This window comes from Halomonas maura (genome assembly GCF_030409305.1).
Taxonomy (GTDB): domain Bacteria; phylum Pseudomonadota; class Gammaproteobacteria; order Pseudomonadales; family Halomonadaceae; genus Halomonas; species Halomonas maura.
The window spans coordinates 1-112417 of record NZ_JAUFPQ010000002.1 but is presented as its reverse complement, the minus strand read 5'-3'; the positions used below and the strand labels follow the sequence as shown (position 1 = coordinate 112417).

Sequence of the window (112417 nt, the reverse complement as noted above, 5' to 3'; positions counted from 1 at the left end):
CGATGGCGTTGAGTCGGTCGATCAGTGCCGGTAGCTCTACCCTGAGCATGGTCTCTCCCTCGGTGTTGCCGTCGATGGCTAGTTGATGATCCGTTCCAGCAGCCGGCCGACCTGGTCGGCCTGGGTATCCAGCGACCACGCCAGGCCGGCGTAGACCGTCGCCAGCGCCAGGGCGAAGAGCGCGACGATGCCCCACAGCGGCAGGCCGTCGCCCTGGCGGCGCGGGGCGGTGACCACGTTGTCCAGCGGGCGGGTCAGGCCCTCCTCGCCGGGCTCGTCGAGGGCCGCCAGCTGGTCGCCGAGCTCGCGCAGGATCTGCTCGTACTCCTCGCGGCCGTGCGGCATGACCCGGTAGCGGCCCTCGAAGCCCAGGCACAGGCACAGGTAGATGAAGGCCAGCATGTCGCGATAGCGGCGGGGCTCCTGGCGCAGCCGGGAGAGGATCGAGAAGACCTTCTCGCCGCCCCAGGTCTCGTTGTGGAAGCGCGTCAGCAGGGAGTGGCCCGCCCACTCGCTCTGCTGCCCCCAGTCGGTGCTCATCACCGCCTCGTCGATGAAGGAGCACAGCACGTAGCGGTAGGCCAGCAGGGTCGGCCGGTCGTAGCCCTGCTCGGTCAGCTCGACCTCGATGGCGGCGATCTCGTCGACCACCTGGCGGTAGAGGCGCTCGATGTCGTCGAGCTGGTCGAGCTGGCGGACCCGGACCACCATGCCCAGCAGCGAGCTGGCGGCATCCACCAGCGGATTGAGGCTGTGGCCGCGCAGCCGGAACCAGTAGTCCTCGTCGGCATCCAGGTGGCCGGCATGGCTGTGGATCAGTCGCTCCAGGCCCTGGACATCGATGCTGTCCTCGTGGCGCCGGGCGTCGTCGCGGGTGGCGAGTTCGTTCATGGCTTAGCTCCTGATCGCCCAGAACTGCATTTCCAGCCCCGGGAAGTCGCCGGCGACATGGAAGGCGAAGCCGCTGGCCCCGCGCAGCATGCTCCAGGCCTCGCTGTGCCGGTCGAGGCGGAAGTAGGTGTAGCCGGCATGGTAGGGCAGCTGGCGCGGCGCCACCGGCAGCGGCTCGAGGGGGATGCCCGGCAGCTGCAGGCTGATGAGGTCGCGGATGCGCTCGACGCTGGCCACCTTGGTCTGCTGCACGAACAGCTTGCGCAGCCGCTCCGGCGGCAGGTCGGCGCGCACCGCGAGGATGAAGTCGGCGTCGTCGAGCAGGCTGAGGTCGGCCAGCGTCGCCACCTTGAGGCCGAAGCGCCGGGACTGCAGCTGGATGGCCAGCGCCCGGGGCTCGAGCACCGTGGACAGCGACTGGCGCAGGCTCTGCATCAGCGGCCGGAAGGCGGCCTCGGGATGGTCGTGGTCATAGGCCGGGTACTCCGGCGGCAGCCGCGATTCCCCGGTGAAGGTGGTCAGCTCGCTGCAGGTCTCGAGCATGCTGGCGTAGAGCCGCTCGGGGTGCAGGTGGCCGAGCCGGGCCAGGTGCTGGAAGCGCGGCTGGGCGCGGTTGAGCGACTCCAGCAGCATGAAGTCGGCGACATCGGCCACCCCGGTCTGGCTGGGCGTGGCCAGGCGCTGGGCCAGGTTGCGGGCCCGCTCGCGCATCAGCCCGGCCATCTCGCCGACGAAGCGCTGCAGCACCGGCGCGGCCTGGACGTTGAGCAGGGTCGGCAGGAAGCCCTCGTCGAGCACCAGGCTGCCGTCCGGGCGCCGCTCGAGGATGCGCGCCACGGCCAGACAGGCATAGGCGCTGCGGTCCTCGTTCTCGAGCAGCAGCCGCGGGGCGACCCGCGCCAGCTCGAGGTCGGCCAGGTCGCCGTCCGGGGAGTGCAGGTCGCGTACCCCGCGGGACGCGGCCCGGTAGCGCGAGGGCAGCCCCGCGGCCTCCCGGCTGACCTCGGCGACCCCGTCGGTGGCCAGCGGCACGCCCAGGTAGACCACTTGGTTGGTGATCGAGGCATCGCTGATCTCCAGCGGCTGGGGCTCGAGGTCGTCGTCGGGCAGCTGGAAGGCGGTGCCGTCGGGCATCACGCCGCTGGCGCGGCTCAGGGCGATGCGCCCGAAGCTCAGGTACTCGGCGTTGAGCTCCAGCGACAGGAAGCCGTGCAGATGGCCGCCGACGCCGCGCAGGCGGCTGTCGATCAGGCCTTCCAGGCTGCGCTGCTGCTGCTGGAAGTGCTGAGGCTTGATGAACAGCCCCTCGCTCCATACCACTCGGTTGCGACTGGCCATCAGGTCTCCTTCCGCAGCGCGGCCTCGTGCTCGTGCAGGTGCACCAGCAGGTGATAGTCCCGGCCCCGGTCGTCGATGCGCACGACCTTCTTCCACTGCGCCTGATCCGGCTCGGCATAGAAGGCGATGATGCCGATGTAGCGGGTGTCCTCCTCGACCTCGAAGGGCTCGTAGAACTTGAACTGGCCGGGCAGTAGGGTGAAGTCGTCATGGGCCAGGTAGTTGGTGCCGAGCGCCTCCTCCAGGTCGTCGCGCAGCTGGCGATGGTCGGCCGCCATCAGCATGGAGTCGTCCTTGAGCTGCAGGATCTGGAAGCGCAGCGGCGCGCCCTCCCCCTCGCCGTTGGGATTGACGTCGCCGGCGGCGAGCATGCTCAGGTCGACCCGCGACGGCCGGTCCTCCGGGTAGCCCACCGGAATGGAGGGATCGCGCACCACCTGGTAGGTCTTGCCGGCGGCCTCGAAGGTCGAGGCGCAGCCGCCCAGCGCCAGCAGCAGCGACAGCCCGACGACCAGGCGACGGCTCAGGGTCACGGCCCGGGCGGCACGGGGCGTCATGCGCCCTCCCGCTGCTGGCGGCGCAGCGACTGGTCGTAGCCCTGCTCGAAGACCTCCCAGAACAGCTTCTCGAAGCCCTGCTGGCGGCCGGAATTGAGCTCCTGGTAGTAGTGCCGGTACATCTCCCAGGCCCAGCCGCCCTCGTCCTCGCCCTGCCGGCCGGCGCCGCGGTAGGCATGGAAGCGCTTGAGCAGCGCGTCCGGCGAGAAGGCCTCGAGGATCGCGGACAGGGCGTCGCCGATGGCCTCCTCGACGGCGGCCTGGTGCTGCTGCTGGTGCTCCAGGCACTCCGCCACCGCCGCCGGGGCGGAGAGGTGCACCGGGCTGCGCTGGGCCGAGAACAGCGTGGTCAGGGTCTGGGCGTAGGGCTGGCCGAGGCGCAGCGGGTTGTCCTCGATGGGTTGCAGGCGGCGGTCGCGCAGCGGATAGCGGCTGCCGTCATGGGCCTGGTGCAGCGCCAGCAGCCCTTCCATGGTGGCCCGCAGGGTCCGCCCGGCCTCCTCGAGGAAGGCGTGCTGCTCGGCGCTGTCGCGAAAGCGCAGTTCGCCGCCCAGGGTGGTGAGCAGCGGCGAGGCGCCGATATGGCCGACCTCCCCGCCCGCGGCCGGCTCCTGCCAGCGTTCCTCGAGCTGCTCGCCGACCGAGCGTTCCAGATCGTTCAACAACCGTTCGTCCATGTGCGGGTCCTCGTATCGTCGGTTCAGCGGTGCCGCCGGGGCGGGCAATGGCTCGCCCCGGCCGTCCAGGGCTTCGAGCAGGCCGTGGGGGTCGTCCTCGCCGGCGACCTCGTCGTCGGCCAGGGCGGCCAGGGGGTCCTGATGGCGGTGGGCCGGCGAGGCGTCGCCCAGCGCCGCCAGCGGGTCATGCTGGGGCGTCGGGGCGAGCGCCGTGGCCGGCGGCGCCTCGGCGGCGTCGAGTCGCTCGTGCTCCTCGTCCACCAGGGTCGCCAGGGGCTGCACGCCGGCGCTGTCGGCCTGGCGGTCGCCCAGGTGCACGCGCAGCCGGTATTCCCCGACCTGCAGCTCGTCGCCGTCGCGCAGCGCCACCCGGCGCTCCCGGCCGATCGGCAGGGTCGCGCGGTTGACGAAGGTCTGGCCGCAACGGTCGACCAGGCAGAAGCGCCCGTCGAGGCGCTGGATCTCGGCATGCCCCGGCCGCACCCGGCCGGCGTGGTCCTGCAGCAGCCAGTCGTCGGCCGTGGCGCTGCCCAGGCTGCCGCCGGGCGAGCGGAAGACGTGACTGCTGGTGGAGCGGCCCTCGAGCCGTTCGCTGTTGATGACCACCAGGGTGATGGCCTGCTGCGTGGGCGTCGTGTTCATGGGAGGTTCACCGTGTCATCTGTATGCGGACGCGGCGCCGCCGGGGCGCCGCGTCGGCCTCGGGCTGGACGAAGGTCGTCCAGCCCAGCTGGCAGCTGCCGCCCTCGCCCAGCCGCATGGGGCGGACCTCGCTCTCCAGCAGCTCGAGTTCCAGGTCGTAGGCCAGGGGTTCGCGCAGCACGAAGTCGACCAGGGTGCGCAGCGCCTGGTGGTCGCGCCCGTCGGGCAGGAAGTCGCGGAAGCGCGCCAGGTCCAGGCCGCGCAGGCACAGCGCGAACTTGCCGCTGATGTCGGCGACCCGGCCGCCGGCGACCATGTCCTGGCCCAGGGTGGCGCAGGCCAGGCCCGTGCGGCTGCGCTGGTCCGCCGGGATCTCGACCCGGCGCAGCACCCAGGGCTCGACCTCGACCCCGTCGAGGTCGAAGCAGTGGCCGACGATGCCCGCCACCACGTCCGGCGAGCGCGAGCGACCGGCCAGCAGGCCGGCATAGGCCAGCATCTTGCTCCAGTTGATCGACGTCTCGCCGCGCAGCCGCTCGTCGGCCAGCCCGACCAGGGCGAAGACCGCCGCCGAGAAGCCGTCCTCGGCGCCGTCCTGGTAGCGCACGTGGTGGCGGTACTTGCGCCAGCCGCGGTGCAGCAGCGACAGCAGCCGATGGTTGAACAGGTCGAGGAAGTCGCCGGCCGCGCCCTCGCGATGGACCTCGGCATGGGCCATCGCCTCCAGGTAGTAGCCCGGCAGCGGCGACTGGGCGCCCTGCAGCCCCAGGAAGCTGACGCGCAGGGCGTAGCGCCCGGTCTCGCGGGGGGCGAGGTCGACCACGTCGCTGCCCGGGAAGCCCAGCGAGGCGGAGGCCTGGAAACGCACGCGCTCGGCGCTCGGGTCGGCCTCGCGGTCGCCCTCGAGGTCGTCGCCGTGGTGCCGGTGGAGCAGCTCGACCAGCTGGTAGAAATCGTAGCGTCGGGCCCCGTCGACCAGGGGTGCCAGCGCTACATCAGGGGCTGCTGGCCCGACTGCAAGGTCCATGCGTAGCGCTCGCGGTTGTGGAGGTTGGTGACATGCAACTCGTGGAAGGAGTTGATGCTGGCGTACAGCGAGAAGAACCGGGACAGCACGCTGGCGAACAGGAAGAGGCTGCCCTCGTCGCCGAAGGCCTCCTGGTCCAGGGTCATCTCGGAGCGCAGGCCGCGCACCGGCAGGCCCCGATACAGCCGGTCCACCGGCTGGGTCTGGATGTCGACGATGCCCGCCAGGCGCTGCTGGGCGATGCGCTCGGCCTGGCGGTCGACCAGCGCGCGGAAGTCGTAGACGCGCAGCACCGAGCGCAGCGCATCGCGGTCGAGCAGCGACAGGTAGTTGAGCGACAGGTTGGAGATCAGCGTCCACAGCAGGCTGCCGTCGAGGGTCGGGCGCATCGCCGGGGTCGGCCGGGTGATGTTGCGAAAGCCGGCGAAGGCCGGGCTGTCCTCGGTGGGCCGGCAGACGTCGCCGATGGTCAGCCGTTCCGGCAGCTCGCGGTTGGAGCAGGTCAGGCGCAGCGAGATGGTCTCGCGCAGGCCCAGGCAGGCCTGCTCGTCGCCGCGCACGAAGGCGATATCGTGGTCGAAGCCGTCGCCGCGCAGGCTGTCGCGGACCCGCACCCGGTAGTAGAGCGCCTGGCGCCCCCGGTCGCGCTCGACCTGGTGCTCGAAGCTCTCGAAGGGCACGTAGCGGCGCGGCTCGCCGCGGATGCGCCCGGCCTCGCTCTCCAGCCAGCCCGCGACCTCGTCGACGCTGAACACCTCGTAGTGGGCGGGGAAGCGGCTGCTGGGGCGAATGCGGTACTCGCTGCGCTCGCCGCTCAAGTCCACCGGGTCGGCGTCATGGGCGAAGAGGTTGATCGCCGGGGTGCAGTACAGCGCCAGGCTCTCGTCCCCCACCCGGGCATCCGCCGGCAGGGTGCGGGTAAAGGTGAAGCGCAGGGTCAGCCGCTCGGCCGGGCGCGACGGCAGGTAGTCGCCCAGGCCCTCGAGGTCGAAGAACTGGAAGGCCTCGGGGAAGCACAGGTACTCCTGCAGGATGCGATAGCCCTGGTAGACGTTGCGCGGGTACGGCAGCAGGGCGTCCTCGGCGGCGAAGCCCACCGGCGCCAGCAGGCGGGTGGGCAGCGGCAGCCGCTGGCCGTCGACCTCGAGCTCGAGGCCGGCCAGGTAGTGGTTGAGCCACAGGTAGAGGGTGCGGGCCGTGTAGCCGCTGCCGCCCAGGTGCAGGCGCAGGTCGGTGACCCCCAGGGCATCCAGGGGCTGGTCGCTGTGCACCGCCAGGTCGAGCTCGACCACCGAGGCCTCCCGGGAGTGGCGGGCGGTGACCCCGTCGTGGGCCAGGGGGTAGAGCGTCAGCTCGTGGCAGGTGCGAAAGGTGCAGGCCGTGCCCTCGACCTCGCGGCTGGCCAGGGAGGTGCCGCGGGGCACCGCCTGGGCGCCGCTCAGGCCGTGCCAGTGGGGGGCGAACTGCACCACCGTCATGCTCGGCACCGGGCGCAGGTAGTTGGGCCACAGCATGCCGATCAGCGCGTGGGTGAGCTCGGGGAACTCGTCATCGACCTTCTCGCGCAGCCGCCCGGACAGGAAGGCGAACCCCTCGAGCAGGCGCTCGACGTCGGGGTCGGTGCTCTGCTCGGCGAGGAAGCGGCTGAGGCCGGGATTGCCCTCGGCAAACTCGCGGCCCTGGCGCTTCAGGAAGTCGAGCTCGTCCCGGTAGTAGCGGTTCAGCATGATGGCCTCAGTTCACGCACTGGTAGCGCTTGTCGTTGAGCAACAGGTCGATGGTGGTCTCGGTGGCCTCGCGCCCCAGCTCCAGGGTGGCCTGGACCTGGAAGCGCAACTGCAGCGGGTCACCGTCGTTGGGCTGGGTCTCGACCCGCACGCGCCGGACCCGCGGCTCGTAGCGCTCGATGCACTCGCGGATCGCGCGCTCGACCTTGAGCTCGAGGTCGAGCACGCCCAGCGTGGCGTCGTTGAAGTCCAGCAGGCCCAGCGCCGGGGCACACTCGCTGTGCCCCGGGTGGCTGTTGAGCAGGTCGACCAGGTGGCGCTTGATGGAGACCAGGGTGGCCTCCAGCGCCCGCTCGCCCTCCGGCACCGGGCGCTCCGGTGCCGACAGGCGCTCGAAGAGCCGTGCGCCGGGCCGCCCGCCGCGATCCCTGAAGGCGGTCATGGCGTCAGTCCTTGTCGAGGCGTCCCACCAGCGACAGCTCGAAGTTGGCGCCCATGTACTTGAAGTGCGGGCGGACCGCCAGCGAGACGCGATACCAGCCCGGGTCGCCCTCGACGTCCGAGACCTGCACCGAGGCGGCGCGCAGCGGACGGCGACTGCGCACGTCGGCCGGGGGGTTCTCCTGGTCGGCGACGTACTGGCGGATCCAGGTGTTGAGCTCGCGCTCCAGGTCCTGGCGCTCCTTCCAGGAGCCGATCTGCTCGCGCTGCAGCACCTTGATGTAGTGGGCCAGGCGATTGACGATGAACACGTAGGGCAGCTGGGTGCCGAGCTTGAAGTTGGTCTCGGCCTCGCGTCCCTCGGGGGTGTTGGGGAAGCTCCTGGGCTTCTGCACCGAGTTGGCGGAGAAGAAGGCGGCGTTGTCGCTGCCCTTGCGCATGGTCAGCGAGATGAAGCCCTCCTCGGCCATCTCGAATTCCCGCCGGTCGGTGACCAGCACCTCGGTGGGAATCTTGCTCTGCAGCTGCCCCAGCGCCTCGTAGGTGTGCACCGGCAGGTTCTCGACCGCCCCGCCGCTCTGCGGCCCGATGATGTTCGGGCACCAGCGGTACCTGGCGAAGCTGTCGTTGAGGCGCTCGGCGAGCAGGTAGGCGGTGTTGCCCCACAGGTAGTGGTCGTGGCTCTCGCTGACCGACTCCTCGTAGTGGAAGGACTTGACCGGGTTCTCGACCGGGTCGTAGGGCATGCGCAGCAGGAAGCGCGGCGCGGTGAGGCCCAGGTAGCGGGAATCCTCGGACTCGCGCAGGCTGCGCCAGCGGGCGTACTTGGGGCCCTCGAAGATCGCCTTGAAGTCCTTGATGTTGGGCAGCTCCTCGAAGCTGTCGATGCCGAAGAAGCTCGGCGCCACCGAGGACAGGAAGGGCGCGTGGGACATGGCCCCCACCGAGGCGGTGTACTGCAGCAGCTTGATGTCGGGGGTCGAGGGCGTGAAATCGTAATGGCCGATCATCGCCGCCACCGGCTCGCCGCCGAACTGGCCGTACTCGGCCGCATAGACGTGCTGGTAGAGGCCGCTCTGGCTGATCTCCGGGGCGAACTCGAAGTCCTCGAGCAACTCCTCCTTGGTGGCGTGGAGGACGTTGAGCTTGATGTTCTCGCGAAAGTCGGTGCGATCGACCAGCAGCTTCAGGCCCCGCCAGGCCGACTCGAGATGCTGGAAGCCCGGGTCGTGGAGGATCTCGTCGACCTGGTGGCCGATCTTGCGATCCAGCTCGACGATCATCCGGTCGACGACCGACTTGTTGACCTGCGCCTGGCCATCGTCGCTCTTCAGCAGCTCGCTGATGAAGGCGGCGACGCCCTGCTTGGCCACGTCGTAGCCTTCGTCGGCGGGGGCCATGCGCGTCTGGGCCATCACCTGGTCGAGCAGGGATTCCTCGGCGCGGGCCTCGGCGGCGGGCGCCTGGGACTGGGTGGATTCGCTCATGAGGGGTGCCTCGCTTCCATGCGTGAAGGGATCAGGTATCGCCCGCGGACCGGGCGTCGTCGAGCAGTTCGAGCTCGCTCAGCAACTGGTCCCGAGCCTCGGGGTTCTCGATCAGCGCCTGCAGGCGCTCGCGAAAGGCCGGCACATTGCCCAGCGGTCCCTTGAGGGCCACCAGCGCCTCGCGCAGCTCGACCAGCTTGCGCAGCTCGGGCACCTGGCGCGCCACGCTGTCGGGGGCGAAATCCGCCAGCGACTGGAAGCTCAGGTCCACGGCCAGTTGCTTGTCCTGTTCTGCCTCCAGGCGATTGGGCACGCTGGCCTGCAGCCCCAGGCCGGCCTCGCGCATCACCGACTGGAAGTTGTTCTTGTCCACCGAGACGGCGTCGCGCTCCTCGATCGGCGTCTCCTCGGCGCCGCCCTTGAAGTCGCCGACCACCAGCAGCTTCTGCGGCAGTTCGGTCTCGGCTTGCTGGTCCCCGGTGGCGGGCACGTACTTGATGTTGATGCGCTCCTTCGGCGCAACGGACCCTTCTTTGGCCATCTTCGAGCTTCCTCCCTGCGGATAACGGCGCCACGCCCCGGCCGGCCCCTTCCCCGGAGCCGTGCCCAGCCAGGCGCAGACGATGCGACATCCAGCCGACCGGCATGGGCGGCCGACGCTGGCATTGTCGAATGTGGGCGCGAGGGTACCAACTCGAATGAGGCGCGTGGGGGAGCCCCGACGGAGGCCGGGCGCGTCGGGCCGGGGCGTCCGGCGAGGAGGGAATGAAGAAAATGCACCAAAAAGGCGCCATCAGCGGCAAACGTCAGGAAAAGCACTCGCGCCGACGCCATCAAACATCGGTAATGTAGGATATTTCCTACAAAAGAAAACTGCTTTCACTTACATGCGCTATCGGTGGAACTACGCCCCTCAGGCCCGCTCCAGGGGCGATGCCCCCCGGGCCAGGGCCATGATCTCGGCGCTCGGCATCGGCCGGGCCAGGCCGAACCCCTGAACGTGGGTGCAGCCGTAACGCTCCAGGGCCGCCAGGCAGGCGAGGTCCTCGACGCCCTCGGCGACCACCCGGATGCCCAGCCGCCGCCCGAGCAGCGCCACGGCCTCGACGATGGCGGCATCCTGCAGGTCCTCATGCAGGCGACTGACGAAGCTGCGGTCGACCTTGAGCTCGCTGATCGGCAGCAGCTGCAGGCGCGCCAGGGACGAGAACCCCACGCCGAAGTCGTCCACCGAGACCTCCAGCCCGGTGAGGTGCAGGCGGGCCGCCACCTCGCTGCTGAGCAGCTCGTCCTCCATGGAGGCGGTCTCGGTGATCTCCAGCACCAGCGGTGCCCCACCGGCCGAGTGCCAGCCCTCGCGGACCAGGGCGATCAGTTCCTGGCACATCAGGTCATCGGGGGTGACGTTCATCGACAGCGACAGGTTGAGACCGGCCCGGCGCCAGTGGGCGGCATCGGCCATGGCCAGCTGCAGCACGCGACGGGTCAGCAAGCGGCCCTGGGCCGCGGTCAGCAGCGGCAGGAAGTCGCCGGGCACCAGCAGGCCCGCCTCGGGATGGTTCCAGCGCACCAGGGCCTCGACGCCGGACAGCCGCCGGCTCGCCAGGTCGAACTGGGGCTGGTAGTGGAGGATCAGCTCCTGGCGCTCGAAGGCCCGTTCCAGCTCCTGCTGGTGGAAGAACGGCGGACGAATCTCGGGCGGCCCGGCGGTCGCCTCCCCCTCCAGGCCCTCGAGGCGGTCGCGCAGCTCGCCGAGCCGCATGGGCTTGTCCAGGGAGGGCAGCATGTTGAGCCCCAGGGCCTCGCCCAGCCGCTCGGCGATGCGCGCCACCTTGCGCTCGACGCCGCTGAGCAGCAGGACCCGCCCCCCATAGCGGCACTCGGCGAGCCGACGCAGCATCGCGATGCCGTCCTGCTCGCCGAACGCCAGCCCCATGACGACGAGTTGCGGCGCCTTGGCCAGCACCTCGCCGACCAGCTGGTGGGCATGCCGGCAATAGCGCGTTTCCACCCCCAGCACCCGCAACTGGACCGCCAGGGCGGCGGCGGCATCCGGGTCGTCCTCGAGCAGTACCGCCAGGGCATGAGTGGAGGCCTCATTCATCAGTACGGCTTCCGATAGATGAAAAACCTAGCGTATCAGTCTCGCCGCCTCCCGACCCGGGGGCCCACGTGATCGACGTCAACGCAACCTCAGCCGATCGGGCCGGCAACCACCCTCAGCGCCAGCGCCAGCAGCAGCACCCCGGTGGCCCGGTTGATCCAGTGGGCGCGCGCCTGCAGCCAGGGCAGGACCCGGGAGTGGGAGAGGCTGACCGCCACCAGCACGTACCAGCCGCCATCGATGATCATCGCCGTGAGCACGATGATCGCCCGGGCCGCCAGGCTCATGTCCGGGGTCACGAACTGGCTGAGCAGGGCGACGAAGAACAGGATCAGCTTGGGATTGCCCAGCGCCACCAGCATGCCCTCCCGGGCGGCCTGGCTCCCGGAGGTGGCCAGGGCCTCGGCACTGAGCGCCCCGGCGCGACCGGCACGCAGCGCCTTGACGCCCAGCCAGGCCAGGTAGGCCGCCCCGCCCCAGGTGATCGCCTGGAACAGCAGCGGAAAGCGCACGATCAGCGCCCCCAGCCCCCAGACGGTCAGCAAGGCATAGAGACCGACGCCCAGGGCATGGGACAGCGCCGCCGCCACCCCGGGCAGGCGCCCGCCGCCCAGGGTGTGGCGCAGCACCAGGGCCAGGCTCGGCCCCGGCGACATGGCGCCCATGGCACAGATCGCGGCCAGTGACATCCACAGCGACAACGGCATGATCAATCTCCTCGGGTCATGTGCGACATGGTCTCAGCGATGAAACTGCCCGGCCCGCTCGGGCTGCCAGAGCACCGCCTCGATGCGCAGGCGGGCCGACCCGCCGCCGGGCAGCGGCCAGTCGATGACATCCCCGACCCGCAGGCCGAGCAGGGCCGCCCCCACCGGGGCCATCACCGAGAGGCCATCCTCGATCTCGGGCAGCGAATACGGGTAGACCAGGGTGCGAATGATGCGGCCTTGCCGGGCCAGGTCCGTGAACAGCACCTGGCTGTTCATGCTCACCACGTCCTCGGGCATCTCCTGCGGATCATACACCTCGCCGCGCAGCAATTCGGCTTCCAGGGCCTCCGCCACCTCTCGATCACCGGCGGCCTCGTCGATCAGACGCTGCAAGCGCTCGGCGTCCAGGCGATTGATGATCAAGGGGGGACGCTGTGTCATCGCTGACCTCCATGTGTCGTCCGGGCCGGCCCCGTTCCGGGAGCCAACGACAACAGCCCTCCCCCCGCCGACGGGAGCAGGACTGCCACGCTTCTCACCAGAGGATATCCCTGCTGCGACCACAGACAGCGCCTCGGCGAGCTGGTTCAGCCCCGGACAGCCACCACGGGCAATGCCGCCAGGACGCGGGCCACCTGCTGCATGTCGAGATCGCCGAGGTGGCCGCCGGTCTCGATCATCGCGCTGTGCTCGGCCAGCGGGCGCCAGCGCCGCTGGGGACGCGCGTAGAGCCCGAGGGTCGGCCGATTCCAGGCGCTCGCCATGTGCAGCACCGCCGTATCGGGGGTCACCACCAGGGCGGCATGCTTCACGATGGCCACGCTGTGCGGCAGGCTCACCGCCAGTGGCAGCCGGTGCACATCGGGCATGTCGGCCGCCAGCCGGCGCGCCTTGTCCTCGCCGCCGGGGCCGAAGACCATCACCACGGGCCGGCCCAGGATGTCCCGCAGCAGCTCACAGAGTCGCCGCCCCTGCGCGAGGGACAACTGGCGCGCCGGATGACTGCCATCCAGGTTGAGGGCAACATAGGCGCCCAGCGGTTCCACGCAACGCCTGACCCGCGCCTCGTCGTCGGCGGCGATCGGAAACTCATAGGTGCCCGGCACCTCGGCGATGCCGGCCTCCCGCATCAGGGCGGCCCAGCAGTGCGGACGGGCCTCGCCGCGATCCTGCATCGCCTGGGCTTCACCGAACAGCGACGCGTAGCAGCGCATCGGCGAGGCCCCCAGCTTCAGGTTGCAGCGCGCCCGCAGGGTGCCGACGAAGCAGCGCGTGGGCACATCGTCGCGGATGGTGCCTTCCACGCAGAGATCGACGCGGCCATGTCGGGCGCGAAGGTCGCGGGCCACGCCACGCATCGCCCTGAGATCCTTGTCGTCGGCGAGCGTGACCACCTCGACGCGCTCGTCGGCGAGTTCCTGGAAGACGATCTCGTTGTAGGTCGAGGCAACGATGACCAGACGGGACACCCGGCGGGCCTGCAGGGCACGGATGACCGGGAAGACGGCCATGCCGTCCCCGATGCGCTTGGGCACGAACAGCACTACCGTATGCAGGGTATCGGGCAACCGCGGCTCCGGTGTGTAGTCGTGGCGCCACTGGCTGTAGCAGAGGCGAAGCGTCCGACGGGGATGGCGCAGAAGCTGCTGGAAGAATTTGGCGGAAGCGGCCATAGATGAAGTCGACAACCAGACACGGAAAAGGGGAGAGCAGCGCGTCCTTGTCCCTCGTCGCGTGGCCACAGGCTTCGCCCCGGCTGACGGGTGGAGCGCCGGCATCCGGGCGGCCTGGCCAGACGGACGCCCGCCCGGGGAACCAATGAAAACAGCCCTCCCCTCGCCATCGCGAGAGAAGGACCGGTCGCCTAGCATACGATATCGTGATGCCGTGCGACAGGGCGGGGACCCGCGCAGGCGGCAAGGGTACACTGCCGTGACGCCGCCCGGGCGATCCTGGCCGCCAGCGCCAATCCCGGCGCCGGGCCCATGGCCCTCCACCCCCGGACAGCAGGGACCGCATGACCGACGACACCCAGCAAGCACCGCCCCAGGCCGACCCACGCACCCTGACGACGCTGATCGCCCGGGTGCAGCAGGCGGGGCGACGACGGGAGGACGTGAGCCTGGAAGCGATCCTCGATACGGTGGGGCGGCGCAGCTTCGCGCCCTTCCTGCTGATCGCCGGGCTGGTCACCCTGGCACCTCTGCTCGGCGACATCCCCGGGGTGCCGACCCTGATGGGCAGCCTGGTGGTGCTGGTGGCCGCCCAAATGCTGCTCGGCCGGAAGCATATCTGGCTACCGCGCGGCCTGTTGCGGCGACGGGTGTCCCGCGAGCGTTTCGTGCGGGTCACCAACTGGATGGTGCGCCCCGCGCACTGGATCGACCGTCTGCTGCGGGCGCGCCTGGTGTGGCTCGCCCGTCGCCCGGCCCACCTCCCGGTGGCCCTGACCTGCCTGCTGATCGGCCTGGCGATGCCGCCGATGGAGCTGGTGCCCTTTACTGCCAACGGGGCCGGCCTGGCGCTGACGCTCTTCGGCCTGGCCCTGCTCGCCGAGGACGGCCTGATGGCGCTGCTGGGCTACCTGCTGACCGGCGGCACCCTGCTCATGGTGATCATCGGCCTCGCCTGACGCAGCGACTGTGGAGCACTCGATGCCAAGAGCCAATCCTCGACTGAGACGCGCCGTGATCCTCGCGGCCGGGACGGGCTACGCCGCCAAGGGCATCGTCTATCTGCTGGTGGGCGGCCTGGCCTTCCTGGCGGCGACCGGCCTGGGGGGCGACAACGTCGGCACCAAGGAAGCCCTCTACGGCCTGGCCAGCGAGCCCTTCGGCGACCTGATGCTCGGCGGGCTGGCGGCCGGGCTCGCCGCCTATGCCGCCTGGCGCCTCCTCCAGGCCCTGCTGGATGCCGAGAACGTCGGTCGAGGGCCCAAGGGCCTCGTCACGCGCCTGGGCTTCCTGATCAGCAGCCTCATCCATGGCAGCCTCGGGATCTACTGCGTCGACCTGTTGCGCGACGCCGCCAGCGCGTCGGGACAGGACACGGCCAGCGATCGCACCGCCCTGGTGATGAGCCACCAGGGCGGGCTCTACGTGATCTTCGCCATCGGCCTGGTGTTCATCGCCATCGGCCTGCGGCAGCTATGGCGGGCCATCCGGCGCAGCTATATCAGCAACTGGAACCGCCAGGACATGGGGCCGCTGCAACGCCGGCTGGCGGACATCATCACCCGCTGGGGACTCTCGGCCCGCGGCCTGGTCTTCCAGGTGATCGGCCTGTTCCTGTGCATCTCGGCCTGGCAGGCCGACCCCAGCGAGGCCCAGGGCCTCGGCGGCGCGCTGAACGTGCTGGCCGAGCAGCCCTTCGGCCCCTGGCTGCTCGGCGCGGTGGCCCTCGGCCTGGCGAGCTACGGCCTCTACTGCCTGATCAATGCGTTCTTTCGGGACACCAGCATCGACTGATCGAACGACGCCTCATGGCGCTCCCCGGCAGGCCTCGTGCTCCATCTCCAGGTAGGCGGTGAACGCCTCGAGGGACATCGGCTTGGCAAACCAGTGGCCCTGAAACGCCTCACAGCCTAGCGAGAGAAGATACTCGTACTGTGCCTCGGTCTCGATGCCCTCCGCCAGGACGCGGAGCTCCAGCTCCTTGGCCAGGGTGATCACCCCCTTGCAGATCGCGGCATCCTTGTCGTTCTCCGTGACCTCCTGAACGAAGGAACGGTCGATCTTGATCGTGTCGATCGGCAGGGAACGGATATAGCTCAGGCTGGAATAGCCGGTGCCGAAGTCATCGATGGCCGTGCTGAATCCCATCTCCGCCAGGACCTCGAGGATCTCGATGGCCCCCTGGGTATCATGCATGAGGATGCTTTCGGTCAGCTCCAGTTCGACGTACTCGGCCGACAGGCCCGACTCATCCAGTAGCTGTCGCAGGGTGGTCAGGAAGTTGGGACGATGGAACTGCATGGGGGACAGGTTGATCGCCACCCGGCCGGGCATCAGCCCGCGCTCGACGAGCCGGCGCGTATCCCCGCAGGCACGCCGCATTACCCAGCGGCTCAGCTCCATGATCTGGCCGGTCTCCTCGGCCAGGGGGATGAACTCCGCCGGCGAGACCCAGCCCCGAGTCGGGTGCGGCCAGCGCAGCAGCGCCTCGGCGCCGCAGACGCGGCCCCGCTGATCGATCAGCGGCTGGTAGTACATCTGCAGCAGATCGCGATCCAGGGCCTCCTGGAGCTCGTTACGCAGGCTCACCCGCTGCGACAGCTTCCAATCCAGGTCACTGGTGAAGCGCTGCCAGGTGTTGCGCCCCTGCTGCTTGGCCTTGTACATCGCCATGTCCGCCTGCTGCACTAGCTTCTCCGCCTCCTGCAGGCGATCATCCTCCAGCAGGGCGAGACCGATGCTGGCCGAGACATGCAACTCGTGGGTATGGATGGTATGTGGCCGGGCCAGGTCCTCGAGGAGCCGCTCCGCGACGTGCTCGGCCTCCAGATCGTGCTCGACATCGGGCAGCAGCAGCAGAAACTCGTCGCCGCCGACCCGCGCCAGGGTATCGCCGGTTCGCAGATGCTGCGAGAGACGCTCGGCGACGCTGACCAGCAGCCGGTCGCCCACCTCATGACCCAGGGCGTCGTTGATGGGCTTGAACTCGTCCAGGTCGATGAACAGCACGGCCAGCACGGTGCGATGGCGGCGCGCCAAGGCGAAGTCATGGGCGAGATGGTCATGGAACAGCGAGCGGTTGGGCAGCCCCGTCAACACGTCGTGGGTCGCCTGAAACGCCAGCTGATCCTCCTGGGCCTTCCTCCCCGAGATGTCGTTCATGACGGCGATGCAGTGCGTCATCTCGCCCTGCCGATTTCGCACCGGCGACAGGAACACCTGGTTCCAGAAGGGCGTGCCGTCACGCTTGCACGTCCTCAGGGTCAGGGAAAGCTCCTCGCCCTCGCTCAAGGCAGTGCGAATGGCAGCAACGTCTTCAGGGTCCGTGCCGGGCCCGGCAAGAAATCCCGGCGTCTGATCGAGGATCTGCTCCGGCGCATAACCCGTGATGCGGCAGACGGCCGGATTGACATAGACCACCGAGCCGCCCTCTCGCCGCTTGTCCAGGATAAGCACGCCGTTGCTGCTGGCCTCGAGACTGCGCTCCATGAGCGCCAAGTGCTCCTGGGCGGCCATCCGTTCGGTGATGTCGTTGAAGATTCCGAACACGCCCTCGACACGGCCCTGCACCATGATCGGCAGGAACTCCACCTCGAAATCCCGCAACTCACCGCCGAGGCGACAGCGCATCTCGAACTCACGTGGGTTGCCTGCCGCGGCGCTCTCGAACGCCTCCTCGATGTCCGGCCCGGTATCGCTCCCCAGGGACTGGATCACCTCGCGGAAATGGCGCCCCGCGGCCCGGTGGCCCATGGTGGCCAGGGCCGCCGGGTTGGCTTCTCGCACGCCTCCCCTGACATCCATCGACAGTGCCGCATTCGGCGTCTGCGAGAAGAGCGAGCGAAAGTGTTCCTCGCTGACCTCCAGTGCATGGGCCTGCTGGCGGCGGATGCTGGCCAGGGCCCGACTCACCATGACCTGATAGGTGAAGAACAGCCCCATCACACCCAGCGCTGGTGGCAAGGCGCCGGCCAGCGTCGCGATCGAGGCCGGGCCATCATGGGCCGACAGGGTCAGGGATGGGCCATTGGGCAAGGCTGCCACGGCGCGCCCCAGGACCTCCTCAGTGTCATGATGGGGACCGTCGTGCGTCATGATGGTGATGGCATCCCACTCGGGCAACGAGATAGCGACTCGGAAATCATGGAATCCCGTGGGGACATAGCCTTCGATCAACCGCGAGAAATCGATGACGCCGATGACCCCTTGATCGAGACCGCTACTGATCCTGGTCGCCAACAGGGCAAGGTCCGGACGGCCGGGGTCCGGGAACCACCATGCCATACGCCAGCTTGACTCGCTGAAGGCACGACGCCACGCCAGGCCCTCTACACTCTGCAGATTCACCGCCATCCAGTGCAGGGTGGCGGGCGCTTGGGCCTTCTGCCACTGCACCTCCCCGAGGTTATCCACCACCATCAAGGCCCGCAGACTGACGTTATCCCGCAAGACACTCTGCGTATCCACCTCGCCCATGAGCTCTCCGGGCACCCCGCCGCTGAGCTGCCAGCGCTCGGTCATTCGCATCAGCAGGTCGACCTTCTCCTGCTGCACGCGCTCGACCATGGACGCCAGATTCTCGACCAGATGCGTCGCCTCGTCGCGACGCTCGAGATGATACGTCCAGCTTCCGAGCAACCAGATGAGCAGGCTCGCCACGACCCCCACGCCTCCCGAGCCCAGCACGGATGCTGGCAGCACGATGCCGCCGGAAGCATGATCCCGTGCGGCGATCAGCATGATCATGCCGAGGGCCATCGACAGCAGGCCGCCCAACGGGCTGAGGCCGCTCAGCAGGTCGCCGCTCGCCTCCGGCACCGGCACCGGCCAGACACGAACCACCAGGATCGTCAGGCCCAGCAGAAGACTCAGACCGGCGACCCAGCGCCAGGCGCGGCGATACACCGGTCGCCCGAGGCCCAGCAGGCAGCAGCCGGAGAACAGCATCAACAGAAGGGAGGGCAAGAGCGGCAGGGGCTGGTAGCCGGACAGGAAGGCGCTGGACGGCATGTCGGCGACGTGATGCACCACCCCATGACCGCCGAGGAGCATCAATAGCGGCGCCACCGCCAGCCGGATCCAATGCCCCCCCAGGATCACCGCCGTGTACCCGACTCCGGTGAGCAACACCGCCACATCCGCCCCGAGGCTGAGATCCAGTTGCGAGGGAAGCAGCACCCGCGGAAAGGCTTCGAGCAGCAGTCCCCCCAGGCCAACCAGCATGCCGGCGACGAGCAGGATGAACCTCAGTACCTGAAACGTAAGCTCCTGGTTCTGCTTCACAACGCCACCCTGGTGTGGGGCCGTCGAACTGCTCGACCGGCCGCGTCGCCGGATGTGTCATCACAACAGGCGCCTTTAGTTGCTCGGGGCAACATGGCCAATATCAACATTAGCTAATAACGGTACTGAATGACAGCGCCCCGGCCATGCTGAACGGCCTCCGAGAGGTTCTCTGAAGCTCCCGCCCATACCTTGCCGGAACCCTACACCCAGCGCAGGGTGGACCACTCCGACCGCATCGATCAGGGAAACCTCGACCTCGGACAAGCGATGAGCCGCCCGAACCAGAAAGGGGCGACGACAGTCTCGATACCAGGCATCACAGCGCGTTGGCCGACCACGGCGAGCGATGCCCCCATCCGGGCCATCTTGCGGATCTCGCGAGCCCTCACCGATCTGGCTACCTTGGCCAGGCTGCGCCATGCCCGGTGCAGCGCAAAAAGACGCGGCCCGTAGGAGGGCCACGATCCACATGCTGGTGGGCGGCCTGGCCTTCTTGGCGGCGACCGGCCCTGGGGGGCGACAACGTCGGCACCAGGGAAGCCCTCTACGGCCTGGCCAGCGAGCCCTTCGGCCCCTGGCTGCTCGGCGGGCTGGCCCTCGGCCTGGCGAGCCACGGCCTCTACTGGCTGATCAATGCCTTCTTTGGGGACACCAGCATCGACTGAGGCGAGCGACGTGCCGTTGACGCAGCCAAGGGGGCGATGGCCATCGAGGGCAGGGAGAAAGGGATGGGGATGGGGATGGGGAGCGTCCCGGCACCATGGATCGCAGGGCATCTAACCCCGCCGCCGTCACGCCGTGCAGGGCAACGAGCCCAGGAGCAACGTCAAGCCCGCACAGCGTGCGGGCTTGTGTCTTCACCGTCTCAGAGCTGGCCCAGCATCCGCATATCGGGGCGCAGTTCGTCGGGGACATCCTGGAGCAGCACCAGGTTCAGTTCCTGTGCGCCATCCTCCGTGGTCGCCACGCTCTCGCCCAGGCTGGTGCTGATGCTGTCCGGGCTCAGGGAATACATGGCCCCGGTCAGCGGATCGACGATCAGCCAGCCGATGAGGCCACCGAAGACCAGGTTGCCCGCCACATACCAGCCGTTCGGCGAGCTGGAGATCGCCACGGTGCGACTCTCGAACCCTTCCTTGCTGATGGTGACGCTGTAGCTCTTGCCGCCGAAGTAGGAACCGTCGGCCTTGCGCAGCGTAACCGTGGTCGGGGTTTCCCCGTGGAACACCTCCTGGCTGCGTTCATCGGTGACCACCACATCCGCACGAGACGGCGTGCTGTTGATGATGATCGCCTGCTCCTTGTCGCCCACAATGCTGGCACAGCCGGTCAGTGTCATGACCCCGGCCGCACCGATTGCGGCCACCATGGCTTTGAATTTCATAGGATCCCTTGCGTATCAGTCGATTTTTTTAGTCGTTTGCCCGGAAGCGGGCAGAGAAAGCTTACGCAGCCCTACGCGGCACCTCAATCCCCTTAGGCTTTGACAGACCGCAAAGAGTGATCCCCCTTGACCTCGGACAAGTGGTTACCCTCTCAAACGAGGCAGGAAGGCCGCAGCAACGACCACGACGAGCGAATTCACCGAGCGGGCCACCATGTTGCCCCCGTGACCACCCGCCGCCCCCCGCCGCCCGGCGATCGCCGCGACCGGTGCGCCCTGCTCAATGCACCGCAACAAAAAAAAAGCGGCCCAAGAAGGGCCGCGATCCACAACATGACTAGTCAGAAGGCATCCTGCGCTGACATTAGAAATGTAGTCATCACGCAGGCGACAGAACCAAGAATCTTTTGGGGCCCACCCAGAGCATTTCGGTCTAAGCGATGGGCAGCCCCTGACCGGCAAGGCATGTCGAAGCACCGTCAGCGCAGTCGACGCCCGGGGAACGGTGCATTGGGCCTTGAGGGGAGTCTCATTCAGATCAGGCACCTGGAAGGAAAAAGTAAGTGACTGATTTTATGCGACCGGCGATAGGGCTCGAACCGACAAGGGCGTGCGCCCGGCGGATTTTGAAGACGAAGCAAGGCATGCCAACGTCTGCCTTTGCTACGCAAAACAGCAGCTTGAGAGCGCCAAACCTGCCAATGTCGGCCTGCCTTGATCGCTTCTGTTGACGCTTTGTTGACGCGCTCACCTACTAAAAACACTCATTCACCAAGCATATCCATAAAATAAGCAACGTTGCTATCATCCAAAAAAGTTCTAAACTTCCTCATCTCGTCCTTCACTTGACTTATTCTAATACTCAACCCTTCTGATTTTACTTTGTCGTGAGTAACCGTATGATCGACTTGTGAATTCCTTGCCACATAAAAATTAACATTAGGGCCATGTGCCGCCTTAACTATATCACACAAGAACCTTGCTTTACCCGGATCGCATTTATACCCAAAAAAAACCGCCTTCACTGCACCTTTCTTTAATTTATAAAACGACTCTCTTTTTATTATCCTAAACTCACTCTCATAAGACCAATCTTGGTTCTTTTTCAGAAAAGTTCTCTCTACCTCCTGTTCAACCTTTCCATTTAGCATATTGTATGTACTAACTTCGTAAGGCTTCCCATAGTCAACCTCATGAATGTCACGGTCATCTATCTCATATTTCACACAGACTCCCCTCATGCCATCAGCATAATGGCCCCACATAAGAGAGTTGTGCCAGTTGTCCGTAAAAGACGCTATCCTGTAGCTTTCTTGGGCCTTTTTGATTGCTTTGTAAATAAATTCATCTTCCCACCCTTCCAACTCATCTAAATTTTCGACTTTTAGATCAGTCGGCGCCTTGAGTACTGCCTTTTTATTTTCTGAAAATTTCTTCGCCGCCTCTTTCTTTTCTAGCAAATCATTTACAAACATGTTCTTAATGAAATCTTTGGAAAGCTTGTTTTCTATATTCTTCCTCAAAATCTCATTTTCATTACCAGCCCAATTGGAAAAAAACTTTTTATCATACAGCGATTCAAAAATACTATTCAGAAACTTATCACTGCTCACTTTCTTTGAATAACCCCTAATTGAGAAATTGTTCTCTGTAGGGTCATTAAAGTTAAAAGGATGGTTCAGAACTATTATTCTTTCATGCAAATTCCTAGGCAGCCACTCATTCATCCTGCAAAATTGATAAACAATCATAAAAAGCTTACCTTAGCGTTATCTTCACCTAAACGTCCCTACATCCCGTAATTTTCTCTTCAACGCTATACTACCGTCGTCTTTTGAGAAACGGCATGCCCACCTCGCTTTTTCAAAGCCTTCTAAACAAATTCTTCTTTAGTATCTATACCACTTTTCTCAAGCCTATCTTTTAAAGCCAAAGACTCCAGCCTTATCTGCTCAGCCCTTGCTAAGTTATTGCTTTTTTCAGCATTCCTAATTCTAATATCTTGCTCAAACCAATCCCGCCGTGATGTCACATACACATAGAAACACCACATAAAAAAATGACGATAGCCGTACCGACTATCGTCCCTACTGTTCGCATAACAACCCAGTAGTTCATCCATTGGTTCATGGAGTATGCAAAGTCTTCCATCCTTCAGCTCCCTGTGCCTGCGTTTTGTCCCCTGCTCAAGGCCGACCTCCTATCCCTGGAGCCTGCCGCCCTGGTACCACCTTGCCGCTGCCTTTCCGGCTAGTCGGTATCCGTCCCTGTCTGCTTGAGCGTCTTCCGCGCCTGCTCGATCTCTGGGCTGATCTGCCCTGCTTCCTCGATGACCTGATCGTTCATGAGCCACATCGTGTACTGAGGGAAGGCCTGCGTGACCTTCCGCATCACCTTGAATGACGGTTCGTTCCTGCCATTCTCCACGTTGATCAACGTCTGCTTCGGCACTCCTGTGGCATCGCAGAACGCCTGCCGCCCCATCTCTTGGACGTCCCGTATGGCACGAATCTTTTCCGCTATTGGGGCTGAAGTATATTCCATATGGACTATATTCCATTTGCGGTACGGTCACCCATATAGGTCACACCGAGTCATGCTTCAAGAACAATGTAACTGAGCTTAACACAGGCAACAAAAGGCAGGTAACGACGATGGAAGAACCTCAAGCGCCCAAGGTTCTGGCCCATGTGCCCCTGATAACCATCGAGCGGTTTGCCGAGCTTTCCGGCCTCGAACAAGGGGTCGTCTACGGCCAGATTCGCAACGCTCACTTGCCCGCCGTGAGGGTCGGCAAATCCCGCAGGGTCAACATCGCCTTGCTCCGGGCGTAGTGCCTGACCCAAGAGGACGGGGCATGAGCTTCGATAGCCGCTTCGACCGTGAACGCTCCACCGACGGCTACATCATTATCGACTTCCACTTCGATGCGCCCAGCTAGCAGGACCCCGTCGACCTCCAGGGCGAGGTTGGCCAGATGCCCATGCCAGGCCGCGACACCGGCTTTATCTACGGTCCGACCTGCTGGGCCGGGAGGTGGTGCTGGGCAAGCGCATCACTGCTGACCAGTTGGAGGGCGTCGCGCTCCCCGGCGTGACACTCCGCCTGCCCTGCCCCGATCTACCGGCATGGCCCCAGGAGCGGCCACCTGCGCCCCTCGCACGTCGATAAGCCGTTCTCTGCGGCAGGGATTCGGCGGCCCTGAGGCCAGCGCCCCCACGTGCGTCGCCACGCCTTCGCCAGTCCCTTGATGGTGAACGGCGGGGACGTGCTGACCATCCAGCAGATCCTGGGCCATCAGGCCATCAGGCCATCACCATGACGATGCGCTATGCCCGCCTCTCCCCGGACACCCGGGCCGACGCGATCAGGTTCGCGCCACGCATCATCCAGCCAAGAAAAAAGCGACCCCCTGAGAAGGGGGCCGCTTGTCCACACCACGAGCATGATCGAGTCTGATGGCTTCCTGCCTGACATTAGAAATGTAGTCTTCACTCACATAAAACGCCAAGGATAATGTCGTACGGATATCATGATTTGGTACTAAGCGAGGCAGGTCGCCCGGCTACGGGGATGGGGAGTAGCGCGGAACAGGGTCGAAGCGCCGCTGACGCATTGATGACACTTGGAGGGAATCTAATACAGATCAGGCACATGGAGGGAGGTAAGTGCTTGATTTTATGGTACCGGTGGTCGGACTCGAACCGACAAGGGCTTGCACCCGGCGGATTTTGAATCCGCTGCGTCTACCAATTCCGCCACACCGGCAACGGCGTGGCATTATACGTGGGCCGCGGTGAAGGTCAATCGGGCCCCTGACTTCGGCCACGGGACACGGTATCCTTGGCAGCTTGCCACGGCTCGCCCGAGTCGTCGTTCATGCCCTTCATCCGGACCGAAACGCCCCATGCAGCGCGCCGATTTCCACTACGAGCTCCCCGAGGCGCTGATCGCCCGCTATCCCTCCGAACAACGCAGCGACTGCCGGCTGCTGTGCGTCGACGGCCAGAGCGGCCGGCTCGCGCACCGTCGCTTCCCCGAGCTGCTCGAGCAGCTCGCGCCGGGCGACCTGCTGGTGTTCAACGACACGCGGGTGATCCCCGCCCGCCTGCATGGCCACAAGGCCAGCGGCGGGCGCGTGGAGATGCTGCTGGAGCGCCCGCTGGACGCCCATCGCGGCCTGGCCCACCTGCGCGCCAGCAAGTCGCCCAGGCCCGGCACCGAGATCGAGTTCGAGGGCGGCATCCGCGCCGTGGTCGAGGGCCGCCGCGAGGCGCTGTTCGAGTTGCGCTTCCTCGGCGAGACGCCGCTGATCGCGCTGCTCGAGGCCCATGGCCATATGCCGCTGCCGCCCTATATCACTCGCGAGGACGAACTCAGCGACCGGGAACGTTACCAGACCGTCTATGCCCGCCGCGACGGCGCCGTGGCCGCCCCCACCGCCGGGCTGCACTTCGACGAGCCGCTGCTCGGGCGGCTTGCCGAGAAGGGCGTGGAGAGCGCCTTCGTCACCCTGCACGTGGGCGCCGGCACCTTCCAGCCGGTGCGCGCCGACGACATCCGCGAGCACCGGATGCACAGCGAGTGGATCGAGGTCTCCGAGACGGTCTGCGAGCAAGTGCGCGCCGCCCGGGCGCGGGGCAACAAGGTGATCGCCGTGGGCACCACCAGCGTGCGCTGCCTGGAATCGGCCTGCCTGAAGAGCGCCGACGGCGAGATCGCCTCCTACAGCGGCGAGACCGACATCTTCATCTATCCGGGCTATCAGTGGCGGGTCGTCGATGGCCTGGTCACCAACTTCCACCTGCCGGAGTCGACCCTGCTGATGCTGGTGTCCGCCTTCGCCGGCTTCGAGACGGTGATGGCCGCCTACCGGGAGGCGGTCCGCGAGGGCTACGCCTTCTTCAGTTATGGCGACGCCATGTATCTCAGCCGCGCCCGCTGAGCCCGCGAGACAGGCGAGCGTGTCGCCGCAGCCGCCGACGACTTTCGAGAGATCCCATGCGAGACGAATGCTTCATGACCTTCGAGCCCCTGGCCAGCGACGGCCGGGCGCGCCGCGGACGCCTGACCTTCCCCAGGGGAACCGTCGAGACGCCCGCCTTCATGCCGGTGGGCACCTACGGCACCGTCAAGGGCATGACGCCCGAGTCGGTGGAAGACATCGGCGCCGAGATCATCCTCGGCAACACCTTCCACCTGTGGCTGCGCCCGGGGACCGAGGTGATCGAGGCCCATGGCGACCTGCACGACTTCGCCCAGTGGGACAAGCCGATCCTCACCGACTCCGGCGGCTTCCAGGTGTTCTCGCTGGGCGAGATGCGCAAGATCACCGAGGAAGGCGTGCACTTCCGCTCTCCGGTGGACGGCGCCAAGGTGTTCATGGGCCCCGAGGAGTCCATGGCCGTGCAGCGCTCGCTGGGCTCGGACATCGTGATGATCTTCGACGAGTGCACGCCCTACCCGGCCACCCTCGACGAGGCCAGGCAGTCCATGGAGATGTCGTTGCGCTGGGCGAAGCGCTCCCGCGACGCCCACGGCGACTCGCCCTCGGCGCTGTTCGGCATCATCCAGGGCGGCATGTATCCCGAGCTGCGTGAGCAGTCGCTCAAGGGCCTCGAGGCCATCGGCTTCGATGGCTACGCCATCGGCGGCCTCTCGGTGGGCGAGCCGAAGGACGAGATGCTCGCGGTGCTCGACTACCTGCCCGAGTGGATGCCGGCCGACAAGCCGCGCTACCTGATGGGGGTGGGCAAGCCGGAGGACCTGGTCGAGGGCGTGCGCCGCGGCGTCGACATGTTCGACTGCGTGATGCCGACCCGCAATGCGAGAAACGGCCACCTGTTCACCGCCGAGGGCACGGTCAAGATCCGCAACGCCAAGCATCGCCACGACACCGCCCCGCTGGAGGCGGACTGCGACTGCTATACCTGCCAGCACTTCTCGCGGGCCTACCTGCATCACCTGGACCGCTGTGGCGAGATGCTCGGCTCGATGCTCAATACCATCCACAATCTGCGCCATTACCAGCGCCTGATGGCCGGTTTGCGCGGTGCAATCGAAGCGGGTACATTGGCCCACTTCGTGGAAGGGTTCTACGCACGCCGCGGCCTGCCGGTCCCCCCCGCACCGAATTGACGGCTGGCCGGCCCCGCCGCCGGCGGCTCGGCGCCCAGGCGCCACCTTGTTCTCACGCGACTCAGGAGATCGTCGTACATGCTGGATTTCTTCATTTCCCCGGCCCTGGCCCAGGATGCCGGCCCCGCCGCCGGCGGCGGCATCGCCCAGATCGTGATGCTGGTCGGCTTCGTGCTGATCTTCTACTTCCTGCTGTGGCGCCCCCAGGCCAAGCGGGCCAAGCAGCACAAGCAGCTGATCGGCAACCTCACCAAGGGTGACGAGATCGTCATCGGCGGCGGCATGCTCGGCCGCATCACCAAGGTCAGCGACGACAGCGAATTCCTGTCCATGGAGATCGCCGAGGGCACCGAGGTCAGCGTGCAGAAGAACGCCGTGGCCGCCGTCCTGCCCAAGGGCACGCTCAAGTCCATCTGACCGGGCGTACCCGCGCCCGCCGCGTCGCCCTGGCGCTGCGGGCAGCCCTGCGACCACCGAGGCGGGGCCCGGCCGACCGGCTCCGCCCGGTGCTCGTGATGGCGTAGCGTCCGTCTCCATCATCAGCAACCTGAGGGCAGGGCTCCCATGCTCAACCGTTATCCCCTGTGGAAGTATCTGCTGATACTCCTCGTCCTCCTCGTCGGCCTGGTCTACTCCCTCCCCAACCTCTTTCCCGAGGATCCGGCGGTGCAGATCAGCAGCGACCGGGGCGACACCACCCTCGAGGAGCGCCGCCTCGAGCGCCTCGAGACTCGCCTGAGCGATGCCGGCATCGCCATCCAGGCCGTCGAGCGCAACCCCGGCAACGTGTTGATCCGCCTCGACAACGCCGACGACCAGATCCGCGCCCGCGACTTGATCAGCGACGCCCTGGGCGAGGACTACGTGGTGGCCCTGAACCTGGCCGAGTCCACCCCGGGCTGGCTGGAATCGCTGGCCGCCTCCCCCATGACCCTCGGCCTGGACCTGCGCGGCGGCGTGCACTTCCTGCTCGAGGTGGACATGGAGGCCGCGGTCACCCAGCGCCTCGAGGTCAATGCCAGCGCCATGCGCGAGACCCTGCGCGACGAGCGCCTGCGCTACCGCAATACCGAGATCGACGGGCGTTCGATCAGCATGGCCTTCATGAACGCCGAGGATCGCAGCGAGGCCCGCCGGCTGATCAGCCGCGAGTTCCCCGAGTTCGACTACCGCAACGTCGATCTCTCGCGGGGCGCCGGGCTGGCGATGACGCTGACCGACACCGCCGTGGACGAGATCCAGGACTACGCGATCAACCAGAACCTGACCACCCTGCGCAACCGCGTCGACGAGCTGGGCGTGGCCGAGCCGCTGGTGCAGCGTCAGGGCCCGGATCGCATCGTCGTCGAGCTGCCCGGCGTGCAGGACACCGCCGCGGCCAAGCGCATCGTCGGCGCCACCGCCAACCTGGAGTTCCGCCTCGAGGCCCGCACGGACACCCCGGAGGTCGAGACCCAGACCTTCCCGTTCCGCAACGAGCCAACGCGCAACGCCAGCCTGATGCGCGACGTGATCATCACCGGCGACAGCGTCTCCAACGCCAGCCGCAGTTTCGACGAGAACGGCCGTCCCCAGGTCAACATCGACCTCGACGGCACCGGCGGCACCCTGATGAACCGCGCCACCCGCACCAACATCGGCCGCAACATGGCGGTGCTGTTCATCGAGCACAAGACCCGCGAGCGCCAGGTGATGGAGGACGGCAAGCAGGTCACCGTCCGCGACCCCTACACCGAGCGCGGCATCATCAGCCTGGCCACCATCCAGAGCGCGCTGGGCAACAGCTTCCGCATCACCGGCCTCGACTCGCCCACCGAGGCGGCCGAGCTGGCGCTGCTGCTGCGCTCAGGCTCGCTGGCCGCGCCGATCTACTTCGCCCAGGAGCGCACCATCGGGCCGAGCCTCGGCGCCGAGAACATCGAGCGCGGCGTGCTCTCGGTGCAGGTCGGCCTGCTGCTGGTGGTGCTGTTCATGCTGTTGCGCTACAAGGTCTTCGGGGTGTTCGCCAACCTCGCCCTGGCGCTCAACCTGACCCTGCTGGTGGCCGCCATGTCGCTGCTCGGCGCCACCCTGACGCTGCCCGGCATCGCCGGCATCGTGCTGACGCTGGGCATGGCGGTGGACGCCAACGTGCTGATCTTCGAGCGCATCCGCGAGGAGCTGCGCACCGGGCTCTCGGTACAGCAGGCCATCCATGCCGGCTACGAGCGCGCCTTCACGTCGATCGTCGACGCCAACATCACCACCCTGCTGGTGGCGCTGATCCTGTTCTCGATCGGCACCGGGCCGGTCAAGGGCTTCGCGGTGACGCTGTCGCTGGGCATCCTGACCTCACTGTTCACCGCCCTGATGGTGACCCGCGCCATGGTCAACCTGTGCTACGGCGGCCGGCCGCTCAAGAAGCTCTGGATATAAGAGGTGCCTATGAAATCCCTGATACAACGACAGTTCGACTTCATGGGCAAGCGCCGGGTCGCCTTCGCGATCTCCGCGGCGATGCTGCTGGCGTCGATCGTCTCGCTGCTGCTGCTGGGGCTCAACCTGGGTCTCGATTTCACCGGCGGCACCCTGGTAGAGGTACGCTTCGCCAGCGCCCCGGCGCTGGAGACGGTGCGCCAGACCCTCGAGACCGCCGGCTTCCAGGACGTGGCGGTGCAGACCTTCGGCGCCTCCACCGAGGTGCTGATCCGCCTCCAGCAGGCCTTCGAGGCCGGCGTCGGCGACCAGGTGGTGGCGCTGCTGCAGGATGCCGGCAGCGACGTCTCGCTGGTCCGCGCCGAGTTCGTCGGCGCCCAGGTCGGCGACCAGCTGCGCGACAAGAGCGGCATGGGCATGCTGGTGGCGCTGGGGATCGTGATGCTCTACGTGGCGGCCCGCTTCCAGTACAAGTTCGCCATCGGCGCCCTGCTGGCGCTGCTGCACGACGTCATCATCGTGGTCGGCGCCTTCGCGCTGTTCGGCTTCGAGTTCGACCTCACGGTGCTGGCGGCGGTGCTGGCGGTGATCGGCTACTCGCTCAACGACACCATCGTGGTCTACGACCGCATCCGCGAGAACATCCGCAAGTCGCGCATCGACGACATGCCGGCCATCTTCAACGAGGCGATCAACCAGACCCTGTCGCGCACCCTGGCCACCTCCGGCACCACCCTGCTGGTGCTGCTGGCCCTGGTGACCCTGGGCGGCGACATGATCCACTACTTCGCCGTGGCGCTGATCTTCGGCGTGGTGATCGGCACCTTCTCGTCCATCTACGTGGCCGCGGCCCTGCTGCTGCCGCTCAAGCTGCAGCGCGAGGACCTGATCCCGGCCAAGAAGGAAGACCCGGAGGCCGAGGAGCTGCCCTGAGCGCCTCGCCCGGCCACGAAGAAGCCACCCGAACGGGTGGCTTTTTCGATTCATCATAGTTTGCCGGGACATGCGGTATGGCTCTTCAGGAATCTTCTCTACGCCGGTGATTTCGCACCGCTTTTCTAATGCCCTTACCAGGCCGCATGGTCCGCCCTGAATACCCGCTATCCGCCAGGTGGGCCATTCAGCAGAGAATTCACGGCTCTCAGGCCTTCGTCGAGGAATGACTCCTCAGAAATTGCCATGAGCGACAGTCGAATGGATTTGGTCTCTTCGCCTTCGACGCTGAAATAGCTCCCACTGCTGACAAGAAGCCCACGCTCCTTTGCCGTCATGGCAAACCGATCCGCCTGCCAGTTACCTGGCAGCTCCAGCCAGAGGTGATAGCTGGCCTCTTGAGCTCGAAATGTCTGGTTCCCCAATATCTTCTGGGCCAAGCGCTGCCGATGACAGGCTAGTTTCCGCTGTGTCTCCGCCAACTCGAATGCCAGATCGGAATCGATCAGGTTGCGAGCCACCTCAAACATCAGTGGCGACGGCATCCAGACAGTGGCACGAATATAGGCTGACAGTACGTTGACCTGGCTCTGCGGGGCTTTGATGTACCCACATCTGAGTCCCGGGCTGACCGCCTTGGACAAGCCATGGATGAAGAAACTCTTTTCAGGGATCAGGTTGGCGATGGCTTGAATGGGATCAGCATGCAAGAAGCTATAGATATCGTCTTCGATTAACCACAGGGGGTGGCGCTGAATGACCTCGGCCAGCTGCTCACGTCGCTTTTGCGACAGGGTGATAGTGGTCGGGTTCTGGTGAGAGGGGAGCAAGACGACCAAGGCGGGCTTATGACGACGACAGGTTTCTTCCAGCGCATCAGGATTCATCCCCTGATCATCCATGGCTACGCCGATTACCTTCCGTTTCAGGAAGCGGGCGATGGACAAAATACCCGGATACGTCCACTGGTCGACGGCTATACAATCGCCAGGCTCACTAAAGAGCTCGATGAGGATCGACAAAGCATGCTGCGCCCCGTTAGTCAGGAGAATTTGCTCAGGTGACCGTACGGTCACCCCGTAGCGCTGCATCCACCTCATCCCGGCCGCTTTATGTTCTATTGGGCCAGAGCCTTCATGGTAACCATAAAGCGTCGGCTTGGTCAGCTCAGCAAAGCTCAGTTGTAACTGGGAATGGAGCGCTTCCACGTGCTCGGCAAAGCAGGGCTGTAGAATCGAGAAGTTCCATTCGTCACCTGAGAGCTGACAACGGATTGCCTGCTTCAGCGGAGCCTGTTCCTTCACGAAACTTCCGCGTCCGACGAAGGATTCGATGCGTCCTCTCTCGGCCAGTAGCCCATAGGCCTTGGCGACAGTCATCGACGTCGTGCCAAGCTCCCTTGCCAAGGCCCGATGGGTAGGCAATTTTTCACCTTCAGCGAATTGGCCTTTATCAATCTTGGATTCGATTTCACCAGCGATATCGGCGTATTTGGCACCACCCATCAAGCTTTTTCCACGTCTCTGAAGTCAAGCACCATTCTACGCGAATCCTCAGTCCATCTCCATGCGGCCTCTCACCCTCCATAGACGATGAGAGCTGAAGCCGCCGAAGATCTCTGCAAAAGCCCCATTGATGCGCATCGATCCATGGAGTTCGGCAAGCGTCGCCATCTATCTGCCTAAACCTCGGCTCCAAGGACGGACGAGCTGGCTCCAGCCCCCTTCGCAGCGCCGTGACGCGAGGGACCAGGCCTTGTCATCACTCTCGTCGACGGTCCAGCGTGCATGGATCTAGCTCATGGACGCATGAATAAAATATTCCAATACCAGCATTGACATATCTCAATATGAAGTTAATATAAGCCTTGCTTATCTAAAGCAAGCCTAATAGACAACAAGGGAGTGTTGTTGACATGCAGCTGAGGGAAGCCGCGCCCCAGAGTTCACCGATCGGTGAATGCCACGTCTCTTATCGGTCCGCCTCGATGCTCAGAGAGCGCCTCGGTCGGCTGGCACTGCGGGATGACGAAGAGTGGTTGCGGTCAGCCGAGAAGGTGGGAAGCCAGTTGGTCGATGCGCTTTCGCCTGATCTGGTTGACACCATCAGGTCATTCGGGAGTGATGCCACACAGAGCGCATTGATAATAAGCGGATTGCCGATAGATCACCTGTTGCCACCAGTGAGTTTCTAATCTCCAGACCAGACTCTTTCGGGCAAAGCAAGAAAACCTGCCTCCCCTTACTGTCTTTTGACACCGATGGCGTGGCTTTCTGTCGCTATGATAAAGAAAACACCACCCCCATGACACCAAAGGCCGCCGCAGCCCTTCTTATGTTCGAGGCGTCACTAGAACGCCAGAAGAACCAAGTATCCACTGTATTCTTGCCTGGCGATCTACTCATTATTCGCAATCAGCGCACACTACACCGCCGCGAGGGATATCAGCCAAGAGACGATGGAGCCGACCGATGGCTTGTCCGGCTTTTTGGCATGCAATCAAGTGCACGACTGATTCCATACTCGGATGATCATCCACATGTGGGCATAGATTAACTCCACCAACAGAAGAGTGTACACCAACATGTTAAAAACAGCATTCATCGGTCTAGGGGTCATGGGTTATCCAATGGCAGGACACCTGGCACGGAGAGGATACTCGGTCACCGTTTACAACCGAACTCGAGGAAAAGCCGATAGGTGGATAATAGAGCATGAAGGGCGTGCTGCAGATACCCCCAGGGAAGCAGCAACGGGGGCAGATGTTGTTTTCGTCTGCGTCGGAAACGACAACGACGTGCGCAATGTGATCTATGGCGAAGATGGCGCCTTGGCCGGATTAAAACCAGGCGCAGTACTCGTCGATCACACCACTACTTCGGCTGATCTGGCAGTTGAATTGAACCAAGCTTGTGGTGCGTCTCTCAGCCATTTCATTGATGCCCCGGTATCCGGCGGGCAGGCAGGTGCCGAAAACGGTTGCCTGACAGTCATGTGCGGTGGAACGGAATCTGTTTTCAAACGTGTCCAGCCAGTGATTGAGACTTACGCCTATCAGGCTCAATTGATGGGGGAAAGTGGACAAGGGCAACGTTGCAAGATGGTGAACCAGATATGTATCGCCGGGATACTCCAGGGGTTAAGCGAAGCCTTGATGCTAGCAGAAAAGGCGAATCTTCCCGTTGCCAAGATCGTTGCCACCTTGCAGCATGGAGCCGCAGGCTCCTGGCAGATGGTGAATCGACTGGAAACGATGGCGAAGGGTGAGTTCGATTTCGGCTTCGCTATCGACTGGATGCGCAAGGATCTGAGCATCTGCATCGAAGAAGCCTCCTTCCACAATATGAGCCTACCTCTGGTCGAGGCAGTCGATCGACGTTATCAGCTACTCCAAGAGCAGGGACTGGGGCGCATGGACACTTCGGCGCTGGTAAAGGCCTTACAAGAAGGAACCCACAATATCAACCGGATATCATCTGTAAAGGGCTAGGAAAAGAAAATGGATTTTCTCAACCTGGATTTTTCTCTGTGGGTAGTGGCAGCCTTGATTCTCTCGGCCCTTGCTGCCGGCTTCATCGACAGTGTGGCGGGTGGTGGGGGCTTGATTCTGGTGCCCTCCTTTATTCTTGCGGGGCTGCCGCCCCAGGTAGCATTAGGACAGGAGAAGATCGTCAGCACACTAGGTACACTGGCGGCAATCCGTAATTTCGTGAAGAACCGCAAGGTGATCTGGAGGGCTGTCGCCACCGGCATTCCTGCAGGGCTGGCTGGTGCCTATATCGGCGCGAAGATGATTCTCTTCTTCGACCCTGACACGGTGGGCATGATCATTTTCGCCCTGTTGCCAGTCGGCATCATTCTGTCCTTCATGCCGAAAAAGAATTTGCGTGAAGGAGAACAGCACTTCTCTGCACCCAAGCTGTATGTGGGTGTACCAATCACGGTGTTCCTGATCGGCTTTTATGATGGCTTCTTCGGCCCAGGAACAGGCAGCTTCCTGATCCTGGCCCTTCATTTCATTCTGCGCTTCGACTTGGTGGCGGCCTCCGCCAACTCCAAGCTGTTCAACGTTTCTTCCAACATCGGTGCGCTGGTGGCCTTCATGCTGGCGGGAAAGGTACTATACCTGCTGGCGGTGCCACTGGTGCTGGCCAACCTTGCTGGGAACCATCTGGGAAGCAGCTCGGCGCTACGATACGGCTCCAAAATGGTCAGCAGCACCCTATCAGTCTCGATGCTGATACTGATGGCATCACTCGGCTATAAGTACGTACCGTAGTCGAGGAAGCCGCATAAGCAATAACAGGCCCGTATTGCGGGCCTGTTGCCAATGGGGATATGTCACCCGACTTCCGGTGTTTTACGCTCTTGTACCGACCTTGTTCCACGTGCGTTGCTTACTGCTTCGGCCAGGGAGCGAGTCAGATTGACGACCTGGCGAGTGGCCTCTGAAGGCTGGCTGGCATCACCGATGCAGTCGGTCAGCGCGGAGCCGACCACCACCGCATCGGCAAAGCGGGCGATACGCTCGGCCTGTTCAGGGGTCCGGATGCCGAAGCCGACGCCAATGGGGAGGTCGGTATGCCCACGAATCGTGTTCAGCTCTTCTTCCACGCGCTCCGCGCTTGGAGCGGCCGCACCGGTCACGCCGGTGCTGGACACGTAATAGAGGAAGCCCGAAGCGTTATGCAGTACGAGCGGCAGGCGCCTGGCATCGGTGGTCGGCGTTGCCAGGCGAATGAAGTCGATGTGGCGCGCCCGGGCCGGCCGGCAGAGCTCAGCGTCGTGCTCCGGGGGCAGGTCGACGACGATCAGCCCGTCCACGCCGGCGTCGGCGGCCTGCTCCAGGAAGTGACCGACGCCCATGCAGTGGATCGGGTTGTAGTAGCCCATCAAGATCAGGGGAGTGTCGTCGTCACGCTCGCGCAGGGCGCGGACCATGGCCAGGGTCTTGTGCATGTCCTGACCGGCATTCAGGGCGCGCAGGGAGGCTGCCTGGATAGACGGGCCATCCGCCATCGGGTCGCTGAACGGCATGCCTAGCTCGATCACGTCGGCCCCCGCCTCGGGCAGGGCCAGCAGGATCTCGAGACTGGTGTCATAGTCGGGGTCGCCGGCGCTGATGAAGGTGACGAGACCTGCACGGTCGGCGGCCTTGAGCTCGGCGAAGCGGCGCTCGATTCGATTCTGGCTGTTGGTCATCCTCTAGTTCCTCAATCCGCAAGTTCATCGGCCAGGTGTTTGGTGACGGTGGCCATGTCCTTGTCGCCCCGCCCGCTCAGGTTGATCACCATGAGATGGTCTTTCGGCATGGCCGGCGCCCATTTGATGGCATGGGCAATGGCGTGGGAGGACTCCAGCGCCGGGATAATCCCCTCCAGGCGGCACAGGGTCTGGAAGGCCGCCAGTGCCTCGTCGTCATCGATAGCGACGTACTCAGCGCGCCCCGCCTCATGCAGCCAGGCGTGCTCGGGGCCGATGCCCGGATAATCGAGTCCGGCCGAGATGGAGTGCGCGTCCTGAATCTGCCCGTCCGTCGACTGCAGCAGGAAGCTACGATTGCCATGCAGGACGCCGGGAGTGCCGCCCTGGAGACTGGCGGCATGGCGGCCGGTCGAGATGCCTTCCCCGGCCGCCTCCACCCCGATCAGGCGGACCGATGGATCGCGCAGGAAGGGATGGAAGAGCCCCATGGCATTGGATCCGCCACCGATGCAGGCCACCAGGGAGTCCGGCAGCCGGCCCTCCTTCTCCCACAGCTGCTCGCGCGCCTCCCGGCCGATCACTGACTGGAAATCGCGCACCATTTCCGGATAGGGATGGGGGCCGGCCACGGTACCGATGATGTAGAAGGTGTTGCCGACGTTAGTGACCCAATCGCGCAGGGCGTCGTTCATCGCGTCCTTCAGGGTGCCGGTACCGCTGGTGACCGGGATCACCTCGGCACCCAGCAGCTTCATGCGCTGCACGTTGGGTTGCTGGCGCTCGATATCCGCCGCGCCCATGTAGATGACGCACTCCAGGCCGAAGCATGCGGCCACGGTGGCGGTCGCCACGCCATGCATGCCGGCCCCCGTCTCGGCGATGATTCGCTGCTTGCCCATGCGTCTGGCGAGCAGGATCTGGCCGATGCAGTTGTTGATCTTGTGCGCGCCGGTATGCATCAGGTCCTCGCGCTTGAGATAGATCCGCGCGCCCCGCAGGTGCTCTGTCAGCCGCTCGGCGAAATAGAGCGGGCTCTCGCGGCCGACGTAGTCCTTGCGCCACGCGGCCAGTTCGCCCTGGAATGAGGGATCCTGCTTCGCCGACGCATATTCCTCCCGAAGATCGAGAATCAGCGGCATCAGGGTTTCGGCGACGAAGCGGCCACCGAAGCGGCCGAAGAAGCCATCGGCATCGGGGGCGGTATCGATGATCGGGTTCGAGAGACCCATGGCAACGACTCCATTAGCGGTGGTGGGGAAGGTAGCGTCACCACGGTAAATCGCCGCTCGGCCTGTGATAATCGATCATTACTCGCTAACTTGTGAGAAAAACTGACATATCAGGAGCCCGTCGTGAACGACCGACTGCCTTCGCTGAATGCCCTGAGAGCCTTCGATGAAACGGCGCGCACGCTGAGCGTCACGCGTGCGGCGGAGGCACTTCACGTCACGCATGGCGCGATCAGCCGACAGCTGCGGCAACTCGAGGAGCAGCTCGGGATGAAGCTGTTCAGGCGCGAGGGGCGCGGCCTGGCGCTGACCCAGGAGGGCGAGTACCTGCGTGCCTCGACCTCACAGGCCTTCGGCCAGCTCGGCCAGGCCTGCACCCAGCTGCGACGGCGCGTGTCGGAGGCTCCACTGGTACTCGGCTGCCCCGGCAGCTTCCTCGCTCGCTGGTTCATTCCCCGGCTGCATCGACTGAAGACCCGCTTCCCGGAGCTGAACCTGCACCTCACGGCCGACGAGGACCAGCTAGATGGGCTCGGCACCCGCGTCGATGCCGCCCTGCGCTTCGCCGAGCCGCCATGGCCCAGCGACGCGCAGGTGATCGATCTCGCGCCGGAGCGCATGGGGCCCGTCATGACGCCAGGGCTGATCGATACCTCCCCTCCCGATGCCGAAGCACTGCTGACGCTGCCGATGCTCCATACCCAGTCGCGCGAACAGGCCTGGCCTCGCTGGTTCAAGGCCCAGGGCCTGGATCTCGCCGCAATGCGCAGGGATCAGTCATTCGAACACCTCCACTATATGCTGGAGGCGGCACTGGTGGGTCTGGGAGTCGCCATCGCGCCGTCCTACCTGGTGGAGGAAGACGTGCGCACGGGCCGACTGGTGGCCCCCTGGGGGTTTATCGAGACGCCGGCACGCCTCAGCCTCTGGTTGCCACAGGGCCCCCCAAGGCGGGACATCGACCAGCTAGCCGCTTGGCTGAACAGCGAACTCGGGCAGGCCCCATCCTGAAACGCCATGGGCGAGTGCACAATCCAAAAGCCCCTGGCGCCGAGGCGCCAGGGGCTTTTTCAGGCCCCGCCCCGGAGCGGGGCGGGTCGAGAGGTACGGCTAGGCGACGCCCTGGGCGTCGGGACGATAGACTTCACGGGCGTGATGATAGAGCACGCCGGCATAGCCGTTGCGCTGCATCACCTTGAGGATCTTCGCCGGGTTCCCGTCGTCGAGGGCACGACGCAGCTTGTCCTGCTGTTCGGCATCGAGGGCCTCGTGCCAGTGGTACGGCTCGCCATTCGCGCTGGCCTGCTCGGCGCGGCGGATCAGGTCCATCTCGACCCGGCCGCCGTAGCGATACAGGAGGTCATAGCCTTCCTGGAGATGCAGCGCCGGCACGTCGCAGGGCTTCTCCAGGCTTTCCAGCACGTTGTAGTAGTAATAGCTGAGCGGTTGCATCGTCACTCCTCTCGCGGGTGGGTCTCATGGCCCGGCGGCGTGACCCCCGGGGGCGCATGATGCCGGGGTCGTCGGACCACCGGACACCTCTCAAGCTACACCGACTGGGCCGGCCAGAACAGTCCCGTGACTGTCACCGGATGTAACCTCGCCCGGTGCCCCCTGCAGAACGCAAGACGCCCCCGCGGCCAGGCCGCGGGGGCGTCATTTCGAGGGCGGTCACCGCCGACCCGGCGAGGGCCGGGCGCCGCTCAGAAGTGCGGCTTGAGCTGCTGCACCAGCGCCTTGAACAGCCGCGGCCCGGCAGCCATCAGCTGGCCCTCGACCACCACCGACGGCTGGCCATCGGGGGTGCCCATCAGCGCCCCGGCCTCCTTGAGCAGCAGGGTACCGACATGCATGTCCTGCTCGTCGAGGCCCGGCACGAAGGCGGCGTCGACGCGCCCGGCGGCCAGCTCGGCGATATCCAGCAGGCCACTGCCGGAGGCGCGCTGCAGCTCGACCTGGGGGGCGAGCTGCTGGGTCAGGGTCAGGTAGGCGGGCAACAGGCGCGGCCGCAGCCAGGTCTCCGGCAGGCTCATGGCGATGCGGCTGCCGGCGATCGCCGTGCGCTTCGGCACGCGGATGCGCTTGCCATTGAGCTGGGCACCACGGCCCCGGCTGACCAGGTACTCGTCGTCGCTGAAGGGACAGATCACCACCGCATGCTCCGGGCGGCCCTTGACCAGGCATACCAGCGACAACGCGAAGCCGGGCGAGGCGACGGCCAGGTTGGAGTAGCCATGGAAGGGTTCGATGCGCCACAGGATATCGCTGCCCTCGCCTTCCCCGCTGCGATGGGGGGTATAGCGACCGACGACGCCGTGCTGGGGATAGCCCCGGGACAGCTGACGGGAAATCAGGGTCTCGGCGTTGCGGGCGGCGTCCTCGAGCAGACGGTCGAGGTTGTGTTCTTCATGGGCGTTCTCGATACGCTCACGGATGCGCAGGAACTGTTCGCCGGCACTGCGAGCGGCACGCAGCGCGAATTGGACCATCGGATGCATGATCGGGCCTTGGGGAGTCGGTGGTGTTAAAGAACGGGTCGGCGCGAATCCTAGCAGAAGCGCGCCCCGTGCGCCACGCCACGCCCCCGGCCGACATGCTAGACTAGCGGCCCTTTACCCACGGCAACACCACGCAGGTCCCCCATGCTCGAGCGCATCCGCATCGTCCTGATCGGCACCAGCCATCCCGGTAACATCGGCGGCACGGCCCGCGCCATGCACAACATGGGCCTGGCCGACCTGGCGCTGGTGGCGCCGCGCTGCGAACCGCTGACCGCGGATACCGTGTCGCGGGCCTCGGGGGCCGATGCCCTGGTCCACGAGGCCCACACGGTCGCCACCCTGGAGGAGGCGGTCGCCGACTGCACCCTGGTGGTGGGGGCCAGCGCCCGCTCGCGCACCCTGCCCTGGCCGATGATCACGCCCCGGGCGCTGGGCGAGCGGCTGCCGGACGAGCTGGCCGCGCCGGCGGGCCGCGTGGCCCTGGTGTTCGGCCGCGAGGACAGCGGGCTCACCAATGCCGAGCTGCAGCGCTGCCATGCCCACGTGCACATCCCCACCAATCCCGAGTTCAGCTCGCTGAACCTGGCCGCCGCGGTGCAGGTGCTGGCCTACGAGTGTCGCCTGGCCTGGCTTGCCCAGCCGGCGAGCGGCGAGGCGCCGGCCGCGGATGAGGATGGCCAGCCGCTGGCCAGCCACGAGGAACTGGAGCACTACTTCGCCCACCTGGAGCGCACCCTGGTCGCCATCGGCTTCCACGACCCGGCCACGCCGCGCCAGCTGATGGCCCGCCTGCGCCGCTTCACCCTGCGGGCCCGGCCGGAGCGCATGGAGCTCAATATCCTGCGCGGCATCCTCTCCGCCACCGAACGCCAGGCCGAGCGGGGCGACGATGGCTGAGCGGCCGGCTTGAAGCCGGCCCGCCGCACCCCCACTATGAAAAGAAGCTCTCGCCCTCCACCCAAGGACCGCCGCATGTTTCAACGTCTGCGCGAGGACATCAACAGCGTATTCGCCCGGGATCCCGCGGCGCGCAACTTCCTGGAAGTGCTGACCAACTATCCGGGGCTGCACGCCCTGCTGGTGCACCGCACGAGCCACTGGCTGTGGCGCCACAACCTCAAGTGGCTGGCCCGCACGCTGTCGAGCCTGGCGCGCTGGTTCACCGGCATCGAGATCCATCCCGGGGCGACCATCGGCCGGCGCTTCTTCATCGACCACGGCATGGGCGTGGTGATCGGCGAGACCGCCGAGGTGGGCGACGACGTGACCCTCTACCAGGGGGTGACCCTGGGCGGCACCAGCTGGAACAAGGGCAAGCGCCACCCGACCCTCGAGGACGGCGTGATCGTCGGCGCCGGCGCCAAGATCCTCGGCCCCTTCACGGTGGGCGCCGGGGCCAAGGTCGGCTCCAATGCGGTGATCACCAAGGAGGTGCCGGCGGGCGCCACCGTGGTGGGCATCCCCGGCAAGGTGGTGCAGCGCAGCGACCCCGATCAGGAAGAGGCCCTGCAGGTCGACCCGGCGCGCCGCGAGGCCATGCGCCGCAAGTTCGGCTTCGATGCCTACGGCGTCAGCCAGGACATGCCCGACCCGGTGGCCCGCTCCATGCAGGCCATGCTCGATCACATGCACGCCGTGGACGAGCGCATCGAGCGCATGTGCTCGACGCTGCGCCAGATCGATGCCGGCTTCCGCGACGGCCAGCTGCCGGAGCTGCGCGACGAGGACTTCGCCAATATCCTCGAGGACGTCGACGGCTGCTGCGGGCCGCGGGAGAAACGGCCCGAGGCGACCGAGCGGCCGACGCCCGCCGATGAATCCCCGGCCGAGGCCAGCGCCGGCGCCGAGGCTCCGACGCCCCCCCGGGACGAGGTCGGCAAGCGCCGCAGCAATGGTTGACCGTGCTACTGGGTCTTAATCATAATGGCGGGTCTTCCCGGCCCTTCGCGGGGAACCGGCCCGAGTCACCGACAACCGACGCCCGCGTCGGTGCCGAGGTGAGTGCTCCATGCGCCTGACCACCAAGGGACGCTACGCCGTCACCGCCATGCTCGACCTGACCATGAATGCCGACGCGGGCCCGACCAGCCTCGCCGACATCTCCAGGCGGCAGGAGATCTCGCTGTCCTACCTCGAGCAGCTGTTCGCCCGCCTGCGGCGCAGCGGGCTGGTCGACAGCGTGCGCGGCCCCGGCGGCGGCTACCTGCTGGCCATGGCCCCGGAGACGATCTCGGTGGCCCGGGTCATCGACGCCGTCAACGAGTCGGTGGACACCACCCGCTGCGGCGGCCTGTCGGACTGCCAGCAGGGCGACACCTGCCTCACCCACCACCTGTGGAGCGAGCTGTCCGAGCAGATCCATGGCTTCCTCGATGGCGTGACCCTGGGCCAGCTGGCCAGCCGCGAGGAGATCCAGAGCATCGCCGGCCGCCAGCGCCGCCGCCTCGACGACGACCAGATCCCGACCGCGTCGCCCTGAACCCCGACACTGACCGAGCCCATGAGCGCACCCGTCTATCTCGATTACGCCGCCACCACCCCCGTCGACCCCCGGGTCGCCGAGGTCATGAGTCGCCATCTCACCCTGGACGGCGTCTTCGCCAATCCGGCCTCGCGCAGCCATATGCCGGGCTGGCAGGCCGAGCAGGCCGTGGAGGGCGCGCGCCGCCAGGTCGCCGACCTGATCGGCGCCGATCCCCGCGAGATCGTCTGGACCAGCGGCGCCACCGAGGCCGACAACCTGGCGCTGACCGGCTTCATGCGCGCCAACCGGGCCCGGGGCCGGCACCTGGTGACCTCGCGCATCGAGCACAAGGCCGTGGTCGACACCGCCAAGGCCCTGGAGCGGGAAGGCTTCGAGGTCACCTGGCTGACCCCGGAGCGCGACGGGCGGGTGACGCCCGAGGCCCTGCGCGCGGCGATGCGCGAGGACACGACGCTGGTCTCGCTGATGGCCGTGAACAACGAGCTCGGCAGCATCCACGACCTGGCGGCGCTGGCCGAGGTCGCCCACGCCGGCGGCGCGGTCTTCCATGTGGATGCGGTCCAGGCGGTAGGGCGCATCCCACTGGACGCCGCCGCCCAGGGCATCGACCTGATGTCGGTGTCCGCTCACAAGATCTACGGCCCCAAGGGCGTGGGCGCCCTCTACGTCAGGCGCAGCCCGGATATCCGCCTCGAGGCGCTGATCCACGGCGGCGGCCACGAGCGCGGCATGCGCTCGGGCACCCTGCCCACCCACCAGATCGCCGGCATGGGCGAGGCCTTCGCCATCGCCGGCCGCGAGGGCGAGGCCGACCAGGCCCGCATCCGGGCGCTGCGCGACCGGCTGCTGGCCGGGCTCGAGGACCTCGACGGCATCCACCGCAACAGCGTGATCGAGTGCGCGGTGCCCAACATCCTCAACCTGGCCTTCGAGGGGGTCGACGGCGAGTCGCTGCTGATGGCCCTGCGCGACATCGCGCTGTCGACCGGTTCGGCCTGCAACTCGGCCAGCGTCGAGCCATCCTATGTACTGAAGGGCATCGGCGTGCCCCGCCGCCTGGCGCTCGCCTCGCTGCGCTTCAGCTTCGGCCGCTTCACCAGCGAGGCCGATATCGACCGGGCGCTCGAGGCGCTGCGCCATGCCCTGATCGGGCTGCGCCGCAAGACCCCGTGACCCCAACCCGCTTGCAGGAGACCACCATGTCGCATCTTTCGATCACCACTGCCGCCGCCGAGCAGATCCGTCGGGTGCTCGACGAGCGCGGGCACGGCCTGGGCCTGCGGGTCACGGTCAAGCCCAGCGGCTGCTCGGGCTACAGCTACGTGCTCGACTTCGCCGACGAGGCCGCCAACGACGATGTGGCCTTCGAGGAACACGGCGTCCGGGTGTATGTCGCCCCCGAGGCGCTGGAGATGCTCGACGGCAGCGAGGTCGACTATGTCTCCGAGGGCCTGAACCGCTACTTCCGTTTCCGCAACCCCAACGTCAAGGACGAGTGCGGCTGCGGCGAGAGCTTCAGCGTCTGAGTCCGAGGCGCGATTGTCCATTGCCGCCGCGGGGCGGTATACTCTGCGCCCAGTCGGCGCCCGGCGCCGGACCGCACCATACCCATGCCTCGCGCCGCCCCGGCCCTCCCGGGGCGGCGCGAGGTTGTACCGCTCGACCCTTCCCAGACTGGAGACACGCCCCATGGCTACCGAACGCACCCTGTCCATCATCAAGCCCGACGCCGTCGCCAAGAACGTCATCGGCGAAATCGAGAGCCGCTTCGAGAAGGCCGGCCTGAAGATCGTCGCCGCCAAGATGCTCCAGCTGTCCCAGGAGCAGGCCGAGGGCTTCTATGCCGAGCACAAGGAGCGTCCCTTCTTCGGTGACCTGGTCGGCTTCATGACCTCCGGCCCGGTGGTCGTGCAGGTGCTGGAAGGCGAGAACGCCATCGCCGCCAACCGTGACCTGATGGGCGCCACCAACCCGAAGGAAGCCGAGGCCGGCACCATCCGCGCCGACTTCGCCCAATCGATCGACGCCAACGCCGTCCACGGTTCCGACTCGCCGGAATCCGCGGCCCGCGAGATCGCCTACTTCTTCCAGGACAGCGAGATCTGCCCGCGCGGCTGATCGCCTGTCACCGGCGGGGGTGTGCTCACCCCCGCTCTGCCCCACCGACCCGCTGACTGCCATGACCGCCACCACTGCTCCCCAACGCACCAACCTGCTCGGCATGACGCGCGAGGAGATGGAAGCCTTCTTCCTCTCCATCGGCGAGAAGAAGTTCCGTGCCTCGCAGGTGATGAAATGGATCCATCACGACGGCTGCGCCGACTTCGCGGCCATGACCAACCTGTCCAAGGCGCTGCGCACGCGCCTGGCCGAGGTCGCCGAGATCCGGGGCCCGAGCGTGGTCTACGAGGGCACCTCCAGCGACGGCACCCGCAAGTGGGTGCTGGAAGTGGAGGACGGCAGCTACGTGGAGACCGTGCTGATCCCGGCCGAGAACGGCAAGCGCCGGACCCTGTGCGTGTCCTCCCAGGTCGGCTGTTCCCTGGACTGCAGCTTCTGCTCCACCGGCAAGCAGGGCTTCCAGCGCAACCTCACCGCCGCCGAGATCATCGGCCAGGTGTGGGTCGCCAGCAACAGCTTCGGGGCGCGTCGCGACACCGCCAATCGCCCGGTCACCAACGTGGTGATGATGGGCATGGGCGAGCCGCTGCTGAACTATGACAATGTCGTGCCGGCGATGAAGCTGATGCTCGACGACAACGGCTACGGCCTCTCCAAGCGCCGCGTCACCCTCTCCACCTCCGGGGTGGTGCCGATGCTCGACCGCCTCGGCGACGAGCTCGACGTGAGCCTGGCCATCTCGCTGCATGCCGCCAACGACGAGCTGCGCAGCGAACTGGTGCCGCTCAACCGCAAGTACAACATCCGCACCCTGCTCGACGCCTGCCAGCGCTACCTGGCCAAGTGCGACGACACGCGGATGGTCACCATCGAGTACACGGTGATCAAGGGCGTCAACGACCAGCAGGAACATGCCCGCGAGCTCGCGGCACTGCTCGAGGAGCTGCCCTGCAAGATCAATTTGATCCCCTTCAACCCCTTCCCCCACTCGGGCTACGAGACGCCGTCCCGCAATCAGGTGATGCGCTTCCAGCAGTGGCTCTACGAGCTCGGCTACACGGCGCCGATCCGCTCGACCCGCGGCGACGACATCGATGCCGCCTGCGGCCAGCTGGTCGGCCGCGTCAAGGATCGCACCCGTCGCCACGAGCGCTACATCCAGTCGATCCAGCTCGACGCCGACTGACCCGGGGGCACCTTGACTTCGCCTGGGCACGACGCTTTGATGGTCGGGCCTTTTTTCACCATCGGCCAGGCACCCCACGCCCCGCGCGGAGGGCGGTGCCCGCCACCAGAGAGGATGCCATGACCCGTCGCCCGCGCCTGCCCGGTTTCCGACACCTGCCCGTCAGCGTCCTCCTGGCGAGCGCCCTGTGGCTGACCGGCTGTGCCAGCCAGCCCGGCGCGAGCACCCCGGTCGCGGCGGAGACGGCCGATCCGGTGGCGGCCTATACTCGCCTCGGCGTGGCCTATCTGGAGCGCAACAACCTGCCTCGGGCCCTCTCGGCCCTGGACCGTGCCCTGGAGCTGGACCCCGCGGCCCCCGAGGCCCTGCAGGCCATGGCCATGGTCTACCAGCGTCAGGGCGAGGCGGACCTGGCCGACGAGACCTTCCGCCAGGCCCTGCGCAGCGCGCCGGAGCTGACCCGGGCACGCAACAACTATGCCGCCTTCCTGTATGATCAGGGACGCATCCGCGAGGCCTGTCAGCAGCTCGAGCAGGCCACCGAAGACACCCAGTACGCCAACCGGGCCCAGCTGTTCACCAATCTCGGGCAGTGCCAGCGGGAGCTCGGCGACACTCGGGCCGCCCGCGCGAGCCTCGAGCGCGCCCAGGGCATCGACCCGCGCCGGCCCGGCAGCTACCTGCGCCTGGCCGAACTCGAGTACGCGCAGGGCAACTATGCGCGGGCCGAACGCGAGCTCGAGACCTATCGGCGCCTGGCCGGCACCACCGCGGCGGCCCGCCGCCTGGCCCGCGACATCGCCCAGGCCCGAGGCGGCCAGGCGGCCGCGACCCCACTGGATACTTCACGTGGCGCGCCCTGACCCCCGAGATTTTCAATAAGGATGCCACGCCATGAGTGACACCCATTCACAGGAGCCCGATGCCTTCGCTGGCCAGGCCTCGCCGGGCGAGCTGCTGCGACGCGAGCGCGAAGCCATGGAGCTGTCTCGCGAAGAGGTCGCCGAGGCCTTGAACCTGCGCCCGGCCGTGATCGACGGCCTGGAGCGGGACAGCTACGAGGAAGTGCCGATCGTCACCTATCGGCGCGGCTACCTGCGCAGCTACGCCAACCTGCTGGGCATCGACGCCGATCAGGTGCTGGCCGCCTATCAGGCACGCTTCGGCAACGACCACACCGAGCGCAAGATGACCCCGGTACACGTGGTCAACAAGCCGCCCTCTCGGCTCGGCGCCTGGATGTTCCGCCTGGCCACCCTGGTGGTCATCGCCGGCCTGGTCGGCCTGACCCTGATGTGGTGGCAGAGCCGCGGCGGCAGCCAGCCGCCCACCCCCGGCGACAATCCCCCGGTGGCCGTGGACAGCCTCGACGGCACCACCACCATCACCGAGGGCGGCGAGGCGGCGTCCGCTCCCGAGGCCGGCGATGAAGCCTCCGCCGGCGATGAAGCCACTGCCGGCGAGACGGCCTCGCCCGAGGCGCCGTCCGCCCCCGCGGGCGACACCGCGCCATCGACACCGCCCGCCGACGCGGGCGAGGCAACCGCCGACGCCGACGGGGCGCCCGACGACGAGGCCACGGCGGCCACGCCCGAGGCGGATGCCGCACCGGCCGACGAGGCCCCGGCCCCCGACGCCGGCGTGCTGCGCCTGACCTTCAACGAACAGTCCTGGACCGAGATCGTCGACGCCACCAACCAGCGCGTTTTCGTCGGCCTGCAGGAACCCGGCACCACGGCGCGCGTCGAAGGCGAACCGCCCTTCCGCCTGACCGTGGGCAACGCCACCGGCGTCGAGCTGGTCTGGCGCGGCGAGCCCGTGGACCTGGCGTCCCGCATCGGCGCCAACAACATCGCCCGTTTCACCCTGGGAGAATGAGTCCGCCATCATGCACGCACCATCGCCCATCACCAGACGCCAGTCGCGCCGCATCCACGTCGGCAATGTCCCGGTCGGGGGCGGCGCCCCGATCTCCGTCCAGAGCATGACCAACACCGACACCCTGGACGTGGCCGCCACCGTGGCCCAGATCCGTCAGCTGGAGAACGCCGGCGCCGACATCGTGCGCGTCTCGGTGCCCAGCATGGACGCCGCCGAGGCCTTCGGCCGCATCAAGCGCGAGGTGGCGGTGCCGCTGGTCGCGGACATCCACTTCGACTACCGGATCGCCCTGCGCGTCGCCGAACTCGGCGTCGACTGCCTGCGCATCAATCCCGGCAACATCGGCCGCGAGGAGCGCGTCCGCGCGGTGGTCTCGGCGGCCCGCGACCACGGCATCCCGATCCGCATCGGCGTCAACGCCGGCTCGCTGGAGAAGGACCTGCAGAAGAAGTACGGCGAGCCCACCCCGGCGGCGCTGGTCGAGTCCGCGATGCGCCATATCGACCACCTGGAGCGCCTCGACTTTCCCGACTTCAAGGTCAGCGTCAAGGCCTCCGACGTGTTCATGGCCGTGGCCGCCTACCGCGAGCTGGCCGGGCGCATCGAGCAGCCGTTGCACCTCGGCATCACCGAGGCCGGCGGGCTGCGCTCGGGCACCGTCAAGTCATCCATCGGCCTCGGCATGCTGCTGATGGACGGCATCGGCGATACCATCCGCGTGTCGCTGGCGGCGGACCCGGTCGAGGAGATCAAGGTCGGCTTCGACATGCTCAAGAGCCTCCGGCTGCGCGCCAAGGGCATCAACTTCGTCGCCTGCCCCAGCTGCTCGCGCCAGAACTTCGACGTCATCGGCACCATGAATGCCCTGGAGGAGCGTCTGGAGGACGTCCTGACGCCACTCGATGTCTCGGTCATCGGCTGTGTGGTCAACGGCCCCGGCGAGGCCAAGGAGAGCGACATCGGCCTGACCGGCGGCGACCCGGCCAACCTCGTCTACATCGACGGCAAGCCGGCCAGCAAGCTGCGCAACGACCACCTGGTCGACGACCTGGAGCGGCTGATCCGCGACAAGATCCGGGAGAAGCAGCAGGCCGAACAGGACGTCATCGCCCGGGATGCCTGAACCCGAAGACCCTCTCAAGGAGCACGCATTGAGCAAGAAGATCCAGGCCATTCGTGGCATGAACGACCTGTTGCCGGACCAGTCACCGCTGTGGCAGTACTTCGAGGGCCAGGTGCGCACGCTGATGAGCCGCTACGGCTATGACGAGATCCGCACCCCCATCGTCGAGCAGACCGCGCTGTTCAAGCGTTCCATCGGCGAGGTCACCGACATCGTCGAGAAGGAGATGTACACCTTCGAGGACCGCAACGGCGACAGCCTGACCCTGCGCCCCGAGGGCACGGCGAGCTGCGTGCGGGCCGCCCTGGAGCACGGCCTGCTGCACAACCAGACCCAGCGGCTGTGGTACCAGGGCCCGATGTTCCGCCACGAGCGCCCCCAGAAGGGCCGCTATCGGCAGTTCCACCAGGTCGGCGTGGAGAGCTTCGGCCTCGAGGGGCCGGACATCGATGCCGAGATGATCCTGCTGTCGGCCCGGCTGTGGCAGCAGCTCGGCCTGTCCGAGCACGTCACCCTGGAGCTCAATTCCCTGGGCTCGCCGGAGGCCCGCGCGGCCTACCGCGACACCCTGGTGGAGTATTTCGAGGCCCATCATGAACTGCTCGACGAGGACTCCCGGCGCCGGCTGACCAGCAACCCGCTGCGCATCCTCGACTCCAAGAACCCCGACATGGCGCCGATGCTGGCCGATGCGCCGCGGATGATCGATCACCTGGACGCCGAGTCCCGGGACCACTTCGCGCGGCTCACCGCCATGCTCGACGCCGCCGGCATCGGCTACGTGATCAACCTGCGCCTGGTGCGCGGCCTGGACTACTATTCGCGCACCGTCTTCGAGTGGACCACCACGGCGCTGGGCAGCCAGGGCACGGTCTGCGCCGGCGGCCGCTACGACGGCCTGGTCGAGCAACTCGGCGGCAAGCCGGTCCCGGCGGTGGGCTTCGCCATGGGCATCGAGCGCCTGATCCTGCTGCTCGACACCCTGGGGCTGGTCCCCGATGAGGCCCGTGGCGAGCTCGACGTCTACCTGCTGCCGATGGGCGAGGCCACCGAGCCGGCCGCCCTGCTGCTCGCCGAGCGGCTGCGCGAGGCCATGCCCGAGCTGCGCCTGCAGCTGCACTGCGGCGGCGGCAGCTTCAAGAGCCGCATCAAGAAGGCCGACCGCAGCGGCGCCCGCCTGGCCCTGCTGCTGGGCGAGGACGAACTCGCCGAGAACGCCGTGACGCTGAAGTTCCTGCGCGAGGACCGCGAACAGCAGCGCCTCGCCCAGGCCGACCTGACCACGACCCTCACATCCCTGCTGGCAGGCGAGACCCTCGCCTGACGGCCCGCGGACAGAAAGGAGACCGCCCGTGGCGGAGCTGAGAACCGAAGAAGAACAGCTGGAAGCCATCAAGCGCTGGTGGAAGGAGAACGGCACCTCGCTGATCCTCGGCGCGGTGATCGCCGCCGCCGGGGTGTTCGGCTGGAAGGCCTGGCAGGACTACCAGGCCGGCCAGGCCGAGGCGGCCTCCCAGCGCTACCAGCAACTGCTCACCCTGAGCGGCCAGGACGACCTCGACGAGGCCGCCCGCCAGCAGGCCGACGGCCTGGTGACCACCCTCACCGAGGACCACGGCGATAGCCTCTATGCCGACCTGGCCCGGCTGCTGGACGCCCGCCTGGCCGTGCAGGCCGGCGATACCGCCGCCGCCGTCACCGCCCTGGAGGGGCTGATCGCCGAGAGCCCGCGCCCCTACCTGCAGGGCCTGGCCCGGCTGCGCCTGGCCCGCCTGCAGCTCGCCGACGACGCCGCCGAGGCGGCGCTGGCGACCCTGGACGGCGAGATCCCCGCGCCCCTCGCGCCCCAGCGGGCCGACATCCGCGGCGATGCCCACCTGATGCTCGGCGACCGGCAGGCGGCCCGTGACGCCTGGCGCGAGGCGCTCAGCCTGTCCGAGGCGAGCGACCAGCCACTCTACGGCGTGCAACTCAAGCTGGACGACCTGGGCGTCGAGGAGACCACCTGATGAAAGCGAACCTCATGATCGCCGCTACCGCGGCGCTGGCCCTGCTGGCCGGCTGTGCCGGCAAGGTGGAGCCCCAATACCCGCCGAAGGAATTGCAGGACACCGCCGGCACCACCACCACCGAGACCCTGTGGCACCAACAGATCGGCGACGGCCTGGGCCTGGGCGGCTATCCCCTGTCGCCGGCCCAGGACGGTGACGTCATCTTCGCCGCCGACCAGCACGGCCTGGTCCAGGCGCTGGATGCCGACAGCGGCGAGCCCCGCTGGACCGTCGAGCTGTCCGCCGGCGCCTCCAGCGGCCTGACCGCGGTGGCCGACCGGGTCTACCTGGGCACCCGCAACGGCGAGGTGCTGGCTCTCGACCAGGCCGACGGCGAGGTGCTGTGGCGCACCCGGGTCAGCAGCGAGGTGCTGGCCGCCCCCCAACCCAATCGCGAACTGCTGGTGGTCCAGGCCGTGGACGGCAAGGTCACCGCCCTGGATCGCGAGAGCGGCGCCGAGCGCTGGGTCTACAGCACCTCGCGCCCGACGCTGACCCTGCGCAGCACCGGCACCCCGCGGGTGATCGACCAGGTCACCTTCGCCGGCCTGGCCAACGGACGGCTGGTCACCCTCGACAACCGCGTGGGCCAGCCCCTGTGGGAGCGCCGGATCGCCACGCCCGAGGGCCGCAACGAGATCGAACGCCTGGTCGACCTGGCCGGCCAGCCGATCCTGACCCAGGACGGCCGCCTCTTCGTCACCAGCTACAACGGTCGCCTGGTGGCCCTCCAGGCCACCACCGGCGAAACCCTCTGGTCCCGCGACGTGTCCAGCTACCGCACCCCGGTGCTGGTCGGCGACTTCCTGTTCGTGGTCGACGAGGCCAGCCACCTGGTGGCCCTGAACGCCGGCAACGGCGAGGAGCTGTGGCGCCTCGAGGACCTCGAGGGCCGCGGGCTCACCGACCCGGCCTTCGCCGACGGCCGCCTGGTGGTGGGCGACTTCGAGGGCTACGTCCACTTTATCGATGCCCGTGAGGGCACCCTCGTCGGCCGCACCGAGATCGACGGCTCCGGCATCAGCGTGCGCCCGCTCGCCGACGGCCGTCGCGTCTTTGCCCTGGCCGACGACGGCAGCCTGGAAGCCCTGGAACTGCAACCATGACCCCCGTGATCGCTCTGGTCGGCCGCCCCAACGTAGGCAAATCGACCCTGTTCAATCGCCTGACCCGCTCCCGCGACGCCCTGGTGGCCGACTTCCCGGGCCTGACCCGGGATCGCAAGTACGGCAACGGCATGCTCGGCGGCAAGGCCTACACGGTGATCGACACCGGCGGCATCAGCGGCGACGAGGAAGGCATCGACGCGGCCATGGCCGAGCAGTCGCTGCAGGCCATCGACGAGGCCGATATCGTGCTGTTCCTGGTCGACGGCCGCAGCGGCCTCAACGTGGCCGACGAGGCCATCGCCAACCACCTGCGCATCAACCAGAAGAAGACCTGGCTGGTGGTCAACAAGACCGACGGCCTGGAAGAGCACTCCGCCATGGCGGACTTCTGGCAGCTCGGCCTCGGCGACCCGCGGCCGATCGCCGCCGCCCATGGCCGCAACGTCACCACGCTGATCGATGAGGTGCTCACGCCCTTCCCCGAGCGCGACGAGGACATCCCCGCCGACACCGGCACCAAGGGCATCCGCATCGGCGTGATCGGTCGCCCCAACGTGGGCAAGTCGACCCTGGTCAATCGCCTGCTCGGCGAGGAGCGGGTGGTGGTCTTCGACGAGGCCGGCACCACCCGGGATGCCATCGAGATCCCCTTCGAGCGCCGCGGCAAGCCCTACGTGCTGGTGGATACCGCCGGCGTGCGGCGCCGCAAGAACGTCCGCGAGGTGGCCGAGAAGTTCTCGATCATCAAGACCCTCGAGGCCATCAAGGAGTGCCATGTCGCCATCATGGTGCTGGACGCCCGCAGCGGCCTGGTGGAGCAGGACCTGCACCTGCTCGACTACGTGCTGACCAGCGGCCGGGCGCTGGTGCTGGCGGTCAACAAGTGGGACGGGCTGGAGAGCGAGGCCAAGGAGCGGATGCGCACCGAGATCAAGCGCCGCCTGGGCTTCGCCGACTACGCCGAGCTGCACTTCATCTCGGCGCTGCACGGCACCGCGGTGGGCGACCTCTACCCCTCGCTGGAGCGGGCCTTCGCCTCCGCCAACAGCCACTGGTCCACCAACCGGCTGACCAACATCCTCCAGGACGCCGTGGAGCAGCACCAGCCGCCGATGGTCAACGGCCGGCGCATCAAGCTGCGCATGGCCCACCAGGGCGGCAGCAACCCGCCGATCATCGTCGTCCACGGCAACCAGACGGACTCGCTGCCCGAGGCCTACAAGCGCTACCTGACCAACACCTTCCGCAAGGTGCTCAAGGTGCGTGGCACGCCGATGCGCTTCGAGTTCCGCTCGGGCAAGAACCCCTACGACAACCTGGCCGGCGCCAGCGACCGCGAGAAGGCCAAGAAGCGCGAGCTGGACCGCACCAAGGAGGCGCGCCGCGGCCGACGCTGAGGCGCTTGCCCGGCTCCTTCCCCCCTGCCCCGCCCGGTCCGTGCTCGCGCACGGGCCGGGCGGTGTCGTCTCCGGTCGACAACTTTCCCTCGGCGAGACGCCGTCGACGCCCACGGGCCCTTGACGCGCCGGGCCGGCGCCCCTCAAATACGCCGGCCCTGCCACATCGTTGAATATTCGCAGAATGCGATTCCCCCCCCCCTCCGGAGACCCCCGATGCGCTCCCGTCGCTTCCCGACCCGCTGGCGCCTGCCGGCCTCCCTGTGCCTGGCCGCCCTGCTGGGCGGCTGCCTGGCGCTGCCCCAGACCGGCCTGTTCGCCTTTCGCCTGGCGGTCACCTCGCTGGGCGTGGAAGAGGTCCGCATCGGCCCCTACGCCGTCGACGCCCGCCTGGATAGCGGCGATCTCACCTCGCTGATCGCCTCGAGCCTGGGCGCGGGCAGCCTGCCGGTGCAGGCCACCCTGGCGCTGGGCCTCGGCCTGCCCGCCGGCACGCCGCCGGTGGAGATGGCCGGCTTCCGCTGGCGCCTGGACATGCCGGGCGCCGAGGCGCTGAGCGGTCGCTACCAGCAGGACGTGACCCTCAACGCCGCCAGCGATGCCAAGCTGCGCCTGCCCGTGGCCTTCGATGTGCTGGCCACGGACCAGCGCCGCCTGGCCCCGGTGGTGGAACTCGCCAGCCAGCTCGCCCGCCGCGGCGAACTGCCCGCCGGCAGCGAGCTGGCGATCAGCCCCGGCGACCTTCGCGGCCTGGGCATGACGCTGCCCGCCGGCCTGCTGACCCCGACGATCCGCATGGCCGTCGGCGAGAACGGCGAGCTGGTGCCCCAGGGCTGATCAGGGCGAGGCCTGCAGCCGGCGCGTGCCCACCCACTGGCAGGCGAACTGCCACGCCACCCGGCCGCTGCGAGCGCCGCGCAGGGTGGCGAAGCGGATCGCCTCGGCCCGGGCCTCGGCCGTCCAGTCCGCGGGCGTGCCGAGGTGCGCGACCCAGTGACGACAGGTCTCCAGGTAGACCGCCTGATCGAAGGGATGGAAGCCCAGCCACAGGCCGAAGCGGTCGGAGAGCGAGATCTTCTCCTCCACGGCGTCGCCATGGTGCAGCTCGTCGCCCACCAGGCGGGTGGCGTCGTTGTCGCTCATCGACTCGGGCAGCAGGTGGCGGCGATTGGAGGTGGCGTAGAGCAGCACGTTCTCGGGCGGGCCGGTGAGCGTCCCGTCGAGCACGCTCTTCAGCGCCTTGTAGGCGTCATCGTGCCCCTCGAAGGACAGGTCGTCGCAGTAGACCACGAAGCGATGGCGTTCCCGGCGCAGTCCCTCGACCAGGCTCGGCAGGCCGGCCAGGTCGTGGCGATCCACCTGCACCAGCCGCAGGCCCTCCGCGGCCAGGTCGTTGAGCAGCGCGCGGACCAGCGACGACTTGCCGCTGCCCCGGGCGCCCCACAGCAGGGCGTGGTTGGCGGGATGGCCGCGCAGGAAGGCGCGGGTATTGTCGACCAGGGCCCGCTTCTGCCGCTCGATGCCCAGCAGCGCCGCCAGCCCCAGGGTGTCCCGGGGCGGCACCGGGACCAGATGCCCGCCCAGGGCATGCCGCTGCCAGAGGGCGGCGATATCGCGCCCCCAGTCGATCTCGACCGGGGGCGGCGGCAGCCAGGCTTCCACCCGCTCCACCAGGTGCAGCAGACGCCGCGCCAGCTCCTCGTCCATGACTTCCTCCTTCGTTGCAGGTTTCGCGGTTTGACCTCGCCGGCGATCAGGGTATCTTGTGGCGAACCGTGACAAGCCGTCCAGTGGCCCCGCCCCTGACGGCCCCAGGAGGATCCCAGATGCGTTGGATACATGGAGTGGCCGTGGGGGCGCTGAGCCTCGCCCTGGCGGCCTGCACCACTTCGCCCACCGGTCGCTCGCAGTTGACCCTGATGTCTGACGAGCAGCTCGACCAGATGGGTGCCCAGGCCTTTGACCAGTACCAGCAGGAGCGCCCCACCGTGGGCGGCGCTGCCTACCGCCAGGTGCAGTGCGTGACCGAGGCCATCGTTCGCAGCCTGCCGCCGCAGGCCCGCGAGGGAGGCTGGCAGGTGAAGGTCTTCGAGGACGACTCGGCCAACGCCTTCGCCCTGCCCGGCGGCTATGTGGGGGTCAATACCGGCCTGCTCGACATCGCCGAGAACCAGGATCAGCTGGCCGCGGTCATCGGCCACGAGATCGGCCATGTGCTGGCCCACCATGCCAACGAGCGTGCCTCGACCCAGAGCGCCACCAACCTCGGGCTCTCGGTGCTGTCGTCGGCGGCGGGCCTGGAGGGCGCCGGCGGTGAGCAGGTCATGGCCGCCATGGGCCTGGGCGCCCAGTACGGCATCCTGCTGCCCTTCTCGCGTCGCCACGAGAGCGAGGCGGACGTGATCGGCCTGCAGCTGATGGCCGAGGCCGGCTTCGATCCCCGGGCCAGCGTGGCCCTGTGGCAGAACATGAGCGCCGCCGGCGGCGGCCAGCCGCCGGAGTGGATGTCCACCCACCCCAGCCACGGCCAGCGCATCGCCGGCCTCGAGGCCCAGATCCCCGAGGTCCTGCCGCGCTTTGAACAGGCCCGTCAGGCCGGCCGCACCCCGAGCTGCGGGCGCTGATGACGTCCTGAAGGAAAGCGCATGCTGAGAATCGGACTGCTGTTGCTGGTCCTGCCCATCCTGGTGCTGATGGGCATCTATTTCCTGGAGCTGGGCGATGTCCGGGAGTGCCTGCTGGTCCAGCAGGGCCACTGGGACTATCTGGCCGGCACGTGCCGCGAGACGCCCCAGCCCTTCGTGCCCTGGATCGAGCGCCGCCCCTGGCTGGTCAACGGCGGCATGCTGGTGTCGCTGGCCGGCCTGGCCTGCTGCATGGCGGGGCTCTACCTCAAGAAGCGCTAGCGCCGATCCGCTTGGCTTGGCGCTAGCGCTTCACAGCGCCTGCCGGAGGCGCTCCTGCACGGGGGCAACGTCCGGGCGCTTGCCGCGCCACAGATGGAACGACTCGGCGGCCTGGCCCACCAGCATGCCCAGGCCGTCGATGCCGCGGGCGCCGCGCGCCTCGGCCCAGCGCAGGAAGACGGTGGGCTCGGCGCCGTACATCATGTCGTAGGCGGTCGCCCCCGGGGCGAACAGCGCGTCGGGCAGCGGCGGCAGCTCGCCGGCGAGGCTCGCGCTGGTGCCGTTGATCACCACCTCGAAGGGGCCCTCGACGGCCTCGAAGCCGCCGCCGCTCACCGGCCCGAGATCGGCGAAGTCCTCGGCCAGGGCCCTGGCCTTGGCCGCGGTGCGGTTGGCGATATGCAGGCTCGCGGGCCCTGCCGCGAGCAACGGCTCGAGCACGCCGCGCACGGCCCCGCCGGCGCCCAGCACCAGCACCCGGGCTCCCGCCAGCGTCACGCCGTGGCGCTGCAGGTCCCCCACCAGCCCCGCGCCGTCGGTGGTGTCGCCGAGGGTGCCGCCCTCCGCCGTGCGCAGCAGGGTGTTGACCGCCCCGGCCCGCCGGGCCCGGGGCGTCAGCGCGTCGCACAGTCGATAGGCGTCCTCCTTGAAGGGCACGGTGACATTGGCCCCGCGACCCCCGGCGGCGACGAACTCGCGCCAGGCCCCGGCGAAGTCGTCCAGCGGCGCCTCGATGGCGGTGTACTCGAGGGCCTCGCCGGTCTGCTCGGCGAAGGCCGCATGGATGGCCGGCGACCTGGAATGGCCGACGGGGTGGCCGAACACGCAGTAACGGTCAGTCATGGAAACTCCATAGTGTCCCGGGAAGCGCTGAAGAAGCCGTCGAGCGCCGGGAAGCGCAAGGCGCCCGGAGCGCAGCATCCGCAGCCGATGAGCAATAGGTGAGGAATGCGGGCATCGCGCAACGCCGCGATTCCGGCGAGCAGACGCTTATTCAGTGTCTTCCCCCAGCCAGTCGCGGGGCGCCAGGTAGCCCTCGTAGAGCTCCGCCTCGGGGCTGCCGGGCGCGGGCTGCCAGTCATATTCCCAGCGGGCCAGCGGCGGCATCGACATCAGGATCGACTCGGTGCGCCCCCCGCTCTGCAGGCCGAACAGGGTGCCACGGTCCCAGACCAGGTTGAACTCCACGTAGCGGCCCCGCCGATAGAGCTGGAAGTCCCGCTCCCGCTCACCCCAGGCCGTGGCGCGCCGGCGCCGGACGATCGGCAGGTAGGCGTCGAGGAAGCTGTCGCCGACCGCCTGCTGGAAGGCGAAGCAGCGCGCGAAGCCGCCCTCGTTGAGATCGTCGAAGAACAGCCCGCCGACGCCGCGGGTCTCGTCGCGGTGCTTGAGGTAGAAGTAGTCGTCGCACCAGGCCTTGTAGCGCGGGTAGACGTCGTCGCCGAACGGCGCGCAGGCGTCCCGGGCCACCCGGTGCCAGTGGCGCACGTCCTCCCGGACCGGATAGAAGGGGGTCAGGTCGTAGCCGCCGCCGAACCACCACACCGGTTCCTCGCCGGCCTTCTCGGCGATCAGGAAGCGCACGTTGCCGTGGCTGGTCGGCACATGGGGGTTCTCGGGATGCAGCACCCAGGACACGCCCACCGCGTGGAAGCCGCGACCGGCCAGTTCCGGACGGGCGGCGGTGGCCGAGGGCGGCAGGGTGGCGCCGTGGACATGGGAGAAGTTGACGCCGCCCTTCTCGAACACCGCGCCATGCTCGATCACCCGGGAACGCCCCCCGCCGCCCGCCTCGCGGGTCCAGGCGTCCTCGTGAAAGGAGGCCCGGCCATCCTCGGCGGCCAGGGCCTCGCACAGGCGGTCCTGCAGGTCGAGCAGGTAGGTCTTGACGTCGTCGAGCTTGGCGTGGGCCACGGAGACTCCTTGGCTGGTGAGCGGGTCAGGGTCGTCAGGCGCGCAGCACCCGGCCGCTGGCCAGGTCGCGGATGGTGCTGGGCCGGTCATGGCCACCCAGGGGGCCGTCGAGGACGGCATCGAGTCGCTCGCCGAATATCGCCTGGATCTCGGCGGCGCTCATCGCCGGGGGCTCGCCGGCGCGATTGGCCGAGGTGGACACCAACGGTCCGCCGAAGGCCCGACACAGCTCGGCCACCAGCGGATGGTCGCTGACCCGCAGCGCCACCCGGTCATGGGCGCCGCGCACCAGCGGCCGGGCGCGGCCGTTGTCGGGCACCAGCCAGGTGGTGGGGCCGGGCCAGCTCGCCGCCAGGGGGGCCTGCTGGTCCCGCGGCAGTCCTGCCAGCCAGGGCGCGAACTGGCCGATGTCGGCGGCCACCAGGATCACGCCCTTGGCCGGGTCACGGGCCTTGAGCCGCAGCAGGCGGGTCAGCGCCGCCTCGTCGTCCGGGTCACAGCCGAGGCCCCAGACGGCCTCGGTGGGATAGGCGATGACGCCGCCCGCGCGCAGGGCGGCCACGGCGGTTGCGAGGGGAGTGGCCTGGGTCATGGCATGGGGTCCGGTGCGATGACGACGGCCGGCATTCTATCATGGGCTGTGCCGCGTCGGCAGGCGCACCCAGCCGCCCATGGCCGGGCACGCCTGGCCCGCGAGCTCGAGCTCCAGCAAGCGGCGCTGGCACTCCGTGACCCCGAGGCCGGTGAGATCGACCAGGGCATCCACCGGCGTGGGCGTGTCGCTGAGCCAGCCCAGCAGCGGGTCCTCCCGGGCCGGGGCGGGCGTGGCCGCTGCCGCGCTGGCCGGCCTGGCCCCCGGCCAGTGCACGAGCTCGTCGAGGATATCGTCCACCTGGCGGACCAGCGCCGCCCCGTCACGGATCAGCCGCAGGCAGCCCCGGGCCTGGGGATTGTGGATGGACCCCGGCAGGGCGAAGACCTCGCGGCCCTGCTCGTTGGCCAGCCGGGCGCTGACCAGCGAGCCGCTCTGCTCGGCGGCCTCGACCACCAGCACGCCCAGCGACAGGCCGGTGACGATGCGATTGCGCCGCGGGAAGAACGCCGCCCGGGCCGCGGTGCCGGGGGGATGCTCGGCGACCAGCAGGCCGCCGGTGGCGTGCAGCCGCGCGTGGAGGTCGCGGTGGCGCGCCGGGTAGACCACGTCGACCCCGCAGCCGAGTACCGCCACGCTGCAGCCGCCGGCCTCCAGGGCCGCGCGCTGGGCCGCGCCGTCGATGCCCAGGGCCATGCCGCTGACCACGCACCAGCCTTGCCGGGCGAGCTCCCGGGCGAAGCCGGCGGCGTTGGTGAGGCCCTCCCGGGTCGGCCGGCGCGAGCCGACCATGGCCAGCCTGGGCGGCACCAGGGCCTGGAGATCGCCCCAGGCCCAGAGCACCGGCGGCGGGTCGGCGATCTGGCCGAGCAGGGGCGGCCAGGCGGGATGGTCGGGATGCAGGAGGTGACGGTCGGCCGCGGCGTCGAGCCAGGCCTGGTCGGCCTCGAGCCGCGGGGTGAGCGGGCTGCGCGCGGGGTGGTCGAGCCACAGCCGCAGGGCCCGGCCGGCCGGCGCGGGCAGCACCGCCAGCCAGCCCTCCGGCCAGGCCGGTCCCCGGTTGGCGAGCTCGGCCAGTCCGGCCGCGCCGATGCCGGGCAACCGGGACAGCAGCAGCCACTCCCTGGCCTCCAGAGCCATGCGTGAAACGGGGCTCAGCGCCGCGCCGTGCCCAGCGAGGCGCGCGGATTGTGCAGGCGGTCCCCCACGGCCAGGGTGCGGGTGGCCTGCATCACCAGGCCGTAGCTCATCTTCTCGTAGGGCCGGAAGACCATCACCAGGCCGGCGTTTTCGCCGGGCATCCGCAGGGCCTCGCCGGTACGCGGGTCGTCGACCAGCTCGCCGCGCTGCTCCACCGCCAGCACGTGCCCGGCCGCCAGGCCGTCGCGGGTGCCTCGGTCCAGCGCCACCACCTGCAGGCGGCCGATGAAGCGTACCCCGCCGGGCACCGCCAGGATGCGGCCGTCGATCGGCTGCTCCGGGGCCCGCGGCAGGAACTCGGTGGTCAGGGCCCGGTCTTCCAGCGGCAGGATGATGTCGTTGCTGCGGATCTCTTCCCGGGAACGGGTGGCCTCCATCACCGCGATATCGTCTTCCTGGCGCAGCCGGCGGGCCTCGCCGACACTCTCCAGCTCGAGGCCGAGCAGCTCGCCGCTGGTCGGGTCCCGGTAGCGCTCGCCGACGCGGTAGATGCCGAAGCGGCCGCCGCCGTCGACGCGGCCGCGGGCGTAGAACCGGTCCCCGGCCCCGCTGACCAGGCGGCCATCGTCGCCGGCCACCACGTAGGCCAGTTCGTCCAGCCGCTCGGGGTCGGTCACCACCCGATGCTCGCGCAGGAAGTGACGCACCGATTCCAGCGGGAGGGGGGCAACGGCCTCGCGGTGCGGAACGGCGCGCACCTCCGGGGAGAGGCGGACCACTCCCTGGCCTCGCTCCAGGCCCAGGCAGGGCCGGCCGCCGCAGTCGTAGAGGTAGACGGTGTCGCCGGGATAGATCAGGTGCGGGTTCTCGATCTGGGGATTGACCTGCCAGACCTCCGGCCACTGCCAGGGATGCTGCAGGAAGCGCCCGGAGATGTCCCACAGGGTATCGCCCCTGACCACGGTGTAGCGGTCCGGCGCGCTGTCCCTCAGGCCGTTCTCCCAGGACAGGCCCTGGGCCTGCACGGCGCCCACCAGCAGCCCCGCCGCCAGCGCCCCCAGCCAGCGCCGCATGCCCTTGCTGCGTCTCGTCTGCCTCATCCCCGGCTTCCCCCGCGTTGTTATCCCCGGCAGCGCATGGAACCCCGCCGCCGTGGTATAGTCTGATGCTATCGATACGATACGCGACGCGTGGTTTTCCGCCGCGTCGCCGGCTTCTAGAATAGCCGCATATCCCGAATGACAGCACAACGGTGACACCAACGCCATGGCCAAACTCCCCATCCTCGAATTCCCCGACGAGCGGCTGCGCACCAAGGCGGTTGCCGTCGAGACGGTCGACGACGAGGTGCGCCAACTGGTCGACGACATGCTCGAGACCATGTACGACGCCCAAGGCATCGGCCTGGCCGCCACCCAGGTGGACGTGCACCGCCGCGTGATCGTGATGGATGTCAGCGACGATCGCAGCACGCCGCTGGTGCTGGTCAACCCGACGTACACGCCCATCGGCGACGAGCGCGAGCCGATGCAGGAGGGCTGCCTGTCGATCCCGGAGTACTATGCCGAGGTGCCGCGCGCCCTGAAGGTGCGGCTCCAGGCGCTGGGCCGCGACGGCCGGCCCTATGAGCTGGAGGCCGAGGGCCTGCTGGCCCACTGCATCCAGCACGAGTGCGACCACCTGGAGGGCGTGCTGTTCGTCGACTACCTGTCGCCGCTCAAGCGCGACCGGGTGATGAAGAAGATGCAGAAGCGCCACAAGATGGGCCAGCCCGCCTGAGCCTGGGCACTTCAGCCCACACGGGCGAATCACCGGAAGGCCGGCGCCGTTGAGGACGCCGGCCTTCGTCGTTTGCGCCCCGCTCCGTTATCATGGGGGCATTCATCCCGGTAAGGCCCTCGACCCATGTCCCGACCCCTGCGCGTCATCTTCGCCGGCACGCCCGACTTCGCCGCCGAGAGCCTGGCGTCACTGCTGACGAGCCCCCACCACGTCGTCGCCGTCTACACCCAGCCCGACCGCCCCGCCGGGCGGGGCCGCAAGCTGACCCCCAGCCCCGTCAAGGCGCTGGCCCAGCGGCATGGGCTACCGGTCCACCAGCCCGCCTCGCTGCGCACGCCGGAGGCCCAGGCGACGCTGGCGGCACTGGACGCCGATCTCATGGTGGTGGTGGCCTACGGCCTGATCCTGCCCAAGGCGGTGCTCGACACGCCGCGGCTGGGCTGCCTCAATGTCCACGCCTCCCTGCTGCCGCGCTGGCGTGGCGCGGCGCCCATCCAGCGGGCCATCGAGGCCGGCGACGCCGAGAGCGGGGTGACCATCATGCAGATGGACGAGGGCCTCGACACCGGCGACATGCTGCTGGTCAGGCGCACCCCCATCACCGCCGCCACCACCGGCGGCGAGCTCCATGACACCCTGGCCGCCCTGGGCGGCCAGGCGCTTGTCGAGGCCCTGGCGGCGCTGGCCGGCGATGGCCTGGCCGCCACGCCGCAACCGGCGACCGGCGTCACCTACGCCGCCAAGCTGTCCAAGGCCGAGGCCGAGCTCGACTTTCGCCAGCCCGCCGCGACGCTCGCCGCCCGCATTCGCGCCTTCAATCCCTGGCCGGTCGCCTGGTGCGCGCAGGGCGAGGAGCGCCTGCGCCTGCTGATGGCCGAGGCCGCCCCGGCCCCGGCCGCGGGCGACCCCGCAGCCCCCGGCACCCTGCTCGCCCCCGACGCCGACGCCCTGCGTATCGCCTGCGGCCCGGCCGGCGACCAGGTGCTGCGAGTGACCCGGGCCCAGCTACCCGGCGGCAAGGCCCTGGACGTGCGCGAGCTGCTCAAGGCCCGCGCGGACCGTTTCCCCCCCGGCGCCCGCCTGGGGACCCCGGACCGGGAGACCCCCGCATGAGCAACCACGCCGGACACTCCAAGTCCCTCGACAACGGCCTGGCGGTGCGCGCCGCCGCGGCCCGGGCGCTCGCCCCGGTGATCACCGGCAAGGGCTCGCTCAACAACCTCGACGAGCACCAGGTGGTGGCCCGGGACCGCAGCCTCTTCAAGGAGCTGTGCTTCGGCACCTGCCGGACCCTGCCGCGGCTGGAGGCCCTGGCCGCGACGCTGCTGGAGAAGCCCTTCAAGGCCCGCGACGCCGACATCCAGGCGCTGCTGCTGGTCGGCATCTACCAGCTGCTCTACCTGCGCATCCCGGCCCATGCCGCGGTGGGCGAGACCGCCGGCGCGGCCCGCCTGCTGGGCAAGGCCTGGGCCACCCGGGTGCTCAACGGCTGCCTGCGCCGCCTGCAGCGCGAGTCCGCGGCCCTGCAGGCCGAGGTCGACAAGGACCCGGCGGTGGCCCTGCTGCACCCCAGGTGGTGGCTCAAGGCCTTCCGCCAGGCCTGGCCGGACGACTGGCGGGCCATCTGTGAGGCCAACAACCGCCCCGGCCCGATGACCCTGCGGGTCAACCGCCGCCACGGCGACCGGGAGACGTACCGCGACCACCTCGATGCCCCGGGCATCAGTTGCCGGCTATGCCTGCATGCGCCGGATGGCCTGACCCTGGACAAGCCACGGGACGTGTCCACCCTGCCCGGCTTCCAGGAAGGCCGGGTCAGCGTCCAGGACGAGTCGGCCCAGCTCGCCGCGGTGCTGCTGGGGCCGGTGATCGCCCCGCGTCCCGGGACCCGGGTGCTGGACGCCTGCTGCGCGCCCGGCGGCAAGACCGCCCACCTGCTCGAGCTGTTCGATATCGAGTTGCAGGCCGTCGACAGCGACGACGCCCGCCTGGCCCGGGTCGAGGACACCCTCTCACGGCTCGGCCTGAGTGCCTCCCTGGCCCACGGCGATGCCACCCAGCGCGACTGGTGGGACGGCACCCCCTACGACGCCATCCTGCTCGACGCCCCCTGCTCCGGCAGCGGCGTGATCCGCCGCCACCCGGATATCAAGCGACTGCGCCGTCCCTCCGACATCCCGCGGCTGGCCGAGCTCCAGGCTCGCCTGCTCGACAACCTCTGGCCGCTGCTGTCGCCGGGCGGCACCCTGCTGTATGCCACCTGCTCGGTGCTGCCCGAGGAGAACGCCGACCAGGTCCAGGCCTTCCTCGAGCGCACCCCCGACGCCGAGGTGACCACCCCGACGGGGGTCGCCTGGGGCCGGCCCGCCGGCGCCGGACGCCAGCTGCTGCCGAGCGTCGACAGCCATGACGGCTTCTTCTATGCCAGACTGAGGAAGCGGGCCGCCTGAGCGGCCTCCACCCTTCGCTGCCAAAGGACGACACCATGAACCATACCTACAAGCACATCGAGCTGACCGGCACCTCCGAGACGGGCATCGAGGACGCGGTGCAGAGCGCCCTCGGCAAGGCCTCGGAGAGCCTGCACAGCATGCGCTGGTTCGAGGTCACCGACACCCGCGGCCATATCGAGCACGGTCGGGTGACGCATTGGCAGGTAACGCTCAAGGTGGGCTTCACCCTCGACTGAGGCCGTCCCGCGGCCGACCTGTTCTTCCATCCGCGGCTGGTTTAAGCTGGCCATCACTTATGTTGCGGTGCACAAGACGGCACCGCCACGGCTTCCTGCGGACAGCGACACCCAATGAAGATCATCATCCTCGGCGCCGGCCAGGTCGGTGGGACCCTGGCCGAGCACCTGGCCCGCGAAGAGAACGACATCACGGTGGTGGACACCGACAGCGAGCGGCTGCGCGAGCTGCACACCCGGCTCGACATCCGCACCGTGACCGGCGCCGGCTCCTACCCCATGGTGCTGCGCCAGGCCGGCTGCGAGGACGCCGACATGCTGATCGCGGTGACCAACTCCGACGAGGTCAACATGATCGCCTGCCAGGTGGCCCACACGCTGTTCCGCACCCCGACCAAGATCGCCCGGGTGCGGGCCACCGCCTACCTGACCCGCAAGGGGCTGTTCGCCCACGAGGCGGTGCCCATCGACGTGCTGATCAGCCCCGAGCAGGTGGTCACCGACCACATCCGCCGGCTGATCGAGCACCCCGGCGCCCTGCAGGTGCTGGAGTTCGCCGGCGGCCTGGTGCAGCTGGTGGCGGTGAAGGCCTTCTACGGCGGCCCCCTGGTGGGCCAGGAACTGGGCTTCCTGCGCCGGCACATGCCCAGCGTCGACACCCGGGTGGCCGCCATCTACCGCCGCAACCGGCCGATCATCCCCCGCGGCGACACCGTCATCGAGGCCGATGACGAGGTGTTCTTCATCGCCGCCCGGCGCGATATCCGCGCGGTGATGAGCGAGCTCCGGCGCCTGGAGCGGGACTTCCGGCGGATCATCATCGTCGGCGGCGGCAACATCGGCGAGCGCCTCGCCGAGCACCTCGAGCACAGCCACCAGGTGAAGATCGTCGAGCACAACCTCGACCGTTGCACCCAGCTCTCCGAGCGCCTCGACCGCACCGTGGTCCTCCACGGCAGCGCCACCAGCAAGCGCCTGCTGGAGGAGGAGAACATCGAGGACTGCGACATCTTCTGCGCGCTGACCAACGACGACGAGGTCAACATCATGTCGTCGATGCTGGCCAAGCGCATGGGGGCCAAGAAGGTGCTCACCCTGATCAACAACGCCGCCTACGTGGACCTGGTCCAGGGCGGCGAGATCGACATCGCCATCTCGCCCCAGCAGGCCACCATCGGCAGCCTGCTGACCCACGTGCGTCGTGGCGATATCGTCAACGTCCACTCGCTGCGGCGTGGCGCCGCCGAGGCCATCGAGGCGATCGCCCACGGCGACACCCAATCCTCCAAGGTGGTGGGCCGGGCCATCGGCGAGATCGACCTGCCCAACGGCACCACCATCGGCGCCATCGTGCGCGGCAAGGACGTGCTGATCGCCCATGACGACGTGGTGGTCGAGTCCGGCGACCACGTGATCCTGTTCGTCATCGACAAGCGCCGCATCCGCGACGTGGAGCGGCTGTTCCAGGTCGGCCTGACCTTCTTCTGATGGAGCCCCGCACCGAGTGACCGCCATGCCGCCAGGGACGACGCCCCGCCCGACGAGGAGAGCCACCGCATGAGCCTGCGCATGATCCTGCGCATCCTGGGTCTGCTGCTGATGATGTTCAGCCTGACCATGGCGCCCCCGATCCTGATCTCGCTGCTGTTCGGCGACGGCATGTGGGAGGCTTTCGTGGTGGCGCTGGCCATCACCGTGGTGACCGGAGCCATGATGTACCTGCCCAACCGCCATGCCCGCAAGGAACTGCGCACCCGCGACGGCTTCTTGATCGCGGCGCTGTTCTGGAGCGTGCTGGGGCTGTTCGGGGCGCTGCCGCTGATGCTCACCGGCGCCTCGGCCCTGTCGCCCACCGACGCCGTCTTCGAGTCCTTCTCGGGGCTGACCACCACCGGCGCCACGGTGATCACCGGCATCGACCTGCTGCCCGAGGCGATCCTCTACTACCGTCAGCAGCTGCAGTGGCTGGGCGGCATGGGGATCGTGGTGCTGGCCGTGGCCATCCTGCCGACGCTGGGCGTCGGCGGCATGGCCCTGTACCGCACCGAGATCCCGGGGCCGCTCAAGGACTCCAAGCTGACCCCGCGCATCACCGAGACGGCCAAGGCGCTGTGGTACATCTACGCCACCCTGACCGTGACCTGCATGCTGGCCTACATGGCCGCCGGCATGAACTGGTTCGACGCCCTGGGCCACAGCTTCTCCACCGTGGCCATCGGCGGCTTCTCGACCCACGATGCCAGCATCGGCTACTTCGACAGCGCCGCCATCGAACTGGTCTGCGTGTTCTTCCTGTTCATCTCGGCGATGAGCTACAGCCTGCACTTCCTGGCCTGGCGGCAACGCAGCGTGACCCACTACTTCCAGGACCCGGAGGCCCGCTTTTTGATGCTGTTCCTGGCGGGCCTGGTGACTACCACGGCGATCTCGCTATGGCTCACCGAGATCTACGAGACCACCCTGGGGCTGCGCCATGCGCTGTTCGAGGTGGTCTCGATCGCCACCACCGCCGGCTTCGCCGTGGCCGACTTCTCGATCTGGCCCGGCGCCCTGCCCTTCCTGCTGTTCGTGACGGCCTTCGTCGGCGGCTGCTCGGGTTCCACCGGCGGCGGCATGAAGGTGATCCGCATCATCCTGATCCTCAAGCAGGGCATGCGCGAGGTGATGCGGCTGATCCACCCCAATGCGGTGATCACCGTGAAGATCGGCAAGGTCAGCGTGCCGGACGGCATCGCCCAGGCGGTCTGGGGCTTCTTCTCGGCCTACGTGATGCTGTTCTTCCTGATGCTGGTGGGCGTGATGGCCACCGGCGTCGACCAGATCACCGCCTGGTCGACGGTGGGCTCGGCGCTCAACAACCTGGGGCCGGCACTGGGCGAGGCCAGTGCCCATTACGGCGACCTGCCGATGCTGGCCAAGTGGATCCTGGTGGTGGCCATGCTGCTGGGGCGCCTGGAGATCTTCACCGTGCTGGTGCTGTTCACCCCGGCCTTCTGGCGCAAGTGATCGAAGACGCCGCTCTGCAGGTGGGGTCGCCTGGGCGCTGGCCGGGCCAGCGCAGCTCTCAATACCGGGGCGACCTGCCGATGCTGGCCAAGTGGATCCTGGTGGTGGCCATGCTGCTGGGGCGCCTGGAGATCTTCACCGTGCTGGTGCTGTTCACCCCGGCCTTCTGGCGCAAGTAGCAAACCCGATGCAAGCGCCCGCGGCGGGTTTGGCCCGCCGGCGGCCTTCGTGGATAATCGACTCTTCATCCTCCAGGCCCGAGCGTCAATGACCGACTCCCAGGACACCGTGACCGCCCCCCGTGAACAGGCCACCAGCGGCGGCCCCCGCCGCACCCTCCTGGTGGGCGAGACCCGTTACACCCTGCTGGGGACCGCCCATGTCTCGGCCGAGAGCGCCGCGGAGGTCCGCTCGCTGATCGATTCCGGCGAGTTCGACGCGGTAGCCGTCGAGCTGTGCGACTCGCGCCACCAGAACCTGGCCAACCCCGACGCCCTGGGCGAGCAGGACCTGTTCCAGATCTTTCGCCAGGGCAAGGCCGGCATGGTCGCCGCCAGCCTGGCGCTGGGCGCCTTCCAGCAGCGCCTCGCCGAGCAGTCGGGCATCGAGCCCGGCGCCGAGATGCGCGCCGCCCTGGAGGAGACCCGCGCCCGCCGGCTGCCGCTGGTGCTGATCGACCGGGACGTGGGGGTGACCCTCAAGCGCATCTACCACAACGTGCCCTGGTGGCAGCGCTTCTCGCTGTTCTCGGGGCTGCTCGGCGGGCTGCTGTCCCGCCAGGACGTCTCCGCCGAGGACATCGAGCGGCTCAAGGAGGGCGATGTCCTGGAGTCCACCTTCAGCGAGTTCGCCGCCGAGTCCGAGACCCTCTACACGCCGCTGATCAGCGAGCGCGACCGCTACATGGTGCTGCGCCTGGCCGAGCAGTGTCCGCCAGGGCGCTACCGCCACGTGCTGGTGGTGATCGGTGCCGGCCACCTCAAGGGCATGGCCGAGCACCTGGCACGGCCGCTGCCCGAGGCGCCCACCCCGGAGCGCGAGGCGCTGGAGGCCACCCCGCCGCCCTCGAAGGTCTGGAAGGCGCTGCCCTGGGCCATCACCGCCCTGGTGCTGACCGGTTTCGCCATCGGCTTCTCGCGTAACACCGAGCTCGGCTGGCAGCTGGTGGTGGAATGGTTCGTGATCAACGGCGTGCTCTCCGGCGCGGCCACCCTGGCGGCCCTGGCGCACCCGGTGACCGTGGCCGCCACCGTGGTGGCCGCGCCCCTCACCTCGCTCAATCCCACCATCGGTGCCGGCTTCGTCGCCGCCGGGGTGGAGCTCGCCATGCGCAAGCCCAAGGTGCGCGACTTCGCCACCCTGCGCCACGACGTCACCGAGCTGAAGGGCTGGTGGCGCAATCGGGTCTCGCGCACCCTGCTGGTCTTCCTCACCGCCACCCTCGGCTCCGCCGCCGGCACCTGGATCGCCGGTTTCCGCATCGCCGGGGCGCTGTTCGGCGGCTGACCCCGCCGGGCGCCGCGTCCCGCGGCGCCCGCCACCTCCCGACCTCCCCGACCCGGCCATGGCTAACGCCTGGCCCGGCTACCGGGAAGTCCGCGGGGCCCCCTTCCTCTTCCTGACGGTGGTGCCCTTCGCCCACCGGCGGACCAAGGCCGGCTCGCTGGACTCCGCGATGATCCTGCTGCTGGTGTTCCTCGCCTTCACGCTGATCTTTCCCACCGACCGGCGGCGGCGCTTGAAGGCGCTGATGTTCCGCGAGCTCGAGGCCATGGCCCGGCGTTCTTCCGCAGCGCCTAGCGGATCGCTCGGCGTTCCAGCAGGCGACGCATGGCCGGGGTCGGCGCCTCGAGCTTCTCGTGACGGCGGCTGGCGGCATAGCTGTCGTTGAAGGCATCGAAGTAGTCGTCGAGCAGCTCGGCGGCCTGGGGGTCACCGGCCAGTCGGAGCAGCTCCACGGCCACCTCGGCGGTGCACAGGTGGGCGGCGGAGGCCGGCTTGCGCAGGCGGTAGCGGGTCAGCCGCTCGGTGGCCAGCGGCAGCACCGGCAACTCGGCCAGGTAGGGGCTCTTGCGGAAGATCCGCCGCGCCTGGCGCCAGGTGCCGTCGAGGATGATGAAGACCGGCACCTTGTCCGCACGCACCTCGGTCATGACGCGCTCCATGCCCACCACCCGGTGGGCATAGTCCTCGTGGTCGTCGGGGAAGATCACGAAGGGGGCATAGCGGGCATCGTCGAGCAGCGCCAGCAGCCGCGCATCCGGGGCCGTGCGGTACCAGGTGAAGACCTCGGTCTCGGGGAGGACGTCGCGGATCAGCCGACCGGTATTGGTGGGCTTGTGATGCTCCAGGGGGTGGGTCAGCAGCCACACCCGGGCATGGCACTCGGCCTGGACCCGATAGGGACACAGGCAGTTGAGGGCCGGCAGGTTGCAGCCCTCGCAGCGCGTCACGAAGCTGCCGCGCGCCTTGAACTCCCGCCGCGGCGGCCGTGGATGACCGGTGGCGGGGTCATGGGAGAGCCCGGTGGCGGGGTCATGGGAGAGCCCCTCGGTCGGCTCGCACTCGGCGACGGTCTCCGGGGGGGCCTGGGCGCTGTCGGTGCCGGCGGACGGGGCCGCCGGGTCACGGGTATCACTCATGAGCTAGGGGCATCGCTGACTGGGGCGGGCATTCTAGCATGCCCGACCCGGGACCCGAGCCCCGAGCCGCGGCGTCAGCGGGACAGGCTGGCGGCCTCGCGCCGCGCCACGGGACGCCGCTTCCAGTAACCCGCCAGCAGCGAGCCCGAGACGTTGTGCCACACGGAGAAGAGCGCCCCGGGCAGGGCCGCGCTGGCGGTGAAGAACTGGCTGGCCAGGGTCACCGCCAGCCCGGAGTTCTGCATGCCGACCTCGATGGCCACGGTCCGGGCGACGCGCACCTCGAAGCCCACCAGGCGGGCCAGCCCGTAGCCCCCGGCCAGGCCGATGGCGTTGTGCAGGATCACGGCCAGTGCCACCAGCGGGCCCAGGGTCAGCAGGCGCTCGGCATTCAGCCCCACCACGATGGCGATGATCAGCACGATGGCCGCCATCGCCAGGCTCGCCAGCAGCGGCTCGACGGCGCGCACCCGCGCTCCCAGCAGGTGATGCACCACCACGCCCAGGGCGATCGGCGCGATGACCAGCTGGGCGATGCTCAGGAACATCCCGGCCACCGGCACCTCGACGCTCTGCCCGACCAGCATCCAGGTCAGCAGCGGCGTGGCGGCCACCGAGACCAGCGTCGACGCCAGGGTCATCGACACCGACAGCGCCACGTGGCCGCCGGCCAGCCAGGTCATTACGTTGGAGGCCGTGCCGCCGGCGGTGGCGCCGACCAGCACCATCCCGGTGGTCAGGGCGGCGTCGAGCCCCAGCCCCCAGGAGACGGCCAGCGCCGCCAGGGGCATCAGGGTGAACTGCAGCAGGATGCCCACCGCCACCGGCAGCGGGGCGCGCAGCACCCCCGCGAAGTCCTGGCGGGACAGGGTCAGGCCCATGGCGAACATGATCAGGGCCAGCAGCAGCCGGATCTGTCCGGCGAGGCCGGTGAACCAGTCGGGCTGCCAGGCAGCGCAGAGGGCGAACAGGATCGCCCACAGGGGGAAGAGGCGGTTGAGGCGTTCGAAGACGAGCATCGGGGGTCCTTGGCATGGCGTCTCGGGAAAGGCCGGGCCGCCGTGACGGCAACGGGTATAGGCCCGGGTGGGCGCGGAGGCCATGATGCCGTATGCGCGCTAATCAATGAAGCCGTGTCCCTGAACGGCAAGGGGCACGGCCGACCGATGCCCGTCACACGGCAATCCGGACAGCCACCCGGACCGCCCCGGCGAGGGCGGCTCGGTGGCACGGCTCGCACCGCGGGTCGAGGTCGCCAGTCGACACGGGCGACTTGCGGCGCCTCAGCGCGCCTCGAGCAGCGTTTCCGGCACCCACAGCCGTTCCTCGCGCTGCCAGTGGCGGACCAGCGGTGGCACCCCCTCGCCGGCGGGCCGGCTGATCCGCGTCACGCCCGGCGGCGCCAGGGTCGCCGCCTCGGGATCGACCAGCACGCAGGGCGCCTCCAGGGGCGCCTGGTGGAGCAGCGAGGCGGCCGGCATCACGGCCAGCGAGGTGCCCACCACCAGCAGCAGGTCGGCCTCGGCGACGAGCGCGCAGGCATCGGCGAAGTGCGGCACCGCCTCGCCGAACCACACCACGTCGGGACGCAGCTGGCTGCCCTTGTCGCAGACGTCCCCCAGGCGAATGCCGCCCCGGCGCAGCGGATAGCGCATGCGCGGGTCCACCGAGGAGCGGGCCATGAGGATCTCGCCGTGCAGGTGGAGCACCCGGCGGGAGCCGGCCCGCTCGTGGAGGTCGTCGATGTTCTGGGTGATCACGCTGACCCGGAAGCCGCGGCTCTCGAGTTGCGCCAGGGCCTTGTGGGCGGCGTTGGGCCGGGCGCGGCGCACCTGGTCGCGGCGGGCGTCATAGAAGCGCAGCACGCGCTCGGGGTCGCGGTCCCAGGCCTCGGGGGTGGCGACCTCCTCGATGGGATGGTCGGCCCAGAGGCCGTCGGCGGCGCGGAAGGTCTGGATGCCGCTCTCGGCGCTGATACCCGCTCCGCTAAGCACCACCAGATGCGGCGCATGCTGCTCCACCCTTCACCCCCTCTCGCCACGCGGGCGCCAGCGACCCACTTTCCAGAACCAGCTACCCTCTTGCCAGGACTTGCCACTGCCTGAAACTACCACTCCGGGCCCCGCTGCGACCAGCAACAGCGCCACCCCGCTGGCGTTCCATCACGCCAGCGACATGCGCTTGACGTCCCGCGGTCACCTTTCACCGCTACCGTCCTGCCATCGGTCATCCACATCCGGGCGACCGGCAACACCGCCAGGAGGCCACATGCACGACCCGACCCAGCCGACCCTGATCGAGACCCTCAAGCTCGCGACCCGGGAGGCCGGCGAGCGACTACGCGAGGGCTACCACACCGCCGGTGCCATCGACTTCGAGCGCAAGGGCGCCTCCGACTTCGTGACCCACTACGACCGGGCGGCGGAGCGCGTCATCATCGACACCGTCCGCCGGGCCCACCCCGAGGTGGGTTTCCTCGGCGAAGAGAGCGGCGCCACGCCCGCCCAGGCCGGTGATATCACGGTGATCATCGATCCGCTGGACGGCACCAACAACTTCCTGCATCGGGTGCCCCACTTTTCGGTCTCCATCGCCGTGAGCGAGGGGGATGCCCTCACCCATGGCGTGGTCTACCAGCCGCTGCTGGACGAGATGCTGTGGGCGGTGCGCGGTCAGGGCGCCTACCGTGGCGCGCAGCGCATCACGACGCCTCCCGCGCGGCCCCTGCACGAGATGCTGCTCGCCACCTGCCTGCCCTACCACGCCAAGGGCGACTGCCCGACCAGCCTGGCCCAGCTCACCCTCCTGATGCCCCGGGTGGCGGGCATTCGAGTCCCCGGCTCGGCGGCACTCGAGATCGCCTATGCCGGCCTCGGCCGCTTCGATGCCTTCTGGTCCCAGGGGGCCGAGCTGGACCCGTGGGACATCGCCGCCGGCATCGTCATCGCCCGGGAGGCGGGCTGCACGGTCACCGACCTTGACGGCGACCCGGCCCCCATCGAGTGGACCAGCCTGCTGGTGGCCCATCCCGAGCCACACGGCGATCTGCTCGACATTCTGAGAGACACCGAGTGAGTGGCCCTGTCCATGCCCCCGACATGGGCCGCGATCCCGTGTCCCGGCGAAGGCCGCGGAAGGCCGAGGCAGGCGCCCAGCAGTCATCGGGAAGGCTGCCCCTCCGGCACAGGCGGTGGCCTGGCCATCGCCAGGCCGAGACCAGACGGGAGGGGATCGAGGAACTGACGGCCAAGAACGAACGTTCAAGGCATGCCGCTATAGATATCAGGTTGAAGCTCGGCGGACCGAACAACAGCGCCGCTGCCGTCCGGTCCGCCGGAGCGACGTGTCCGGCAGCATGGCGCAGCTACTGCCTTGCATCGATCGCCGTCCACTGAAGCGTCGCTTCGATACGACGACGATAGGGGGTGTCGATCTGCCTTGGCGTGAAACGCACATAACGCTCGGCCACTTCGCGTTGTGCGCCTACGAGCCCGGCGAGATACTCAATCACCTGGTCAGAAGAAGGCTCTCTTTCTTCACCCTTGAACGTGGGGGGGAGGTTCGTCCAGATGACGTGAGCCATCTCGCGAGCCGAGGCCCACTCGGCAAGACCGGGAATCAAGGCGGGAGAAGGCTGACCGACTGACCACGAGCCGACATGCTGTTCTTCGTTCCTTTCCGGAATTCCCTCTCGCTTGCGAAGAGCTGACGTTGCGCAGGCCAGGTTGGTGGAATCCATGACCGCCCATAACGAACGCACCGGGCTTGCGCGCTCTGTCAAGACGAGGGTGATTCGCCCATCTCGAGACTGCCGCGCGAATTCAACGTGAATGAATGGACCATCTTCGAACCACTTCCGCTGAATGGCGAGTTCTCTCGGATCCCAAACGAGGGAGCCCCAGCCAAGGCATGCGATCATGATCAATACGTCTCCCTTGAGGCCAGACGTGAACGCTCAGCGGCAGGCAAGCCGCGTAGCGGCTTGTCTGTCCCTTCGGCAGCGCCTGGGTATGCGCCGCCCCGGCGATGAGTCCCATCCAGGCGCATGCCACCGGCGCTTGCCCCGGACTGCTAGCCCTCTCGCTGCAGCTTCTCACGCCGTGCGACTTCCGCCGGCGTAGGGGGATGCATGGCAAAGTCACCGGTTCTCACCGCGCCGTCACGCACATACCGCGCGATCACGATACCGCTGGGCGACACTCGACTGGCGACGAGTTTGAACCCCGCCGGCGTTCCGTCATCATGGAACAGTTTCTTGCCTCTCCCGAGCACGACGGGGAACATGAACAGATCGATCTCGTCGACGAGATCGCTCGCAAACAGCGTGCGAATCAGGTCGGTGCTGCCTTGAGTGACCAGTGCGGGTCCGTCTTCCTGCTTCAGCCTCGCGACATCGGCCGCCGCGTCACTGAGGGCCACCGACCCCTTCCAGGTCAGCTCCACGCCCTGGCGGGTCGCAACGTACTTATTGATCGAGTTGAAGGTTCTGGCGATGGCATCATCGGGTCCCTCTTCGGCATACGGCCAGTGCGCGGCGAAGATCTCGTATGTCTTCCGCCCGAGCAGCAGGTCGAAACGCTGACTGAACAGCCTGGCGATCTCTTCGCCGAACACCTCGTCCGCCAGCGGCGCGACCCAGCCGCCGTAGCTGAATCCGCCGGTCGGGTCTTCTCGCGGCCCGCCAGGCGCCTGCATGACGCCATCCAGTGACACCATGGCGCCGACAATCACTTTTCGCATGCGGTCATCCCCCTGGTTCGCCTGCGAGCACCCCGTCGTCGAACGAGACACCGGGGAATCGCCAGCCCGGTGCGCCCTGGGTGCGAGTGACGCCCAACGACGACGCTCAGCCGCGCTCGGCGGCGAGCGACCGGAGCGGCAGCGAAGGAAGGAAGCGGTCAAGCGTCGGAATCCAGCGCCCTGGTTACGCTTTGTCTGAAAACTGCCTGCGCTCACCCATCCGGCGTTAACAATCGGCTCGTGCGCGAGCCCGGTCAAAGTACTCATTTACACCGCGTAAACTCCGTCTTTTCTCCGATCTTTTCCTTGTGACCCACATGGAAGTGGGAAATGCGTTGGCCCGCCGGGAGCGGGCCTAGCCCTGGCCATCGCTCGTCGGCTTTTCAGACAAAGCTCAGGCTTCCCCTTGTATGCCTTGCTGCGGCTGCCGGGCATAGCTGACCGTCAAGACTTCCCATACATGGCCGTCAGGTTCGTTCCAATACACGATTCGGCCCCCATGCTGCGTATTGATCTCCATATCTACCGGACCATGCGGGGTACTTCTGTACTCGATTCCCTTGGCCCTGATTCTGGCCAGGATCCCATCGAACGCCTCCTCGCCCACACGAAAACAAAAGTGTTGCACAGGGAAAGCGCCGTCCGCTTCGTCGAAATCCAGTGTCAGTCCGTCGTTCACGTAAACAGGAGAAAAAGGGCCCGTCCCCGACTCGGCCCAAGGAACGTCCAGCAGGTAGGCGAGCAATTCAGCCGCCGCCCTTCTATCCCGAACCGGAACGCTCGCATGGTCAAGTTCAACGCTCATTACCGGTCCCCATGATGAAAGTGATGATGCCTGACGCCCCTGCCATGGGGCGGAACGAACTGGAAACCGTCCCGGCCCGCGCCCGTTGGGGACGACATGACCTGATTGTCAGTCGTCATTGCCTCTTTTCAGTGCAGCAACCGGTTTCTCGTTCTACCGGCACGTCGGTACGCGTCCACTGAGCCACTGGCCGGCCGTCACGCCGCCACCACGATCCGGCCTGGTCCTGCTGCGGCCAGCCGTCGGGCGAGTCCTCCCAGGTCTCCTGCCGGCCGTAGGGCGTGAGATCGAGCAACTGCAGCGTGGGCATCATGGCCTCGATCCCTCGCGCCGTCGTGTCATACGTCTGGAACACCTGATCGCCGTCGCCCCGCAGGTAGCAGCGCACGTCGCCACCGTCTCGGGTCGCCAGCGCGTCCGCTGAACCGGCGGTCGAGTACCACGGCGTCGTCCAGCCCATGAACTCTCGGTAGGCGGCGATCTCGTCCCACGGACCGCTGCTGAAGACGGCGTAGGTCACGTCACGCTCGGCCAGATAGGCGCAGACGGCGGAGTTCATCGCTGCCTGAGTGTGGGTGCAGCCCTCGCACTGCTGGTGGGGCATGCCCTGCCGCTTCCACATGAAGTGGTACACGATCAACATGCGCCGGCCTTCAAACACCTCGTGCAGAGCGACGGGGCCTTCCGCCCCCACCACCGTCAGCGGCTCCATCCGCGTCATCGGCAGGCGTCGCCGAGCCGCGGCCAGTTGGTCGCCGGCGCGCGTGTGCGCTTTCTCGCGGACCAGCATCTCGGCACGAGCCCGCTCCCACTGGTCACGTGTCACGATTTGCGGAGTTGGCGATGCTGTCATGGCGTTCTCCTCTACCTTCTCGAGCCCAACGCCGCACATTCTCGAGCCCCACGCCGCCAACCCGGGCCGAGCGACGGCGAGGTCCAGCCCATGCGGTGTTGGCATGGCTGATTGCGAGTGGCCTTGTCAGGCGGTGCTCCACGCCTAGAAGCTCTTGCCATCGACATGCCGACTCTCCAGCGCTCTGGGATCGACTCCAGACAAGCAGTTGACGTTTATGGCAACCGTTGGAGACCCATCAGGCATCTCGCCGTAGGCGAAACTCTCGACACCGCAGATGTTGCAGAAAAGGTGACGGATCGCCTTCTTGTTAAAGAGGTACTCGGTGAGTGTCGCTTCCCCGGAAAGTAACCGAAAATGTTCCACCGAGGTAAATGCCAATACAAAGCCCATGCGTTGGCAACGAGAACAGTTGCAGGTGAGGGTGTTCTCCAGGTCTACGTCGACTTCATAGGCGACGGCTCCACACTGACAGCTACCCTCGCAATGCGTCAGTTGCATTATGTCATCTCCTCCTCAGCTGCCTGGGGGTAAGTTCTACCGCCTGACAGGCATTGAACTTCGCGTTCGCCGATGGCGCGGCAAGGTCAGGCTCCGTGGTAGCCATCATCTTCGGGATTCTCGTGGGCCCCCTTGGGCAAGTCCCCGGCCCAGGCCATGGCCGCGGCGTGCTCGCGCCTGGGAAAGGTGCGCATCTCCACGGCCTTGAACAGCCGCTCTTCCAGGTGGCTGAGATGCTTGACCCACTCCTGGTCGGTGACCACGGCGGCCCGGTGGTAGTGCTTGAGATCGCCGAGCTGGGTCAGGCCGTAGCCGATATCCTTCAACAGGGCGGTCAGCGTCAGCCAGCGAAGGCCGTCGATCTCGACCACCAGGCTGACCCTGGGATGGGCCCGCTTGGCGGCCTCGATGGCATCGATGGCGCGCTGCAGCTCCCTGGCCGTCACGACACCGCCCGCGTGCATCGCCACGACATGGCCCGCCGGATGGGAGATGAAGTCCAACATGGGGGTTCTCCTTGAGGTTGAGAGAGCAGCAAAGCGCCTCGGTCGCTTTCAGCATAGCGCGCCGTGACCGCCCCGCCGGTGTCCACGGGGCGCGGCGGGCGAGGTCACGAAACCGTCACCATCCCGCGCAAGCATAAGGCTGTATGCCACAAGAGAGTCGCCCAGCATGCCCCGACGCGCGCGCGAACCGCTCAGCGCAGCGGAAGTAGAGCACCTGCCCCGGCTGGCGGCCGGCAATGCGCTGACCCCGCAGTGCCAGGCCGGGCGGCTATCCCGGCAGGCACTGGCCGTTACCGCCCTGCCGACGAGCACGCCGTCGTACGAGGCAGCCCTGCGGCCGCTGAGCATCCTGATCATCTCGGATGTGTTCTTTCCGCGCATCAACGGCGTCTCCACCTCCATTGCCAGCTTTCACGGCGCCCTGGAGCGCCAGGGCCACGCGGTGACCCTGATCTGCCCCGACTACCCGTTGGGGCAGACCGACGCACCGGAGGTGCTGCGCATCCCGTCCCGTGGCGTGCCAGGCGATCCCGAGGATCGCATGATGCACTACCGCGAGCTGATGGCCCTGACACCGCAGCTCGCCGCGGAGGCCTTCGACCTGATCCATGTGCACACCCCCTTCGTGGCCCACTACGCCGGCATCGCCCTGGGGCGTCGGCTGGGCATTCCGGTGGTGGCCACCTATCACACCCTGTTCGAGGAGTACCTGCACCACTATGTGCGCTGGCTGCCGCGTCGTTGGCTGCGCTTCGCCGCCCGCCGCCTCACGGTGCGCCAGTGCCACCAGCTCGACGCCCTGGTGGCGCCCTCCCGCGCCATGGGCGAGGCGCTGGAGCGCTACGGCGTCACCACGCCCATGGCGATCATCCCCACCGGACTGGCGCTGGAGGCCTTTTCCCATCCCCATGAAGCGAGCGATTTCCGCCGCTGTTACGACCTGCCAGCGGAGGCCAGGCTGCTGCTCTTCGTGGGCCGGGCGGCCAATGAGAAGAACATCGGCTTCCTGATCGAGATGCTCCCCCGCGTGCTGGCCAGGCACCCCACCACCCGGCTGATCATCACCGGCGAAGGGCCGGCCCAGGCGGCGCTGGCTCACCAGGCACAGCAGGCGGGGCTTGGCGAGGCGGTGATCTTTCTCGGCTACCTCGACCGCGACGGCCCCCTGCAGGCGGCCTACCGCGCCGCCGATGTCTTCGTGTTCGCGTCGCGCACGGAGACACAGGGGCTGGTGCTGCTGGAAGCCCTGGCGCTGGGCACCCCGGTGGTCTCCACCGCGGTCATGGGCACTCGCGATATGCTGGAGGACGGCGCCGGCTGCCTGATCGCCGAGGAGCGCCACGCCGACTTCGCCGACAAGGTCAACCGCGTGCTGGGCGACTCGGCGTTCCAGGCCGAACTCGCCCGCCGCGGCCCCCTCCACGCCGCCCGGTGGCACGAGGATAGCCTGGCGGCCGAGCTGGCGCGGACGTATCGGGGATGCGTGGTCGGCCGGTAGCTGGGGCTCCCACGCGCCGGGAGGGATGGTCGCGGGCGAGTACGGGACGCGACAGCCTGGCTAGTGGACCAGGCCGTTGTCGGCGTCGGCCGCGAAGCGCTGCTTGTTGCGGTACGGATAGACGTCGATGACCCGCCCGTCACGGATGGCCTGCTGCAGCCCCTTCCAGTAGTCGGCGTCGAACAGCTCCGGATGCAGCGTGTAGAACAGCTTGCGCAGGCGCACGTCGGCGAACAGGAAGGGACCGAATTCCTCGGGGAACACATCGTTGGGCCCCACCGAGTACCAGGGCTCGTCGGCCAGCTCCTGCTCCGGGTACATGGGCTCGGGGATATGCCGGAAGTTGCACTCGGTGAGGTAGCAGATCTCGTCGTAGTCGTAGAAGATCACCCGGCCGTGCCGGGTCACCCCGAAGTTCTTCAGCAGCATGTCGCCGGGGAAGATGTTGGCCGCGGCGAGCTGCTTGATGGCATTGCCGTAGTCCTTGAGCACCGCCCGCGTCTCGGCTTCGTCGCAGTCCTCCAGGTAGAGGTTGAGCGGGATCATCATGCGCTCGGTGTAGCAGTGCTCGATGATCACCTTGTCCCCCCGCAGGTAGACGGTGGAGGGCGCCACCTCGAGCAGGTGCGCCAGGCACTGCGGGTCGAAGTGGTCCTGGCGGGCGATGAAGTTCGAGAATTCCTGGGTATCGGCCATGCGCCCCACCCGGTCGTGACGCTTGACCAGCCGGTACTTCTCGCGGACGTTCTCGTGGCTCATCTCCTTGGTGGGGTCGAAGCGGTCCTTGATGATCTTGAACACGGTGCGGGAGGACGGCAGCACGAACACCGCCATGACCATGCCGCGCACCCCGGGGGCGATCACGAACCGGTCCTCGCGCTTGGCCACCTGGGCATTGAGGGCGCGGAAGAATTCGGTCTTGCCTTGCTTGTAGAAGCCGATGGCGGCATACAGCTCGCCCTGGGGCTTGTCGGGCATCACTTCCTGGAGGTAGTGGACGAACTCGCTGGGCACCACGACCTTGACCTGGAAGTAGGCCCGGGTGAAGGAGAAGATGATCGAGACCTCGTCGGGCTCGATGATCACGGTGTCCAGATGGAGCCCGTCGCCCGCCTCGTGGAGCACCGGCAGCACCAGCGGCACCTGCTCGCCGCCGCCGCGAATGCGGCCGACCAGGTAGGCCCCCTTGTTGCGGTAGAAGACGCTCTTGATCAGCTCGATCTCGGCCTGGGGATCGTCGAGGATCGCCGCGGGCAGTTGGCGACGCAGGAAGTCGCCGCCCTGGGCGGCGTCCCGCTCCAGGTCCTCGAAGGGCGTCTCGAAGGGCGCCTCGGCCAGCGCCCAGCGCAGCGCCTGGTGCCAGTCATCGCCCACCGCCTGGCGCCGGCACAGCTGGAGGCCCGAGTGGTGAGCGGCGTACTCGCGGGAGCGATAGACGAACATCCAGTCGTTGCGGATGTGGCGATGGTGGAACAGCGAGCAGAACATCGAGTTGAAGTAGGTCTCGGCCAGCTCGTAGTCGAGCCGCTGGCTGACCAGGTCGGCGTAGTGGCGACGGGCCTCCCGCCAGGACTCGAAGTCGACCAGCAGGTCCTCCTCGAAGGTCCGCTTGAGCCGCGCCAGGGTGACCTGGACCTTCTCGTCATACAGATCGATCCGCTCCGCCGAGGCCTGCTGGGCCTCCCGCCAGGCCGCATCCCGGAAGCGGCGGCTGGCATCGGCGGTGATCTCCTTGAACCGCGAGCGGTACTCGTCGAAGCCATGCAGGATGGTGGCGGCGAGGCGATAGGCGGGCGAGTGTCTCATGGCGACCTCCATGTAGCGGCCTTCCAGCTTCGCGTATTTTCCCCGCCGGCGCGAGCCGACCAAGGTGGGGCGCGCCGTGACAGCCGTGATGACATCTGCGACCGGGGCGGCGACAATGGCGCCCTCGTTGTCACCTGCCGATCGAGCGCACCATGACGCAACCGCTGCCCATCCTCTATCACGACGAGCACCTGGTCGCCGTGCACAAGCCGGCCGGTCTGCTGGTGCATCGCACCGCCCTGGCCCGCGGGGAGCGCCATGTCCTGCTGCAGGCCCTGCGCGACCAGCTCGGCCGGCGCGTCTACCCGGTGCACCGCCTCGACCGCCCCACCTCGGGGCTGATGGTCTTCGCCCTGTCACCGGAGACGGCCACGCGCCTGGCCGACGCCTTCGAGCAACGCCGGGTGGAGAAGCGCTACCTGGCGGTGGTGCGCGGCGTGGGCCCCGACGCCGCCCGCCTCGACTATGCGCTGCGCGAGGAGGACGGCCGGCGGCCCAAGGCCGAGATGCCGGCCATGGCGGCGATCACGCAGGTGCGACGGCTGGACAGCGTCGAGCTGCCGGTGCAGGTCGACCGCTATCCCCGGGCCCGCTACTCGCTGATGGAGGCTCGCCCGCTGACCGGTCGGCGCCACCAGATCCGCCGCCACCTGTCCCGCCGCGGCTACCCGATCATCGGCGACGCCAAGCACGGCAAGGGCAACCACAACCGCTTCTTCGCCGAGCACCTGGACTGCGCCCGGCTGCTGCTGGCGGCCGTGGGCCTGACCTTCGACCATCCCGTGGACGGCCGCCGCCTGGCGCTGGGCTGCGCCCTGGACGCGCCGATGACCGCCCTCTTCCAGCGCTTCGGCTGGGCGGGCCACCTGCCCGCGAACCACCGGCCGAATGCCACCTCCGCCCTCGCCTGACACGCCACCGATGCCCATGACCGACACCCTGCTGCCCCCGTCCCCCCACGCGACCGATGACCACGAGCTGCGCTTCGGTGGCATCCGCCGCCTGTACGGCGCCCGCGCCCTGGCGCGCTTCCGCCGCGCCCATGTGGTGGTGGTGGGCGTGGGCGGCGTGGGCAGCTGGGCCGTGGAGGCCCTGGCGCGGTCCGGAATCGGCCGGTTGACCCTGATCGACCTGGACGATGTCTGCGTCTCCAACGTCAATCGCCAGCTGCATGCCCTGGACGGCACCATCGGCCGTCCCAAGGTGGAGGTGCTGGCCGAGCGCTGCCGCGCCATCCAGCCGGGCATCGAGGTGGTGGCGGACAGCGCCTTCGTGACCCCGACCAATCTCGCCGACCGCCTGCCCGAGGACGCCGACCACCTGGTCGACGCCATCGACAGCGTGGTGGCCAAGGCGGCACTGATCGCCTGGTGCAAGCGCCGCAAGCTGCCGATCACCGTCACCGGTGCCGCCGGGGGCCAGACCGACCCCACCCGCATCCGCGTGGCCGACCTCACCCGCACCGAGCACGACCCGCTGCTGGCCAAGGTGCGTGCCCGCCTGCGCCGGGACCATGGCTTCTCCCGCAATCCCAAGCGCCGCTTCTCGGTGGAGTGCGTCTATTCCGACGAGCAGCTGGTCTACCCCGGCGCCGACGGCGAGGTCTGCCTGCAGAAGCCCGGTGCCGGCGAGGCCACCCGCCTCGATTGTGCCTCGGGCTTCGGCGCCGCCACCTTCGTCACCGGCAGCTTCGGTTTCGTCGCCGCCTCGCGCACCCTGGCCCGCCTGGCCCGGGACGCCGCCGCCCCCTGACCCGAGGAATCCGCAGATGGAAGCGCACTATCCCGTGCCCGGCATCTACCGCCACTACAAGGGCCCGCTCTACGAGGTTATCGGCGTGGCCCACCACAGCGAGACCGAGGAACCGCTGGTGGCCTACCGCGCCCTGTATGGCGACTACGGCCTCTGGGTGCGACCGCTGTCGATGTTCATGGAGACCGTCGAGGTGCAGGGCGAACCGCTACCGCGCTTCGCCCTGGAGAAGGCCTTTTCCTGATGCCCACACGACGAAGGCGCCCCGCGGGGCGCCTTCGTGAGGGAAGCGAGGCCGACCGGCGGGGTCACTCCGCCGCGTGCATCTGCTTCTGCAGGTAGTTCTCGAGGCCGACCTTGTCGATCAGGCCGAGTTCGGTCTCGAGCTTGTCGATATGCTCTTCCTCGTCCTCGAGGATGCACTTGAACAGGTCGCGGGTGACGTAGTCCTGCACCGACTCGCAGTAGGCGATCCCCTCGATATAGTCGTCGCGCCCCTTCTGCTCCAGCTTGAGGTCACACTCGAGCATCTCCTTGGTGTCCTCGCCGATCAGCAGCTTGCCGTAGTCCTGCAGGTTGGGGACGCCCTCGAGGAAGAGGATCCGCTCGATCAGCTTGTCGGCGTGCTTCATCTCGTCGATGGACTCGTCGTACTCGAACTTGCCAAGCGCCGCCAGGCCCCAGTCCTGAAACATCTTGGCGTGCAGGTAATACTGGTTGATGGCGACCAGTTCATTGCCAAGAGCGGTATTTAGGTACTCGATGACCTTCTTGTCACCTTTCATGACTTCACCTCGTTGCACTCGTCAGGGTCGCTGTTCAGCTTGGCACGCACATTGGCGTACCGCCACGTCCTTGGAGCAGTCTAGGTGATATCAAGAAAAATGCAATAAAATCAATGCGTTGATAACGACAACCGAAACGATAGCGATTGCCATCACACGGCGTAGGCAAGCCCCTCGCTGGCCATCGCCAGCTCCTCACGGATGGCCTCGCGGGTGATGCCCTTGGCCATGCAGCCGCACTTGCCGCACTGGGTACCGCACCCCGTCTCGCGCTGGACCTGGCGCCAGGTGCGCGCCCCTTCCTCCACGGTCCGGCGGATTGCCTTGTCGGTCACACCCTTGCAGAGACACACATACATGAGAACACCTCGCGCTGATCACGAGGATGAATGTAAATGATTCGCATGGACTATCGCAACCATAGCGCGAGAAAATTTCTCATCCCCTTCGGCCAGGCAGCGGCTACTTCCTGCTCTTGGGCAGCACCACCACCCGTGTTCCCGAGACCAGGTCCGACCAGCTGCGCTTCTCGGCATCGAACAGCACCCACAGGTGACCGAGCCCCAGGGGCAGGAAGGACAGCGCCCCGACGAGGAAGCGCTGCAGGCTCTGCAGCAGGCTGATGGACCGGCCATCGGGGGTCTGGACCCGCAGTCGCCAGGCCTGCATGCCCAGCGTCATGCCGCCTCGGGTCCAGAAGTAGGCGAAGAAGGCATAGGCCGAGAGCGCCATCAGCAGGCGCAGCGACAGCACCTGGGCGGCGCCCAGCCCCACCCGCTCCGGCGGCAGGCCGATCACCAGCCGGGTCACCGCCACATGGCCGGCGGTGATGACGATCCACAGGGCCAGCACCAGCAGGCCATCATAGAGCATGGCGCCGAGGCGGCGCCCCAGGCCGGCGGGCCAGACATCGTTGAGGTGATCGAAGCGTCGCGGCATGGCGGGTCTCCGGGTCAGCCGGTGCGGCGGAGCAGATAGAGCCCCAGCCCGGCACAGATCAGGGTGGGCACCAGCACGGCCCAGGCGGGAGAGAAGCCGAACACCGTGGAGGCCGGCCCCAGCAGGTCCTGCAGGTACTTGAAGACCAGCCCCGTGATCACGCCGTAGAACACTCGGGTCCCGGCGGCCACGCTGCGCAGCGGCCCGAACACGAAAGAGGCCGCCACCAGCACCAGCGAGGCCATGGTCAGCGGCATCAACATCTTCTGCCAGAAGTACAGCAGCGGCTGGGTGGCCCGCTGGCCCTGGGCGTGCAGGTAGCGGGCGTAGGCCCACAGCTCGCTGGGCGCCTGGGTCTCCACGTCGCGCAGCAGGCGGTCGAGCGCGGCCGGGGTCAGCTCGGTCTCCCAGGGCCGAGTCGCCTGGTGACTCGCCTCGGTGCGGCCCTCCTCGAAGCGGGTCACGGCCACGTCCTCGAGCACCCAGCCGCCGTCGCGCCACACCGCGCGGCGGGCGCTCAGGGCCTCGCGCAGCTCATGCCCCTCGAAGCGGTAACGGGTCAGGTCGAGCACCACCTGGTCCGCGCGGATGGCACCGAAGCGGTAGAAGCTGTCGCCCTCGCGCTGCCAGCCGCCCCGCTCGGTCAATACGGCCCCCTCGCCCTGCATCTTCTCCAGCCGCCAGGCGCTGGCGAACTGCTCGGTGCGCGGGCTGACGAACTCGGCGACGAACAGCACCACGGCGATCACCAGGATGATCGGCTTCATCACCCCCCAGAGGATCCGCGTGAGCGAGCGCCCGGCGGCCCGCATCACGGTGAGCTCGTTGCTCGAGGCCATGCTGCCGAGCCCGATCAGGGCGCCGATCAGCACCCCCACCGGGGCGTACTGGTAGAAGCGCCAGGGCAGCCGGAAGACCAGGTAGAGCAGCACCTCGAGGGCCCCGTAGCCGCCCTCCACGTCGCCCAGGTCGTTGATGTAGGTGATCACCAGGTCCAGGCCCAGCAGCACCGCCTGGACGACGATGATGGCCCCCAGCACATTGCGTGCGATATAGCGGTCGAGTCGGTCGGCGATCATCAGGTTTGCGCGAGATACCCCGCACTTCGAGTGCGGGGAGGGATAGCGCGGCGCCGTCAGGCGCCCCTTTTCTCGCTTTCCTCCGTTCTTTACTGGCTATCTATACAGTTTGCGTTCTATGCTGTACGTCATGATGAAACGCGCCTACAAGTACCGCTTCTACCCGACGCCCGAGCAGGCGCAGCTGCTGGCCCGGACGTTCGGCTGTGTGCGTTTCGTCTACAACGCGGTGCTTCGCTATCGTACCGATGCCTTCTACGCGCACAACGCAAAAATCGGCTATACGGCGGCCAATGCCCACCTGTCGCGGATGAAGAAGGCCGACGAGACGGCATTCCTCAACGAAGTCAGCTCGGTCCCGCTTCAACAGTGCCTTCGCCATCAGCAGGCCGCCTTCAAGAACTTCTTTGAAGGACGCGCCAAGTATCCGAACTTCAAGAGCAAACGGCACCGCCAGTCGGCGGAGTTCACCCGCTCGGCCTTCACATATCGCGACGGGCAGGTATTCCTGGCCAAGTGCAAGTCGCCGCTGGCCATCCGCTGGAGTCGTCCGCTCCCCAGCGAGCCAACCACCATCATCGTGTCCAAGGACTCGGCAGGTCGCTACTTCGTCAGTTGCCTGTGTGAGTTCGACCCCGAGACGCTGCCCGTGACCCCGAAGATGGTGGGCATCGATCTCGGTCTGAGCGACCTGTTCGTCACCAGCGACGGACATCGAACCGGCAATCCCCGCCATACGGCGAAATACGCGCCCCGTCTTGCCAAGGCGCAGCAAGCGCTGAGCCGCAAGAAACTCGGCTCGAAGAACCGTGCCAAGGCTCGGCAGAAAGTGGCGCGCGTTCACGCCAAGATCTCCGATTGCCGCATGGACAACCTGCACAAGCTGTCCCGCCAGATCGTTAACGAGAACCAAGTGATCTGCGTCGAATCCCTCAAGGTCAAGAACATGCTGCGCAACCCACACCTCGCCAAGTCGATCAGCGACGCCGGCTGGGGCGAGTTCGTCCGACAGCTGGAATACAAGGCTGACTGGGCAGGCCGGCAAGTGTCCAGCATTGACTCGTGGTATCCGTCCAGCAAGCGTTGTTCTGGCTGCGGGTATGTAGTGGACAAGATGCCGCTACAGGTCCGTACCTGGACGTGCCCGGAGTGTGCAGCCGAACATGACCGTGACGTCAACGCCGCGGTCAACATTAAAGCCGCCGGGCTGGCGGTGTTAGCCCTTGGAGAGAATGTAAGCGGCATGGAGCCAGTCTCCGTGTCCGATTCTCGGTGAATTGGGAATCCCCTGCCTTCAGGGAGGGGAGCCGTCAACCGCTCATCCCCTTGCGCTGGGCCTGCAGGGTCATCCCCAGGCCGATGATCAGGAAGACGGCATGGATCGGCCACATGCCCAGCGCCACCGGCCAGCCACCCCGGCCGATGGCATCCAGCGCCGCCAGCAGCAGGCTCAAGTAGGCGACGTAGAGGAAGATCGCCGGCAGCAGCTTGGCGAAGCGTCCCTGGCGGGGGTTGACCCGCGACAGCGGCATGGCCAGCAGGGTCAGGATGAAGACCATCAGCGGCAGGCCCAGTCGCCACTGCAGCTGGGCCTGGGCGGGCGCGTCGCCATCGGCGAAGAGTGCCGCCGTGGAGGCATACTCGGGCGAGTCGAGCTCGGGGTTCTGGTCGGCCCGCGATAGGCGCACGGCATAGGTGCCGAACGCCAGCCGCTCGGCCTGGGCCTGCCCCGGCTCGACGCTGTAGCGCTCGCCGTCGGCCAGCACCAGGAAGCGGCTGCCGGTGTCCTCGTCGACGGTCTGGTAGCCTTCGCCGGCGCGGGTCACCACGGTCTGGGGGGTGCCGTCGCTGCGTTGCTGGCGCTCGCTGATGAAGACTTCCCGCATGCGGCTCTGGTCGTCGGTCAACGCCTCGGTGTAGGCGGTACGCCCGCCACCGAAATCCTGAAAGCGCCCGGGAGTCAGCGCGGAGAAGTCGAGCTGGCTGCGCTGCTCCTCGAGCAATACCTCATTGTGCAGGGCGCCGGCCGGGGTCAACCACAGGCTGCACGCGCCCACCAGCAGGGCGACGAGGGTGGCGGGCACCAGGCTCACCTGCAGCAGCCGGTTGGGGCTGGTGCCACAGGCGACCAGCACGGTGATCTCGCTGTTGAGGTAGAGCTGGCCGTAGGCCAGCAGGATGCCCAGGAAGAAGGCCAGCGGCAGGATCAGCTCGAGAAAGCCCGGCAGGTGGTAGAGCATCAGGATGCCGAGGATGTCGACCGGGATCTCGCCCTCGGCCGCGGTCGAGAAGTAGCGGATGAAGCGACTGCCCATGATCACCAGCAGCAGCACCCCGGCCACGGCGGCCATGGTCTGCAGGATCTCGCGGGTCAGGTAGCGGAATATGATCAACGTTGTCTCCCGTCCCGGGGCCCTTCGGCCCGGCCATCTTCCATGCAATGAGGCGTTGCCCGGAACCTGTCGGACGTCACCGATCGTCGCCGCAGGCCGTCGCAACGCGTGCGTCGATCGTTCGGGGCGCCTGGCCCGCCCGGTGGTGGAAGCGCGGACGCAAGGGCCCCCGTCGTCACGCTAGTTCGGTGTGAAGTCCGGCTGGCTCCTGGGGTACACTGGAACGACTCGGCAACGTGCCGGCATTATCCAGAATCCCCCACCGCTTGTCTTGTGGAGACACCATGGAATTCCCAGTTCAGACGGCCAATCCCGCCAAGATCGAGACGGCCTGCCTCGTGGTACCGGTGTTCAAGGATGGCGATCTGCTGCCTGCCGCCGCCAAGCTCGACGACGCCAGCGAGCGGCTGATCGGCCAGTTGATCGAGCGCGACGACTTCAACGCCAGGCTGGGCAACGTCCAGATGATCCCCTTCGCGCCCGGACTGAACGCCGACCGCCTGCTGCTGGTCGGCCTGGGCACCCGGGACAAGTGCCAGGAGGGTGCCTTCCGCAAGGCCGTGGACGCCGCCTTCACCGCCCTGGCGGCCCTGCCGGCGGATGATGCGGCCGTGGCCTTCACCGATGTGCCGGTCCCCGACCGCGCCTGCGACTGGAAGGCCCGCATGGTGGCCGAGGCGGCCCACCGTGCCGTCTATCGCTTCACCGAGTTCAAGTCCGAGCCCGGCCCGGCGCCGAGGCTCGACCGCGTGACCCTGCTGGTCAGCGAAGGCGGCAACGCCGAGGCGGCCCGCGAGGGGGCTCGGGTCGGCGACGGCATCGGCCAGGGCATCAACACGGCCCGCACCCTGGGCAACCTGCCAGGCAACGTCTGCACGCCTCGCTACCTGGCCGCTCGCGCCGAGCAGTTGGCCACCGACTCCGGCGGCGCCCTGAGCGCCGAGATCCTCGACGAGGCGGCCCTGGAGGAACTCGGCGCCCACTCGCTGCTGTCCGTGGGCCGTGGCAGCGAGGAACCCTCGCGTCTGATCGTCATGACCTACCAGGGCGCCGAGGACCCCGAGGAGGCGCCCCACGTGCTGGTCGGCAAGGGCATCACCTTCGATTCCGGCGGCATCTCGCTCAAGCCCGGCGAGGCGATGGACGAGATGAAGTTCGACATGTGCGGGGCGGCCAGCGTGTTCGGCGCCGTCACCTCGGTGCTCGCCTTGAAGCCGAAGCTCAACCTGGTGGCCATCGTCGCCAGCGCCGAGAACATGCCCGACGGCCGCGCCACCAAGCCCGGCGACATCCTCAAGACCCTCAAGGGCCTGTCGGTGGAAGTGCTCAACACCGACGCCGAGGGTCGCCTGGTGCTGTGCGACGCCCTGACCTACGCCGAGCGCTTCGAGCCCGCCAGCGTGGTCGACATCGCCACCCTGACCGGGGCGGCGATCATCGCGCTGGGCCACCACGCCACCGGCCTGCTGTCCAACGACGACGACCTGGCGCTGGACCTGCTCGACGCCGGCGAGACCGCCTGGGACCGCGCCTGGCACCTGCCGCTGTGGGACGAGTACCAGGAGCAGCTGGAGTCGAACTTCGCCGACCTGGCCAACATCGGCGGCCGCCCGGCGGGCACCATCACCGCGGCCTGCTTCCTCTCGCGCTTCGCCGACAAGTTCCCCTGGGCACACCTGGACATCGCCGGCACCGCCTGGCAGTCCGGCAAGCAGAAGGGCGCCACCGGCCGGCCGGTCAGCCTGCTCACCCAGTACCTGCTGGACCGGGAGGCCGACAGCCAGGTCGAGATCAGCAAAGACTGATTCCGCCCCGCCGGGTGTTGCGTTTTCCCGGCGGTGCCCTTTTCATGTGACAAGCCGACTTTCACGCATCGGGCAGGCGACGCCTGCCCGATGTCCCAGTATCGTCCCGAGGCGCCGCGATGCGCCTCGTGTGTTGCGGAGACCTCTTGCCGTGTCCATTGAACGCTTTTCCTCGCTGCCGTCCACCCAGGCCAAGGCGGACCAGATCCGCGATAACATCCTCGCCAACCCCGGCTTCGGCCTCTACTTCACCGATCACATGGCCCATGTGCGCTGGACACTGGACGCCGGCTGGCACGGCCACGAGGTGCGCCCCTACGGCCCGCTGACCCTGGACCCCGCCGCCGCCGTGCTGCACTACGGCCAGGAGATCTTCGAGGGCGTGAAGGCCTATCGGCATGCCGACGGCTCGGTGTGGACCTTCCGTCCCGAGAAGAACGCCGAGCGCTTCCGCCGCAGCGCCCGTCGCCTGGCGCTGCCGGAGCTGTCCGACGCGGACTTCATCGGCTCGCTCAAGGCCCTGCTGGCCCAGGACCAGGCCTGGGTGCCCACCCCCGCCAGCGAGGCCGACGAGTCGAGCCTCTACCTGCGGCCCTTCATGATCGCCAGCGAGACCTTCCTCGGCGTGCGCCCGGCCCAGGAGGTCGACTACTACGTGATCGCCTCGCCGGCGGCGGCCTATTTCAAGGGCGGCGTGGAGCCGGTGTCGATCTGGCTCTCCAGCCACTACAAGCGCGCCGCCCCGGGCGGCACCGGCTACGCCAAGTGCGGCGGCAACTACGCCGCCTCCCTGGCGGCCCAGAAGGAGGCCGCGGCCCACGGCTGCAGCCAGGTGGCCTTCCTCGACGCGGTCGAGAACAAGTGGGTCGAGGAACTCGGCGGCATGAACCTGTTCTTCGTGTTCCGCGATGGCCGCATCGCCACCCCGCGCCTCACCGACACCATCCTCGAGGGCGTGACCCGCGACTCGGTGCTGACCCTGGCCCGCGACGAGGGCCTGACGCCGGAGGAGCGGCCGATCAGCATCGACGAGTGGCGCGAGGGCGCCGCCTCCGGCGAGATCGTCGAGGTCTTCGCCTGCGGCACCGCGGCGGTGATCACCCCGGTGGGCGAGCTGGTCACCGAGGACGACACCATCCGCCTGAGTGCGGCGGGCGACAACGAGATCGCCAAGCGCCTGCGTACCCGCCTGCTCGACCTGCAGTACGGGCGCAGTGAAGATACGCGCGGCTGGCTGACCCGCCTGGTGTAGGGAAACGCTGATTTAGTTCTGCGCTCCCCTCGGTATTGCCACTTCACTGGCCGACTGATGAGGGGCGCCGGGGACTGGTCGAAGAGGGGGTCCTATGCCAGGGATGGCATCGGTAGCGCCCAGGGAGGGGTTCACAGCGCCCCCTCGTAGACCTGTCGCCGGATCAGCCCCTCTGCTGCCATAGCCTTTCGAGGCCCCATGACCCGCATCGATTTCTATATTCTTCCCGAGACCACCCTGGAAGCTCGCCTCGGCTTCGCCTGCCGGCTGGCCGAGACCATCGTGGGCAAGGGCTACCGGCTGCACCTGCACGCCGAGGACGAGGCCATGGCCCGGGAGCTGGACGACACCCTGTGGACCTTCCGGCCCGATGCCTACCTGCCCCATGCCCTGCTCGGCAGCGACCAGGCCGAGACGGTGCCGGTGACCATCGGTTGGCAGGAGCCGCCGCCGGAGGACCGAGGCATCCAGGCGATGCTCAACCTGCACCCGGCGATCCCCGAGTGGTTCTCGCGCTTCGAGCGCGTCGCCGAGATCATCAACCAGCACCAGGACGTGCTCACCGCCAAGCGCGAATGCTGGCAGACCTACAAGAAGCGCGGCTACCCGGTCACTCCCCACCACCTGCGCGCCGGCAGCTGACGCTAGGGCAATCTCGGGCCAGCCGCTCGGGGCTAATCCGTCGACAGGTCTACGAGGGGGCGCTGTGAACCCCTCCCTGGGCGCTACTTTTGCCATCCATGGCAAAAGACCCCCTCTACGACCTGTCCCCGGCGCCCCTCGCCACGATCGCGTGGCCATTCCCACGCCCATGACGCCGGCCGGCCCGGCAGGCTATAATCGAGCCCATTTTTCGCGTCCCGCACCGCCGAGCCGACCCGGCTCGCCGTGCCGCGTCGTCGCCACCTCCTGAACACCCGGAAGCCCCATGGACAAGACCTACCAACCCGAGCAGATCGAATCCCGCTGGTACGAGCGCTGGGAAGCCGACAACCGCTTCGCCCCGTCAGGCGAAGGCGAGCCGTTCTCGATCATGATCCCGCCGCCCAACGTCACCGGCAGCCTGCACATGGGCCATGCCTTCCAGGACACCATCATGGACACCCTGACGCGCTGGCGACGCATGCAGGGCCGCAACAGCCTGTGGCAGGTGGGCACCGACCACGCCGGCATCGCCACCCAGATGCTGGTGGAGCGCAAGGTGGCCGCCGAGGAAGGCAAGAGCCGCCACGACCTGGGCCGCGAGGCCTTCATCGACAAGGTCTGGGAGTGGAAGCACGAGTCCGGCGGCCATATCACCCGCCAGCTGCGGCGCATGGGCGCCAGCGTCGACTGGTCCCGCGAGCGCTTCACCATGGACGACGGCTTCTACCAGGCGGTGCAGGAAGTCTTCGTGCGCCTCTATGAAGAGGACCTGGTCTACCGCGGCAAGCGCCTGGTCAACTGGGACCCGACCCTGCACACCGCCATCTCCGACCTGGAGGTGGAGAACCGCGACCAGCAGGGCCAGTTCTGGCACTTCCGCTACCCGCTGGCCGACGGCGTGACCACCGAGGCCGGCGAGGATCACCTGGTGGTCGCCACCACCCGTCCCGAGACGCTGCTCGGCGACAGCGCCGTGGCGGTCAACCCGGAGGATCCGCGCTACGCCTCGCTGGTGGGCAAGTTCGTCGAGCTGCCGCTGGTCGGTCGTCGGATCCCGGTGGTGGCGGACGAACACGCCGACATGGACAAGGGCTCCGGCTGCGTGAAGATCACCCCGGCCCACGACTTCAACGACTACGAGGTCGGCAAGCGCTGCGGCCTGCCGCTGATCAACGTCTTCAGCAAGGATGCCTCCGTGCTCGAGCGCGCCGAGGCCTTCGACCTCCAGGGCCGCCCGCTGGCCGATGTCGACCCGAGCCTGCCGGCCGCCTACGCCGGCCTTGGCCGCTTCGAGGCCCGCGCGCGCATCGTCGCCGACATGGAGGCCGCGGGCCTGCTCGCCCAGGTGGAGACGGTCAGCAACACCCTGCCCTATGGCGACCGCTCCGGCGACGTCATCGAGCCGCTGCTCACCGACCAGTGGTTCGTCGCCGTCGAGGAATTGGCCAAGCCGGCCATCGCCGCGGTGGAGAACGGCGACATCGAGTTCGTGCCCAGGAACTACGAGAACATGTACTTCGCCTGGATGCGTGACCTCCAGGACTGGTGCATCTCGCGCCAGCTGTGGTGGGGGCATCGCATCCCGGCCTGGTACGACGCCGAGGGCAACGTCTATGTGGCGCGCACCGCCGAGGAAGCCCGCGCCAAGCACGGCCTGGCCGACGACCTCGCGCTGACCCAGGACGAGGACGTGCTCGACACCTGGTTCAGCTCCGGGCTGTGGACCTTCGGCACCCTGGGCTGGCCCGAGCCGACCGAGGCGCTGAAGACCTTCCACCCCTCCAGCGTGCTGGTCACCGGCTTCGACATCATTTTCTTCTGGGTCGCGCGGATGATCATGCTGACCCTGAAGTTCACCGGCGAGGTGCCCTTCAAGCAGGTCTACGTGCACGGCCTGGTGCGTGACGGCCAGGGCCACAAGATGTCCAAGTCCAAGGGCAACGTGCTCGACCCCATCGACCTGATCGACGGCATCGACCTGGACAGCCTGGTCGAGAAGCGCACCGGCAACATGATGCAGCCGCAGAAGGCCAAGGCCATCGCCAAGGCCACCCGCGGCGAGTTCCCGGAGGGCATCGAGCCCCACGGCACCGACGCCCTGCGCTACACCTTCCTGTCCCAGGCCACCACCGGCCGCGACATCAAGTTCGACATGGGCCGCCTCGACGGCTACCGCAACTTCTGCAACAAGCTGTGGAACGCCTCGCGCTACGTGCTGATGAATGCCGAGGGGCAGGACTGCGGCGCTTCTCTCGACGGCCAGAGCGGCGAGGTCGAGCTGTCGCTGGCCGACCGCTGGATCGTCTCCCGGCTGCAGCAGACCGAGGCCCAGGTCACCCGTGCCCTGGAGGACTACCGCTTCGACCATGCCTCCCAGGCGCTCTACGACTTCGTGTGGAACGAGTACTGCGACTGGTACCTGGAGCTCTCCAAGCCGGTGCTGTGGGACGACGCGGCCTCCGAGGCGGCCAAGCGCGGCACCCGCCGCACCCTGGTGCGGGTGCTCGAGGCGGTGCTGCGCCTGGCCCACCCGATGATGCCCTACATCACCGAGGAGATCTGGCAGCGCGTGGCGCCGCTGGCCGGGGTGGCAGGCGAGTCCGTGATGACCCAGCCCTGGCCGGTGGCCGACGAGGGCCGGATCGACGAGACCGCGACCCACGACATCGAGTGGCTCAAGGGCGTGATCGTGGCGGTGCGCAACATCCGCGCCGAGATGAACATCGCCCCGGGCAAGCCCCTGGAGGTGCTGCTGACCAAGGGTTCTGAGGCCGACCGCGAGCGCCTCGCGGCCAACCGGCTGTTCCTGTCCAGGCTGGCCAAGCTCGAGCGCATCTACTGGCTCGAGGCGCCCGACCAGGCGCCGCTGTCGGCCACGCAGCTGGTGGGCGACATGGAGGTGCTGGTGCCCATGGCCGGGCTGATCGACAAGGACGCCGAGCTCGCGCGGCTGGCCAAGGAGATCGACAAGCAGGACAAGCTGATCGGCGGCATCGAGAAGAAGCTCGGCAACGAGAGCTTCGTGGCCAAGGCCCCCGAGGCGGTGGTGCAGAAGGAACGCGACAAGCTTTCGGACTTCGCGGCCACCCGCAGGGTGCTGGTGGAACAGCGCGACAAGATCGCCTCGCTCTAAGAGCTCGTTCCAAAACCCAACCGGCGGAGGAGGGCATTTCCGGCGACAAGCCTTTGCGAGGGCGCTGTGAACCCTTCCCTGGGCGCTACCTTTGCCATCCATGGCAAAGGACCCTCGCTTCGCCTTGTCGCCGGCGCCCATCGTCACTGAGCTTGGATAGCTCTGTTGATCGCTGGAAACACAAGGGCCCGCCTGATTCAGGCGGCCCCTTGTCGTATCGGCGACGGTTACGGGTCAATCGTCGCGGCGAAAGCCGCCCAGCACCCGCTGGTCGGGGCCGAAGAACACCAGCCGGTCATGGTCGATCAGGTAGCGGTAGGCGGTATCGAGCATGGCGGTTACCCGGGCGGACTGCTCCATGTGCGGGCAGGCCATGCGGGTCGCGGACAGCTCGCCAAACTCGATGCGATTGTTCGGCCCCAGCTCGACGCTGCCGGAAAAGCGGTTGCAGCCATCATGGCCACTGACCCGGCCGTCCGGGGCGACCTCGAACCAGGGCGTGGTCGCCAGCTCGAGCCGGTCGCTGGTGCCCACCAGCAGCAGGTTCCAGCGCGGCCCCACCACCGGGCCGGAGAGGCTGTCGGCGGGGCCGGTCACCGGGGCCGGCCCGCCGGCACAGCCGACCAGCAGCAGGGCGAGCAGGGTCAACGACAAGAGAGGGCGTAACGACGGGCGCATGGGATCTTCCTTGAACGGGGATGGGTGACGTCATCGCGACCCAAGCTTGCCCCAAGCCGGCCTTTCGGACAATGCTGGGACTATCGCCATCGACACGGACGCCTCTCATGCTCAAAGCCCTTCACAACGATGCCCTCGGCAAGCTGATCCTGCGCCTCGCCGTGGGCGGCCTGATGCTCTTCCACGGCGTGGCCAAGCTGCTCGACCCGGCCAGCATCGACTGGATCGGCGGGATGCTGCAGGGCTACGGCCTGCCCTCCTTCCTGGCCTACGGGGTGCTGATCGGCGAGGTACTCGCGCCGATCATGGCCATCGTCGGCTGGCAGACCCGCATCGCCGGGCTGCTGATGGCCGGCAACATGCTGGTGGCCTTCCTGCTGGTGCACACCGGCGAGGTGTTCATGGTCAACGACAACGGCGGCTGGCAGCTGGAGCTGCAGGGCATGTTCTTCCTCTCGGCCCTGGCGCTGGTCTTCCTCGGCAGCGGCCGCATGGCCGTGCGCCCCAACTGACGCCTCCTTCCCGGCTCATGGCAACGCCGCCGACGGTTCCCCGTCGGCGGCGTTTGGTTCGAGATCGACTCGGACAGTCTCACTGCTTACGCTTCACGCCTCCCGCCACAGCCACAACGGCTCACCAGGATCCCACGTTTTCCATGGAAACCCAGGGCTCCTTCGGCGGCTGCGGCTCGCCGTCCTGCAGCAGCTCGACGGAGATGCCGTCGGGGCTCTTCACGAAGGCCATGTGGCCATCCCGGGGCGGGCGGTTGATGGTCACCCCGTTCGCCTGGAGGCGCTCGCAGAGGGCATAGATGTCCTCCACTCGATAGGCCAGGTGGCCGAAGTTGCGCCCGCCGCGATAGGTCTCGGGATCCCAGTTCCAGGTCAGTTCGAGCTCCGGGGCCTGTAGCTCCGTGGAGCGCGCCTCGTCGGCGGGCGCGGCGAGGAAGACCAGGGTGAAGCGCCCCGTCTCGCTGTCCTTGCGGCGCACCTCCTGCAGGCCGAGCAGGTCGCAGTAGAAGTGCAACGCGGCGTCGAGGTCGCTGACACGGACCATGGTGTGCAGGTATTGCATGACGATCTCCTTGTTCACAGGGGGCACGAACCGGGGCATCCTGACAAGTCTCCGCCGACAGGCCAATCCCGAGACGACGAGTGACGACCGATGAGCCACTACTGTGACCTGGCCCCCGACCATCCGTTTCATGGCCCCTACCACGACCAGGAGTACGGCTTCCCGGTGACCGACGACGACACCCTCTTCGAGCGGCTGATCCTGGAGATCAACCAGGCGGGGCTGTCGTGGCTGACGGTGCTGAAGAAGCGCGAGGCCTTCCACGAGGCCTTCGCCGGCTTCGCCGTCGAGCGCGTGGCGGCCTTCGATGACGCCGACCGGGCGCGGCTGCTCGGCGATGCCGGCATCATCCGCAACCGACTCAAGGTCGACGCCGCCATCCACAACGCCGGGGTGGTGCGGGCGCTGCAGGCCGAGCACGGCAGTTTCCGGGCCTGGCTGGACCGCCATCACCCCCGCCCCCGCGCCGACTGGGTCACGCTGTTCCGGCGCACCTTCCGCTTTACCGGTCCCGAGATCGTCGGCGAGTTCCTGATGAGTACCGGCTACCTGCCCGGCGCCCACCGCGACGACTGCCCGGTGCAGGCCCGTATCCTCGCCGCCGGCCCCGCCTGGGCCCGGAACTCGGCCGATCGGCCGCTGGCCTGACCGGCCAGGCGCTGCGCGGGAGGACTCCATGGACTCGATGACACAGGCGGCCCTGGGCGCGGCGATCGGCGGTACCGTGCTCGGTGGCCGCCTGGGACGCAAGGCCGTGCTGCTCGGGGCGGCACTGGGCACCCTGCCGGATCTCGACGTGATGATCGACTACGGCGACGCCGTGGCCAACGTCACCCGGCACCGCGGCTTCAGCCATTCGCTGTTCGTGCTGGCCGGGCTCGCCGCGGCACTGACGCTGCTCGCCGCACGCCTCGCCCCGGCCCGGGACATCGGCCCGGGCCGCTGGGGGGCCTTCTTCGGCCTGTGCCTGATGACCCATCCCCTGCTCGATGCCCTGACCACCTATGGCACCCAGCTGTGGTGGCCGCTGGGGGCGCGCCCCATCGCCGAGCCACTGGTGTTCATCATCGACCCGCTCTACTCGCTGCCGCTGCTGGTGGGCATCGCCGTGGCCCTGGCCACCGGCCGCCGCCGGGGGCCGGCCTGGGGGCTGGCGCTGTCCTGCGCCTACCTGGTCTTCGCCCTGGGCGCCAAGACCCTGGTCGAGTCGCGCCTCGCGCCGGTGCTGGCCGAGCGGGGGCTAGAGGAGGCGCCCCGGCTGGTGCAGCCCACGCCCTTCAACACCCTGCTGTGGCGAGCCACCGTGGTGGAGGGCGATCGCTACCACGAGACCCTGATCGGGGTGCTCGACGGCGACCGTGCTCCCCTGCTGGAAAGCTATGCCCGGGGCGCCCACCTGGAACGGGTGGCACTGGACGCCCCGGCCGGCCGGCGCCTCGACTGGTTCGCCGGCCCCTTCCTGCGCTACGAGAGCGAGACATACGACGGCCGGGAGACCCTGGTGGCCACCGACTTGCGGCTGGGCTTCCCGGGCTTCCATCCCTTCCGCTACGACCTCGCCCGTCGCCAGGACGATGGCTGGCACCCCCTGGCGCGCACCGTCCAGCTGCCGTCCCCGCCGGGCGACAACCGGGCCGCCCTGGCCCGTCTGGGCGCGCGCATCCTGTCCCCGGAGCCGATGCTCTGCACCAGCCACTTCGTGCCCCGCCGGTGGATCGTCAGCGTTCCGGGCCAGTGCTGAGGGTCAGGCGCCCCATACGCCGAGGGGGTGGCACGCTGGCCACCCCCTCGGCGTTGCGGCGCGTCAGGCCAGGCGCTCGACCAGGCCGCCGATGGCCTGGCGGGCCTCCGCGAGCGCGGCCTCGCGCTGGGCCTCGCCCATGGCGAGCCCCTCGGCGAACACCACGTCCACCTCGCGGATGCCCATCAGGCCGAACATGTGCTTGAGGTGCGGGGTCTGGCTGTCGAATTCGCTGCCGGCATACTGGCCGCCCCGGGCCGCGAGGATCACCGCCCGCTTGCCCTCGACCAGCCCCTGCGGGCCGTTCTCGGTGTAGCGGAAGGTCGTCCCGGCGCGCATCACGCGGTCGAACCAGGCCTTCATCTGGGAGGGAATCCCCAGGTTGTAGAGCGGTACCGCCAGCACCAGGACATCATGGGCCAGCAACTCCTCGATCAGGCCGTCGGAGCGGGCCGCCAGCTCGCGCTGGGCGGCCGAGCGCTGCTCGGCAGGCACCTGCCAGCTGGCGAGCTCCGGCTGGGTCAGGTGCGGCAGGTCGTCGGCCACCAGATCACGGGTGGTCACCTCGAGGCCGTCCACCCCGGCGGCCTGGGCCTGGAAGTGTTCGGCCAGGCTCAGGGAGTTGCCGGCGAGGATGGAAGAGGTCAGAACGAGGGCGCGGGTCATGGCGATCTCCTTACCTGGTTAGCGTTGGAATGATCACCAGTATATGTTCGCTTTTATCGATGATAAGCGGAAAATTCTGCGCGAATCTTTCGATAAAAACGAATCATGGCGCGATCCCCTGGCCACAGCCCCGATAGACCTTGTCGTTCAGGTTCAGCGTCACCCGCGCCGGCCAGGGCTGGCCGCTCATGTCGTCGAAGCAGGCCTTGGCCTCGATGCGCAGGGTGAAGGGGCGCGCCGCCTGGCCGCTGGCCAGGATCACCCGCCCGGCGCCGTTGTCCAGGGTGGTCACCCGATAGGGCAGCGTCAGCTCGCGATTGCCGTAGTCCAGCGACAGCTCGAGTTCCGGCACGTCGTTGGCCAGCTCGACGCGCCAGCCCGGCTCGTTGCCCCGGCCGTGAAACATCACCCCGGGATGCCCCTCACGGGTCAGGGTGTCCAGGGCGATGTCCCGCTGGCAGTCCAGCCGACCCCGCTGGCTCTCCACCAGCGCCTCGTCGTCCTTCAGCCAGATGCTCAGCTCGCCTCGCTGATAGCGGCGGCCACTGGCCACCACGGCGGGTGAGAGGCGGTTGGCGCCATGGGCGGACCACAGGCGCATCTCCTCCTCGCCGACGGCGGTGACCAGGTCCTGGGCCGGGGTGCAGCGCCAGCCAACCAGTCGGTCGGCGTCGCCGGGGAACAGCGACGAGGGCAGCAGCGGCGCCTTGGGGGTGGCGACGCCCTCGGCACCACCCTCAGCACCACCCTCGGCACCGTCGTCGGACGCCTTCGGCGGCTCGGGAGCGGGCTCGGGCGCCGGCGCGTTCACGTAGGTGACGCAGCCGGACAGCCCCAGCGCCATCAGCATCGGCAGGGCAATCAGCAGAGACGGGACACGAGGCATGGGATGACTCCTTGTACGATGAGATTCCTCGGCGCGGCCGGCCCCTGTCGGCGATCCCCGACAGGGCGGATGCGGCCCGCCACAGAATAACAGCCGCCGAGCGGTTTCGCTCCGCCCGGCGGCTAGGCATCAGGACTGCCATGGTCGATTCTCCGCTCGGGGCTACTCCGTCGACAGGCCTCCGAGAGGGCGCTGTAAACCCGTCCTTGGGCGCTACCGACGCCCTGCGGCGCTCTCGCATCCTGCTCCGCTTGCAGGACCGGTGCTGGCCATCCATGGCCAGCCCGTTCGGAGGAATCCTCCTCACCCATGGCGTAGGACCCTCTCTTCGACCTGTCCCCGGCGCCCCTCGGCATGCCTGCTGGTTCCCTGGACAGACCTCAGCCGTGACGCTGGCGCAGTACCCGGGCGGCCGCGACCATATTGGCCAGCGCCGGTTCCACCTCGGCCCAGCCGCGGGTCTTCAGGCCGCAGTCCGGGTTGACCCACAGCCGCTCCACGGCGATGCGCTCGGCGGCCTTGTCCATCAGGGCCACCATTCCGTCGACCTCGGGGAGGTTGGGCGAATGGATGTCGTAGACGCCCGGGCCGATCTCGTTGGGGTAGTCGAAGTCGCGGAAGGCGTCGAGCAGCTCCATGGCGGAGCGCGAGGTCTCGATGGTGATGACATCGGCGTCCAGGGCGGCGATGGCGGCGATGATGTCGTTGAACTCCGCATAGCACATATGGGTGTGGATCTGGGTGGCGTCGTCGGCCACCGCGGCGCTGAGCCGGAAGCAGTCCACGGCCCAGTCCAGATAGCCCTGCCACTCGGCGCTGCGCAGCGGCAGCCCCTCGCGCAGCGCCGGCTCGTCGATCTGGATCGCGTTGATCCCCGCGGCCTCCAGGTCGGCCACCTCGTCGCGCAGCGCCAGGGCGATCTGCCGGCAGGTGGTCGCCCGCGGCTGGTCGTCGCGCACGAAGGACCACTGCAGGAGGGTCACCGGGCCGGTAAGCATGCCCTTCATGGGCCGCTCGGTAAGCGACTGGGCGTAGCGGCTCCAGCGAACCGTCATCGGCGCCGGGCGCGCCACGTCGCCGAACAGGATCGGCGGCTTGACGCAGCGCGAACCGTAGCTCTGCACCCAGCCGAAGCGGGTGAAGGCGAAGCCGTCGAGTTGCTCGCCGAAGTACTCGACCATGTCGTTGCGCTCGGCCTCGCCGTGCACCAGCATGTCGAGCCCCAACGCCTCCTGGCGGGCCACCGCCGCGGCGATCTCGGCTTCCATGTGCGCCTCGTAGTCGTCGCGGGCAAGCTCGCCGGCCTTGTGGGCGCGACGCGCGGCGCGGATCTCCGCGGTCTGCGGGAAGGAGCCGATGGTGGTGGTGGGGAACAGCGGCAGATCGAGATGACGCCGCTGGGCCCGGGCCCGCCGGCCATAGGGACTGGCCCGCTCGCTGTCGGCGGCGCTCACCGCGGCCAGCCGCGCGGCCACCGCCGGGCGGTGGATGCGCGGCGAGGTGCGCCGCGCGGCCAGCGCCTCGCCGGTCTCGGCCAGCCGGGCCTCGTCGCCGGCCGTCAGGCGGGCGTCCAGGGCCCGGCCCAGCAACACCGTCTCGTCGAGCTTCTGGCGGGCGAAGGCCAGCCAGCTCTTGAGCTCGGCGTCCAGCTCGGTCTCCGCCTCGAGATCCACCGGCACGTGCAGCAGCGAGCAGCTCGGCGCCAGCCATAGCCGCTCGCCCAGCCGGGCCGCCAGCGGCGCCAGCCACTCGCGCAAGGCGTCCAGGTCGGCCCGCCAGACGTTGCGCCCGTCGATCACGCCGAGCGACAGCACCTTGTGGGGCAGCAGCCGGTCGACCACGGCCTCGACCTGCTCGGGCGCGCGCACCGCGTCCAGGTGCAGACCGTCCACGGGCAGGCCCACGGTCAGCGACAGATTGTCGCCCAGGCCGCCGAAATAGGTCGAAAGCAGCAGCTTGACCGGCGCCGCCTGCAGGCGGTGATAGGCCCGCTCGTAGGCCTGCTGCCAGGCCACCGGCAGGTCCTGCACCAGGGCCGGCTCGTCGAGCTGCACCCAGCTCACGCCCTGCCCGGCCAGCCGCGCAAGCACCTGGCCGTAGACCTCGAGCACCTCGTCGAGCAGGCTCAGGCGGTCGAAGGTCTCGGCCGCCTCGCCACGGGCCTTGCCCAGCCACAGCCAGGTCAGCGGGCCGGTCAGCGCCACCTTGACCGCGTGGCCGCAGGCCTTCGCCTCCTCGACCTCGTCGAAGAGCCGCGAGCTGGCCAGGCGGAAGCGCTGCCCCGGGTGCAGCTCGGGGACCAGGTAGTGGTAGTTGGTATCGAAGTACTTGGTCATCTCGCAGGCCGCGGCGGGCGCGCCGCTGGGCGCCCGGCCCCGCGCCATGCGGAAGGCGGTGTCCAGGTCCACCTCGCCGCGCGCCAGCTCATTCCCGGCGGCGAAACGGTCGGGCACCGCCCCGAGCAGGGTGGAGACATTGAGCACCTGGTCATAGAAGGCGAAGTCGCCCACCGTGACGAGATCCAGGCCGGCCTCGCGCTGGTCCGCCCAGTGGCGACGGCGCAGCTCGCGTCCCGCGGCCTCCAGGGCCTGGCGATCGCTCTGGCCCTTCCAGTAGGCCTCGGTGACCGTCTTCAGTTCGCGGTCGGCGCCGATGCGCGGATACCCGAGCACATGAGAAAATGTCATGATGAAGCTCTTTGTTCATGAATGATGGTACAAAGTCTCGCTAGCCAGCATTCCTGAATCAAACTAAACTTATTAATCCTCAACATGAACAAAGCTCAGGATCATGCTCGAACTCCGTCACCTCCGCACCCTGGTCGCCCTGCGCGACGCCGGCTCCCTGGTGGAAGCCGCCGAACGGGTGCACCTGACCCAGTCCGCCCTCTCCCACCAGATCAAGGACCTGGAGGAGCGGCTGGGCAGCCCGCTGTTCCTGCGCAAGACCCGTCCGGTGGAGTTCACCCGGGCCGGCCTGCGCCTGCTGGCGCTGGCCGAGCAGATCCTGCCTCAGGTGCGCATGGCCGAGCGCGACCTGGCGCGGCTGGCCGGCAACGAGCAGGGCCGGCTGCACATGGCCATCGAGTGCCACAGCTGCTTCCAGTGGCTGATGCCTACCGTGGATCATTTCCGCGATCACTGGCCGGAAGTGGAGATCGACATCCCCGGCGGCCATCACTTCGAACCGCTGCCCGCCCTGGCCCGGGAACAGCTCGACCTGGTGATCACCGCCGACCCCCAGCCATTGCCCGGCGTGCACTACGAGGCGCTGTTCCGCTACGAGGGGCTGCTCGCCGTGGCCCGCCAGCATTCCCTGGCCGGCCGATCGTACGTGGTGCCCGCCGCCCTGGCCGAGGAGACCCTGATCACCTACCCGGTGGAGCATGCGCGGCTGGATGTCTTCACCCAGTTCCTCGACCCGGCCGGGGTCAGGCCCAAGGAGGTGCGCACCGCCGAGCTGACCATCATGATGATGCAGCTGGTGGCCAGCGGACGCGGCGTCTGCGCCCTGCCCAACTGGGCCCTGACCGAGTACCTCGAGCGGGACTACGTCAAGGCCGTGCCGCTGGGGGAGCATGGGGTCTGGAGCACCCTGTTCGCGGCGATCCGCGAGGAGACCCGCGAGGCCCCCTGGATGGAGGACTTCCTGCGCACCGCCCGGGAGACATCCTTCGCGGTGCTGGAGGGGATCAAGCCGGCCTGACCCGGGCTCAGGCCTCCGGGGGGGGATCGCGCTGGGGCAGCAGCAGCGTGAAGCGGGCGCCGCCAAGCGTGGGGCTGGCGTCCACCATGACGCTGCCGCCATGCCAGGCCATGACCTTCTGCACGATGGACAGCCCCAGGCCATAGCCGCCGGAGCGCCGGGCGCGGCTGTCGTCGAGCCGGGCGAAGGGCTTGAAGATCTCGCTGCGCGCCGCCGCCGGCACGCCGGGACCGTCATCCTCCACGTCGATCCGCACCAGCCGCGGCTCGCCATGGATGCGGATCATCACCCGGGACTGGGCATGGCGGCAGGCGTTGGCCACCAGGTTCTGCAGGGCCCGCTGCAGGTAGCGCGGCTCCACTGCGGCCTCCACCTCGTCCCCCGGGGTCAGGGTGATGGCCAGCTGGCCATGCAGCGGACGCAACGCCTCGATCACCCGCTCCGCCATCACCCGGCACTCCACCGGCGTGGTCTTCAGCTCGGCCCCGTTGGCCGCCTCGCTGCCCAGGCGCGCATAGGTGAGGATCTCGTCGACCAGGTCGTCCAGCTCGGCGATATCGGTATCCACCCCCTGCAACTGGCGACGCACCGCCGGGTCGTCGGTCATGTCCTCGACCATCTGCACCGCGAAGCGGATGCGCGCCACCGGAGTGCGCAGTTCGTGGGAGACCGCCCGGATCATGTCCTGCTGGGCGCGCAGCAGCGACTGCACCTGGGCCGCCATGCCGTTCAGCGCCATGCCCAGGCGTCCCACGAAGTCGCTGCCCTCGACCTTGACCCGGGTGTCGAGTCGCCCCGCGGCGATCCGCGTGGCGGCGAGCTCGAGCCGTGACATGCGCGCCTCGACGCTGCGCACGATCAGGTAGATGATCACCGCCAGCACGCCGAGCAGCATCATCAACAGCAGCAGCAGCAGCGAGGCAGGCAGCGGCTCGAAGGCATGGAGGGGCCCCACCTCCACCCACTGCCGGTCGCCGTCCTCGTCCGACAGGCGCAGATACAGCGACATGGCCCAGCGCTGCGGCAGCAGGCGGATCATCACCTCGGCATCCCCCAGCTCGGCGAGCTGGGTGGGCGCGAAGCCTTCGGGCGGCGTGTCGGAGAGCTGCAGCATGATCGCCGAGCTCTGCAGCATCGCGAGCTTGTCCCGGCGCTGGTCGGGCTCGGTGGCCAGCAACCAGTCGCCGAGCAGTTCGGCCAGCCCCACCAGCTGGTGCTCGGTCAGGTTGGCCAGCTCGACCCGCAGCAGGCGAGGCTCACCCGGCAGCTTGCGTTGCAGCCGCCAGCCCTCGGCCTGCGTCTGGTGCGCCAGGGTATGCCCGGCCTCGAGGCGCGCCGCCGCGAAGTAGCCGAGGGGATAGTCGCCCAGGTCGTGGAGGGTCATGGAGATCTCGAGCCGCTCGCTCAGACGCACCAGCCAGGCCCCGCGCGCCTCGGCGGGCAGGGCCGACAGCTGGGCGGTGAACAGCGTCATCGGCGCATCGGCCAGCTGCTCCTGATAGTGCTGGCGACGCACCTTGTCGACCACGGAGATGGCCAGCAGCGCCAGGGCGAAGATCATCACCAGCGCCAGTGCCATGAGGACATAGACCCGCAGGAAGGTGCTGTCGGCCAGGGCCCTTGGCAGGAGGCGGGAAAGCATCAGATGTCCTTGACGAACAGATACCCCTTGCTGCGCACCGTCTTGATCCGCTGCGGCTGGTTGGGGTCGTCACCGATCTTGGGGCGAATGCGCGAGACCCGGACATCGATGGAGCGGTCCTGGCCGTCGTACTTGATGCCCCGCAACTGGGAGAAGATCTCCTCGCGGGTCAGCACCCGGCCGGCGTTGCAGGCCAACAGCCACAGCAGGTCGAACTCGGCGCTGGTCAGGTCGATCCGCTCGCCGGCCAGGAAGGCCTCGCGGGTCGAGTTGTCGATCTCCAGCTCGCCGAACACCAGGCGCGGTTCCTCGCTGGCGGCACTCGACTCGCGGCGGCGCAACAGGGCGCGCATGCGCGCCAGCAGCACCCGCGGCTGAACCGGCTTGGGCACATAGTCGTCGGCCCCCATCTCGAGGCCCAGCACCTGGTCCATGTCATCGGTGCGGGCGGTCAGCATCAGGATCGGGCCGGGGTAGTCCGAGCGCACCCGGCGGCAGATCGACAGGCCGTCCTCGCCGGGCAGCATCAGGTCCAGGATCACCAGGTCCGGCTGCAGGGTGAGGATCCGCTCGACGCCATAGGCACCGTCGGCCTCCAGGGTCACCCGGAAGCCATTGGCCTCCAGATAATCGCGGGTCAGGTCGGCCAGCCGCTCATCGTCCTCGATGATCAGCACATGATCCTGCTCGTGGGGGTCAACGCTGTCGTCCATTCTTCTCTGCCTACCTCGACGGGCCGATGGTCAGGGACGCCGGTGCTTTCGACCGGCTTTTGCTCAAGGATACCCGACAAACCCCCGCTTCGCTCACCCGTCCACCTGTTGCACTGCAGTGAAAGGCCCAACCATGCGGGCTGGCGGGGAGGCCGAAATCACCCCCCGGAAGGACACAGCTCATCCACAAGTTATCCACTTGATGGCCGAGCAAAAGCACACTATCTTGTGCTCGACCTCGGCGAGGACACCACATCCTGTGCCATAGCAATCACTCTCAGAGCTGTCAACCGTCGCCGTCCGGCGGCCTTCGACCACCCGACACATCAAGGTAGGGAACCCCGGCGCCATGGATACCACCGCTACTCCGGACCGTCCGTCCGTCTCCGTTACCGCACCGCAGACCCTGCGTGTCATCAAGCGCACCGGCGATGTGGTGCCCTTCGATGCCGGCAAGATCGCCGTGGCCCTGAGCAAGGCCTTCATCGCCGTGGAGGGCGACAACGCCGCCACCTCGTCGCGGGTGCGCGACTTCGTGCAGCACGCCTCCGAGGGCATCGCCCAGGCCTTCCAGCGTCGCATGTCCGACGGGGGCACGGTACACATCGAGGACATCCAGGACCAGGTCGAACTGGCGCTGATGCGCGCCGGTGAGCAGAAGGTGGCCCGCGCCTACGTGCTCTACCGCGAGGAGCACGCCCGGGCCCGCGCCGAGGCCGGCGGCGACATCGAGAAGCCGCACCCGACCCTCAACGTCACCGCCGTCGACGGCAGCACCCGCCCGCTGGACCTGGGCCGGGTCGAGACGCTGGTCTTCGACGCCTGCGAGGGCCTGGCCAACGTCGAGCCGGGCAAGATCGTCGACGACTCCCTGAAGAACCTCTACGACGGCGTGACCGTGGACGGCGTCTCCCAGGCGCTGATGATGACCGCGCGCACCCTGGTGGAAAAGGACCCCAACTACACCTACGTCACCGCCCGGCTGCTGCAGGACAACCTGCGCCGCGAGGCGCTGTCGTTCCTGGGCATCGCCGACGAGGCGACCTACCAGGAGATGGCCGACTACTACAAGCCGGCCTTCCAGGCCTACATCGACAAGGGTATCGAGTTCGAGCAGCTCGACCCGCGGCTGGCCGAGTTCGACCTCGAGCGCCTGGGCGACGCCCTGGATCACACCCGCGACGCCCAGTTCACCTACCTGGGCCTGCAGACCCTCTACGACCGCTACTTCATCCACCGCGACGACGTGCGCTACGAGCTGCCCCAGGTGATGTTCATGCGCGTGGCCATGGGCCTGGCGCTCAACGAGGACGACCGCGAGGCGCGGGCCATCGAGTTCTACGAGCTGCTCTCCAGCTTCGACTACATGGCCTCCACCCCGACCCTGTTCAACTCGGGCACGGTGCGCAGCCAGCTCTCCAGTTGCTACCTCACCACCGTGCCGGATGACCTGGACAGCATCTACAGCGCCATCCGCGACAACGCCCTGCTCTCCAAGTGGGCCGGCGGCCTGGGCAACGACTGGACGCCGGTGCGCGCGCTGGGCTCCTACATCAAGGGCACCAACGGCAAGTCCCAGGGCGTGGTCCCCTTCCTCAAGGTGGTCAACGACACCGCCGTGGCGGTCAACCAGGGCGGCAAGCGCAAGGGCGCGGTGTGCGCCTACCTGGAGAGCTGGCACCTCGATATCGAGGAGTTCCTAGAGCTGCGCAAGAACACCGGTGACGACCGTCGCCGTACCCACGACATGAACACCGCCAACTGGGTGCCGGACCTGTTCATGAAGCGGGTCTTCGACGACAAGGACTGGACCCTGTTCTCGCCGGCCACCTGCCCGGACCTCCACGACCTGTACGGCGCCGCCTTCGAGCAGCGCTACCAGGAATACGAGGAGATGACCCGCAACGGCCAGCTCAAGCTGTTCAAGCGCGTCAAGGCCAAGGACCTGTGGCGCAAGATGCTGTCGATGCTGTTCGAGACCGGCCACCCCTGGATCACCTTCAAGGATCCGTGCAACCTGCGCAGCCCGCAGCAGCACGCCGGCGTGGTCCACAGCTCCAACCTGTGCACCGAGATCACCCTGAACACCTCGCCCGACGAGATCGCGGTGTGCAACCTGGGGTCCATCAACCTGGCCCAGCATGTCACCGACGGTGCCTTCGACGACGCCAAGCTGAAGAAGACCGTGCGCACCGCCGTGCGCATGCTCGATAACGTCATCGACATCAACTATTACGCGGTGCCCCAGGCGGAGCGCTCCAACTTCAAGCATCGCCCGGTGGGACTCGGCATCATGGGCTTCCAGGACGCCCTCTACGCCCAGGACATCGCCTACGCCTCCGAGGGGGCCGTCAGCTTCGCCGACCGCTCCATGGAGCTGGTCAGCTACCACGCCATCGAGGCCTCCGCCGACCTGGCCGCCGAGCGCGGGCGCTACCAGAGCTTCGAGGGCTCGCTGTGGGACCAGGGCATCCTGCCCATCGACTCCATCGAGAAACTCAAGCAGGAGCGCGGCGAGAAGTACATCGAGGTCGACACCTCCGCGACCCAGGACTGGGAGCGCCTCCGCGAGAAGATCGCCACCCAGGGCATGCGCAACTCCAACGTCATGGCCATCGCCCCGACCGCGACCATCTCCAACATCTGCGGCGTCTCGCAGTCGATCGAGCCGACCTACCAGAACCTGTTCGTCAAGTCGAACCTGTCGGGCGAGTTCACCGTGGTCAACGCCTACATGGTGGGCGACCTCAAGGCGCGCGGCCTGTGGGACGAGGTGATGATCAACGACCTCAAGTACTACGACGGCAGCGTCCAGCCCATCGACCGTATCCCGGCCGACCTCAAGGCCAAGTACGCCACCGCCTTCGAGGTCGAGCCCAAGTGGCTGGTCGAGGCCGCCTCACGGCGCCAGAAGTGGATCGACCAGGCCCAGTCGCTGAACCTCTACATCAAGGGCGTCTCCGGCAAGAAGCTGGACGTGACCTATCGCATGGCGTGGTTCCGTGGCCTCAAGACCACCTACTACCTGCGCGCCCTGGGCGCCACCTCGGTGGAGAAGTCCACCGTGGACCGCGGCAACCTCAACGCCGTCAGCAACGCCGCGCCCGGCGCGGGCCCGGCCCCCTCCGCCCCGGAGCCGACGCCGGAGCCCTCTGCGCATGGAGAGCCCAAGGGCATCGACGACTTCCTGCAGGGCAAGGGCGGCAGCGGCTCGCGGGCGCCCTCGGCGGGCGACATGGACGAGCTGGGCTGCGAGGCCTGTCAGTAACGACCAAGACGGAAGAGGGAAGGCGGCGCTACGCGCCGATGAAGAGGGCCGGCCCAAGCCCCCTCTTCCTGCCCGAAGGGCGCTTCCTTCTTGTCTCTTCCACCTCCGAGGCACGAGGAAGAACATGATCGATTGGAACGAGTTCCACGAAGACACGATTGACGACAATAGCGCGGTCGCCGACCAGCCGGCCGAGGCCCCCCAGCCGGCACCGCAGCCCGCCGCGCCCAGCGCCGAGGCGCCCGCCGCCGAGGTCCGCGACAGCGCCGGCGCCTACCAGGTCGCCGATCAGGACCGCCTGGCCCGCGCCAAGCAGTCCCTCGAGGAGCTCGACGTGGCCGCCGGCCTCGAAGAGCTGGAAGTGGGCGCGGCGCGCATCGATGTCGACGACAAGCGCATGATCAATGCCCGCGCCGACCTCAATCAGCTGGTGCCCTTCAAGTACGAGTGGGCCTGGCAGAAGTACCTGGACGGCAGCGCCAACCACTGGATGCCCCAGGAAGTGAACATGAACGCCGACATCGCGCTGTGGAAGAGCGCGGACGGCCTCACCGAGGACGAGCGGCGCATCGTCGAGCGTAGCCTGGGCTACTTCTCCACCGCCGACTCGCTGGTCGCCAACAACCTGGTGCTGGCGGTCTACCGCCTGATCACCAACCCCGAGTGCCGCCAGTACCTGCTGCGCCAGGCCTTCGAGGAGGCGATCCACACCCACGCCTACCAGTACTGCGTGGAGTCGCTGGGCATGGACGAGGGCGAGGTCTTCAACATGTACCGCGAGGTGCCCTCGGTGTCGGCCAAGTCCGCCTGGAGCCTCAAGCACACCCAGTCGCTGGCGCGCCCGGACTTCCACACCGGCACCCCCGAGACCGACCAGGAGCTGTTGCGCAACCTGATCGCCTTCTACTGCGTGACCGAGGGCATCTTCTTCTACTGCGGCTTCAGCCAGATCCTCTCCATGGGCCGGCGCAACAAGATGACCGGCGTCGCCGAGCAGTTCCAGTACATCCTGCGCGACGAGTCGATGCACCTGAACTTCGGCGTCGACATGATCAACCAGATCAAGATCGAGAACCCGCACCTGTGGACGGCCGAGTTCCAGGACGAGGTCACCCAGATGATCCTCGAGGGCACCGAGCTGGAGATCGCCTATGCGCGGGACACCATGCCCCGCGGCGTACTGGGCATGAACGCGGCGATCATGGAGGAGTACCTGCACTTCATCTGCAACCGCCGCCTGGCGCAGATCGGCCTCAAGGAGCAGTTCCCGGGCGCCGAGAACCCCTTCCCCTGGATGAGCGAGATCATCGACCTGCGCAAGGAGAAGAACTTCTTCGAGACCCGCGTCACCGAGTACCAGGTGGGTGGCGCACTGAGCTGGGATTGATCGCGAGTTTCGCGGAGGCCTTGGCATGATGACACCGGCGCATCGATACCGCCTTCCCCGGCAGCCTGTCGTCGGGCATGCCCAGCGGCCTCCCGCGGCCGGAAGCCGGCCACGCGCCGGCCGGCTTCCACCCCGATGATGACGCCTCGTCCGGTTCCGCCGGGCGGGGCGTTTTTCATGAGATCCGGGCAACCGCACCGCCCGGGCAACGCCTGGTCCCAGGCGACACAATGGAGGGCAATCCGATGCATGCACATCAAGCCAGCACCACCCATCGCGACCCCCGGGCATGGCAATCGGCCCTGGACCGCGCCCTGGCGGCCCATGGCGACGCGGTCGCCCTGGCCCACTATCCCCATGTGGCCAATGCCTTTCCCTCGTCATCCCCCAATCCCTATACCCGGGAGCATCCGCTGCTCGACTACCGCGAGCTGAAGGCCTGGGCGACCCGCCGTGGCTGGCACGTGCGCCCGGCACCGGAGCAGGCCTCCAGGGAGGAGCGCTACCGCCCGCCGGTGCGCTTCACCCGACAGACAAATATCTCACGGTATCCTTCCCACTAGCCCCCACTTACCGTGGATTAGCAATATAATTGAAGTGCGTGAGGGGGAATGCTTCCTCAAGGTATCTCCCCTCACTAAGTATCAGATGGTACGACCACTGAGCTCGATTAGAACCGTACAGGAGTAATACGGATGGTGAGAAAAACCCGTAGTGACTGCACCGTAGGCACCTTCGAGAAGTCTCGTGGATTGCCGCCTGGCACGATTCGTAATCCTGGTGGTAGAGACACACGCTCAGACAAAAAAATCGGAACCATTAGAAAGGAAACAAGCAAAAAAAAATAATAGCCTAGTGCCCCGTAAATGGGGCGCTACCAGCTAAATGCACACTTAACACCCTCGAAGTCAGAAATGAGTCTCAGCTGCATGATATTCACGCATACCAAGACCAAAGCATCACATTAAAAGCCCTTCCATGAGCACTTATTGTATGCTAAAGTTAATTTGCTTGCCGAAAAGTTGGCAAGGAACATCACAGGATGTCAAGCATTTGCAAGCATACGTGAAAACGAGCCAGAGAATGCAACGACATCGCGCAACTGGGGTCTAGCTTCATAACGATCTCCAATGTGATTGTGATACTGACATTATATGTCATCTCTAACAGAAGCGGCGCATCATTGCTTTCACGAGAAGCGCAACGAGAGTAATGATGGATGGTGAGACTTAGTCCACTTGGTTAAGCCGGGGGGGAGCAGAATGGATGGCCGCAGTCCATCTCCCCCGGTTTTGCTAAGCTATTGAGGAAAAACATGCGCAGGGAAGATGCATGCTGGTTTCGCAAAAGAAATTACTTACATTTTGACTCTCCCATTGGCTTTGCAAAAGCAGAACAGCTAGTCACCAACCCCCAGAAAGTATCCCAACACAGCTTTTACCCGCTCATCAGCTACAGCATTGATAGCGTAAAAATCAGCAAAGACAAAGCAACTAAAAACATTCAAAAGAAACCAAAAAAACGGCCTATCTCCTACCCTTCTCATAAAGATGGCCACATATACAGCTATTATTCAAAAATCATTGCACAGCGTTATGAAGAAGAGATAAAGAAGGCGCAAATCTCTGAGTCCGTATTGGCTTTTCGCCAATTAGGGAAAAGTAACATAGATTTTGCAAAAGAGGCCTTTGACACAATAAAAAGGATGGGAGACTGTAGCGTCGTCGCACTAGACATAACAGCCTTCTTTGACACGCTTGACCATAAAATACTAAAGGAAAAATGGTCAAAAACCCTGGGTATCAACTCTCTCCCCGAAGACCACTACTCTATCTACAAGTCTATAACCAAGTTTTCAATAGTAAGCAAGGAAAGGCTTTACGAGGAGCTCGGCATATCCAAAAACAACCCTAAGAAAAACAGGCACAGACTTTGCTCCCCGAGCGAGTTCAGAGAAAAAGTCCGAAAAAAAGTGCTTGTAAAAACAAACAAAACCGGAAAAGGAATTCCTCAAGGCACGCCGATCAGTGCTCTTCTATCAAATATTTATATGATCGACTTCGACACCCTGATGCAAGAAGCCGTATCGGAACAAGGCGGGAAGTATTTCAGGTACTGTGATGACATGCTCTTTATCACCCCCGTTCAATGTCGTGACGAAGTTGCCGGGTTCGTTCAATCTGAGATAAATAAACTTGAGCTAAGCATACAGCCAACAAAAACAGAAAGGCGAACATTCATCACCACCCCTACGGGGCAACAAAGTGACAAGCCTCTACAGTACCTAGGGTTTACATTTGATGGAGAAAGAATCCTAATCCGGTCGTCATCTCTGTCTAGATATTCAAGAAAGGTAAAGGGTGGAGTAAAGCTAGCGAAAAGCACAATGAAAAAAAGAAACAAGGAGCGCATAGACAAAGGTATGCCCGAAGAAAGCATTTACAAGAAAAAGCTATATGAGAGGTACTCGCATCTTGGGAAAACTAACTTCATCACCTATGGGCATAGGGCAGCTAGCAAAATGAACTCCATCCATATAAGAAGACAACTCAAGCCCCTATGGAAAAGATTGCAAGAGGAAATTGAGAAGAAAGAAAAGCAACGCCCAAAGTCTTAATAAAAAACATTCACGCCTCTATCACTAGAGAGATAGCTAAAACCACTAAAATCAAGTATGCGCGAAGGAAAAATGCAACTCAATTTAGAAAGCGGCCTTACTAAAGAAGATGTAAGGAAACTAATCGCATCTAAAGATGACTCAGAATCTCGTCAGCTTCGTGTAACAACAGATGGTATAGCGTATCTGTCTGGTGTAGTCGGAAACCGAGGGCTTGATGGAAATCTCTTCCGCCTAGAAATATGGGATTCTGGAAATGACTATGTCGGCCATCAAGCATCCATGGATGACGTATGGGTAACTCGTATTTATAACGCGCCGCGCAGAAATTGGCCAAATCCTTACAGCACTTACATCGATGACCTCTAAAGAATTAGCCTCAAACTCAATAACATTGAACACATAAAAATTATGGGTATAAAAAACCACCTACGCAAAGGGAATTGCCTTGAAATACATAATACCTTTAATCCTGTTTATCATCACCAGCCACGTAGAAGCTTCTCCGTGGCAGTACCAAACAGGAAAAGTATACTGTAATTTTACGCATCCAGCAGAAATGGTGTCCCCCGTAAGACGTTCAACGTGTGAAGAGCAACATGTTATCCAACAGCAAAGCGGTGGCTTAGACCAGCAAAACGTAGTTTGGTGGTCAGCTTCATCACACGTCAGTACCGATGTGTGGGGCCGTCAAACTTGGGAAAACAACCGTCCTTGGGCTGTGATTGGCTTCACGGGTGACAACGAAACTAATCTCGAAAAAGCATACATGCTTGGGACTTTTGGTAGCACTTGGTCTTTATTCCAACATAGCTATCAAGGTCGCGGAGAGTCATCTCTAATTATGGCCGACTTTGATGGCATATCCAACCTGCTCTACGGTACATCATGGTTGGCAAACCTTCCTCAGAAATATATAAACAAAGTGGCGCATATCTCTGAAAGAGGTTATTGGCACCTCATGATCGACATGCTAATTGCTCTCATTGTATTAGGACTTGAAGGCATAGTTGCTGTATTTAGTACAATAATCGGACTTATCGTTGGCACAGCTTTCAACCCTCTCGACACATTATTCGCAATACCTGGCGGCCTATGGAAACGCTGCATAAATCCTGCCGCAGCTGCCTGACCGGCGCCGGCGGGGTAGAATCTGACC

108 protein-coding genes and 1 tRNA gene (1 of these 109 cut by a window edge) are annotated in these 112417 nt (G+C 67.2%); 57 read left to right on the top strand and 52 right to left on the bottom strand.

What is annotated here, in order from left to right:
- From tssH to QWY76_RS00625, 14 genes are all read right to left on the bottom strand, one after another.
- Window positions 1-49, bottom strand: partial view of a type VI secretion system ATPase TssH gene (gene tssH, locus QWY76_RS00690; protein ID WP_290309189.1) — the 5' end (the start) only. It extends 2564 nt beyond the left edge of the window; the window shows 49 of its 2613 coding nt (coding positions 1-49); the start codon lies at window positions 47-49; its stop codon lies off the left edge, out of view.
- 29 nt (window positions 50-78) lie between these two features.
- Complete coding sequence (gene icmH / locus QWY76_RS00685; protein WP_290309188.1) at window positions 79-891, bottom strand: type IVB secretion system protein IcmH/DotU; 813 nt, start codon at window positions 889-891, stop codon at window positions 79-81.
- 3 nt (window positions 892-894) lie between these two features.
- Entirely contained in the window at window positions 895-2229 is a 1335-nt protein-coding gene (tssK, locus tag QWY76_RS00680) for a type VI secretion system baseplate subunit TssK (protein WP_290309187.1), read from the bottom strand.
- A complete protein-coding gene (gene tssJ, locus QWY76_RS00675; RefSeq protein ID WP_290309186.1) occupies window positions 2229-2786 on the bottom strand; it encodes a type VI secretion system lipoprotein TssJ in 558 nt (185 codons plus the stop codon). Before tssJ ends, tssK begins: the two co-directional genes overlap by 1 nt.
- Window positions 2783-4105: a type VI secretion system-associated FHA domain protein TagH gene (gene tagH / locus QWY76_RS00670; protein ID WP_290309185.1), complete on the bottom strand. Its 1323-nt coding sequence runs from the start codon at window positions 4103-4105 to the stop codon at window positions 2783-2785. The genes tssJ and tagH overlap by 4 nt, the downstream gene beginning before the upstream one ends.
- Window positions 4106-4112: 7 nt before the next feature.
- Complete coding sequence (gene tssG / locus QWY76_RS00665) at window positions 4113-5132, bottom strand: type VI secretion system baseplate subunit TssG (RefSeq protein ID WP_290309184.1); 1020 nt, start codon at window positions 5130-5132, stop codon at window positions 4113-4115.
- A complete protein-coding gene (gene tssF, locus QWY76_RS00660) occupies window positions 5096-6859 on the bottom strand; it encodes a type VI secretion system baseplate subunit TssF (protein ID WP_290309183.1) in 1764 nt (587 codons plus the stop codon). Before tssF ends, tssG begins: the two co-directional genes overlap by 37 nt.
- Before the next feature lie 7 nt (window positions 6860-6866).
- Window positions 6867-7301 (bottom strand): type VI secretion system baseplate subunit TssE, encoded by a 435-nt coding sequence (tssE, locus tag QWY76_RS00655; RefSeq protein ID WP_183384921.1) that lies wholly within the window; start codon window positions 7299-7301, stop codon window positions 6867-6869.
- Window positions 7302-7305: 4 nt separating this feature from the next.
- Window positions 7306-8787, bottom strand: a complete 1482-nt coding sequence (gene tssC / locus QWY76_RS00650; RefSeq protein ID WP_183384920.1) for a type VI secretion system contractile sheath large subunit — start codon at window positions 8785-8787, stop codon at window positions 7306-7308.
- A gap of 31 nt (window positions 8788-8818) precedes the next feature.
- Complete coding sequence (gene tssB / locus QWY76_RS00645) at window positions 8819-9328, bottom strand: type VI secretion system contractile sheath small subunit (RefSeq protein WP_290309182.1); 510 nt, start codon at window positions 9326-9328, stop codon at window positions 8819-8821.
- A gap of 372 nt (window positions 9329-9700) precedes the next feature.
- Window positions 9701-10891 carry an EAL domain-containing response regulator gene (locus QWY76_RS00640; RefSeq protein ID WP_290309181.1) on the bottom strand — a complete coding sequence of 397 codons (1191 nt, stop codon included), beginning with the start codon at window positions 10889-10891 and terminating at the stop codon, window positions 9701-9703.
- An 89-nt stretch (window positions 10892-10980) separates the two neighbouring features.
- Window positions 10981-11598, bottom strand: a complete 618-nt coding sequence (locus tag QWY76_RS00635; RefSeq protein WP_290309180.1) for a LysE family translocator — start codon at window positions 11596-11598, stop codon at window positions 10981-10983.
- Between the two features lie 33 nt (window positions 11599-11631).
- Entirely contained in the window at window positions 11632-12042 is a 411-nt protein-coding gene (gene rnk / locus QWY76_RS00630; protein WP_290309179.1) for a nucleoside diphosphate kinase regulator, read from the bottom strand.
- Between the two features lie 146 nt (window positions 12043-12188).
- Window positions 12189-13274, bottom strand: a complete 1086-nt coding sequence (locus tag QWY76_RS00625) for a glycosyltransferase family 9 protein (RefSeq protein WP_290309178.1) — start codon at window positions 13272-13274, stop codon at window positions 12189-12191.
- Window positions 13275-13618: 344 nt separating this feature from the next.
- Between QWY76_RS00625 and QWY76_RS00620 the strand changes: the two genes are divergently transcribed.
- Together QWY76_RS00620 and QWY76_RS00615 are read left to right on the top strand one after the other, a co-directional pair.
- The gene (locus QWY76_RS00620; RefSeq protein ID WP_290309177.1) at window positions 13619-14233 is read left to right on the top strand and encodes an exopolysaccharide biosynthesis protein; all 615 of its coding nucleotides are present in this window, start codon (window positions 13619-13621) and stop codon (window positions 14231-14233) included.
- Between the two features lie 22 nt (window positions 14234-14255).
- A complete protein-coding gene (locus QWY76_RS00615; RefSeq protein ID WP_290309176.1) occupies window positions 14256-15068 on the top strand; it encodes a DUF1206 domain-containing protein in 813 nt (270 codons plus the stop codon).
- A 12-nt stretch (window positions 15069-15080) separates the two neighbouring features.
- On the opposite strand, the gene QWY76_RS00610 is transcribed toward QWY76_RS00615, so the two are convergent.
- Window positions 15081-18557 (bottom strand): putative bifunctional diguanylate cyclase/phosphodiesterase, encoded by a 3477-nt coding sequence (locus QWY76_RS00610; protein WP_290309175.1) that lies wholly within the window; start codon window positions 18555-18557, stop codon window positions 15081-15083.
- A gap of 428 nt (window positions 18558-18985) precedes the next feature.
- Here QWY76_RS00610 and QWY76_RS00605 point away from each other — a divergent pair, with 428 nt between their 5' ends.
- Window positions 18986-19225: a DUF1206 domain-containing protein gene (locus QWY76_RS00605; protein WP_290309174.1), complete on the top strand. Its 240-nt coding sequence runs from the start codon at window positions 18986-18988 to the stop codon at window positions 19223-19225.
- Between the two features lie 200 nt (window positions 19226-19425).
- Here QWY76_RS00605 and QWY76_RS00600 read toward each other — a convergent pair whose 3' ends face one another.
- The 3 genes from QWY76_RS00600 to QWY76_RS00590 form a co-directional block, all read right to left on the bottom strand.
- Window positions 19426-19944 (bottom strand): peptidase associated/transthyretin-like domain-containing protein, encoded by a 519-nt coding sequence (locus QWY76_RS00600; RefSeq protein WP_290309173.1) that lies wholly within the window; start codon window positions 19942-19944, stop codon window positions 19426-19428.
- A 764-nt stretch (window positions 19945-20708) separates the two neighbouring features.
- A complete protein-coding gene (locus QWY76_RS00595) occupies window positions 20709-21671 on the bottom strand; it encodes a DUF2971 domain-containing protein (protein WP_290309172.1) in 963 nt (320 codons plus the stop codon).
- Window positions 21672-22194: 523 nt separating this feature from the next.
- Entirely contained in the window at window positions 22195-22488 is a 294-nt protein-coding gene (locus tag QWY76_RS00590; protein ID WP_290309171.1) for a helix-turn-helix domain-containing protein, read from the bottom strand.
- A gap of 110 nt (window positions 22489-22598) precedes the next feature.
- Here QWY76_RS00590 and QWY76_RS00585 point away from each other — a divergent pair, with 110 nt between their 5' ends.
- On the top strand, window positions 22599-22778 hold the full coding sequence (locus QWY76_RS00585) for a MerR family transcriptional regulator (protein ID WP_290309170.1): 180 nt from the start codon (window positions 22599-22601) through the stop codon (window positions 22776-22778).
- 847 nt (window positions 22779-23625) lie between these two features.
- Here the strand turns inward: QWY76_RS00585 and QWY76_RS00575 are convergent.
- Window positions 23626-23712: transfer RNA gene (locus QWY76_RS00575), tRNA-Leu, on the bottom strand.
- A 139-nt stretch (window positions 23713-23851) separates the two neighbouring features.
- Here QWY76_RS00575 and queA point away from each other — a divergent pair.
- The 5 genes from queA (at window position 23852) to secF (ending at window position 29430) form a co-directional block, all read left to right on the top strand.
- A complete protein-coding gene (queA, locus tag QWY76_RS00570) occupies window positions 23852-24889 on the top strand; it encodes a tRNA preQ1(34) S-adenosylmethionine ribosyltransferase-isomerase QueA (protein ID WP_290309169.1) in 1038 nt (345 codons plus the stop codon).
- A gap of 74 nt (window positions 24890-24963) precedes the next feature.
- The gene (tgt, locus tag QWY76_RS00565; protein WP_290309215.1) at window positions 24964-26082 is read left to right on the top strand and encodes a tRNA guanosine(34) transglycosylase Tgt; all 1119 of its coding nucleotides are present in this window, start codon (window positions 24964-24966) and stop codon (window positions 26080-26082) included.
- Window positions 26083-26160: 78 nt separating this feature from the next.
- The gene (yajC, locus tag QWY76_RS00560; RefSeq protein WP_290309168.1) at window positions 26161-26499 is read left to right on the top strand and encodes a preprotein translocase subunit YajC; all 339 of its coding nucleotides are present in this window, start codon (window positions 26161-26163) and stop codon (window positions 26497-26499) included.
- A 147-nt stretch (window positions 26500-26646) separates the two neighbouring features.
- Entirely contained in the window at window positions 26647-28497 is a 1851-nt protein-coding gene (gene secD, locus QWY76_RS00555) for a protein translocase subunit SecD (protein WP_290309167.1), read from the top strand.
- Window positions 28498-28506: 9 nt separating this feature from the next.
- Window positions 28507-29430 (top strand): protein translocase subunit SecF, encoded by a 924-nt coding sequence (secF, locus tag QWY76_RS00550; protein WP_290309166.1) that lies wholly within the window; start codon window positions 28507-28509, stop codon window positions 29428-29430.
- A 167-nt stretch (window positions 29431-29597) separates the two neighbouring features.
- On the opposite strand, the gene QWY76_RS00545 is transcribed toward secF, so the two are convergent.
- Entirely contained in the window at window positions 29598-30935 is a 1338-nt protein-coding gene (locus tag QWY76_RS00545) for an aminotransferase-like domain-containing protein (RefSeq protein ID WP_290309165.1), read from the bottom strand.
- 634 nt (window positions 30936-31569) lie between these two features.
- On the opposite strand from QWY76_RS00545, the gene QWY76_RS20050 reads away from it, so the two are divergent.
- The 3 genes from QWY76_RS20050 to QWY76_RS00535 are packed head-to-tail and all read left to right on the top strand — an operon-like array spanning window position 31570 to window position 33709.
- Window positions 31570-31986 carry a TauD/TfdA family dioxygenase gene (locus QWY76_RS20050; protein ID WP_353960380.1) on the top strand — a complete coding sequence of 139 codons (417 nt, stop codon included), beginning with the start codon at window positions 31570-31572 and terminating at the stop codon, window positions 31984-31986.
- A gap of 28 nt (window positions 31987-32014) precedes the next feature.
- A complete protein-coding gene (locus QWY76_RS00540; RefSeq protein ID WP_290309164.1) occupies window positions 32015-32920 on the top strand; it encodes an NAD(P)-dependent oxidoreductase in 906 nt (301 codons plus the stop codon).
- A gap of 9 nt (window positions 32921-32929) precedes the next feature.
- Complete coding sequence (locus tag QWY76_RS00535; RefSeq protein WP_290309163.1) at window positions 32930-33709, top strand: sulfite exporter TauE/SafE family protein; 780 nt, start codon at window positions 32930-32932, stop codon at window positions 33707-33709.
- A gap of 62 nt (window positions 33710-33771) precedes the next feature.
- On the opposite strand, the gene trpA is transcribed toward QWY76_RS00535, so the two are convergent.
- Window positions 33772-34632 carry a tryptophan synthase subunit alpha gene (trpA, locus tag QWY76_RS00530; protein ID WP_290309162.1) on the bottom strand — a complete coding sequence of 287 codons (861 nt, stop codon included), beginning with the start codon at window positions 34630-34632 and terminating at the stop codon, window positions 33772-33774.
- Window positions 34633-34643: 11 nt separating this feature from the next.
- Window positions 34644-35864, bottom strand: coding sequence for a tryptophan synthase subunit beta (gene trpB / locus QWY76_RS00525; RefSeq protein ID WP_290309161.1), 1221 nt, complete (start codon window positions 35862-35864; stop codon window positions 34644-34646).
- Window positions 35865-35987: 123 nt separating this feature from the next.
- Here trpB and QWY76_RS00520 point away from each other — a divergent pair, with 123 nt between their 5' ends.
- Complete coding sequence (locus QWY76_RS00520; protein ID WP_290309160.1) at window positions 35988-36875, top strand: LysR family transcriptional regulator; 888 nt, start codon at window positions 35988-35990, stop codon at window positions 36873-36875.
- A gap of 99 nt (window positions 36876-36974) precedes the next feature.
- Here the strand turns inward: QWY76_RS00520 and QWY76_RS00515 are convergent, their stop codons facing one another.
- Window positions 36975-37316, bottom strand: a complete 342-nt coding sequence (locus tag QWY76_RS00515) for a hypothetical protein (RefSeq protein ID WP_290309159.1) — start codon at window positions 37314-37316, stop codon at window positions 36975-36977.
- Between the two features lie 251 nt (window positions 37317-37567).
- Window positions 37568-38362, bottom strand: a complete 795-nt coding sequence (locus tag QWY76_RS00510; RefSeq protein ID WP_290309158.1) for an inositol monophosphatase family protein — start codon at window positions 38360-38362, stop codon at window positions 37568-37570.
- Window positions 38363-38506: 144 nt separating this feature from the next.
- Between QWY76_RS00510 and trmJ the strand changes: the two genes are divergently transcribed.
- The 15 genes from trmJ to QWY76_RS00435 all read left to right on the top strand — a co-directional run bounded on the left by trmJ (window position 38507) and on the right by QWY76_RS00435 (window position 52555).
- Window positions 38507-39262 carry a tRNA (cytosine(32)/uridine(32)-2'-O)-methyltransferase TrmJ gene (gene trmJ, locus QWY76_RS00505; protein WP_290309157.1) on the top strand — a complete coding sequence of 252 codons (756 nt, stop codon included), beginning with the start codon at window positions 38507-38509 and terminating at the stop codon, window positions 39260-39262.
- Window positions 39263-39337: 75 nt separating this feature from the next.
- The gene (cysE, locus tag QWY76_RS00500) at window positions 39338-40264 is read left to right on the top strand and encodes a serine O-acetyltransferase (protein ID WP_290309156.1); all 927 of its coding nucleotides are present in this window, start codon (window positions 39338-39340) and stop codon (window positions 40262-40264) included.
- 109 nt (window positions 40265-40373) lie between these two features.
- A complete protein-coding gene (locus tag QWY76_RS00495) occupies window positions 40374-40844 on the top strand; it encodes an Rrf2 family transcriptional regulator (protein WP_290309155.1) in 471 nt (156 codons plus the stop codon).
- A 21-nt stretch (window positions 40845-40865) separates the two neighbouring features.
- Window positions 40866-42023, top strand: a complete 1158-nt coding sequence (locus QWY76_RS00490; RefSeq protein WP_290309154.1) for an aminotransferase class V-fold PLP-dependent enzyme — start codon at window positions 40866-40868, stop codon at window positions 42021-42023.
- A gap of 26 nt (window positions 42024-42049) precedes the next feature.
- Window positions 42050-42376 carry a HesB/IscA family protein gene (locus tag QWY76_RS00485; protein WP_126484901.1) on the top strand — a complete coding sequence of 109 codons (327 nt, stop codon included), beginning with the start codon at window positions 42050-42052 and terminating at the stop codon, window positions 42374-42376.
- A gap of 163 nt (window positions 42377-42539) precedes the next feature.
- On the top strand, window positions 42540-42968 hold the full coding sequence (gene ndk / locus QWY76_RS00480) for a nucleoside-diphosphate kinase (RefSeq protein ID WP_290309153.1): 429 nt from the start codon (window positions 42540-42542) through the stop codon (window positions 42966-42968).
- 61 nt (window positions 42969-43029) lie between these two features.
- Window positions 43030-44157: a dual-specificity RNA methyltransferase RlmN gene (rlmN, locus tag QWY76_RS00475; RefSeq protein ID WP_290309152.1), complete on the top strand. Its 1128-nt coding sequence runs from the start codon at window positions 43030-43032 to the stop codon at window positions 44155-44157.
- A gap of 119 nt (window positions 44158-44276) precedes the next feature.
- The gene (pilW, locus tag QWY76_RS00470) at window positions 44277-45020 is read left to right on the top strand and encodes a type IV pilus biogenesis/stability protein PilW (protein ID WP_290309151.1); all 744 of its coding nucleotides are present in this window, start codon (window positions 44277-44279) and stop codon (window positions 45018-45020) included.
- Between the two features lie 31 nt (window positions 45021-45051).
- Window positions 45052-46035: a RodZ domain-containing protein gene (locus QWY76_RS00465; protein ID WP_290309150.1), complete on the top strand. Its 984-nt coding sequence runs from the start codon at window positions 45052-45054 to the stop codon at window positions 46033-46035.
- A 10-nt stretch (window positions 46036-46045) separates the two neighbouring features.
- Entirely contained in the window at window positions 46046-47161 is a 1116-nt protein-coding gene (gene ispG / locus QWY76_RS00460; RefSeq protein ID WP_290309149.1) for a flavodoxin-dependent (E)-4-hydroxy-3-methylbut-2-enyl-diphosphate synthase, read from the top strand.
- A gap of 28 nt (window positions 47162-47189) precedes the next feature.
- Window positions 47190-48485 carry a histidine--tRNA ligase gene (gene hisS / locus QWY76_RS00455; protein WP_435388912.1) on the top strand — a complete coding sequence of 432 codons (1296 nt, stop codon included), beginning with the start codon at window positions 47190-47192 and terminating at the stop codon, window positions 48483-48485.
- A 28-nt stretch (window positions 48486-48513) separates the two neighbouring features.
- A complete protein-coding gene (locus tag QWY76_RS00450) occupies window positions 48514-49170 on the top strand; it encodes a YfgM family protein (RefSeq protein WP_290309147.1) in 657 nt (218 codons plus the stop codon).
- Window positions 49170-50318: an outer membrane protein assembly factor BamB gene (gene bamB, locus QWY76_RS00445; RefSeq protein WP_290309146.1), complete on the top strand. Its 1149-nt coding sequence runs from the start codon at window positions 49170-49172 to the stop codon at window positions 50316-50318. The genes QWY76_RS00450 and bamB overlap by 1 nt, the downstream gene beginning before the upstream one ends.
- Window positions 50315-51718 carry a ribosome biogenesis GTPase Der gene (gene der / locus QWY76_RS00440; protein WP_290309145.1) on the top strand — a complete coding sequence of 468 codons (1404 nt, stop codon included), beginning with the start codon at window positions 50315-50317 and terminating at the stop codon, window positions 51716-51718. Before bamB ends, der begins: the two co-directional genes overlap by 4 nt.
- A gap of 216 nt (window positions 51719-51934) precedes the next feature.
- Window positions 51935-52555: a hypothetical protein gene (locus tag QWY76_RS00435; RefSeq protein WP_290309144.1), complete on the top strand. Its 621-nt coding sequence runs from the start codon at window positions 51935-51937 to the stop codon at window positions 52553-52555.
- Here QWY76_RS00435 and QWY76_RS00430 read toward each other — a convergent pair whose 3' ends face one another.
- Window positions 52556-53425: an ATP-binding protein gene (locus QWY76_RS00430; RefSeq protein ID WP_290309143.1), complete on the bottom strand. Its 870-nt coding sequence runs from the start codon at window positions 53423-53425 to the stop codon at window positions 52556-52558. It abuts the gene before it with no gap.
- Between the two features lie 119 nt (window positions 53426-53544).
- Here QWY76_RS00430 and QWY76_RS00425 point away from each other — a divergent pair, with 119 nt between their 5' ends.
- Window positions 53545-54342, top strand: coding sequence for a M48 family metallopeptidase (locus QWY76_RS00425; protein WP_290309142.1), 798 nt, complete (start codon window positions 53545-53547; stop codon window positions 54340-54342).
- Between the two features lie 21 nt (window positions 54343-54363).
- On the top strand, window positions 54364-54624 hold the full coding sequence (locus QWY76_RS00420) for a hypothetical protein (RefSeq protein WP_290309141.1): 261 nt from the start codon (window positions 54364-54366) through the stop codon (window positions 54622-54624).
- A gap of 30 nt (window positions 54625-54654) precedes the next feature.
- Here QWY76_RS00420 and aroE read toward each other — a convergent pair whose 3' ends face one another.
- From aroE to QWY76_RS00395, 5 genes are all read right to left on the bottom strand, one after another.
- On the bottom strand, window positions 54655-55467 hold the full coding sequence (gene aroE / locus QWY76_RS00415) for a shikimate dehydrogenase (protein WP_290309140.1): 813 nt from the start codon (window positions 55465-55467) through the stop codon (window positions 54655-54657).
- A 147-nt stretch (window positions 55468-55614) separates the two neighbouring features.
- Window positions 55615-56538, bottom strand: coding sequence for an oxygen-dependent coproporphyrinogen oxidase (gene hemF, locus QWY76_RS00410; RefSeq protein ID WP_290309139.1), 924 nt, complete (start codon window positions 56536-56538; stop codon window positions 55615-55617).
- A gap of 34 nt (window positions 56539-56572) precedes the next feature.
- Entirely contained in the window at window positions 56573-57130 is a 558-nt protein-coding gene (gene tsaC / locus QWY76_RS00405) for an L-threonylcarbamoyladenylate synthase type 1 TsaC (RefSeq protein WP_290309138.1), read from the bottom strand.
- Between the two features lie 39 nt (window positions 57131-57169).
- Window positions 57170-58270, bottom strand: a complete 1101-nt coding sequence (gene dprA / locus QWY76_RS00400) for a DNA-processing protein DprA (protein ID WP_290309137.1) — start codon at window positions 58268-58270, stop codon at window positions 57170-57172.
- A gap of 14 nt (window positions 58271-58284) precedes the next feature.
- Window positions 58285-59370, bottom strand: coding sequence for a LysM peptidoglycan-binding domain-containing protein (locus QWY76_RS00395; protein WP_290309136.1), 1086 nt, complete (start codon window positions 59368-59370; stop codon window positions 58285-58287).
- Between the two features lie 166 nt (window positions 59371-59536).
- On the opposite strand from QWY76_RS00395, the gene def reads away from it, so the two are divergent.
- The 7 genes from def (at window position 59537) to QWY76_RS00360 (ending at window position 67253) form a co-directional block, all read left to right on the top strand.
- Complete coding sequence (def, locus tag QWY76_RS00390) at window positions 59537-60049, top strand: peptide deformylase (protein ID WP_290309135.1); 513 nt, start codon at window positions 59537-59539, stop codon at window positions 60047-60049.
- A 126-nt stretch (window positions 60050-60175) separates the two neighbouring features.
- Complete coding sequence (fmt, locus tag QWY76_RS00385; RefSeq protein WP_290309134.1) at window positions 60176-61165, top strand: methionyl-tRNA formyltransferase; 990 nt, start codon at window positions 60176-60178, stop codon at window positions 61163-61165.
- Window positions 61162-62502 (top strand): 16S rRNA (cytosine(967)-C(5))-methyltransferase RsmB, encoded by a 1341-nt coding sequence (gene rsmB / locus QWY76_RS00380; protein ID WP_290309133.1) that lies wholly within the window; start codon window positions 61162-61164, stop codon window positions 62500-62502. The genes fmt and rsmB overlap by 4 nt, the downstream gene beginning before the upstream one ends.
- A gap of 35 nt (window positions 62503-62537) precedes the next feature.
- Window positions 62538-62741: a dodecin gene (locus tag QWY76_RS00375; protein WP_290309132.1), complete on the top strand. Its 204-nt coding sequence runs from the start codon at window positions 62538-62540 to the stop codon at window positions 62739-62741.
- A 114-nt stretch (window positions 62742-62855) separates the two neighbouring features.
- Window positions 62856-64229, top strand: coding sequence for a Trk system potassium transporter TrkA (gene trkA, locus QWY76_RS00370; RefSeq protein ID WP_290309131.1), 1374 nt, complete (start codon window positions 62856-62858; stop codon window positions 64227-64229).
- 69 nt (window positions 64230-64298) lie between these two features.
- The gene (locus tag QWY76_RS00365) at window positions 64299-65747 is read left to right on the top strand and encodes a TrkH family potassium uptake protein (RefSeq protein ID WP_290309130.1); all 1449 of its coding nucleotides are present in this window, start codon (window positions 64299-64301) and stop codon (window positions 65745-65747) included.
- Between the two features lie 267 nt (window positions 65748-66014).
- Complete coding sequence (locus tag QWY76_RS00360) at window positions 66015-67253, top strand: TraB/GumN family protein (RefSeq protein WP_290309129.1); 1239 nt, start codon at window positions 66015-66017, stop codon at window positions 67251-67253.
- 290 nt (window positions 67254-67543) lie between these two features.
- On the opposite strand, the gene QWY76_RS00355 is transcribed toward QWY76_RS00360, so the two are convergent.
- From QWY76_RS00355 to QWY76_RS00345, 3 genes are all read right to left on the bottom strand, one after another.
- On the bottom strand, window positions 67544-68389 hold the full coding sequence (locus tag QWY76_RS00355; protein WP_290309128.1) for a DTW domain-containing protein: 846 nt from the start codon (window positions 68387-68389) through the stop codon (window positions 67544-67546).
- Window positions 68390-68463: 74 nt separating this feature from the next.
- A complete protein-coding gene (locus tag QWY76_RS00350) occupies window positions 68464-69408 on the bottom strand; it encodes a bile acid:sodium symporter family protein (RefSeq protein WP_290309127.1) in 945 nt (314 codons plus the stop codon).
- A 264-nt stretch (window positions 69409-69672) separates the two neighbouring features.
- Entirely contained in the window at window positions 69673-70410 is a 738-nt protein-coding gene (locus QWY76_RS00345) for an SIR2 family NAD-dependent protein deacylase (RefSeq protein WP_290309126.1), read from the bottom strand.
- 247 nt (window positions 70411-70657) lie between these two features.
- Between QWY76_RS00345 and QWY76_RS00340 the strand changes: the two genes are divergently transcribed.
- Window positions 70658-71464, top strand: a complete 807-nt coding sequence (locus QWY76_RS00340; RefSeq protein WP_290309125.1) for an inositol monophosphatase family protein — start codon at window positions 70658-70660, stop codon at window positions 71462-71464.
- A 289-nt stretch (window positions 71465-71753) separates the two neighbouring features.
- Here QWY76_RS00340 and QWY76_RS00335 read toward each other — a convergent pair whose 3' ends face one another.
- The 6 genes from QWY76_RS00335 to QWY76_RS00310 form a co-directional block, all read right to left on the bottom strand.
- Window positions 71754-72314 (bottom strand): hypothetical protein, encoded by a 561-nt coding sequence (locus QWY76_RS00335; RefSeq protein WP_290309124.1) that lies wholly within the window; start codon window positions 72312-72314, stop codon window positions 71754-71756.
- A gap of 146 nt (window positions 72315-72460) precedes the next feature.
- On the bottom strand, window positions 72461-73129 hold the full coding sequence (locus QWY76_RS00330; protein WP_290309123.1) for a dihydrofolate reductase family protein: 669 nt from the start codon (window positions 73127-73129) through the stop codon (window positions 72461-72463).
- A gap of 394 nt (window positions 73130-73523) precedes the next feature.
- A complete protein-coding gene (locus tag QWY76_RS00325) occupies window positions 73524-73934 on the bottom strand; it encodes a VOC family protein (protein ID WP_290309122.1) in 411 nt (136 codons plus the stop codon).
- 115 nt (window positions 73935-74049) lie between these two features.
- The gene (locus QWY76_RS00320; RefSeq protein ID WP_290309121.1) at window positions 74050-74787 is read right to left on the bottom strand and encodes a DUF899 family protein; all 738 of its coding nucleotides are present in this window, start codon (window positions 74785-74787) and stop codon (window positions 74050-74052) included.
- 144 nt (window positions 74788-74931) lie between these two features.
- Window positions 74932-75288, bottom strand: coding sequence for a GFA family protein (locus tag QWY76_RS00315; protein ID WP_290309120.1), 357 nt, complete (start codon window positions 75286-75288; stop codon window positions 74932-74934).
- An 86-nt stretch (window positions 75289-75374) separates the two neighbouring features.
- The gene (locus QWY76_RS00310) at window positions 75375-75794 is read right to left on the bottom strand and encodes a SpoIIAA family protein (protein WP_290309119.1); all 420 of its coding nucleotides are present in this window, start codon (window positions 75792-75794) and stop codon (window positions 75375-75377) included.
- Window positions 75795-75960: 166 nt separating this feature from the next.
- Between QWY76_RS00310 and QWY76_RS00305 the strand changes: the two genes are divergently transcribed.
- Window positions 75961-77292 carry a glycosyltransferase gene (locus QWY76_RS00305; RefSeq protein ID WP_290309118.1) on the top strand — a complete coding sequence of 444 codons (1332 nt, stop codon included), beginning with the start codon at window positions 75961-75963 and terminating at the stop codon, window positions 77290-77292.
- A 60-nt stretch (window positions 77293-77352) separates the two neighbouring features.
- Here QWY76_RS00305 and aceK read toward each other — a convergent pair whose 3' ends face one another.
- Window positions 77353-79098: a bifunctional isocitrate dehydrogenase kinase/phosphatase gene (gene aceK / locus QWY76_RS00300; protein ID WP_290309117.1), complete on the bottom strand. Its 1746-nt coding sequence runs from the start codon at window positions 79096-79098 to the stop codon at window positions 77353-77355.
- A gap of 152 nt (window positions 79099-79250) precedes the next feature.
- On the opposite strand from aceK, the gene QWY76_RS00295 reads away from it, so the two are divergent.
- The 3 genes from QWY76_RS00295 to QWY76_RS00285 are packed head-to-tail and all read left to right on the top strand — an operon-like array spanning window position 79251 to window position 81094.
- Entirely contained in the window at window positions 79251-80009 is a 759-nt protein-coding gene (locus QWY76_RS00295) for a pseudouridine synthase (protein WP_290309116.1), read from the top strand.
- A 16-nt stretch (window positions 80010-80025) separates the two neighbouring features.
- A complete protein-coding gene (tcdA, locus tag QWY76_RS00290; RefSeq protein ID WP_290309214.1) occupies window positions 80026-80850 on the top strand; it encodes a tRNA cyclic N6-threonylcarbamoyladenosine(37) synthase TcdA in 825 nt (274 codons plus the stop codon).
- A 16-nt stretch (window positions 80851-80866) separates the two neighbouring features.
- Window positions 80867-81094 (top strand): DUF1653 domain-containing protein, encoded by a 228-nt coding sequence (locus QWY76_RS00285; RefSeq protein ID WP_290309115.1) that lies wholly within the window; start codon window positions 80867-80869, stop codon window positions 81092-81094.
- Between the two features lie 64 nt (window positions 81095-81158).
- Here QWY76_RS00285 and bfr read toward each other — a convergent pair whose 3' ends face one another.
- The 4 genes from bfr to lptG form a co-directional block, all read right to left on the bottom strand.
- Window positions 81159-81635, bottom strand: a complete 477-nt coding sequence (gene bfr, locus QWY76_RS00280) for a bacterioferritin (RefSeq protein ID WP_290309114.1) — start codon at window positions 81633-81635, stop codon at window positions 81159-81161.
- Window positions 81636-81787: 152 nt separating this feature from the next.
- Entirely contained in the window at window positions 81788-81994 is a 207-nt protein-coding gene (locus tag QWY76_RS00275; RefSeq protein ID WP_290309113.1) for a bacterioferritin-associated ferredoxin, read from the bottom strand.
- Window positions 81995-82097: 103 nt separating this feature from the next.
- Complete coding sequence (locus tag QWY76_RS00270) at window positions 82098-82574, bottom strand: RDD family protein (protein ID WP_290309112.1); 477 nt, start codon at window positions 82572-82574, stop codon at window positions 82098-82100.
- 14 nt (window positions 82575-82588) lie between these two features.
- Window positions 82589-83653 carry an LPS export ABC transporter permease LptG gene (gene lptG, locus QWY76_RS00265; protein ID WP_290309111.1) on the bottom strand — a complete coding sequence of 355 codons (1065 nt, stop codon included), beginning with the start codon at window positions 83651-83653 and terminating at the stop codon, window positions 82589-82591.
- Between the two features lie 130 nt (window positions 83654-83783).
- On the opposite strand from lptG, the gene QWY76_RS00260 reads away from it, so the two are divergent.
- Complete coding sequence (locus QWY76_RS00260; protein ID WP_290309213.1) at window positions 83784-84929, top strand: RNA-guided endonuclease InsQ/TnpB family protein; 1146 nt, start codon at window positions 83784-83786, stop codon at window positions 84927-84929.
- 34 nt (window positions 84930-84963) lie between these two features.
- Here the strand turns inward: QWY76_RS00260 and lptF are convergent, their stop codons facing one another.
- Window positions 84964-86046: an LPS export ABC transporter permease LptF gene (gene lptF / locus QWY76_RS00255; RefSeq protein WP_290309110.1), complete on the bottom strand. Its 1083-nt coding sequence runs from the start codon at window positions 86044-86046 to the stop codon at window positions 84964-84966.
- A 284-nt stretch (window positions 86047-86330) separates the two neighbouring features.
- On the opposite strand from lptF, the gene QWY76_RS00250 reads away from it, so the two are divergent.
- The 4 genes from QWY76_RS00250 (at window position 86331) to QWY76_RS00235 (ending at window position 92881) form a co-directional block, all read left to right on the top strand.
- A complete protein-coding gene (locus tag QWY76_RS00250; RefSeq protein WP_290309109.1) occupies window positions 86331-87851 on the top strand; it encodes a leucyl aminopeptidase in 1521 nt (506 codons plus the stop codon).
- A 151-nt stretch (window positions 87852-88002) separates the two neighbouring features.
- Window positions 88003-89103 (top strand): branched-chain amino acid aminotransferase, encoded by a 1101-nt coding sequence (locus QWY76_RS00245; protein WP_290309108.1) that lies wholly within the window; start codon window positions 88003-88005, stop codon window positions 89101-89103.
- 198 nt (window positions 89104-89301) lie between these two features.
- The gene (locus tag QWY76_RS00240; protein WP_290309107.1) at window positions 89302-89745 is read left to right on the top strand and encodes a DNA polymerase III subunit chi; all 444 of its coding nucleotides are present in this window, start codon (window positions 89302-89304) and stop codon (window positions 89743-89745) included.
- 286 nt (window positions 89746-90031) lie between these two features.
- Window positions 90032-92881: a valine--tRNA ligase gene (locus tag QWY76_RS00235; RefSeq protein ID WP_290309106.1), complete on the top strand. Its 2850-nt coding sequence runs from the start codon at window positions 90032-90034 to the stop codon at window positions 92879-92881.
- Window positions 92882-93115: 234 nt separating this feature from the next.
- Here the strand turns inward: QWY76_RS00235 and QWY76_RS00230 are convergent, their stop codons facing one another.
- Complete coding sequence (locus tag QWY76_RS00230) at window positions 93116-93559, bottom strand: META domain-containing protein (RefSeq protein WP_290309105.1); 444 nt, start codon at window positions 93557-93559, stop codon at window positions 93116-93118.
- A gap of 107 nt (window positions 93560-93666) precedes the next feature.
- Between QWY76_RS00230 and QWY76_RS00225 the strand changes: the two genes are divergently transcribed.
- Entirely contained in the window at window positions 93667-94071 is a 405-nt protein-coding gene (locus QWY76_RS00225; protein WP_290309104.1) for a DoxX family protein, read from the top strand.
- Between the two features lie 121 nt (window positions 94072-94192).
- Here the strand turns inward: QWY76_RS00225 and QWY76_RS00220 are convergent, their stop codons facing one another.
- A complete protein-coding gene (locus QWY76_RS00220) occupies window positions 94193-94633 on the bottom strand; it encodes a VOC family protein (RefSeq protein WP_290309103.1) in 441 nt (146 codons plus the stop codon).
- A gap of 90 nt (window positions 94634-94723) precedes the next feature.
- On the opposite strand from QWY76_RS00220, the gene QWY76_RS00215 reads away from it, so the two are divergent.
- Window positions 94724-95281, top strand: a complete 558-nt coding sequence (locus QWY76_RS00215; RefSeq protein WP_290309102.1) for a DNA-3-methyladenine glycosylase I — start codon at window positions 94724-94726, stop codon at window positions 95279-95281.
- Window positions 95282-95309: 28 nt separating this feature from the next.
- Window positions 95310-96374, top strand: coding sequence for a metal-dependent hydrolase (locus QWY76_RS00210; RefSeq protein WP_290309101.1), 1065 nt, complete (start codon window positions 95310-95312; stop codon window positions 96372-96374).
- Between the two features lie 63 nt (window positions 96375-96437).
- On the opposite strand, the gene QWY76_RS00205 is transcribed toward QWY76_RS00210, so the two are convergent.
- The 3 genes from QWY76_RS00205 to metE form a co-directional block, all read right to left on the bottom strand.
- A complete protein-coding gene (locus tag QWY76_RS00205; RefSeq protein WP_290309100.1) occupies window positions 96438-97040 on the bottom strand; it encodes an FMN-dependent NADH-azoreductase in 603 nt (200 codons plus the stop codon).
- 103 nt (window positions 97041-97143) lie between these two features.
- The gene (locus QWY76_RS00200; RefSeq protein WP_290309099.1) at window positions 97144-97926 is read right to left on the bottom strand and encodes a COG3650 family protein; all 783 of its coding nucleotides are present in this window, start codon (window positions 97924-97926) and stop codon (window positions 97144-97146) included.
- Between the two features lie 380 nt (window positions 97927-98306).
- Window positions 98307-100613: a 5-methyltetrahydropteroyltriglutamate--homocysteine S-methyltransferase gene (gene metE / locus QWY76_RS00195; RefSeq protein ID WP_290309098.1), complete on the bottom strand. Its 2307-nt coding sequence runs from the start codon at window positions 100611-100613 to the stop codon at window positions 98307-98309.
- Between the two features lie 103 nt (window positions 100614-100716).
- Here metE and QWY76_RS00190 point away from each other — a divergent pair, with 103 nt between their 5' ends.
- Window positions 100717-101631 carry a LysR family transcriptional regulator gene (locus tag QWY76_RS00190; protein ID WP_290309097.1) on the top strand — a complete coding sequence of 305 codons (915 nt, stop codon included), beginning with the start codon at window positions 100717-100719 and terminating at the stop codon, window positions 101629-101631.
- Between the two features lie 7 nt (window positions 101632-101638).
- Here the strand turns inward: QWY76_RS00190 and QWY76_RS00185 are convergent, their stop codons facing one another.
- Window positions 101639-103273, bottom strand: coding sequence for an ATP-binding protein (locus tag QWY76_RS00185; protein WP_290309096.1), 1635 nt, complete (start codon window positions 103271-103273; stop codon window positions 101639-101641).
- A complete protein-coding gene (locus tag QWY76_RS00180) occupies window positions 103273-103986 on the bottom strand; it encodes a winged helix-turn-helix domain-containing protein (protein WP_290309095.1) in 714 nt (237 codons plus the stop codon). Before QWY76_RS00180 ends, QWY76_RS00185 begins: the two co-directional genes overlap by 1 nt.
- A 349-nt stretch (window positions 103987-104335) precedes the next feature.
- Here QWY76_RS00180 and QWY76_RS00175 point away from each other — a divergent pair, with 349 nt between their 5' ends.
- The 6 genes from QWY76_RS00175 to QWY76_RS00150 all read left to right on the top strand — a co-directional run bounded on the left by QWY76_RS00175 (window position 104336) and on the right by QWY76_RS00150 (window position 112390).
- Complete coding sequence (locus QWY76_RS00175) at window positions 104336-107254, top strand: ribonucleoside-diphosphate reductase subunit alpha (protein ID WP_290309094.1); 2919 nt, start codon at window positions 104336-104338, stop codon at window positions 107252-107254.
- Between the two features lie 124 nt (window positions 107255-107378).
- Entirely contained in the window at window positions 107379-108641 is a 1263-nt protein-coding gene (locus QWY76_RS00170) for a ribonucleotide-diphosphate reductase subunit beta (RefSeq protein ID WP_290309093.1), read from the top strand.
- Window positions 108642-108886: 245 nt separating this feature from the next.
- Window positions 108887-109204 (top strand): hypothetical protein, encoded by a 318-nt coding sequence (locus tag QWY76_RS00165; protein ID WP_290309092.1) that lies wholly within the window; start codon window positions 108887-108889, stop codon window positions 109202-109204.
- A 752-nt stretch (window positions 109205-109956) separates the two neighbouring features.
- Window positions 109957-111258 carry an antiviral reverse transcriptase Drt2 gene (drt2, locus tag QWY76_RS00160; RefSeq protein ID WP_290309091.1) on the top strand — a complete coding sequence of 434 codons (1302 nt, stop codon included), beginning with the start codon at window positions 109957-109959 and terminating at the stop codon, window positions 111256-111258.
- 72 nt (window positions 111259-111330) lie between these two features.
- A complete protein-coding gene (locus QWY76_RS00155) occupies window positions 111331-111627 on the top strand; it encodes a hypothetical protein (RefSeq protein ID WP_290309090.1) in 297 nt (98 codons plus the stop codon).
- Window positions 111628-111706: 79 nt separating this feature from the next.
- Entirely contained in the window at window positions 111707-112390 is a 684-nt protein-coding gene (locus QWY76_RS00150) for a hypothetical protein (RefSeq protein WP_290309089.1), read from the top strand.
- Window positions 112391-112417: the final 27 nt, after the last annotated feature.

Excerpts from the sequence above, each read along its gene's own strand:
- icmH (WP_290309188.1), bottom strand. The coding sequence starts at position 891 with ATGAACGAACTCGCCACCCGCGACGACGCCCGGCGCCACGAGGACAGC.
- tssK (WP_290309187.1), bottom strand. The coding sequence starts at position 2,229 with ATGGCCAGTCGCAACCGAGTGGTATGGAGCGAGGGGCTGTTCATCAAG.
- tssJ (WP_290309186.1), bottom strand. The coding sequence starts at position 2,786 with ATGACGCCCCGTGCCGCCCGGGCCGTGACCCTGAGCCGTCGCCTGGTC.
- tagH (WP_290309185.1), bottom strand. The coding sequence starts at position 4,105 with ATGAACACGACGCCCACGCAGCAGGCCATCACCCTGGTGGTCATCAAC.
- tssG (WP_290309184.1), bottom strand. The coding sequence starts at position 5,132 with ATGGACCTTGCAGTCGGGCCAGCAGCCCCTGATGTAGCGCTGGCACCC.
- tssF (WP_290309183.1), bottom strand. The coding sequence starts at position 6,859 with ATGCTGAACCGCTACTACCGGGACGAGCTCGACTTCCTGAAGCGCCAG.
- tssE (WP_183384921.1), bottom strand. The coding sequence starts at position 7,301 with ATGACCGCCTTCAGGGATCGCGGCGGGCGGCCCGGCGCACGGCTCTTC.
- tssC (WP_183384920.1), bottom strand. The coding sequence starts at position 8,787 with ATGAGCGAATCCACCCAGTCCCAGGCGCCCGCCGCCGAGGCCCGCGCC.
- tssB (WP_290309182.1), bottom strand. The coding sequence starts at position 9,328 with ATGGCCAAAGAAGGGTCCGTTGCGCCGAAGGAGCGCATCAACATCAAG.
- QWY76_RS00640 (WP_290309181.1), bottom strand. The coding sequence starts at position 10,891 with ATGAATGAGGCCTCCACTCATGCCCTGGCGGTACTGCTCGAGGACGAC.
- QWY76_RS00635 (WP_290309180.1), bottom strand. The coding sequence starts at position 11,598 with ATGCCGTTGTCGCTGTGGATGTCACTGGCCGCGATCTGTGCCATGGGC.
- rnk (WP_290309179.1), bottom strand. The coding sequence starts at position 12,042 with ATGACACAGCGTCCCCCCTTGATCATCAATCGCCTGGACGCCGAGCGC.
- QWY76_RS00625 (WP_290309178.1), bottom strand. The coding sequence starts at position 13,274 with ATGGCCGCTTCCGCCAAATTCTTCCAGCAGCTTCTGCGCCATCCCCGT.
- QWY76_RS00620 (WP_290309177.1), top strand. The coding sequence starts at position 13,619 with ATGACCGACGACACCCAGCAAGCACCGCCCCAGGCCGACCCACGCACC.
- QWY76_RS00615 (WP_290309176.1), top strand. The coding sequence starts at position 14,256 with ATGCCAAGAGCCAATCCTCGACTGAGACGCGCCGTGATCCTCGCGGCC.
- QWY76_RS00600 (WP_290309173.1), bottom strand. The coding sequence starts at position 19,944 with ATGAAATTCAAAGCCATGGTGGCCGCAATCGGTGCGGCCGGGGTCATG.
- QWY76_RS00595 (WP_290309172.1), bottom strand. The coding sequence starts at position 21,671 with ATGAATGAGTGGCTGCCTAGGAATTTGCATGAAAGAATAATAGTTCTG.
- QWY76_RS00590 (WP_290309171.1), bottom strand. The coding sequence starts at position 22,488 with ATGGAATATACTTCAGCCCCAATAGCGGAAAAGATTCGTGCCATACGG.
- QWY76_RS00585 (WP_290309170.1), top strand. The coding sequence starts at position 22,599 with ATGGAAGAACCTCAAGCGCCCAAGGTTCTGGCCCATGTGCCCCTGATA.
- queA (WP_290309169.1), top strand. The coding sequence starts at position 23,852 with ATGCAGCGCGCCGATTTCCACTACGAGCTCCCCGAGGCGCTGATCGCC.
- tgt (WP_290309215.1), top strand. The coding sequence starts at position 24,964 with ATGACCTTCGAGCCCCTGGCCAGCGACGGCCGGGCGCGCCGCGGACGC.
- yajC (WP_290309168.1), top strand. The coding sequence starts at position 26,161 with ATGCTGGATTTCTTCATTTCCCCGGCCCTGGCCCAGGATGCCGGCCCC.
- secD (WP_290309167.1), top strand. The coding sequence starts at position 26,647 with ATGCTCAACCGTTATCCCCTGTGGAAGTATCTGCTGATACTCCTCGTC.
- secF (WP_290309166.1), top strand. The coding sequence starts at position 28,507 with ATGAAATCCCTGATACAACGACAGTTCGACTTCATGGGCAAGCGCCGG.
- QWY76_RS00545 (WP_290309165.1), bottom strand. The coding sequence starts at position 30,935 with ATGGGTGGTGCCAAATACGCCGATATCGCTGGTGAAATCGAATCCAAG.
- QWY76_RS00540 (WP_290309164.1), top strand. The coding sequence starts at position 32,015 with ATGTTAAAAACAGCATTCATCGGTCTAGGGGTCATGGGTTATCCAATG.
- QWY76_RS00535 (WP_290309163.1), top strand. The coding sequence starts at position 32,930 with ATGGATTTTCTCAACCTGGATTTTTCTCTGTGGGTAGTGGCAGCCTTG.
- trpA (WP_290309162.1), bottom strand. The coding sequence starts at position 34,632 with ATGACCAACAGCCAGAATCGAATCGAGCGCCGCTTCGCCGAGCTCAAG.
- trpB (WP_290309161.1), bottom strand. The coding sequence starts at position 35,864 with ATGGGTCTCTCGAACCCGATCATCGATACCGCCCCCGATGCCGATGGC.
- QWY76_RS00515 (WP_290309159.1), bottom strand. The coding sequence starts at position 37,316 with ATGCAACCGCTCAGCTATTACTACTACAACGTGCTGGAAAGCCTGGAG.
- QWY76_RS00510 (WP_290309158.1), bottom strand. The coding sequence starts at position 38,362 with ATGCATCCGATGGTCCAATTCGCGCTGCGTGCCGCTCGCAGTGCCGGC.
- trmJ (WP_290309157.1), top strand. The coding sequence starts at position 38,507 with ATGCTCGAGCGCATCCGCATCGTCCTGATCGGCACCAGCCATCCCGGT.
- cysE (WP_290309156.1), top strand. The coding sequence starts at position 39,338 with ATGTTTCAACGTCTGCGCGAGGACATCAACAGCGTATTCGCCCGGGAT.
- QWY76_RS00495 (WP_290309155.1), top strand. The coding sequence starts at position 40,374 with ATGCGCCTGACCACCAAGGGACGCTACGCCGTCACCGCCATGCTCGAC.
- QWY76_RS00490 (WP_290309154.1), top strand. The coding sequence starts at position 40,866 with ATGAGCGCACCCGTCTATCTCGATTACGCCGCCACCACCCCCGTCGAC.
- QWY76_RS00485 (WP_126484901.1), top strand. The coding sequence starts at position 42,050 with ATGTCGCATCTTTCGATCACCACTGCCGCCGCCGAGCAGATCCGTCGG.
- ndk (WP_290309153.1), top strand. The coding sequence starts at position 42,540 with ATGGCTACCGAACGCACCCTGTCCATCATCAAGCCCGACGCCGTCGCC.
- rlmN (WP_290309152.1), top strand. The coding sequence starts at position 43,030 with ATGACCGCCACCACTGCTCCCCAACGCACCAACCTGCTCGGCATGACG.
- pilW (WP_290309151.1), top strand. The coding sequence starts at position 44,277 with ATGACCCGTCGCCCGCGCCTGCCCGGTTTCCGACACCTGCCCGTCAGC.
- QWY76_RS00465 (WP_290309150.1), top strand. The coding sequence starts at position 45,052 with ATGAGTGACACCCATTCACAGGAGCCCGATGCCTTCGCTGGCCAGGCC.
- ispG (WP_290309149.1), top strand. The coding sequence starts at position 46,046 with ATGCACGCACCATCGCCCATCACCAGACGCCAGTCGCGCCGCATCCAC.
- bamB (WP_290309146.1), top strand. The coding sequence starts at position 49,170 with ATGAAAGCGAACCTCATGATCGCCGCTACCGCGGCGCTGGCCCTGCTG.
- der (WP_290309145.1), top strand. The coding sequence starts at position 50,315 with ATGACCCCCGTGATCGCTCTGGTCGGCCGCCCCAACGTAGGCAAATCG.
- QWY76_RS00435 (WP_290309144.1), top strand. The coding sequence starts at position 51,935 with ATGCGCTCCCGTCGCTTCCCGACCCGCTGGCGCCTGCCGGCCTCCCTG.
- QWY76_RS00430 (WP_290309143.1), bottom strand. The coding sequence starts at position 53,425 with ATGGACGAGGAGCTGGCGCGGCGTCTGCTGCACCTGGTGGAGCGGGTG.
- QWY76_RS00425 (WP_290309142.1), top strand. The coding sequence starts at position 53,545 with ATGCGTTGGATACATGGAGTGGCCGTGGGGGCGCTGAGCCTCGCCCTG.
- QWY76_RS00420 (WP_290309141.1), top strand. The coding sequence starts at position 54,364 with ATGCTGAGAATCGGACTGCTGTTGCTGGTCCTGCCCATCCTGGTGCTG.
- aroE (WP_290309140.1), bottom strand. The coding sequence starts at position 55,467 with ATGACTGACCGTTACTGCGTGTTCGGCCACCCCGTCGGCCATTCCAGG.
- tsaC (WP_290309138.1), bottom strand. The coding sequence starts at position 57,130 with ATGACCCAGGCCACTCCCCTCGCAACCGCCGTGGCCGCCCTGCGCGCG.
- dprA (WP_290309137.1), bottom strand. The coding sequence starts at position 58,270 with ATGGCTCTGGAGGCCAGGGAGTGGCTGCTGCTGTCCCGGTTGCCCGGC.
- QWY76_RS00395 (WP_290309136.1), bottom strand. The coding sequence starts at position 59,370 with ATGAGGCAGACGAGACGCAGCAAGGGCATGCGGCGCTGGCTGGGGGCG.
- def (WP_290309135.1), top strand. The coding sequence starts at position 59,537 with ATGGCCAAACTCCCCATCCTCGAATTCCCCGACGAGCGGCTGCGCACC.
- fmt (WP_290309134.1), top strand. The coding sequence starts at position 60,176 with ATGTCCCGACCCCTGCGCGTCATCTTCGCCGGCACGCCCGACTTCGCC.
- rsmB (WP_290309133.1), top strand. The coding sequence starts at position 61,162 with ATGAGCAACCACGCCGGACACTCCAAGTCCCTCGACAACGGCCTGGCG.
- QWY76_RS00375 (WP_290309132.1), top strand. The coding sequence starts at position 62,538 with ATGAACCATACCTACAAGCACATCGAGCTGACCGGCACCTCCGAGACG.
- trkA (WP_290309131.1), top strand. The coding sequence starts at position 62,856 with ATGAAGATCATCATCCTCGGCGCCGGCCAGGTCGGTGGGACCCTGGCC.
- QWY76_RS00365 (WP_290309130.1), top strand. The coding sequence starts at position 64,299 with ATGAGCCTGCGCATGATCCTGCGCATCCTGGGTCTGCTGCTGATGATG.
- QWY76_RS00360 (WP_290309129.1), top strand. The coding sequence starts at position 66,015 with ATGACCGACTCCCAGGACACCGTGACCGCCCCCCGTGAACAGGCCACC.
- QWY76_RS00355 (WP_290309128.1), bottom strand. The coding sequence starts at position 68,389 with ATGAGTGATACCCGTGACCCGGCGGCCCCGTCCGCCGGCACCGACAGC.
- QWY76_RS00350 (WP_290309127.1), bottom strand. The coding sequence starts at position 69,408 with ATGCTCGTCTTCGAACGCCTCAACCGCCTCTTCCCCCTGTGGGCGATC.
- QWY76_RS00340 (WP_290309125.1), top strand. The coding sequence starts at position 70,658 with ATGCACGACCCGACCCAGCCGACCCTGATCGAGACCCTCAAGCTCGCG.
- QWY76_RS00330 (WP_290309123.1), bottom strand. The coding sequence starts at position 73,129 with ATGCGAAAAGTGATTGTCGGCGCCATGGTGTCACTGGATGGCGTCATG.
- QWY76_RS00325 (WP_290309122.1), bottom strand. The coding sequence starts at position 73,934 with ATGAGCGTTGAACTTGACCATGCGAGCGTTCCGGTTCGGGATAGAAGG.
- QWY76_RS00320 (WP_290309121.1), bottom strand. The coding sequence starts at position 74,787 with ATGACAGCATCGCCAACTCCGCAAATCGTGACACGTGACCAGTGGGAG.
- QWY76_RS00315 (WP_290309120.1), bottom strand. The coding sequence starts at position 75,288 with ATGCAACTGACGCATTGCGAGGGTAGCTGTCAGTGTGGAGCCGTCGCC.
- QWY76_RS00310 (WP_290309119.1), bottom strand. The coding sequence starts at position 75,794 with ATGTTGGACTTCATCTCCCATCCGGCGGGCCATGTCGTGGCGATGCAC.
- QWY76_RS00305 (WP_290309118.1), top strand. The coding sequence starts at position 75,961 with ATGCCCCGACGCGCGCGCGAACCGCTCAGCGCAGCGGAAGTAGAGCAC.
- aceK (WP_290309117.1), bottom strand. The coding sequence starts at position 79,098 with ATGAGACACTCGCCCGCCTATCGCCTCGCCGCCACCATCCTGCATGGC.
- QWY76_RS00295 (WP_290309116.1), top strand. The coding sequence starts at position 79,251 with ATGACGCAACCGCTGCCCATCCTCTATCACGACGAGCACCTGGTCGCC.
- tcdA (WP_290309214.1), top strand. The coding sequence starts at position 80,026 with ATGACCGACACCCTGCTGCCCCCGTCCCCCCACGCGACCGATGACCAC.
- QWY76_RS00285 (WP_290309115.1), top strand. The coding sequence starts at position 80,867 with ATGGAAGCGCACTATCCCGTGCCCGGCATCTACCGCCACTACAAGGGC.
- bfr (WP_290309114.1), bottom strand. The coding sequence starts at position 81,635 with ATGAAAGGTGACAAGAAGGTCATCGAGTACCTAAATACCGCTCTTGGC.
- QWY76_RS00275 (WP_290309113.1), bottom strand. The coding sequence starts at position 81,994 with ATGTATGTGTGTCTCTGCAAGGGTGTGACCGACAAGGCAATCCGCCGG.
- QWY76_RS00270 (WP_290309112.1), bottom strand. The coding sequence starts at position 82,574 with ATGCCGCGACGCTTCGATCACCTCAACGATGTCTGGCCCGCCGGCCTG.
- lptG (WP_290309111.1), bottom strand. The coding sequence starts at position 83,653 with ATGATCGCCGACCGACTCGACCGCTATATCGCACGCAATGTGCTGGGG.
- QWY76_RS00260 (WP_290309213.1), top strand. The coding sequence starts at position 83,784 with ATGATGAAACGCGCCTACAAGTACCGCTTCTACCCGACGCCCGAGCAG.
- QWY76_RS00250 (WP_290309109.1), top strand. The coding sequence starts at position 86,331 with ATGGAATTCCCAGTTCAGACGGCCAATCCCGCCAAGATCGAGACGGCC.
- QWY76_RS00240 (WP_290309107.1), top strand. The coding sequence starts at position 89,302 with ATGACCCGCATCGATTTCTATATTCTTCCCGAGACCACCCTGGAAGCT.
- QWY76_RS00235 (WP_290309106.1), top strand. The coding sequence starts at position 90,032 with ATGGACAAGACCTACCAACCCGAGCAGATCGAATCCCGCTGGTACGAG.
- QWY76_RS00230 (WP_290309105.1), bottom strand. The coding sequence starts at position 93,559 with ATGCGCCCGTCGTTACGCCCTCTCTTGTCGTTGACCCTGCTCGCCCTG.
- QWY76_RS00225 (WP_290309104.1), top strand. The coding sequence starts at position 93,667 with ATGCTCAAAGCCCTTCACAACGATGCCCTCGGCAAGCTGATCCTGCGC.
- QWY76_RS00220 (WP_290309103.1), bottom strand. The coding sequence starts at position 94,633 with ATGCAATACCTGCACACCATGGTCCGTGTCAGCGACCTCGACGCCGCG.
- QWY76_RS00215 (WP_290309102.1), top strand. The coding sequence starts at position 94,724 with ATGAGCCACTACTGTGACCTGGCCCCCGACCATCCGTTTCATGGCCCC.
- QWY76_RS00210 (WP_290309101.1), top strand. The coding sequence starts at position 95,310 with ATGGACTCGATGACACAGGCGGCCCTGGGCGCGGCGATCGGCGGTACC.
- QWY76_RS00205 (WP_290309100.1), bottom strand. The coding sequence starts at position 97,040 with ATGACCCGCGCCCTCGTTCTGACCTCTTCCATCCTCGCCGGCAACTCC.
- QWY76_RS00200 (WP_290309099.1), bottom strand. The coding sequence starts at position 97,926 with ATGCCTCGTGTCCCGTCTCTGCTGATTGCCCTGCCGATGCTGATGGCG.
- metE (WP_290309098.1), bottom strand. The coding sequence starts at position 100,613 with ATGACATTTTCTCATGTGCTCGGGTATCCGCGCATCGGCGCCGACCGC.
- QWY76_RS00190 (WP_290309097.1), top strand. The coding sequence starts at position 100,717 with ATGCTCGAACTCCGTCACCTCCGCACCCTGGTCGCCCTGCGCGACGCC.
- QWY76_RS00185 (WP_290309096.1), bottom strand. The coding sequence starts at position 103,273 with ATGCTTTCCCGCCTCCTGCCAAGGGCCCTGGCCGACAGCACCTTCCTG.
- QWY76_RS00180 (WP_290309095.1), bottom strand. The coding sequence starts at position 103,986 with ATGGACGACAGCGTTGACCCCCACGAGCAGGATCATGTGCTGATCATC.
- QWY76_RS00175 (WP_290309094.1), top strand. The coding sequence starts at position 104,336 with ATGGATACCACCGCTACTCCGGACCGTCCGTCCGTCTCCGTTACCGCA.
- QWY76_RS00170 (WP_290309093.1), top strand. The coding sequence starts at position 107,379 with ATGATCGATTGGAACGAGTTCCACGAAGACACGATTGACGACAATAGC.
- QWY76_RS00165 (WP_290309092.1), top strand. The coding sequence starts at position 108,887 with ATGCATGCACATCAAGCCAGCACCACCCATCGCGACCCCCGGGCATGG.
- drt2 (WP_290309091.1), top strand. The coding sequence starts at position 109,957 with ATGCGCAGGGAAGATGCATGCTGGTTTCGCAAAAGAAATTACTTACAT.
- QWY76_RS00155 (WP_290309090.1), top strand. The coding sequence starts at position 111,331 with ATGCAACTCAATTTAGAAAGCGGCCTTACTAAAGAAGATGTAAGGAAA.